Annotated in this window: 113 protein-coding genes and 1 other RNA gene (1 of these 114 cut by a window edge); 56 read left to right on the plus strand and 58 right to left on the minus strand. The window is 57.5% G+C overall.

The genetic code is table 11. The features are described 5' to 3' along the window. From K8I01_09385 to K8I01_09400, 4 genes are all read left to right on the plus strand, one after another. Positions 1-1,288: tetratricopeptide repeat protein (locus tag K8I01_09385; GenBank protein ID MBZ0220628.1), on the plus strand; the 1,288-nt coding region annotated here is incomplete at its 5' end. A gap of 74 nt (positions 1,289-1,362) precedes the next feature. Next, complete coding sequence (locus K8I01_09390; GenBank protein ID MBZ0220629.1) at positions 1,363-1,776, plus strand: single-stranded DNA-binding protein; 414 nt, start codon at positions 1,363-1,365, stop codon at positions 1,774-1,776. Positions 1,777-1,918: 142 nt separating this feature from the next. Beyond that, positions 1,919-4,885 (plus strand): EAL domain-containing protein, encoded by a 2,967-nt coding sequence (locus tag K8I01_09395; protein ID MBZ0220630.1) that lies wholly within the window; start codon positions 1,919-1,921, stop codon positions 4,883-4,885. 45 nt (positions 4,886-4,930) lie between these two features. Further along, the gene (locus K8I01_09400; GenBank protein MBZ0220631.1) at positions 4,931-5,938 is read left to right on the plus strand and encodes a U32 family peptidase; all 1,008 of its coding nucleotides are present in this window, start codon (positions 4,931-4,933) and stop codon (positions 5,936-5,938) included. Here the strand turns inward: K8I01_09400 and K8I01_09405 are convergent. After that, positions 5,928-7,262, minus strand: a complete 1,335-nt coding sequence (locus tag K8I01_09405; GenBank protein MBZ0220632.1) for an MFS transporter — start codon at positions 7,260-7,262, stop codon at positions 5,928-5,930. The genes K8I01_09400 and K8I01_09405 overlap by 11 nt on opposite strands. A 201-nt stretch (positions 7,263-7,463) precedes the next feature. Between K8I01_09405 and K8I01_09410 the strand changes: the two genes are divergently transcribed. The 5 genes from K8I01_09410 to K8I01_09430 all read left to right on the plus strand — a co-directional run bounded on the left by K8I01_09410 (position 7,464) and on the right by K8I01_09430 (position 10,671). After that, positions 7,464-7,715, plus strand: a complete 252-nt coding sequence (locus K8I01_09410; GenBank protein MBZ0220633.1) for a zinc ribbon domain-containing protein — start codon at positions 7,464-7,466, stop codon at positions 7,713-7,715. A gap of 138 nt (positions 7,716-7,853) precedes the next feature. Continuing rightward, positions 7,854-8,618, plus strand: a complete 765-nt coding sequence (locus tag K8I01_09415; GenBank protein ID MBZ0220634.1) for an inositol monophosphatase — start codon at positions 7,854-7,856, stop codon at positions 8,616-8,618. Positions 8,619-8,670: 52 nt separating this feature from the next. Further along, complete coding sequence (locus K8I01_09420) at positions 8,671-9,459, plus strand: inositol monophosphatase (GenBank protein ID MBZ0220635.1); 789 nt, start codon at positions 8,671-8,673, stop codon at positions 9,457-9,459. Further along, complete coding sequence (locus K8I01_09425; protein ID MBZ0220636.1) at positions 9,452-9,787, plus strand: phage holin family protein; 336 nt, start codon at positions 9,452-9,454, stop codon at positions 9,785-9,787. The genes K8I01_09420 and K8I01_09425 overlap by 8 nt, the downstream gene beginning before the upstream one ends. Before the next feature lie 269 nt (positions 9,788-10,056). Beyond that, on the plus strand, positions 10,057-10,671 hold the full coding sequence (locus K8I01_09430; GenBank protein MBZ0220637.1) for a superoxide dismutase: 615 nt from the start codon (positions 10,057-10,059) through the stop codon (positions 10,669-10,671). A gap of 589 nt (positions 10,672-11,260) precedes the next feature. On the opposite strand, the gene K8I01_09435 is transcribed toward K8I01_09430, so the two are convergent. From K8I01_09435 to pdhA, 3 genes are all read right to left on the minus strand, one after another. After that, positions 11,261-12,565, minus strand: a complete 1,305-nt coding sequence (locus K8I01_09435; GenBank protein MBZ0220638.1) for a 2-oxo acid dehydrogenase subunit E2 — start codon at positions 12,563-12,565, stop codon at positions 11,261-11,263. 191 nt (positions 12,566-12,756) lie between these two features. Beyond that, positions 12,757-13,719, minus strand: a complete 963-nt coding sequence (locus K8I01_09440) for an alpha-ketoacid dehydrogenase subunit beta (GenBank protein MBZ0220639.1) — start codon at positions 13,717-13,719, stop codon at positions 12,757-12,759. Beyond that, positions 13,707-14,774, minus strand: coding sequence for a pyruvate dehydrogenase (acetyl-transferring) E1 component subunit alpha (gene pdhA / locus K8I01_09445; protein ID MBZ0220640.1), 1,068 nt, complete (start codon positions 14,772-14,774; stop codon positions 13,707-13,709). Before pdhA ends, K8I01_09440 begins: the two co-directional genes overlap by 13 nt. Before the next feature lie 79 nt (positions 14,775-14,853). Between pdhA and hisIE the strand changes: the two genes are divergently transcribed. From hisIE to K8I01_09460, 3 genes are read left to right on the plus strand one after another with little or no spacing between them, the layout of a single operon-like run. Further along, positions 14,854-15,543, plus strand: coding sequence for a bifunctional phosphoribosyl-AMP cyclohydrolase/phosphoribosyl-ATP diphosphatase HisIE (gene hisIE, locus K8I01_09450; protein MBZ0220641.1), 690 nt, complete (start codon positions 14,854-14,856; stop codon positions 15,541-15,543). After that, the gene (locus K8I01_09455) at positions 15,540-15,878 is read left to right on the plus strand and encodes a histidine triad nucleotide-binding protein (GenBank protein MBZ0220642.1); all 339 of its coding nucleotides are present in this window, start codon (positions 15,540-15,542) and stop codon (positions 15,876-15,878) included. Before hisIE ends, K8I01_09455 begins: the two co-directional genes overlap by 4 nt. A gap of 23 nt (positions 15,879-15,901) precedes the next feature. Next, complete coding sequence (locus K8I01_09460; protein ID MBZ0220643.1) at positions 15,902-16,180, plus strand: zinc ribbon domain-containing protein; 279 nt, start codon at positions 15,902-15,904, stop codon at positions 16,178-16,180. Positions 16,181-16,201: 21 nt separating this feature from the next. Here K8I01_09460 and ilvA read toward each other — a convergent pair whose 3' ends face one another. The 5 genes from ilvA to K8I01_09485 form a co-directional block, all read right to left on the minus strand. Beyond that, on the minus strand, positions 16,202-17,404 hold the full coding sequence (gene ilvA, locus K8I01_09465) for a threonine ammonia-lyase (GenBank protein MBZ0220644.1): 1,203 nt from the start codon (positions 17,402-17,404) through the stop codon (positions 16,202-16,204). 82 nt (positions 17,405-17,486) lie between these two features. Next, positions 17,487-18,221 carry a 23S rRNA (guanosine(2251)-2'-O)-methyltransferase RlmB gene (gene rlmB / locus K8I01_09470; GenBank protein MBZ0220645.1) on the minus strand — a complete coding sequence of 245 codons (735 nt, stop codon included), beginning with the start codon at positions 18,219-18,221 and terminating at the stop codon, positions 17,487-17,489. Then, a complete protein-coding gene (locus K8I01_09475) occupies positions 18,218-18,850 on the minus strand; it encodes a tetratricopeptide repeat protein (protein ID MBZ0220646.1) in 633 nt (210 codons plus the stop codon). The genes rlmB and K8I01_09475 overlap by 4 nt, the downstream gene beginning before the upstream one ends. Further along, complete coding sequence (locus tag K8I01_09480; protein MBZ0220647.1) at positions 18,847-19,416, minus strand: C39 family peptidase; 570 nt, start codon at positions 19,414-19,416, stop codon at positions 18,847-18,849. The genes K8I01_09475 and K8I01_09480 overlap by 4 nt, the downstream gene beginning before the upstream one ends. A 94-nt stretch (positions 19,417-19,510) precedes the next feature. Then, the gene (locus tag K8I01_09485; GenBank protein MBZ0220648.1) at positions 19,511-19,918 is read right to left on the minus strand and encodes a PA2779 family protein; all 408 of its coding nucleotides are present in this window, start codon (positions 19,916-19,918) and stop codon (positions 19,511-19,513) included. A 260-nt stretch (positions 19,919-20,178) separates the two neighbouring features. On the opposite strand from K8I01_09485, the gene K8I01_09490 reads away from it, so the two are divergent. The 4 genes from K8I01_09490 (at position 20,179) to thiD (ending at position 22,186) form a co-directional block, all read left to right on the plus strand. Then, a complete protein-coding gene (locus K8I01_09490) occupies positions 20,179-20,460 on the plus strand; it encodes a DUF507 family protein (protein ID MBZ0220649.1) in 282 nt (93 codons plus the stop codon). Beyond that, entirely contained in the window at positions 20,457-20,732 is a 276-nt protein-coding gene (locus tag K8I01_09495) for a DUF507 family protein (GenBank protein ID MBZ0220650.1), read from the plus strand. Before K8I01_09490 ends, K8I01_09495 begins: the two co-directional genes overlap by 4 nt. 105 nt (positions 20,733-20,837) lie before the next feature. Next, on the plus strand, positions 20,838-21,443 hold the full coding sequence (locus K8I01_09500) for a DUF445 family protein (protein MBZ0220651.1): 606 nt from the start codon (positions 20,838-20,840) through the stop codon (positions 21,441-21,443). Then, entirely contained in the window at positions 21,440-22,186 is a 747-nt protein-coding gene (thiD, locus tag K8I01_09505; protein ID MBZ0220652.1) for a bifunctional hydroxymethylpyrimidine kinase/phosphomethylpyrimidine kinase, read from the plus strand. Before K8I01_09500 ends, thiD begins: the two co-directional genes overlap by 4 nt. Before the next feature lie 187 nt (positions 22,187-22,373). Here thiD and K8I01_09510 read toward each other — a convergent pair whose 3' ends face one another. The 4 genes from K8I01_09510 to K8I01_09525 form a co-directional block, all read right to left on the minus strand. Beyond that, positions 22,374-23,057 (minus strand): hypothetical protein, encoded by a 684-nt coding sequence (locus tag K8I01_09510; GenBank protein MBZ0220653.1) that lies wholly within the window; start codon positions 23,055-23,057, stop codon positions 22,374-22,376. A 6-nt stretch (positions 23,058-23,063) separates the two neighbouring features. Continuing rightward, entirely contained in the window at positions 23,064-23,828 is a 765-nt protein-coding gene (locus tag K8I01_09515) for a slipin family protein (protein ID MBZ0220654.1), read from the minus strand. Between the two features lie 56 nt (positions 23,829-23,884). Then, positions 23,885-25,174: a nodulation protein NfeD gene (locus K8I01_09520; GenBank protein MBZ0220655.1), complete on the minus strand. Its 1,290-nt coding sequence runs from the start codon at positions 25,172-25,174 to the stop codon at positions 23,885-23,887. A gap of 73 nt (positions 25,175-25,247) precedes the next feature. Continuing rightward, complete coding sequence (locus K8I01_09525; protein MBZ0220656.1) at positions 25,248-25,970, minus strand: hypothetical protein; 723 nt, start codon at positions 25,968-25,970, stop codon at positions 25,248-25,250. A gap of 80 nt (positions 25,971-26,050) precedes the next feature. On the opposite strand from K8I01_09525, the gene K8I01_09530 reads away from it, so the two are divergent. Further along, positions 26,051-26,887, plus strand: coding sequence for a zinc dependent phospholipase C family protein (locus K8I01_09530; protein ID MBZ0220657.1), 837 nt, complete (start codon positions 26,051-26,053; stop codon positions 26,885-26,887). A gap of 649 nt (positions 26,888-27,536) precedes the next feature. On the opposite strand, the gene coaBC is transcribed toward K8I01_09530, so the two are convergent. From coaBC to K8I01_09545, 3 genes are all read right to left on the minus strand, one after another. Continuing rightward, entirely contained in the window at positions 27,537-28,724 is a 1,188-nt protein-coding gene (gene coaBC / locus K8I01_09535; GenBank protein MBZ0220658.1) for a bifunctional phosphopantothenoylcysteine decarboxylase/phosphopantothenate--cysteine ligase CoaBC, read from the minus strand. A 168-nt stretch (positions 28,725-28,892) separates the two neighbouring features. Next, a complete protein-coding gene (locus K8I01_09540; GenBank protein ID MBZ0220659.1) occupies positions 28,893-29,540 on the minus strand; it encodes an MBL fold metallo-hydrolase in 648 nt (215 codons plus the stop codon). Continuing rightward, the gene (locus K8I01_09545) at positions 29,525-32,038 is read right to left on the minus strand and encodes a mannose-1-phosphate guanyltransferase (GenBank protein ID MBZ0220660.1); all 2,514 of its coding nucleotides are present in this window, start codon (positions 32,036-32,038) and stop codon (positions 29,525-29,527) included. The genes K8I01_09540 and K8I01_09545 overlap by 16 nt, the downstream gene beginning before the upstream one ends. A 432-nt stretch (positions 32,039-32,470) precedes the next feature. Between K8I01_09545 and K8I01_09550 the strand changes: the two genes are divergently transcribed. The 15 genes from K8I01_09550 (at position 32,471) to K8I01_09620 (ending at position 46,121) form a co-directional block, all read left to right on the plus strand. After that, the gene (locus K8I01_09550; GenBank protein MBZ0220661.1) at positions 32,471-32,689 is read left to right on the plus strand and encodes an AtpZ/AtpI family protein; all 219 of its coding nucleotides are present in this window, start codon (positions 32,471-32,473) and stop codon (positions 32,687-32,689) included. Further along, on the plus strand, positions 32,679-33,089 hold the full coding sequence (locus K8I01_09555) for an ATP synthase subunit I (protein ID MBZ0220662.1): 411 nt from the start codon (positions 32,679-32,681) through the stop codon (positions 33,087-33,089). The genes K8I01_09550 and K8I01_09555 overlap by 11 nt, the downstream gene beginning before the upstream one ends. Next, the gene (gene atpB / locus K8I01_09560; protein MBZ0220663.1) at positions 33,082-33,738 is read left to right on the plus strand and encodes a F0F1 ATP synthase subunit A; all 657 of its coding nucleotides are present in this window, start codon (positions 33,082-33,084) and stop codon (positions 33,736-33,738) included. The genes K8I01_09555 and atpB overlap by 8 nt, the downstream gene beginning before the upstream one ends. Positions 33,739-33,890: 152 nt before the next feature. Continuing rightward, positions 33,891-34,223, plus strand: coding sequence for an ATP synthase F0 subunit C (gene atpE / locus K8I01_09565; GenBank protein ID MBZ0220664.1), 333 nt, complete (start codon positions 33,891-33,893; stop codon positions 34,221-34,223). A 207-nt stretch (positions 34,224-34,430) separates the two neighbouring features. Continuing rightward, the gene (locus K8I01_09570; protein ID MBZ0220665.1) at positions 34,431-35,234 is read left to right on the plus strand and encodes a sigma-70 family RNA polymerase sigma factor; all 804 of its coding nucleotides are present in this window, start codon (positions 34,431-34,433) and stop codon (positions 35,232-35,234) included. Positions 35,235-35,624: 390 nt separating this feature from the next. Next, complete coding sequence (alr, locus tag K8I01_09575; protein ID MBZ0220666.1) at positions 35,625-36,743, plus strand: alanine racemase; 1,119 nt, start codon at positions 35,625-35,627, stop codon at positions 36,741-36,743. Positions 36,744-36,750: 7 nt separating this feature from the next. Then, on the plus strand, positions 36,751-37,524 hold the full coding sequence (locus tag K8I01_09580; protein ID MBZ0220667.1) for an ABC transporter permease: 774 nt from the start codon (positions 36,751-36,753) through the stop codon (positions 37,522-37,524). Between the two features lie 19 nt (positions 37,525-37,543). Then, positions 37,544-38,290 carry an ABC transporter ATP-binding protein gene (locus K8I01_09585; GenBank protein ID MBZ0220668.1) on the plus strand — a complete coding sequence of 249 codons (747 nt, stop codon included), beginning with the start codon at positions 37,544-37,546 and terminating at the stop codon, positions 38,288-38,290. Between the two features lie 105 nt (positions 38,291-38,395). Further along, positions 38,396-39,934 carry an MCE family protein gene (locus K8I01_09590; GenBank protein ID MBZ0220669.1) on the plus strand — a complete coding sequence of 513 codons (1,539 nt, stop codon included), beginning with the start codon at positions 38,396-38,398 and terminating at the stop codon, positions 39,932-39,934. Between the two features lie 271 nt (positions 39,935-40,205). Further along, positions 40,206-41,450 carry an ASKHA domain-containing protein gene (locus tag K8I01_09595; GenBank protein ID MBZ0220670.1) on the plus strand — a complete coding sequence of 415 codons (1,245 nt, stop codon included), beginning with the start codon at positions 40,206-40,208 and terminating at the stop codon, positions 41,448-41,450. Positions 41,451-41,538: 88 nt separating this feature from the next. Continuing rightward, positions 41,539-43,122, plus strand: a complete 1,584-nt coding sequence (gene purH / locus K8I01_09600) for a bifunctional phosphoribosylaminoimidazolecarboxamide formyltransferase/IMP cyclohydrolase (GenBank protein MBZ0220671.1) — start codon at positions 41,539-41,541, stop codon at positions 43,120-43,122. A gap of 28 nt (positions 43,123-43,150) precedes the next feature. Beyond that, a complete protein-coding gene (gene purD, locus K8I01_09605) occupies positions 43,151-44,437 on the plus strand; it encodes a phosphoribosylamine--glycine ligase (GenBank protein MBZ0220672.1) in 1,287 nt (428 codons plus the stop codon). Positions 44,438-44,468: 31 nt separating this feature from the next. Beyond that, positions 44,469-44,966, plus strand: coding sequence for a 5-(carboxyamino)imidazole ribonucleotide mutase (gene purE / locus K8I01_09610; GenBank protein ID MBZ0220673.1), 498 nt, complete (start codon positions 44,469-44,471; stop codon positions 44,964-44,966). A gap of 4 nt (positions 44,967-44,970) precedes the next feature. Next, positions 44,971-45,585 carry a threonylcarbamoyl-AMP synthase gene (locus tag K8I01_09615; protein ID MBZ0220674.1) on the plus strand — a complete coding sequence of 205 codons (615 nt, stop codon included), beginning with the start codon at positions 44,971-44,973 and terminating at the stop codon, positions 45,583-45,585. 197 nt (positions 45,586-45,782) lie between these two features. Further along, positions 45,783-46,121, plus strand: a complete 339-nt coding sequence (locus K8I01_09620; GenBank protein MBZ0220675.1) for a flagellar basal body protein — start codon at positions 45,783-45,785, stop codon at positions 46,119-46,121. Positions 46,122-46,132: 11 nt separating this feature from the next. On the opposite strand, the gene rsmB is transcribed toward K8I01_09620, so the two are convergent. After that, positions 46,133-47,470, minus strand: a complete 1,338-nt coding sequence (rsmB, locus tag K8I01_09625; GenBank protein MBZ0220676.1) for a 16S rRNA (cytosine(967)-C(5))-methyltransferase RsmB — start codon at positions 47,468-47,470, stop codon at positions 46,133-46,135. 203 nt (positions 47,471-47,673) lie between these two features. Between rsmB and K8I01_09630 the strand changes: the two genes are divergently transcribed. The 4 genes from K8I01_09630 (at position 47,674) to ssrA (ending at position 51,459) form a co-directional block, all read left to right on the plus strand. After that, positions 47,674-49,797: a methyl-accepting chemotaxis protein gene (locus K8I01_09630; GenBank protein ID MBZ0220677.1), complete on the plus strand. Its 2,124-nt coding sequence runs from the start codon at positions 47,674-47,676 to the stop codon at positions 49,795-49,797. 255 nt (positions 49,798-50,052) lie between these two features. After that, complete coding sequence (locus tag K8I01_09635) at positions 50,053-50,487, plus strand: SoxR reducing system RseC family protein (protein ID MBZ0220678.1); 435 nt, start codon at positions 50,053-50,055, stop codon at positions 50,485-50,487. Positions 50,488-50,569: 82 nt separating this feature from the next. Then, positions 50,570-51,031, plus strand: a complete 462-nt coding sequence (smpB, locus tag K8I01_09640; protein MBZ0220679.1) for an SsrA-binding protein SmpB — start codon at positions 50,570-50,572, stop codon at positions 51,029-51,031. Positions 51,032-51,105: 74 nt separating this feature from the next. Next, positions 51,106-51,459: a transfer-messenger RNA gene (gene ssrA / locus K8I01_09645) on the plus strand. Positions 51,460-51,960: 501 nt separating this feature from the next. Here ssrA and K8I01_09650 read toward each other — a convergent pair. Genes K8I01_09650 through K8I01_09670 form a run of 5 tightly spaced genes read right to left on the minus strand, consistent with a single transcriptional unit; the run spans position 51,961 to position 54,745 of the window. Beyond that, the gene (locus tag K8I01_09650; protein ID MBZ0220680.1) at positions 51,961-52,521 is read right to left on the minus strand and encodes a hypothetical protein; all 561 of its coding nucleotides are present in this window, start codon (positions 52,519-52,521) and stop codon (positions 51,961-51,963) included. A gap of 40 nt (positions 52,522-52,561) precedes the next feature. Continuing rightward, a complete protein-coding gene (locus tag K8I01_09655; GenBank protein MBZ0220681.1) occupies positions 52,562-52,705 on the minus strand; it encodes a hypothetical protein in 144 nt (47 codons plus the stop codon). After that, positions 52,705-52,968 (minus strand): hypothetical protein, encoded by a 264-nt coding sequence (locus tag K8I01_09660; protein ID MBZ0220682.1) that lies wholly within the window; start codon positions 52,966-52,968, stop codon positions 52,705-52,707. Before K8I01_09660 ends, K8I01_09655 begins: the two co-directional genes overlap by 1 nt. 10 nt (positions 52,969-52,978) lie before the next feature. Further along, positions 52,979-54,319 (minus strand): hypothetical protein, encoded by a 1,341-nt coding sequence (locus tag K8I01_09665; protein ID MBZ0220683.1) that lies wholly within the window; start codon positions 54,317-54,319, stop codon positions 52,979-52,981. A gap of 6 nt (positions 54,320-54,325) precedes the next feature. After that, positions 54,326-54,745: a holin family protein gene (locus K8I01_09670; GenBank protein ID MBZ0220684.1), complete on the minus strand. Its 420-nt coding sequence runs from the start codon at positions 54,743-54,745 to the stop codon at positions 54,326-54,328. Between the two features lie 211 nt (positions 54,746-54,956). Here K8I01_09670 and K8I01_09675 point away from each other — a divergent pair, with 211 nt between their 5' ends. Beyond that, the gene (locus K8I01_09675) at positions 54,957-55,403 is read left to right on the plus strand and encodes a hypothetical protein (GenBank protein MBZ0220685.1); all 447 of its coding nucleotides are present in this window, start codon (positions 54,957-54,959) and stop codon (positions 55,401-55,403) included. A 128-nt stretch (positions 55,404-55,531) separates the two neighbouring features. Here the strand turns inward: K8I01_09675 and K8I01_09680 are convergent, their stop codons facing one another. Continuing rightward, a complete protein-coding gene (locus K8I01_09680; protein MBZ0220686.1) occupies positions 55,532-55,786 on the minus strand; it encodes a hypothetical protein in 255 nt (84 codons plus the stop codon). Positions 55,787-55,813: 27 nt separating this feature from the next. After that, positions 55,814-56,023, minus strand: coding sequence for a helix-hairpin-helix domain-containing protein (locus K8I01_09685; GenBank protein MBZ0220687.1), 210 nt, complete (start codon positions 56,021-56,023; stop codon positions 55,814-55,816). A 193-nt stretch (positions 56,024-56,216) separates the two neighbouring features. Here K8I01_09685 and K8I01_09690 point away from each other — a divergent pair, with 193 nt between their 5' ends. The 4 genes from K8I01_09690 (at position 56,217) to K8I01_09705 (ending at position 58,629) form a co-directional block, all read left to right on the plus strand. Next, on the plus strand, positions 56,217-56,714 hold the full coding sequence (locus tag K8I01_09690; GenBank protein MBZ0220688.1) for a ribonuclease H-like YkuK family protein: 498 nt from the start codon (positions 56,217-56,219) through the stop codon (positions 56,712-56,714). A gap of 64 nt (positions 56,715-56,778) precedes the next feature. After that, complete coding sequence (locus K8I01_09695) at positions 56,779-57,561, plus strand: DUF3047 domain-containing protein (GenBank protein ID MBZ0220689.1); 783 nt, start codon at positions 56,779-56,781, stop codon at positions 57,559-57,561. After that, entirely contained in the window at positions 57,548-58,027 is a 480-nt protein-coding gene (locus tag K8I01_09700) for a flavin reductase family protein (GenBank protein MBZ0220690.1), read from the plus strand. The genes K8I01_09695 and K8I01_09700 overlap by 14 nt, the downstream gene beginning before the upstream one ends. Before the next feature lie 149 nt (positions 58,028-58,176). Continuing rightward, positions 58,177-58,629 carry a hypothetical protein gene (locus tag K8I01_09705; protein ID MBZ0220691.1) on the plus strand — a complete coding sequence of 151 codons (453 nt, stop codon included), beginning with the start codon at positions 58,177-58,179 and terminating at the stop codon, positions 58,627-58,629. 82 nt (positions 58,630-58,711) lie between these two features. Here the strand turns inward: K8I01_09705 and ligA are convergent, their stop codons facing one another. After that, a complete protein-coding gene (ligA, locus tag K8I01_09710) occupies positions 58,712-60,718 on the minus strand; it encodes an NAD-dependent DNA ligase LigA (protein ID MBZ0220692.1) in 2,007 nt (668 codons plus the stop codon). A 163-nt stretch (positions 60,719-60,881) separates the two neighbouring features. Here ligA and rplM point away from each other — a divergent pair, with 163 nt between their 5' ends. From rplM to argC, 3 genes are all read left to right on the plus strand, one after another. Continuing rightward, on the plus strand, positions 60,882-61,310 hold the full coding sequence (gene rplM / locus K8I01_09715; protein MBZ0220693.1) for a 50S ribosomal protein L13: 429 nt from the start codon (positions 60,882-60,884) through the stop codon (positions 61,308-61,310). 33 nt (positions 61,311-61,343) lie between these two features. Then, complete coding sequence (gene rpsI / locus K8I01_09720) at positions 61,344-61,733, plus strand: 30S ribosomal protein S9 (GenBank protein ID MBZ0220694.1); 390 nt, start codon at positions 61,344-61,346, stop codon at positions 61,731-61,733. 86 nt (positions 61,734-61,819) lie between these two features. Then, a complete protein-coding gene (gene argC, locus K8I01_09725; GenBank protein ID MBZ0220695.1) occupies positions 61,820-62,845 on the plus strand; it encodes an N-acetyl-gamma-glutamyl-phosphate reductase in 1,026 nt (341 codons plus the stop codon). A gap of 208 nt (positions 62,846-63,053) precedes the next feature. On the opposite strand, the gene K8I01_09730 is transcribed toward argC, so the two are convergent. The 9 genes from K8I01_09730 to K8I01_09770 form a co-directional block, all read right to left on the minus strand. Continuing rightward, positions 63,054-63,656: a MarC family protein gene (locus K8I01_09730; GenBank protein ID MBZ0220696.1), complete on the minus strand. Its 603-nt coding sequence runs from the start codon at positions 63,654-63,656 to the stop codon at positions 63,054-63,056. Between the two features lie 63 nt (positions 63,657-63,719). Continuing rightward, positions 63,720-64,775: an RNA 3'-terminal phosphate cyclase gene (locus K8I01_09735; GenBank protein ID MBZ0220697.1), complete on the minus strand. Its 1,056-nt coding sequence runs from the start codon at positions 64,773-64,775 to the stop codon at positions 63,720-63,722. Continuing rightward, entirely contained in the window at positions 64,772-65,080 is a 309-nt protein-coding gene (locus tag K8I01_09740) for an MTH1187 family thiamine-binding protein (protein ID MBZ0220698.1), read from the minus strand. The genes K8I01_09735 and K8I01_09740 overlap by 4 nt, the downstream gene beginning before the upstream one ends. Before the next feature lie 599 nt (positions 65,081-65,679). Continuing rightward, positions 65,680-66,687 carry an AmmeMemoRadiSam system radical SAM enzyme gene (gene amrS / locus K8I01_09745; protein ID MBZ0220699.1) on the minus strand — a complete coding sequence of 336 codons (1,008 nt, stop codon included), beginning with the start codon at positions 66,685-66,687 and terminating at the stop codon, positions 65,680-65,682. A 31-nt stretch (positions 66,688-66,718) separates the two neighbouring features. Next, positions 66,719-67,255: an ATPase gene (locus tag K8I01_09750; protein MBZ0220700.1), complete on the minus strand. Its 537-nt coding sequence runs from the start codon at positions 67,253-67,255 to the stop codon at positions 66,719-66,721. 18 nt (positions 67,256-67,273) lie between these two features. Further along, entirely contained in the window at positions 67,274-68,329 is a 1,056-nt protein-coding gene (locus K8I01_09755) for an AIR synthase family protein (GenBank protein ID MBZ0220701.1), read from the minus strand. Between the two features lie 194 nt (positions 68,330-68,523). Next, entirely contained in the window at positions 68,524-69,624 is a 1,101-nt protein-coding gene (locus tag K8I01_09760; protein ID MBZ0220702.1) for a fructose-1,6-bisphosphatase, read from the minus strand. A gap of 156 nt (positions 69,625-69,780) precedes the next feature. Next, complete coding sequence (locus K8I01_09765; protein ID MBZ0220703.1) at positions 69,781-70,080, minus strand: YtxH domain-containing protein; 300 nt, start codon at positions 70,078-70,080, stop codon at positions 69,781-69,783. Beyond that, positions 70,067-70,459 (minus strand): hypothetical protein, encoded by a 393-nt coding sequence (locus K8I01_09770; GenBank protein ID MBZ0220704.1) that lies wholly within the window; start codon positions 70,457-70,459, stop codon positions 70,067-70,069. The genes K8I01_09765 and K8I01_09770 overlap by 14 nt, the downstream gene beginning before the upstream one ends. Positions 70,460-70,750: 291 nt before the next feature. Between K8I01_09770 and K8I01_09775 the strand changes: the two genes are divergently transcribed. Then, positions 70,751-71,137, plus strand: coding sequence for a hypothetical protein (locus K8I01_09775; GenBank protein ID MBZ0220705.1), 387 nt, complete (start codon positions 70,751-70,753; stop codon positions 71,135-71,137). 70 nt (positions 71,138-71,207) lie between these two features. On the opposite strand, the gene K8I01_09780 is transcribed toward K8I01_09775, so the two are convergent. Beyond that, positions 71,208-71,384, minus strand: coding sequence for a DUF1328 domain-containing protein (locus K8I01_09780; GenBank protein ID MBZ0220706.1), 177 nt, complete (start codon positions 71,382-71,384; stop codon positions 71,208-71,210). A 168-nt stretch (positions 71,385-71,552) separates the two neighbouring features. Between K8I01_09780 and K8I01_09785 the strand changes: the two genes are divergently transcribed. The 4 genes from K8I01_09785 to K8I01_09800 all read left to right on the plus strand — a co-directional run bounded on the left by K8I01_09785 (position 71,553) and on the right by K8I01_09800 (position 73,660). Continuing rightward, complete coding sequence (locus K8I01_09785; GenBank protein ID MBZ0220707.1) at positions 71,553-72,023, plus strand: DUF4149 domain-containing protein; 471 nt, start codon at positions 71,553-71,555, stop codon at positions 72,021-72,023. Further along, positions 72,023-72,592, plus strand: a complete 570-nt coding sequence (locus K8I01_09790) for a methyltransferase domain-containing protein (GenBank protein MBZ0220708.1) — start codon at positions 72,023-72,025, stop codon at positions 72,590-72,592. The genes K8I01_09785 and K8I01_09790 overlap by 1 nt, the downstream gene beginning before the upstream one ends. Before the next feature lie 44 nt (positions 72,593-72,636). Next, a complete protein-coding gene (locus tag K8I01_09795; GenBank protein MBZ0220709.1) occupies positions 72,637-73,161 on the plus strand; it encodes an O-acetyl-ADP-ribose deacetylase in 525 nt (174 codons plus the stop codon). Positions 73,162-73,312: 151 nt separating this feature from the next. Next, a complete protein-coding gene (locus K8I01_09800; protein MBZ0220710.1) occupies positions 73,313-73,660 on the plus strand; it encodes a rhodanese-like domain-containing protein in 348 nt (115 codons plus the stop codon). Between the two features lie 86 nt (positions 73,661-73,746). On the opposite strand, the gene K8I01_09805 is transcribed toward K8I01_09800, so the two are convergent. Both K8I01_09805 and K8I01_09810 read right to left on the minus strand, forming a co-directional pair. Continuing rightward, a complete protein-coding gene (locus tag K8I01_09805) occupies positions 73,747-74,544 on the minus strand; it encodes an ABC transporter permease (GenBank protein MBZ0220711.1) in 798 nt (265 codons plus the stop codon). Next, entirely contained in the window at positions 74,541-75,275 is a 735-nt protein-coding gene (locus K8I01_09810) for an ABC transporter ATP-binding protein (protein ID MBZ0220712.1), read from the minus strand. The genes K8I01_09805 and K8I01_09810 overlap by 4 nt, the downstream gene beginning before the upstream one ends. A 185-nt stretch (positions 75,276-75,460) precedes the next feature. Between K8I01_09810 and K8I01_09815 the strand changes: the two genes are divergently transcribed. Further along, positions 75,461-76,591 (plus strand): site-2 protease family protein, encoded by a 1,131-nt coding sequence (locus K8I01_09815; GenBank protein ID MBZ0220713.1) that lies wholly within the window; start codon positions 75,461-75,463, stop codon positions 76,589-76,591. A gap of 3 nt (positions 76,592-76,594) precedes the next feature. On the opposite strand, the gene K8I01_09820 is transcribed toward K8I01_09815, so the two are convergent. The 5 genes from K8I01_09820 to K8I01_09840 all read right to left on the minus strand — a co-directional run bounded on the left by K8I01_09820 (position 76,595) and on the right by K8I01_09840 (position 82,482). Continuing rightward, a complete protein-coding gene (locus K8I01_09820; GenBank protein ID MBZ0220714.1) occupies positions 76,595-77,017 on the minus strand; it encodes an EamA family transporter in 423 nt (140 codons plus the stop codon). 271 nt (positions 77,018-77,288) lie between these two features. Further along, the gene (locus K8I01_09825) at positions 77,289-78,005 is read right to left on the minus strand and encodes a carbonic anhydrase family protein (protein ID MBZ0220715.1); all 717 of its coding nucleotides are present in this window, start codon (positions 78,003-78,005) and stop codon (positions 77,289-77,291) included. Positions 78,006-78,150: 145 nt separating this feature from the next. Further along, complete coding sequence (locus tag K8I01_09830; GenBank protein ID MBZ0220716.1) at positions 78,151-78,642, minus strand: transcription elongation factor GreA; 492 nt, start codon at positions 78,640-78,642, stop codon at positions 78,151-78,153. Positions 78,643-78,674: 32 nt separating this feature from the next. Beyond that, positions 78,675-80,003, minus strand: coding sequence for a class I SAM-dependent RNA methyltransferase (locus K8I01_09835; GenBank protein ID MBZ0220717.1), 1,329 nt, complete (start codon positions 80,001-80,003; stop codon positions 78,675-78,677). Between the two features lie 55 nt (positions 80,004-80,058). After that, positions 80,059-82,482, minus strand: a complete 2,424-nt coding sequence (locus K8I01_09840) for a homocysteine S-methyltransferase family protein (GenBank protein MBZ0220718.1) — start codon at positions 82,480-82,482, stop codon at positions 80,059-80,061. A gap of 164 nt (positions 82,483-82,646) precedes the next feature. On the opposite strand from K8I01_09840, the gene K8I01_09845 reads away from it, so the two are divergent. Beyond that, positions 82,647-82,787: a hypothetical protein gene (locus K8I01_09845; protein ID MBZ0220719.1), complete on the plus strand. Its 141-nt coding sequence runs from the start codon at positions 82,647-82,649 to the stop codon at positions 82,785-82,787. A gap of 4 nt (positions 82,788-82,791) precedes the next feature. Here K8I01_09845 and uvrB read toward each other — a convergent pair whose 3' ends face one another. Then, positions 82,792-84,798, minus strand: a complete 2,007-nt coding sequence (uvrB, locus tag K8I01_09850) for an excinuclease ABC subunit UvrB (GenBank protein MBZ0220720.1) — start codon at positions 84,796-84,798, stop codon at positions 82,792-82,794. Between the two features lie 216 nt (positions 84,799-85,014). On the opposite strand from uvrB, the gene ileS reads away from it, so the two are divergent. The 3 genes from ileS to K8I01_09865 all read left to right on the plus strand — a co-directional run bounded on the left by ileS (position 85,015) and on the right by K8I01_09865 (position 90,223). Beyond that, on the plus strand, positions 85,015-87,840 hold the full coding sequence (gene ileS, locus K8I01_09855; protein ID MBZ0220721.1) for an isoleucine--tRNA ligase: 2,826 nt from the start codon (positions 85,015-85,017) through the stop codon (positions 87,838-87,840). Next, the gene (gene lspA / locus K8I01_09860; GenBank protein ID MBZ0220722.1) at positions 87,819-88,313 is read left to right on the plus strand and encodes a signal peptidase II; all 495 of its coding nucleotides are present in this window, start codon (positions 87,819-87,821) and stop codon (positions 88,311-88,313) included. The genes ileS and lspA overlap by 22 nt, the downstream gene beginning before the upstream one ends. Positions 88,314-88,741: 428 nt before the next feature. Then, complete coding sequence (locus K8I01_09865) at positions 88,742-90,223, plus strand: MFS transporter (GenBank protein MBZ0220723.1); 1,482 nt, start codon at positions 88,742-88,744, stop codon at positions 90,221-90,223. Between the two features lie 216 nt (positions 90,224-90,439). Here the strand turns inward: K8I01_09865 and K8I01_09870 are convergent, their stop codons facing one another. The 9 genes from K8I01_09870 to hisS form a co-directional block, all read right to left on the minus strand. Then, complete coding sequence (locus K8I01_09870) at positions 90,440-91,186, minus strand: response regulator (protein MBZ0220724.1); 747 nt, start codon at positions 91,184-91,186, stop codon at positions 90,440-90,442. Between the two features lie 179 nt (positions 91,187-91,365). Beyond that, positions 91,366-93,498: a type I DNA topoisomerase gene (topA, locus tag K8I01_09875; protein MBZ0220725.1), complete on the minus strand. Its 2,133-nt coding sequence runs from the start codon at positions 93,496-93,498 to the stop codon at positions 91,366-91,368. A gap of 202 nt (positions 93,499-93,700) precedes the next feature. After that, positions 93,701-94,786, minus strand: a complete 1,086-nt coding sequence (gene dprA, locus K8I01_09880; protein ID MBZ0220726.1) for a DNA-processing protein DprA — start codon at positions 94,784-94,786, stop codon at positions 93,701-93,703. An 83-nt stretch (positions 94,787-94,869) separates the two neighbouring features. Further along, positions 94,870-95,994, minus strand: coding sequence for a LysM peptidoglycan-binding domain-containing protein (locus K8I01_09885; protein ID MBZ0220727.1), 1,125 nt, complete (start codon positions 95,992-95,994; stop codon positions 94,870-94,872). Between the two features lie 7 nt (positions 95,995-96,001). Continuing rightward, on the minus strand, positions 96,002-96,721 hold the full coding sequence (gene ybgF, locus K8I01_09890) for a tol-pal system protein YbgF (protein MBZ0220728.1): 720 nt from the start codon (positions 96,719-96,721) through the stop codon (positions 96,002-96,004). 166 nt (positions 96,722-96,887) lie between these two features. After that, a complete protein-coding gene (gene yihA / locus K8I01_09895; GenBank protein ID MBZ0220729.1) occupies positions 96,888-97,478 on the minus strand; it encodes a ribosome biogenesis GTP-binding protein YihA/YsxC in 591 nt (196 codons plus the stop codon). Next, positions 97,475-99,268, minus strand: a complete 1,794-nt coding sequence (locus tag K8I01_09900) for a GspE/PulE family protein (GenBank protein ID MBZ0220730.1) — start codon at positions 99,266-99,268, stop codon at positions 97,475-97,477. The genes yihA and K8I01_09900 overlap by 4 nt, the downstream gene beginning before the upstream one ends. Positions 99,269-99,325: 57 nt before the next feature. Next, positions 99,326-99,574 (minus strand): hypothetical protein, encoded by a 249-nt coding sequence (locus K8I01_09905; GenBank protein MBZ0220731.1) that lies wholly within the window; start codon positions 99,572-99,574, stop codon positions 99,326-99,328. Positions 99,575-99,577: 3 nt separating this feature from the next. Beyond that, positions 99,578-100,822, minus strand: a complete 1,245-nt coding sequence (gene hisS, locus K8I01_09910) for a histidine--tRNA ligase (GenBank protein MBZ0220732.1) — start codon at positions 100,820-100,822, stop codon at positions 99,578-99,580. A gap of 181 nt (positions 100,823-101,003) precedes the next feature. Between hisS and acs the strand changes: the two genes are divergently transcribed. Beyond that, a complete protein-coding gene (gene acs / locus K8I01_09915; GenBank protein ID MBZ0220733.1) occupies positions 101,004-102,998 on the plus strand; it encodes an acetate--CoA ligase in 1,995 nt (664 codons plus the stop codon). Between the two features lie 258 nt (positions 102,999-103,256). Here the strand turns inward: acs and rpsU are convergent, their stop codons facing one another. After that, positions 103,257-103,463 (minus strand): 30S ribosomal protein S21, encoded by a 207-nt coding sequence (gene rpsU, locus K8I01_09920; GenBank protein MBZ0220734.1) that lies wholly within the window; start codon positions 103,461-103,463, stop codon positions 103,257-103,259. A gap of 283 nt (positions 103,464-103,746) precedes the next feature. On the opposite strand from rpsU, the gene K8I01_09925 reads away from it, so the two are divergent. Continuing rightward, on the plus strand, positions 103,747-104,202 hold the full coding sequence (locus K8I01_09925) for a hypothetical protein (GenBank protein MBZ0220735.1): 456 nt from the start codon (positions 103,747-103,749) through the stop codon (positions 104,200-104,202). 9 nt (positions 104,203-104,211) lie between these two features. Here K8I01_09925 and K8I01_09930 read toward each other — a convergent pair whose 3' ends face one another. The 5 genes from K8I01_09930 to K8I01_09950 all read right to left on the minus strand — a co-directional run. Next, positions 104,212-105,288 (minus strand): DNA recombination protein RmuC, encoded by a 1,077-nt coding sequence (locus K8I01_09930; GenBank protein MBZ0220736.1) that lies wholly within the window; start codon positions 105,286-105,288, stop codon positions 104,212-104,214. Positions 105,289-105,292: 4 nt separating this feature from the next. After that, positions 105,293-109,522, minus strand: coding sequence for an acyl-CoA dehydratase activase (locus K8I01_09935; protein MBZ0220737.1), 4,230 nt, complete (start codon positions 109,520-109,522; stop codon positions 105,293-105,295). 438 nt (positions 109,523-109,960) lie between these two features. Beyond that, positions 109,961-110,293 carry a cytochrome c gene (locus K8I01_09940; GenBank protein MBZ0220738.1) on the minus strand — a complete coding sequence of 111 codons (333 nt, stop codon included), beginning with the start codon at positions 110,291-110,293 and terminating at the stop codon, positions 109,961-109,963. Between the two features lie 126 nt (positions 110,294-110,419). Continuing rightward, entirely contained in the window at positions 110,420-111,286 is an 867-nt protein-coding gene (gene cyoE, locus K8I01_09945; GenBank protein ID MBZ0220739.1) for a heme o synthase, read from the minus strand. A 73-nt stretch (positions 111,287-111,359) separates the two neighbouring features. Beyond that, positions 111,360-112,390: the 3' portion of a cbb3-type cytochrome c oxidase subunit I gene (locus K8I01_09950; protein ID MBZ0220740.1), read on the minus strand. 364 nt of this gene lie beyond the right edge of the window; the window shows 1,031 of its 1,395 coding nt (coding positions 365-1,395); the start codon falls outside the window, past its right edge; the stop codon is at positions 111,360-111,362.

Here is a 112,390-nt window from a genome sequence, read left to right on the forward strand (position 1 = left end):
AAAAGCCTCATCTTATCTTCTGGCCCTCGTCTTTTTTGTCTTGTCGCTCTTGAGCAAGCCCATGACCATAACCATGCCGCTGGTGCTCCTCATACTCGATTACTATCCGCTCGACAGAATAAAAAAGGACGGCTGGAAAAAGCCGCTACTGGAAAAGCTGCCTTTCCTCGGCCTGAGCCTTGGCATAGGACTCATTACGGTCTTGTCGCAAACAGGGGCACTGGCCCCTGCAGAGGCGCTCCCATTTGAAGGGCGGCTGCATATCGCTGCAAGAGGATATCTTTTCTACATTTACAAAACTCTTGTGCCCGTTAACCTTGCGCCTCTCTATCCACTCGACTTCGCTTCCGGCCTCAACCTCCTGTTCGCCCTGTACGTCCTGACGCTTTCAGCCGTGGCCGTCCTCGTCTTTTACCTGCGGAAATGGAGCAATGCTTATATTTCGGCCTGCGCCTACTTCGTAATTACGCTTCTGCCGGTAATCGGATTGCTGCAAGTCGGAAAGCAGGCCGCTGCTGACAGGTACACCTACCTCCCCGGAATAAGCCTGGCCGTGCTCATTTCGGCGGGGGCCGGCTGGGTCGTAATGAAAAGAAGAAAGATGTTTCTTCCCATGCTTGCCGCCCTGGCCGTAATTTCAGGACTGCTCGCATCTATCACATTCAGACAGCAAACCTTCTGGAAGGATTCCATCTCGCTCTGGACCCGTCAGGTGAGCATCTTTCCCGATTACGACCAGGGATATGTGAACCGCGGGAATTCCTATCTCGGGATCGGGAGGCTCGACCTCGCCATGGAGGACCTTAGCAGGATAACACCTGCCACAGCCGGCGGGTTCATGAACCGGGCCAACGCGTATATAAGCCTCGGCAAATTCGACCTTGCCATCGAGAACCTTGACAGGGCGATAGCGCTCGGCCCCGTATCGGCGGATGCTTATCTGAAGCGCGGGAGCGCCCTTGTAAGCGCAGGAAGGTCCGAGGAGGGGGTCTCCGACCTCACCCGCGTCCTTGACGCAGACCCACGGAACAAGGCCGCATACAGGGCGCGCGGCACGGCCCATGCCATCGCGGGCCGGTACGGGGACGCTATCCGGGATTTCCTGAAAGCCGTTGAGCTCGACCCGGCCGACACTTCGACGCACATAGACCTCGGCAAGACCTACATGCACCTTGGCGACAGGAGGAACTCGTACCTCAGCATGAAAAAGGCGCACGAGCTCGGGGATCCCTCGGCCTACGGGTATCTCAAGGAGCTCGAGGCATTGGGCGCGGGCCACGGGGAATAATGGCTTGCAAACCGGCCATGCCGGTGGTTATAATAGACCGCACATCGAAGGCAACCTGAAAGGAGAACGTCCACATGGCAGGCGTTAACAAGGTCATCCTGGTCGGCAACCTGGGCGCCGACCCGGAGATGCGCTATACCCCCGGCGGAATGGCAGTGGCCAACTTCAGGCTGGCCACGAGCGAGACCAGGGCCAACAGAGACGGACAGAAGGAGACCAAGACCGAATGGCACAGGGTGGTGGCGTTCGGCAAGCTCGCCGAGATATGCGGCGAATACCTCTCCAAGGGCAAACAGGTCTATATAGAGGGGAAGATACAGACAAGGAGCTGGGAGGACAAGGACGGCAACAAGAAGTACACGACCGAGATCCTCGCCAACACCATGCAGATGCTAGGGTCAAGGGGTGAATCCGGCGCCGGCGCTTCCGCCTCCGACGTCTCGGCCGACGACATCCCGCCAAGCGACATAGACGACGTGCCGTTCTGAGTTTTTCTGCTCCGTCCATGCCGGGAGCGCGCCTTCCGGCATGGAAAACCAGTCAGCTTTTGACAATTCTCTCCAGATAAAGGATATTTCAGGAAGGACAGCTCCGAGGGGTAGTTTCCGCTCATACCGGGAATGGGGGAGGATGCTTCTGAAAAAAAATCCTGAAAATCGGCTGCGCCTTTCAGTCGCCTTCTCTACATTGCGGGGCCGGCTCGTAAGTCTCGTGCTGCTGGCCTCTCTCCCGCTTTTCGCCCTTATCGTTTATACCAACATAGAACAGCGCCGGAATGATTCCGAAGAGGCCAGGCAGTCCGTCCTTTCCGTGGTGCGGCAGGCATCGAAAGAGCAGGTAAAGCTCATACAGGACACGAGGCTTCTTCTTTCGGTGCTTTCCCAGTCCGTTGGCGCGGTAAGCGGGGAAGACCTGGCCCTGGTACTCAGGAACACCATGGAGTACCAGAAGGTCTACGCGAATATCGGCCTCATCGGCACCGATGGCATGCTCCTGGCGAGCGCGCTTCCGTTCGATTCCGCCCTGTACTTAGGCGACCGGCCCTATTTCCAGCGGGCGATAAGGGACCTTGATTTCTCGATAGGAGACTACCAGGTCGGCAGGATAACCTCGGTGCCGGGCCTTAACTTCTCATACCCGGTCTTCGGCAGGGACGGCTCCCTTTCCGGGGTCCTCTTCGCCGCGCTCCCCATAACATGGATATGGGACGCCCTGCTGGCGGACGGCCCGGCCCCCGGAAGCGTGATAACGGCAGTGGACGGGACAGGGACAGTCCTCGCCAGGTTCCCGGAAGGGAGCGAGTGGACCGGGAAGAGCATCGAGGGGACCGAGCTCGCAGAACTGCTCAATAGCCGCTCGCCCGAAGACCATGCGGTCATAAGCGGCCTCGACGGGATTAAACGCATATACGCATTCAACGAGATCGGGCTCGGAAGGGACAGCAGGATCTTCGTAGCATACGGCATACCGGTCGCGACCGCCTACGCAGAGGCGGACAGGGCGCTTATTCGGAACATATTGACGTCCGGGGCCGTCATTATCGCCGCCCTCCTCATGGCGGTCTTCTGGGGTGACAGGCTAGTCCTGAACCGCATAAGGGGCCTGGTGGGGGCGACAAGAAAGATCGGCGAGGGGGCTCTCGACACCAGGGCCGACGTCCACGGCGGCAACGACGAAATAGACTCTCTGGCCAGGAGCTTCAATTCAATGGCGGAGGCGCTGGAGAGGCGCGAGGAAGAAGCACAGCTACACCTTGAAAGGATAGCCCGCCTTAACAGGATATACTCGGTCCTGAGCGCCATAAACGGCACCATCATCCGTGCCCGCGACAGGGACCATCTCCTTAATGAGGCCTGCCGCATAGCAGTCGAGCACGGCGGCTTTGCCCTCGCCTGGGTAGCGCTTAAGGACGAAAACGGGCGGCTCTATCCGGCCGCCCATGCAGGGCGTGACAAGGAGTACATAGACGCGCTCGTGCCTTTCCTCGACCCTTCGCCGGGCAAACCCATGCCCTTCTCGCTCATGGCAGTCGTTAATGACCGCCATATGATCGGTACCGACTTCGAGAAAGAGACGGCCCTCGCGCCCTGGAAAGAGCTTGCCAAAAGGTATGGCTACAGGTCAATCGCGGCTTTCCCGCTCCGGACAGGGGGGGAGGCGAAAGGGGCGCTTTGCCTCTATTCAGCAGAGCCAGGCTTCTTTAACGACAGCGAGGAGATAGCGCTCCTCCTTGAGCTAGCGGCCGACACTTCGCTTGGTCTTCAGAACATAGAAAAGGAAGAGCGGCTGGATTTCCTGTCGAGGTACGATACGCTTACCGGCCTCTCCAACAGGTGGGTATTCGAGGACAGGCTGGGCCACGCCGTGCAAAGGGCAAGGTACTACGGCAGGAGCGTCGGCGTTGTAACGCTGGATATAGCCGGATTCAGGAAGGTGAACGACACCCTCGGCCACAGGGCCGGGGACGAGCTCCTTAAGCACATAGCCGGATACCTCTCGCGCTCGACCAGGGACGGAGATACCGTCTCGAGGCTGGGGAACGACAACTTCGGCCTGGTTTTGGCAGACGCGGCCAACAGGGACGATATCGTAACGGTCCTCGAGAGGATAGTAGAAGGACTGCCGCATATGGTGCCGGTCGGGGGAGAAGAAATCGTCCTCAATGCGGCGGTGGGCGTTTCAGTATACCCTGACGACGGCGGCACCGCGGCCGAGCTCATGAGGAACTCCGCCCTGGCGGTCCATTCCCGGGCCGATTCGGCGCCGGACAAGACCGCATCCTATTATTCCCCGGAAATAAACAGGAGGGCGCAGGAAAGGCGGACCATAGAAAATGAACTCCGTCACGCGCTCTCCCGCGGCGAGCTCGAGCTCGTATACCAGCCCATAATGGCCATTGCCGGCCGTAAGCCAGCGGGCGCCGAGGCCCTCATAAGATGGAAGAGCAAGAAGCTTGGGCCCGTGCCGCCGGATAAGTTCATCCCCGTTGCAGAAGACACCGGCCTGATAATCCCCATAGGCGACTGGGTCGTGCAGACCGCGCTCGGGCAGGCCCGGTCGTGGAAGGAGCTCGGAATAGAGCTGGAGATGGGCGTAAACGTATCCGTGTGCCAGCTTAAGGACCCGGGCTTCCCGGAGCGCCTGGAAGAGATTACGAAAAGCGGCAACTCGGCCGAAGGCCTGCGCTTTGCCCTCGAAGTGACCGAGAGCGGGCTCATGGACGACATCTCACGTTTCAGCCGCATCCTCGACAGGCTCAGGTCAATAGGGGTCCGCATCTACATAGACGACTTCGGGACCGGTTATTCCTCTTTAAGCTATCTAAACAGGCTCCCCGTTGACATACTCAAGATAGACCGGTCGTTCATACAGGACCTCGCCTCGGATGCCGGGAGCATGACCATGGCAAGGGGCATAATCGCAATGGCCGCGAGCCTCGAGCTCGGGGTAATAGCCGAGGGGGTGGAAACCGAGGCGCAGCTCAGGCTTCTTGAAGAATACGGGTGCGATTTCGTCCAGGGCTATTATTTCGGCAAACCTGGCCGGCCCTCTGAAATAGAGCCCCTCCTCAGAACTGGTTTGACCGGGAATATCTGAAATTGTATATTGTTGCGGATTATAAAAAATAGCGTGGTGGTTTTTATGAAAGGAAAACCGGAGGTAGTGTCCCCTGCGGGCAACCTGGCCTCATTAAAGGCCGCTATCGACAGCGGGGCCGACGCGGTATACCTGGGCTTTAGCGACTCGACGAACGCCCGGAACTTCGAGGGGCTGAACTTCACGCCCGCAGAAACGGCGGACGGCATAGGATACGTCAGGTCAAAGGGCCGGAAGTTCTATATAGCCATAAACACCTTCCCGCAGGGCGACTCTTATGACAAATGGTACAAGGCCGTTGACGCGGCTGTGGAGCTCGGCGCGGATGCCGTGATAATAGCCAATCTCGGGGTCCTCAAGTACGCCAGGGAGCGCCACCCCGACTCGGTCCTCCACCTCTCTACGCAGGCCAGCTCATCCAATTACGAGTCCATAAACTTTTACAGGAAGCACTTCGGCATAAAGCGGGTCGTACTGCCCCGGGTCCTCACGATCGAGGAGATGAAGCGGCTGAAGGAGAGGACGGATGCAGAGATCGAGGTCTTCGCCCTGGGCGGCCTCTGCATAAACATTGAAGGCAGGTGCTATCTATCGTCTTTCGTTACCGGCGCATCCACCAACACGGAAGGGGCGTGCTCCCCTTCCAGGTTCGTCCGCTTCAACCCTTCCCCTGACGGCGGCATGGCAATTGCGCTTAACGGGGTCACTCTCAACAGGCTCGGCAAAGACGAATCCTCGCCGTATCCCACCTGCTGCAAGGGGAGGTATGTGACGCCGGACGGGAGCTACGAGTACGCTTTTGAGGAACCGGAATCCCTCAATGTCCTCAAAGTGCTGCCCGGCCTTATGGACGCTGGCGTTTCAGCCCTCAAGATCGAGGGCAGGCAGCGGACGAAGAGCTATGTCGCCGCGATGACGAAAGTGCTCCGCGAGGCGGTGGACGCCTGCTACGCCGACAAGAGAGGGTATGAAGTGAGGCCCGAGTGGGCCAGGAAGACCATCTCCACCTTCGAGGGCACGAGGGAGACCCTGGGCTCGTATCTCACGAAGTAGCCCCCTTCCTGCTTGTCCACCGCCCGAGACGGGCCAATGCGGGCCCGGGCCTCAGCATGCTGAAGAGGAGCTCGTGCGTCCGTATCTTCTCTACCTCCCTCACCTCCTTGAGCCTGGATGGCAGGAAGAACGCGACCGCCAGCCGGAGTATGGCGGATATGAGGATGAGGTTCATGGTCCTGAACTCCAGGAAGCCGGTCGGCAGGACCCATGCAAGCCAGCCGCCGAGAAGAGAGCCGAGGGCGAGCGCCGCGCCCCCGAAGAAGTTATAATACGCGATGCATCTCTCCCTCTTGCCGGGCGACGCGGCGTCGTATATGAAGTTCGAGGCCGAGAGGTTGAAGCCGGCCCACGCGAACCCGGAGAAGACCTGCACGAAAAAGAGGTACACGGGATTCTGGTTCACGAGCCAGAAAAGCGGTATCAGGGCCACGAGCACGGATGTCGAGCGTAGCACCTTGAGGTTTCCCACCCTGTCCGCGTGGACGCCCCAGCGCCTTATGGAAAATATGGTCGCCATCGTCGCGGCAAGGGTGACCACGGTGAAAGTCATGTAGCCGAACCCCAGGTTCTTGAGCATCAGTACGGCGAAGAACGGGGATGCGATATTGACCGCGAACTTCATCGCCGAGACGAAGACCACGAATTTCAGGAAGTTGCTCTTATGCAGTCTCGAGACGAAATCCAGGAGCGAGAAGTAGTCCTCTTCCTTCCTTACAAGGCGCGGCTCGTGCATCTTCCGGAGGTACTTCCACGAGGCGAGCCTGAAGGCGAAGGCCAGCCCGAATATGACGGCGAAGCCCCAGAAGGCGTCCGACCGCTCGGCCCTGTGGAGGACGAAACCGGCGGCGAAGGTGGCTATTACCGTGACTATGGCGAGAATTCTCTGGAGCCATCCGAAGAACGCGCCCCTCCTGTCTTCCTCGACCAGATCGGACATGAGGCTCCCCCATGCCGGCACTGCCATGGCGCCGAACGCGGTAAAGAGCGCAACAGTCGCTATGAAGGCCGCGACCTTCCATTCGCCGAGGAAATAGCTCCCCACCATCAATGGAAGCATCAAAGCCTGCAGAAGTATGAAAAGGCCGACGGCGAGCTTCCGGGAACGGAGCTTCTCCGTTATGTCCGGGCCCTTAAGCTGGATGATGGAAGCGAAGAGGTGCGGAAGGGCGCTCAATATCCCGACGTGCTTGATGGTCCCGCCGAGCAGTAGGAGAAAAGGCGTCAGGTAGTCGAGCGTAAAGCCGTTCATCATGCTCGCGAACATCCCGTTCCTCACGGAGTATCGCAAGCTCTTTTCTTTTTTAAGCGAATCAGGGTCCATGAAAAAGTTGCGGCGGGGGTGGAGGAGCGAAATCGACCAGCGTTACGGGGATCCGCCAAACGGACCCATTCTGCCATAAAATCAGCACCTTAGCCAGATTTTTTTTCGAACGCGAAGCGGGCCGGCTTTTTTAAAATTGACATTCCTGCCGCTCATACCTACAATATATGTAGGAAAAATTTGGCCCGGAGGTAGAGTTTCATGCCGATCTATGAATATATCTGCAAGGACTGCGGCAAGGAGTTCGAGGCGCTGCAGAAGTTTTCCGAAAAGCCCCTCAAGAAATGCATCCACTGCTCGGGCAAAGTGGAGAGAAAGATATCCTCTTCATCCTTCCACCTGAAGGGCTCGGGCTGGTACAAGACCGATTACGCGTCAAAGAGCACGTCAAAGGAGTCCAAAAAAGAATCGGACACGCCGAAGCCCGACTGCTCGTCCTGCCCGTCCTGCTGAGAAAGAGCTTTTTGATCGGGATTTCCCGCTCTTTTCAAAGGCTTTTCAGATTTTCCGAATTTTCCGAGCGTGTGGCCCGGGTCTTGCCCGGGCCGAATTTTTTCCAGTCCTTTCAACCTGGAAGCCCCCGGAGGCCGCATGGACTTTAAAGAGGTCGCGACAAGGGCGGCCTTGAGGGCTGGCGCCGCCGTCAGGGAGGGTTTCGGCAGGCCTTTGTCGGTCAAGTCCAAGGGCGTCGAGGGAGTGGTAACGGAAAGCGACTTCCTCTCCGAACGCATCATAAAGGAAGAGATACGCTCGGCCTTTCCGGACCACGGCATCCTCTCCGAGGAGAGCCCGGAAGAGAAGGGTAGCATCCCGTATCGCTGGATAATAGACCCGCTCGACGGCACGACAAACTACTCCCATTCATTCCCGCATTTCTCGGTATCCATAGCGCTTGAGGAGAATGGGAAGGTGGTCCTTGGGGTCGTCCTCGACCCTTTGCGGGACGAGCTGTTTTTGGCCGAGGCCGGGAAAGGGGCTCGGCTTAATGGAAAAGCCATTCAGGTATCCCGGACCGAAAAGCTCGGCAGAAGCCTCCTTGCGATCGATTTCCCGAGGGACTTGGCCGCAAAAGATGGCGGGATATTCAGGGACTTCGCCGCCCTTTCGAGAAAGGCGCAGGCCTTAAGACGCGCGGGCTCAGCCGCACTCGAGCTGTGCTACGTAGCCGCCGGGAGGCTTGAAGGATACTGGAACCCGAGGTTCCATTCGTGGGACGCCGCTGCAGGCTGGCTCATCCTGAACGAGGCCGGGGGCATGATAACCGACTTGAATGGCGGCCCCTTTTCGCTCGGCTCCGGCAAGTGCCTTGCGACTAACGGGCTCGTGCACGAAAAGATACTTCGAATTCTCACCTGAGCGGAAAAAACATTTTCGGGATAAAATTCAGTATACGCAAAGGGACACTCAGATGCGAAACGAGGTCAGGGGAATAGCCGTTCAGGCCGCGAAGCGGGCGGGAAGCCTACTTAAGGAGCGGCTCGGGAAATACGGCGAGGTGGAGTTCAAGGGCGCTATAGACCTTGTTACTGAGGCCGACCGCGCATCCGAGGACCTCATAATGGGGGAGATAAGGAAGGCCTTTCCAGGCCACGGCATCCTTACCGAGGAGAGCCCGGAGGTGGTGAAGGACTCGCCGTTCAAATGGATAATAGACCCGCTCGACGGCACTACGAACTATTCACACGGCTTCCCCTTCTTCTGCGTCTCCATCGCCTTCGAGGAGGAAGGGGCGGTCGTATTCGGGGCCGTATACGACCCCATGCTCGACGAGCTATACACGGCTGAAAGGGGCCGGGGCGCCTTCCTTAACGGCAAGGAGATAAGGGTCTCTTCCGCGGACTCGCTCGGCAGGAGCCTACTTGCGACCGGCTTCCCCTATGATCTCCGTGTCGCTGACGACAATAACCTCGACCATTTTTCGGCCTTTTCGCTCAAGGCCCAGGCCATAAGGAGGGCGGGCTCGGCTGCCCTGGACCTCTGCTACACTGCCTCTAACAGGTTCGACGGGTACTGGGAGATGAAACTCCGGCCCTGGGACGTAGCGGCAGGCGCGCTCATGGTTAAGGAGGCCGGAGGGCTGGTGACCGACTTTGGCGGCGGCCCTTTTTCAATCTACGGCAGGGAATGCCTTGCATCCAACGGCAAAATACACGGGCACATGATAAAGGTGCTTAAGGGACTCGACCCGGATGCTTAACATAATTCTCAGGCTCATTATACTCACGGCCGGGATATTCCTCGCCTCGTACCTGGTCCCCGGAGTAAACGTCGAGGGCTACGGCCCTGCGATAAAGGCGGCTGTCCTTCTCGGGGTCATGAACCTCATAATAAAGCCGGTCCTCATAGTCCTTACTCTACCCATAAACATACTCACCCTTGGTCTTTTCACGCTTGTGCTTAACGGCCTTATACTCTGGGCAGTCGGCTGGCTCATAAGCGGCTTTGCAATCGCGGGGTTCCTGCCGGCCCTGGTCGGGGCGCTCGTCATAAGCCTTCTAAGCATCGTCCTCAACAGGTTCGTCTGAACCTTGACAGATCCCGGATTACTGGTTTTAATTAAGCTATGAATTCCGCCATGGAAAGCCGCTTTCAAGCCGCCTGCTTTCGAGATAAAACGCGAAAGGCATCCTCTAAAAATTGGAGATTTTTCCAGCAATCAAGGAAGGCCGGGAATAAAAAGCGGAGCATATATGAACAATATGTGAGCATTTTTGTTCACGGACTGACGCAGAGTCCGGGGAAAAGATCATTTTTAGAGGTTGCCTAAAATAATCGTTAGTGGAAGGAGGTTCAGATGCCACAGCACCAGCCAAAGAAGTTCGACCTCAAGCCCGAGGGCCTCTCCGAAGCGCAGATATCGAACCACAGGGACATACTCTACGTCGGCTACATCAATAAGTTGAACGAGATAGAGGATAAGCAGAAGAAGGCCGACCTCGGAACGGCAAACCAGGTCTTCTCGGACTGGAGGGCCTTGAAGATAGAAGAGACCTTCGCCTACAACGCCGTCGTCCTCCACGAGCTCTACTTCGAGAACCTCATGGGCAAGGGCGGCAAGCCGTCAGGGAAGCTCTCGGACCTTATCGCGAAGGAATGGGGCTCGTTCGAGAAGTGGTCCGAGGAGTTCAAGGCCTGCGGCATGTCGTGCAGGGGCTGGGTCGTTACGGCCCTCTCGCTCTACGACGGCAAGCTCCACAACTACTGCCTGGACGCGCACAACGAGAAGGTCCCTATGAACGTGGTTCCGATACTCATAATGGACGTCTACGAGCACGCCTATTTCATGGACTACGGCGCAAAAAGGGCGCCCTACATCGACGCGTTCATGAAGAACATCAACTGGAGCGCATGCCAGAAGCGGCTCGACAGGGTGGACCTCGACCAGGTGCTGAAAGAGGCGGCGAGCTGACGCCGCATTCGGAATAACGTAACAGAAAAAGCCCCGACTGAAAACTCGGGGCTTTCTTGTTTGAGAGTATAATTAAACGTCATTGCAGAGGCAGAGGCTTTTGCGCGCGCTGCCGCGCTCTTTTTGGGCATAAGGCTCCGCTCTCGTTACGCCTCCATCATCCGGGCTCGGCCCTCCCCCATCCCTATGTTCGCTCCGCCTTATGCCCCGGGGTGGTTTGAAATACAAAAACAGAAACGAGTGAGATTCTTTTCGTCTTGAAACAAACCACGGAGGGTAAGGCGAGCGTAGCATAAGGGAGGTTGAGCGTGAACGGGCCGGGGAGTCAGGAGCGCGACTTCAGGGGGCCGTTGAAGATTCCCGGCATTACGCCGGGAATCTCCGACACAAGAGGAAGATTTTCGGATTTGCATCCGCTCGCTCGACCCAGAAAAAGCTCCTGGGTCTCTGCTCGCTTTTTGTGTGTTCACGGGTCGGGAGGAGGCAAGCAAGCGAGCTTTATCCTCGAAACCGCACGGCAGCGCGGAAAAATCATAATTATAAGTCAGAGTATGCCTCTTTTTCTCATTGAGGATGGGCACACCCGCCCTCACGAACTCTCAATGAATATCCTCCCGGGGTCTTCGAGATAGGCTACTATCCTGTTAACGAACCGGGCTGCGTCCGCGCCGTCTATGACCCTGTGGTCGAAGGTGAATGAAATCGGGAGCACCTTCCTTATCGCAATTGAGCCGTTCACTACCCAGGGCCTGTCGCTTATCTTCCCCGTGCCTAGTATCGCCACATCCGGGTGGTTCATTATCGGTGTCGCATAGGTGCCGCCGAAGCTCCCGTAATTACTTATCGTGAATGTAGATCCCCTGAGCTCTTCCAGGGTTATTTTCCTTTCCCTGGCCTTCAAGGAAAGCTCCTGCAGTTCCGCGGCAAGATCGAGTATGGTCTTTTTCTCTACATTCTTCACTACCGAGACCATGAGCCCCTCGGGCGTGTCCACGGCAAAGCCGATGTTGTAATATTTTTTAATGATTATCTCGCCCGACTGCTCGTCGACCGAGGCGTTTACACGCGGGTAGGCTGCAAGGGCATGCTGCGCGGCCTTTATGAAGAAGGGAAGAAAGGTGAGGTGCACCCCTCTTTCCTTCGCGACCCTGGCTTCTCTTTTCCGGAGGGCCCATAGCTCGGTAACGTCGGCGTCATCCATGCCGGTAACGAACGCGGCTGTCTTCTGGCTCGCGAGGAGGTTCTTGGCTATGGCCTTTCTTATGCCTCTTATGGGGACCCGCTCGACAGGCCCGTATTTGTCCTGTCCGGGCGCGGGCGGTCTTTCTTCGGGCCGTTTTTCCTCGGGAGGCTTGGGCCTTTCTTCAAGCCTCGGCTCGTAAGCCCTCTCTACGGCCTCTTCCTTTTCCGGCGGCCTGGGAGGGGCGGGCCTTCCTTCGGAAGCCGCCTTTACGTCCGCCTCGGTTACCATGCCGCCCGGGCCTGTGCCTCTTACGGTCGAGAGGTCCACTCCAAGCTTCTTGGCGAGAGAGCGCGCCTTTGGCGACGCCGTGACCTCCTCCTTTTCAGGGAGCGCGCCGACTACCGATACGGACGGAGGCCTCGCCCTCTTCTCCTCCTCGGCTTTCTTTTCAGGGGCCTTTTCCTCGGCGGCGGCTTCTGTCTCGATCTTCATCAGGGTCTCGCCGACCTTGACCGTCTCACGCTCGCCCTTATTGATGCCGGTTACCTTTCCTCCCCTCGGGGACGGGACCTCGACAATGGCCTTGTCTGTCTCCACCTCGACGACGACCTGGTGCTCCTCTACTCGGTCGCCCTCCTTTACGCGCCATTTCACCACCTCGCCCTCGGTTATGCCCTCGCCGAGGTCCGGGAGCCGGAATTCGAATTCCATCGAGCCCTCCTGAAAGAAGCGCTAAGTAAGATTTGCCGCGACCCTCGTACATCTAAATAGGGTGCCTCTGATCAGTGATTTTTCCCGAGGTCGAGGCAGGGTGGAAGTAAAAAGCGCAGTATATAAGAGAATATGTGAGCATTTTTACTTCCGCCCTAACGAAGAGATCGGGGAAAAGAGCGATTTTCAATTCAGTACTGCATTACCTTCTCGTAGGCCGCCCTGATCCTCTCGGGGGAGGGCATGTAATGGTCCTCGAGCCTTGCCATCGGTATAACGGCATCCGGCGCAGCCACCCTTATTACCGGGGCCTTCAGGTACTCGAACGCCTCCTCAGCCACGAGTGCCGCTATCTCCGCACCGAAGCCCCCGATCCGGGTCGCCTCGTAAACGACAACGAGCCTGCCGGTCTTCTTGACCGACTTTATTACGGTCTCCTCGTCATAGGGGCGGAGCGTCTGGAGGTCTATTATCTCGCAGTCGAAGTCCTCTGAGGCCTCTGCGGCCCTGTGGAGCATGGTGCCCCAGGAGACGACCGTAATGTCATTCCCCTCCTGATAAACGGAGGCCTTGCCGAGAGGTATCGTATACTCCTCTTCCGGCACCTCGGCCTTTATGGACCTGTATAGCCTTGATGCCTCCAGAAAAAATACCGGATCGGGGTCCCTTATTGCCGAGGTAAGGAGGCCCTTGGCGCTGTACGGGTTTGAAGGCACGACCACTTTGATGCCCGGCATGTGGCAGAAGAGCGCCTCGGTCGATTCCGAATGCAGTTCCGGCGGCTTTATGCCTATGCCGTATGGGGTGCGGACGACCATCGGGCAGGTGAAACGGTTTCTTGAACGGGAGCGTAAGCGCGCGGCGTGCGAAAAGAGCTGCTCAAGCCCTGCGTAGGTAAATCCCATGAACTGTATCTCGGCAACCGGCTTCATGCCGTAGGCCGAAAGCCCGACCGCCGTGCCTATGATGCCGAGCTCCGAAAGGGGCGTATCCATGACCCTGTCCGGGCCGAATTTATCCAGGAGGCCCTGAGTGACCCTGAAAACGCCTCCGTCCTTTCCCACGTCCTCGCCGATTACGATGACGTCCCTGTCCCGCTCCATCTCCTGGGCGAGGGCCTGGTTTATGGCTTGCACAAGGTTCAGCCTCGCCACTTTAACTCCTTCAACTCCCGGCCCTGCCTCGGGGTAAGCGAGCCATAGGTGTATTTTATGATGTCGGCCGGGTCCGGTGCCTCGAACGCCTCGGCCTTCTTTATCTCGGCATCGACCCTCTCCTCGGCCTTCTTCGTAACGCCCTCCTCGTATTCCTTCGACCACCAACCCTTTTTTTCCATATATGTCCTGAGCCTCTTAAGGGGCTCCCTCTCCTTCCAGTACTCGACCTCTTCGTCGCTTCTATATCTTGACGAGTCGTCGGCCGTCGTGTGGTCGTCGAGGCGGTATGTGAAACACTCTATGAGGGTAGGCCCTCCGTCTGCCCTGGCTTTCTCTATCGCGTCCTTCGTGACCTTATATACGGCCGCGATGTCGTTTCCGTCCACCTGGACGCCCTCGAAGCCGTAACCGAAGGCCCTCTCGGCTATCGTTTTGGCGGCGGTCTGCCTGGCCCTCGGCACGGATATGGCCCACTGGTTGTTCTGGCATATGAATATGGCCGGGACCTTGAAGGCGCCGGCAAAGTTGAGCCCCTCGTGAAAATCGCCCTTTGACGAGCCGCCGTCCCCGAAGTAGACTGCCGCCGTTTTCCTGTGCCCCTTGAGCTTCATGGCCCAGGCCGCGCCAGTGGCGTGCGGTATCTGGGTGCCCACGGGCACGCTCATGGGAAAGAGTTTAAAGCCCGGGGGGGCCTGCATGCCGCGTTCGTCCCCGGCCCAGTAGCGGTAGAGCATCCATATGGGATAGCCCCTGGCGATGTAGACCCCGGATTCCCTGAAAGAAGGAAATAGCCAGTCCTCTTCTCCGAAGGCGAGGGCCGAGCCTATCTGGGAGGCCTCCTGCCCCCAGATTGAGGCATAGGTGCCGAGCCGCCCTTCCCTCTGGAGGCTCAAGGCCCTGTGGTTGAAGGTCCGGGCGAGTATTATGGTCTCGAAAAAGCGCCGGAAGTCCTCCTCGGTGAACCGGCTTACGAGCGGTCCGTCGGCCTCGCCCTTCTCATCGATTATCTGGATGTTTTTCGTCTCGGAGCTTGAAACGGTCTTTGTAGGCATAGAGGAAGTCTATCAGCCAAAAACCTGACCGTCAAGGCGGCCCGGCCTTCTCAAAAGACTGGAATTTACGGAAATCCGCATGGTATTATATCCGCCTGTGGAACCGATCCAGTTCGACATAAGCCCGGTGAAATTCAACGAGAACGGGCTCGTGCCCGCCATTACGCAGGACTCCCGGACATCCGAGGTCCTCATGATGGCATGGATGGACAGGGTTGCCGTCGAGAAGACACTCGCTACCGGGAGGGCGCACTACTTTAGCCGCTCCCGTGGGAAGCTCTGGCTAAAGGGCGAGACATCCGGGAATTTCCAGGAGGTCCGGTCCATAAGGTACGACTGCGACGGGGATACACTTCTCTTGCTCGTCGAGCCAAAGGGGCCTGCCTGCCACACGGGCGAAAGGACCTGTTTTTACCGGGCCCTCGACGGGGGGGAGGTAAAGCCCACTGGCCCTGCCGTGCTAACGGAGCTCATGAATGTGCTCGGGGAGAGGAAGAAGGCCGACCCGGCGAAGTCATATGTCGCTTCGCTCTACGCGAAGGGCCTTACGAAGATACTAGATAAGATCGAGGAAGAATCGGGAGAGCTTCTTGATGCCGCAAGCTCAAAGGACAACGGCCAGGTGGTCTATGAGTTTTCGGACCTCCTCTTCCACTGCATGGTCCTCCTTTCAGAGAAGGGCATCGGCATGGACGAGATATACGGGGAGCTTGCGAGGCGTTTCGGCATATCCGGGATAGCGGAAAAGGAGGCGAGGAGCGGGAAATGAGCGATTGCATATTCTGCCGTATCGGGAGGAAAGAAGTCAAATCCGAAATCGTCCTCGAAAGCGAGAAGCTCATCGCCATAAAGGACATCAACCCTCAGGCCCCCACGCACATCCTCATAATCCCCAAGGCCCATTACGAAACGCTCATGGACTGCGATGATAAAGAGCTCCTTTCCGATATGCTCGAGACCGCAAAGGCCCTGGCGAAAAAGCTCGGGCTGGACAAGAGGGGTTTCCGCACCGTCATAAACACAAATGAGGAGGGCGGCCAGACCGTCTTCCATCTGCATATGCATTTCATGGCCGGGAGGCTTCTTCTCGGCAGGATGGGATAAGAAAGGGAGGCGCAAGAAAGAGTATGGCGGAAATACTACCGGGCCCGGTTTGCCACAGCTGCGGCATGCTCATAATGAACAAGGACGAGTTCGGCTGCGAGGCGAACCTTACCGTAATGAACACCTTCTACTGCAGGTACTGCTACTGGAAGGGGCAGTTTACCGAGCCGGATATCACAAAGGAAGAGATGCTTGAGAAGCTCTCTTCCGCCATGATGACCAGCAAGAACATCTCGAAGGAAGAGGCCAGCGAGATGGCCTGGAGCAGGATGAAGCTCCTTAAGAGGTGGAAGGGGAAGTAATAAAGAGCAGGTCTTCGGGGGTCAAATCCCATATCCCTTTCCCTCAAGCTCTTTTCTTATCCTTTCAGAATGACGGTGGCCTTCGGTCTCAAGCACTATCTCGAGCCGGATGGTGTTGATGGGCGCGGATACGGCCTCCCTCTCGTGTATCACGTGGAGGATGTTGGCCTTGAGCGCGGCTATGTCGGCGGTGAGGCGGGCAAGCGAGCCTGGCTCGTCGGGTATTAGGGCCGACAGCCTCAATATCCTCCCTTCCCGTATGAGCCCGAGCCTTATTATCCTGTCAAGCGTAGTAACGTCGATATTCCCGCCGCTAAGGACGAAGATGGCCTTCTTGATCGTTTTCGGGAGCTTCCCTTCGATGGCCGCTGCAACGCCCACCGCGCCCGCGCCCTCCACGACGAGCTTTTTCCTTTCAAGGAGCTGCACTATCGCCCATGCGATAGAGTCCTCGCCCGCGTCATTGACCTCGTCTACAAGCTCTTTTATTATCTTAAAGGTCTTCTCACCGGGGCGCTTTACGGCTATTCCGTCGGCGATGGTGGGCCTCTCCTCGACCTCCGATGGCTCGCCCCTTCTAAGGGATTCGATGCACGAGCTCGAGGCCGCGGCCTCAACACCTATTACCTTTATGCCCGGGTTTTTCTCCTTCACTATCGAGGCAATCCCCGAGATGAGGCCGCCTCCGCCCACCGGCACAACGATGGCGTCCGCATCCGGCGCGGCCTCAATTATCTCAAGGCCTATGGTTCCCTGCCCGGCGATTATCGAATAATCGTCAAAAGGATGGATTAGCGTCAGGCCCCTCTGGGCGGAAAGCTCCCTCGCGTGCGCGAAGGACTCGATGAAATTCCTGCCGCGGATCAAAACCTCGCCGCCGTATCCCTTTGTGGCCACGAACTTGACGATGGGTGTCGTCTCGGGCATAACTATGAGCGATTTCACGCCAAGGAGCGACGCGGCCCACGCCACACCCTGGGCGTGATTGCCAGACGAGGCGGCTATTACTCCCGCTGATTTTTCCACGTCTGAAAGAGAGGATATTTTGAAGAAGGCCCCGCGCGCCTTGAAGGAGCCGGTCTTCTGGAGGTTTTCGAGCTTAAGGTGGCATTCGAAGCCGAAGAGCCTGGAGAGGCTGGAAGAGTATATGAGCGGTGTGGGGCTTATGACCCCTTTGAACCTTTCCGCTGCTTCCCTTACGAGGTCAGAAAGGGCCTTGGACATGGGCACCAGGTTTTGGTTCAGCCGATTATTGGACGTGACCTTTAAAAAAATAAAACTGAACGCGCCTTAATTGTGAGGCGCCCTATTTTCCCCGCTGCCTCAGGGCCTCGAACATCGCTATGGCCCCGGCCTGCGCAGCATTAAGCGAGTTGACCTGACCGGCCATGGGGATGGAGGCGCAGAGGTCGCAGCTTTCTCGCACGAGTCTCCTTATGCCCTTCCCTTCGCTCCCGATGACAAGGGCGAGGTCTCTATCGAGGTCCGTGCCCCAGAGCGTGTCCCTGCACCCGGCCTCAACGGCCACCGCCCAGACCCCTTCCTCCTTGAGCCTCTCTATGGCCCTCGTGATGTTCACTTCCCGGGCTATGAGGGTGTGCTCGGTCGCGCCAGCTGACGCCTTTACGACAGCGGGCGTGACCTCGGCCGCCCTGTCTTTCGGGATAATGACGCCGTGCACCCCTGCCGCATTGGCCGTCCTTACGAGAGAGCCGAGGTTCTGCGGGTCCTGTACCGAGTCGAGGACGAGAAAGAAGGCCTGCCCGCCCTTTGTCTTCCACGCGGCTATGAGGTCTTCGATATCCGAATACCTGAACTCCTCGTGGAGGAGCGCAACGACCCCCTGGTGCCTCTCGGACCCGGCAATCTTCGTAAGCTCCTGGGCGGCGGCCTTTAGGACCTCGACCTTTTTCTGGCTGGCGAGCTTCAGGATATCGAATGCCGCCCTGCCGGTCCTCCCCTCGGAGATGACGATCCTGTCGATAACGGCCCCCGAGCGCAACGCCTCAAGCACCGGGTTTATTCCGTATATTGTCCTCAAAGCCCGTCTTTTACTCCGCCCCTGAATATTTCGAGCTTCTGGTCGATTGTGGAGGCCTTCTCCGGCTCTCCGCTTGCCTTGTAAAGCTCGCGGAGATGCCTGTATATCTCGGAGAGCGCTTCGGCGCGCCCATTGGGCACCGTGCTGGCTGCCTGGAGGAACTTTTCCTCTGCTGACTCATACTCCCCGTCCCTCATATCCAGTACACCGAGCGTGTCGAGGTAAATAAATTTTTCCTTGGGAGGAGAGCTTTTGAGCGCCTCTTCAGCCGAGGCCCTTGCCGCCGCCAGGTCGCCTTTTTCCATTAGCGCCCATGCAAGATTATTGTAGTACTCCGGCCTCGGCCCAAGCTCGATTGCCCGGGTATAGCTCTTTTCCGCCTTACCGTACTCGCCCGCCCTCAAATAGATATTCCCCAGGGCGAAATAGGCCCGGGCTTCTTTGGTATCGATGGCCTGCGCGCTCTCGTATTCGCGTAACGCCAGCTCATATTTCCCTTGCGACTCATAAATGGACCCGAGCCTCATATGCTCGTCGAACGAAAGCGGGGTCGAGTCCTTGACTTCCACTACCCCGCATGACGCAAGCGCAAGAAATGAAAAAAACGCGAGAGCGCGGACCTTTTTCAATCTCCCCTCCCCTTTAGCCGGACAAGGAGCGTCGAATACCCTGTCCTGGACCATGCCTTTTGAAGCTCCTTCATGTTGTAGACCTTTTCCCTCTCCGTCCCCGAGTGCGCCAGGACTACGCCGTCCTTTTCGCTTATCCCGACCGCAATAATGTAATGCCCGACAGGGTAGATGTCGTAGCCAAGGTTCAGGAATAATATGAGGGGCTCGCCTTTCCCGACCCTTTCAGCAAGGTCTTTAAAACCACCCTTATAGTAGCTGGTCTCAAATCCCCTGTCCCTTGCGTAGACAAGAAGGTCCATCGGGAGAGTGCCCCTGAGCTTCTCATTATATACGGCCCCGGCGACCCCGTCCATCGACTCTTCGGCGCCGTAAAAGGCCATGACTCCCGCGAGCGCAGCCGGGCCGCACAAGTATTCGTCTTGCGGAAAGAATGGCACGCCTTCTATATAGGCGCCTGCGGTCCGATCGGCCCTCAGGGATGCGAGCACCGCATCCCTTGCCGGAGCCGCGCACCCGGAAATGAGGAGAAGAACGGAAAGAAAAAAGGCATTCCTAAGGGACATCTGATAATCGGCAAGCTTTCTTAAATGGGGGCCCGGGCCGGCCGGAGCCCGAAAAAAAAGCCCGGGCTTTAAGCCCGGGCCTCAAAAGGGGATGCTATCTTATGACTATCTTTCTGTCCGCGAGCTTAAGGACCACCAGCACGAGTATTACTATTATAAGGAGCGCGATTATCGCGCTCAAGGCGTCTCCGCCAGGATAGAGGCTTTCGAGCTGGGAGGCAAACGAGTGTAGCTCGGCATCGGAGAGCTTCCCGAGCCTCTCGTTTATTTCGGCCTCTGAAAGGCCTGCCTGCTGGAGCTTGTCTGCTACGAGCTTACTCTCAAGCACCCTCTGCACCCTGGCGATATCAGCTTCACGGGCCTTTTCGGCGGCCGCCGCGACCACTGCGTCAGAGCCGATTACAAGGGCCATGCTCTTTGTGGGAATGCTTCCCAGGACGAGCATGGTAAAGGCAAGGACAAGAGCGACCTGCCTGAAATAGAAGCTTTTTACGACTTTCATACTGCACTCCCCCTTTTCTGTTGTACGTTAAAAGTGCGCTGCCGAAAGAGATCCTCAAAAAACTGCCTGCGATGATAGCGGGCCTTAAGACCGCAAAAAAACTCGAGAGCGGGAGAGGGCTTTTCCTCGGTTTTCAATAAGCAAGCGGCTATAGCCTCGTTAACGCAGCTCCGTCGAGGAGCATTCGATAATTTATAGTCCAAAAAAGGCCAAGTGTCAACACCCTTGCAAACATCGATATCCTGTGATATTTTCGCTTTATGAAACTCTCCAGGGAGCAGGTCGAGAAGATAGTCCGGACCGTCCTCGAAAGGCTTAAAGACGGGGGCCTCGTGGTCTTCAAGGCTGACGAGAGGAAGGTTTTCGAGAAGATGATCGAGGTCTTTCTGGCAGACCTCCGGGCCGAGGACGAGCTCGACAGGGAGGTCGAAGGGCTCCTTCAAAGCCATGCCGGCGCGATCGACAAGGAAAGGCTCGACTACAGAAAGATGTTCAACATGATAAAAGGCAAGCTCGCCAGGGAAAGGGGAATTGTCATTTGAGGCTTTCCGACGACAGGATATCCCACATAGCCCATCTCCTTTTCGACGGCGTATGGAAGGACGACCTCGTGGACTTCACCGACGAGGACAAGGCCCTTGCCGAGATAAAGAAGGCCATGACCGGCTATTTAAGGGTCGAGGACGAGGCCGACACAGCGGCCAGGGCAAAGATACGCTCCCTTTCAAGGGAAGTTCCCGAAGGAAGCCGTGAGTGGGACATACTTTACAAGAAGTATTTCGAGGAAGAGGCCTCTAAAAAGGGCTTCCGCTGAGCTTCAGCCTGCGGACGCTCTTACCCAGTCATCTCAAAAATCCCTCGCAGGGGGATTCCGCCAAAGACCTTTTCAACCATCCTCGAATCCTTATGGTCATAGCAGATGTACCTTAACCTCATACTCCCCCCCATAATCGGGGCCGCAATAGGCTGGCTCACGAACTATGTCGCGATAAAGCTGCTTTTCAGGCCGCACATCCCGCTGGAGGTGCTAGGCTTCCGCATACAGGGCATCATACCCAAGCGTAGGAAAGAGATTGCAAGGTCCATAGCCCGGACTATTGAAAAGGAGCTACTCTCCTCAGAGGACCTCGCAAAGGCCCTCTCAGGGCTCAACTGGGAGAAAGAGGTCGAAAGGACCGTGGAGGAGGCCGTGGAGCACAGGTTCTCGTCGAGGTTCTTGAAGCTCCCGGTCGTTGGCCTGGTCTCCGATAACCTCAAGAACCAGATTAAGCTCCTCCTTACGAGGGAGATAGTGACTCACCTCGACAGGAAAAAGGGCACGCTCGCGGCAAAGGTCAGGGACAAGATAGACGTAAAGGAGCTGCTGGTAACGCGCATAGACCAGCTCGACCTCATGAGGTTCGAGAGGCTCCTTACGGATTTCATAACAAGGGAGCTTAAGCACCTTGAATACCTGGGCGGCATAATGGGTTTCATTATCGGCGTTTTCCAATCCCTTTTCACCTACTTCTTCGGGCTTTCATGAAAACGGTCCTCACCATAGCCGGGTCAGACCCCTCAGGCGGCGCGGGCCTCCAGAGGGACCTCCTTACCTTCCATGACTTCGGGGTACGCGGCCTTTCCGTGGCCGCTGCGCTCACGGCCCAGAACTCGACGGTCTTCAGATCTGCGCTCCCGGTCCCCGCGCGTTTCATATCAGGGCAGGCTGCGGCCCTTCTGGAAGAGTTCGAGATCCATGCGGTAAAGATCGGCATGGCCGGGAGCCCCGAAAACCTCCGGGCCATAAAGAACCTCATAAAAAAACGCTCTCTTAAGAATGTCGTGCTCGACCCGGTGCTTCGCTCTACAAGCGGCAAATCGCTGCTTACAAAGGGCGGCCTCACCGAGATCAGGTCGCTCCTCGCATTAACCGAAGTCGTCACGCCGAACCTTGACGAGGCGGCGGCCATTACTGGCGTAAAGCGGATAATCGATGTAAGGGGCATGGAACTTGCGGCAAGCAGGCTCTTCGAAATGGGCGCGAGATACGCGCTCGTCAAGGGCGGCCACCTTGAGGGAGAGCCGGTTGACGTGTTATTCGATGGGCTGTCGTTCAGGCATTACAGGGGAAGGCGGCTTAAGGGAGGAATGGGCCGTTTCCACGGCACCGGGTGCATACTCTCGTCGGCCCTGGCAGCGGACCTGGCCAAGGGAAAGGGCGTGGAAGAGGCCGCGGCTGAGGCAAGGGCCTATCTGGTGAAGGTCCTTAAGTGCAGGCCCGGCGCTTGAGCCGTAGAAATCAGATTTATTGGTGCGCACAGCGCACCCTACCGGGCTCAAAATCTCATTCAGGCTGCTCAAAAAGCTCAAGATGCAAGGGGTCGAAAAGTGAGGAATGAGACGTACTTTCCTTGTACGCCGGAGTGTCCAGTTTTGAAGACGACGCAGCAGATTGGGCTTTCAGCAGCCTGCTGCATTAATTTTTAGCCCTTAGCCAGCCCAGCTCCCTCGCGCTAATTATCCCCTCCTGTCCGGCGATTATGTAATCGTGCACGAGTATGTCTATCGACGAGGCCGCGGCCTCAATCTCCGCGGCAAGCCCCCGCTCCCTTGCCGAGGCGGCTGCCTTTCCTTTTTTCGAGTTCACCAGTATCATCGACCTTGCGTTATGACTGAAGGCCTTCCTGATGACCGCCTTGGGGGAAACCGGCTCCGAAGCATCTCCCATCGACTCGACCCCAAGCACCTCGTTCTTGGAGTTTAGATAAAGCGCGAAAAGCCCCTCTTTTCCCGCGCCTTCCGGCGACTCGCGGAGCACCCTCACCGCGTCATTCGGGGATGAGACGACCCCCTTTAAGGAGGTATTCCTCTCTGAAAGATATGCCCTGGCCGCCTCCCTTACGAGCGCCAGAAGGAGAGCGCTCGCCTCGCCGAGCCCGCTCGCTTCCTTAAGCCTCTCAGGAGAGGCCTCCAGGACCCCTTTAAGCCCCTTGAACTCCTTAAGGAGCCCCTTTGCAATGGGCTTTACGTCCCTCCTCGGAATGGCGTACGTAAGGAGGAGCTCTATCACCTCGTAGTCGTGAAGGCCCTGGAGCGAGGACTTAAGGAACCTTTCCTTAAGCCTCTTCCTGTGGCCAGATGCGGGGTGGTTTCCAGGCATCGCAGTCTATTCCGTCTTCAATGCCTTGAGGAACGGTTTTATGAGGTCCATGGGCAGGGGGAATAGTATGGTCGAGTTCTTGTCCGCCGCTATCTCCGTAAGCGTCTGGAGATACCGTAGTTGCAGCGACACAGGGTTCCTGGCCAGGAGCTCGGCTGCGTCGAATATCCGAGTGGCAGCCATTGCCTCGCCTTCCGCGTGGATTATCTTGGCCCTCTTCTCCCTCTCGGCCTCGGCCTGCTTGGCCATGGCGCGCTTCATCTCCTCAGGGAGGTCTATGGCCTTGACCTCGACTATGCTCACCTTTATGCCCCAGGGGTCGGTCTGCCTGTCGAGTATAGCCTGAATGCTCTTGTTTATCTTCTCCCTTTCGGTAAGGAGCTCGTCGAGCTCGGCCTGCCCGCACACGCTCCTCAATGTCGTCTGGGCAAGCTGGCTCGTGGCGTAGAGGAAGTTCTCTATCGCGATGACGGCCTTGTCCGGGTTCACGACCCTGAAGTAGACGACCGCGTTCACCCTTACCGAGACGTTGTCCTTGGTTATGACCTCCTGAGGAGGCACGTCCATGGCGACCGTCCGGAGGCTCACCTTCATCATCTTCTGGATGCCGGGTATGAGGAGTATGAGCCCCGGCCCCTTTACCGCCTGGAACCGCCCGAGAAAGAATATTACGCCCCGCTCGTACTCGGGGAGTATCTTGACCGCGCTCCAGAGAAAGAGCACCGCGAGCGCGATCAGTACCAGCGTGCCAGCGCCTATGCCGAAGTCCATGTCCATTTACCCCCCATTTCTTTTCTTCCGGCCATTGATATCCAATTAGCAGCTTCTCAGGCTTTTGTAACCTTGAGGAGCAGCCCCTTTACCTCGACGACCCTGACTTTTTCTCCGCCTTTTACAGGCACATCGCTTACCGCGTTCCAGTACTCGCCCTCGACGTAGACGCTCCCTTCCTTTTCGCCGCCCAAGTCATCGGAGGCTACCCCAATCGAGCCGACGAGGAGGTCGGTCCCGCTTACGGGCCTTCTCCTGTGCACCCTTACAGCATAGAGCATGGCGCCTATTACGACCGCGGTCATGAGTATCACGGCCGGGAGTATGACCCAGATGGAGATGCGGAAATAAGGCGCGGGCGAATCGAAGAGCATTAGCGACCCCAGAAGTAGCGAAACGACCCCGGCTATCGCAAGCAGGCCGTAGCTCACGACCATAAGCTCCAGTATGAAGAATACCACGCCGAGCCCTATGAGGATGAATCCGGCGTAGTTTACCGGGAGCGTCTGGAAGGCGTAGAAGGCTAATATGAGGGATATGGCCCCTATCACCCCCGGATAGACCGCCCCGGGGTTGGAGAGCTCGAAATATATCCCTATGAGCCCCAGTATCATGAGTATGTAGGCGACATTGGGGTTGCTTATGGCACCGAGTATCCTGTAGCGGAGGTCCATCTCGACCTCCACAACGCGAAGGTCCGCGGTTGAGAGGGCCCGCTCGCCCGTGATGGTCTCAACTTTCATGCCGTCGAGCTTCTGTATGAGCTCGTCCCTGCTGGCGGCCACTATGTTTATAACCCCGAGATTAAGGGCCTCCTCGGCGGTGATGTTCTTCGATTCCCTTACAGCCAGCTCCGCCCACTCGGCGTTCCTTCCCCTCTTGGCGGCTATGCCTTTTATGTACGCTACCGCGTCGTTTTCGACCTTCTCGGCCATGGTCTCGTCCATCTGCCCGCCCATGGAGACCGGGTGCGCAGAGCCGATATTCGTGCCCGGCGCCATGGCCGCTATATCCGCGGAATAGGTTATGAAGACCCCGGCGGAGCCGGCCCGCGAGCCGGCCGGGGCCACATAGACCACCACGGGCACCTCCGATGCGAGCATGGCCTTTACTATGTCCCGCATGGAGAGGTCGAGTCCGCCAGGGGTGTCGAGCTGGATGATGACGGCCTCAGCGTCCCTTTCCGCGGCATCCTCGAAGTTGTCCAGAAGATACCCGGCCATCACGGGATTCACCACACCCTCGGCCTTTACGTATAGGATTTCTTTTGCTGACGAATATGAAGGAAACGCCTGTATTAGAATGGCTGCAGCAAGGAGGAGAAAGGGCCTGAAGAGGTTTGCCATGCCCCGATTCTAGCAGGAAAAAAGGCGGTTTTCAATCGGAACCGCCGGACCGGGGGCTGCTGTTCAGACGCGCTCACGGCCTTACGGCCTCTATGAACCCCTTCAGGTGACCGTGCGCCTCTTTTTTTCGCGCCCTGGACCTGAGCATCTCCTCGGGCGAATAGGTGGAAACGAAAACAATGCCCTTCTTTTCAAAGGGCTTTCCGTGCGCCTCATCTCTTTGAGAGAGGGCCCTGACCGCATGTCTTCCCATGAGAATCACTGCCACTGGGTTTACCGCTGAAAGCCAGCGCTCCAGGGCTTGCGCGGATGCCGAGGCAGCCTCTTCTGCATTTGTCCGGCCGCTCTCAAGGCATTTTCCGGACACGAAGAGCCGGAACGAGCCCGGCTGAGAAGCGTGAAGCTCGCCCGAGAGCCATTCGAGCATGCGGAGGAACTGCTCCATTTCTTCCGGACTGAAAGGTTCCAAGGGCCTTTCCGACGCTTGGCCTTTCACTGATACCGGCGCCCCCCATATTGCAGCCGCGCACCCGTCCTTGCCGCCGACCCCTTCGATAACCCAGCACCCGAAGAGGACCCCTTCCCACGAGGCATGCAAGGGGCAGGGGCTTATGGCTGCAAGCTCCCCTGGTGCGCACTCCATTACAACCGGGTCTTCAGGGCAGGGCCGGGCAGCGAGACCGGCAGAAGGGACTATGGTCAACCCTGCCTCGCCGAGGAGCTTAAGCCGGGTCCGGAGCGAATCCGCTATCTCTTTTAATTCAAGCGCGATGGAATCAGTATCGTCTGGCATCATTAATATCTACTATCTTTTTTTCCGCTTTACAACGGCTATTCCTTTATATAGCATATAACTATATGATTTTAATAGCCATAATGACAGTTCTCGTAGTGCTTCTCCTCCCCGGTGAAGCACTGGCATGGGGGCCAGCTACGCACCTTGAGGTCGGGAAGACCATTCTTGAGAACACAAAGCTCCTCGTCCCCCCCATTAGGGCGCTCCTCCTTGCCTATCCCTACGACTTCCTCTACGGAAACATAAGCGCGGATATCGTCATAGGGAAAAACCTCGTCGAGGAGCTGAAGCACTGTCACAACTGGAAGGTCGGCTTCAGGCTCCTACGGAGGGCCGAAACCGACTCCCAGAAGGCCTTTGCATACGGGTATTTGAGCCATCTATCGGCGGACACCATAGCCCACAACCACTTCATCCCCGAGATGATGATAAGGACCTTCTCGGCAAGGAGCCTCCGCCACATATACTGGGAGATGAGGTTCGACGCGCTCGCCGAGAAAGGCATCTGGCAGCTTCCCAGAAAGTTCATTAAGGAGGTGCACAGGGACAATGACCGACTGATGGGCGAGACGATCGAGGACACGCCCCTCTCCTTCCGCACCAACAAGACGATATTCTCGAGCATGCTGTTGCTTCACAGGTTCGAGCAGTGGCACAAGATGCTCGGCCTCCTCTCGTCCTCCTCGAAATGGGTCCTGAGCAAGGAGGAGAAGGAGAGGTACTTCGCCATCTCGGTCGACAGCGTCATCGACCTCCTCACCTTCTCCCATAAGGCGCACTGCATCAGGAAAGACCCCACGGGCAAGCACTCACTCAATGCGGCGAAGTTCATAAGGAAGCGGTTGAAATCCATCCAGAGGAGTGGCCGCGACTGGGAGGCCGCGATGGAAAGCGCGCTTAAGTGGGTGAGGATATAAGGCGCACGTCTTATTCTTTTCAAATTACCTTAGAAAAACAAAAGGATACCATTCCGCGCTGCCGCATACTATGCGGCGAAACAAAAGACCTTTTTACGCGTTTCCGCGCGGCTTTTTGAGGATAAGACTCGCTGGCTAGCCCCCTCCCCGACCCCGTGAACACACAAAAGCGAGCAGAGACCCCGGAGCTTTTTCGGGGTCGAGCGAGCGGATGCAAATCCGGAAATCTTCCTCTTGTGTCGGAGCTTCCCGGCATTACGCCGGGAAGCTTCAACGGGCCCCTGAAGTCGCTTCGCTCCTTACTTCCCGGCCCGTTCACGCTCAGCCTCCCTTATGCTACGCTCACCTTACCCTCGGAGTTTGTTCAAGAACAATGAGAAGATCTCTTTTTTTGCCTTTCAAAACAACCCAGGGGCATAAGGCGGAGCGAACATAGGGATGGAGAAAGGCGGGCGAGGCGGGGAAGCAGTAGCGAGGCCCCGTTGCGGGCCTCGCGACATAAGGGCCGAGCCCGGAGGATGGAGGCAGAACGTGAGCGGAGCCTTATGCCCAAAAGCGCGGCAGCGCGCAAAAATTATATGGCTAGGGAGTATCCGGCAAGAAAATTTCAGTGGATGGACTGAAAGGTTTTGACGCAAAATTCAGGGAATCATCTTTTAAGCCCAGCCGCCAGGTCCAGTATCCTCTCCGCCACCTCGTCCTTTCTTAATGGAGGCAGGACCTCCTTTTTCCCATCGCGGTCTATCAAAGTCACCTGGTTCATATCGCTGTCGAGGCCGGCGGGGGTGTTCCCGACCACGAGGTCGAGGTTCTTCTCCTTGAGCTTCTTCCTGGCGTTCTCCTCAAGTGAATCGGTTTCAAGTGCGAACCCCACGAGTATCTGGTCTTCCTTCTTGTGCTTCCCCATGTATTTCAGCACGTCGGGCGTCCTCTCCATCTCAAGGGAAAGGGTCTTTGCCTCTTTCTTTACCTTCGTGGGATAGCTCTTCGTGGGCCTGTAGTCGGCGACCGCGGCAGCCATTATGACTATTGTAGACTGGGCAAAGTGCCTTTCGCAGGCGTCGAGCATCTCCTCGGCGGTCGTCACGGGCACATGCGCCATGCCGGCTGGCTTCGAGATGTAAGTCGGGCCTGAGACGAGCACGACCTCCGCGCCACGCCTCCGTGCGGCCCTTGCGACCGCGTATCCCATCTTGCCGGACGAGGCGTTCGAGACGTACCTGACCGGGTCTATGGCCTCGCGCGTGGGCCCGGCCGTGACGAGCACCTTCTCGCCCTTCAAGTCCTTGGGGCTCAGGGCATCCACGGCGGCTTCGAGTATGTCCTCCGGCTTCGCGAGGCGGCCCTTGCCCTCATACCCGCAGGCGAGCTCCCCCTCATCGGGCCCTGCGAAGAGATATCCTGCCCTCTCAAGCCTTTTTACATTATCGCGAACGGCCTGGTTATCCCACATACGGGTGTTCATGGAAGGAGCGAGCAGTATCGGAGCCGAGGAGGCCATCGCTATATTCGTAAGTAGGTCGTCGGCTATGCCTCCGGCAGCCTTTCCGATGAAGTTTGCGGTTGCCGGGGCGACTATGATGAGGTCTGCCTTCTGCGCAAGCTCGATGTGGCTTATCCTCGCTTCCCCTACCGAATCGAAGAGGTCCATTGAGACCGGGTTGCAGCAGAGGGTCGAAAGGCTCAAGGGGCTTATGAACTCGGTTGCGGACCTCGTCATCACGGGCCGGACGATTGCCTCCTCCTTGACGAGAAGGCGCGCGAGCTCGAGGGACTTGTAGGCCGATATGGCCCCTGTTACGCCGAGAGTTATTTTTTTGCCCTTGAGTAAACTCATGACTTGCCTTTTTTTTAATTTCAGGGTGCCTCTAAAAATTAGAGATTTTTCCCGCAATCGAGGAAGGCCGGGAATAAAAAGCGGAGCATATATGACAATATGTGAGCATTTTTATTCCCGGCCTGACAAAGAGTCCGGGGAAAAGATCAATTTTCAGAGGCACACTTGCTATTTTACCCTTTTAACTCCCGCAATAAAAGGGTTGATTTCCCTCTCTTCCCCTATGGTCGATTCCGGGCCGTGCCCCGGGAGCACCCTCACGTTATCGCCGAGCGGAAGCAGCCTTTCGAATATGGAGTCCATGAGCTCCTCCATTGAGCCGCCCTCGAAATCCGTCCTGCCGACCGAACCGGCAAAGAGCGTGTCGCCCGTAAAGAGGACCTCTTCGTTTTCCATATAAAGGCAGACGCCGCCTTTCGAGTGTCCCGGCGTGTGAATCACCTTGAGGCTCAAGGGGCCGAAATGCAGGAGAACCCCGTCTTCAAGGTATATGTCCGGCTTCGGCTGCTTCGGGGTCTTCAGGCCGAACATGACTGCCTGCTCGTGGGCGTATTCCAGAAGAGGCTCGTCTTCCGCGTGTATGGCTATCTCGGAGCCGACCGCAGATTTAAGGAGCCCGTTCCCGCCCACGTGATCGAAGTGGCCGTGGGTATTGATTATGTACCTGACCTTTACGCCCTCTTTCTTAAGGGCCGCCTCTATCTCTTCGACGTCTCCGCCGGGGTCTATCACGACCCCCTCGCCGCTATCCCTGTCCCATACGATGTAGCAATTTACCTCGAGCGGCCCGACGGGCAATGTCAGGATCTCTGCCATCCTTTTATCTTCTCCGCGTATTTGTTTACGAGCGACCGGGCCGCCTCCTCTGTCGAGGCCTCGGCCACCAGGTTGAAGTAAGGCATGTCCTGGCTCGGGTATGCGACCAGCCAGTCCTCGCCGAATTTTATCTTTATCCCGTCGAGGAGCACGGTATCCAGGTCCCGCGAGTCCTCGGCAAGCCTCCTCATCACCATGCCCTTGCTCTCGAACGAGCACGAGACCCTGTCCTTTATTATAATGGAAGGCGGTATCTCCCTCATGAGCCTGTGGAGCCTCGTGCCGTGCTTCGAGAGCATCTCGAGTATCTTGGCGACCGCGTACATGCCGTCGAAGTTCGGCTGGAAGTCCGGGAATATGAAGCCGCCGGACTGCTCCCCGACGAATAGCGCGCCCTCGCTTGCCGCGGCCTCCATCTGCCCCCTCGGGGTGGTCTTGGTCCTCCGCACCTCGAATCCGTAGGTCTCGGCCATCCTGTCAATGGCGCGGGAGGCGGTCACGGGCACCGCTATGTGCCCCTTTCTCCCGGCGTCCTTGTTGAACTTGAGGACGAGGAGCGTGACTATGTTAAGGGCCGTGTCGCCGTCGAGGGCCTCGCCGGTCTCGTCGAAGAGGAAGACCTTCTCGCCGCCCGCGTCGAGATAGAAGCCCATGTCAGCGTCAAGCGAGCGCACGATCGACGAAAGCTGGTCCATCGCCCTCTGGAACTCCTCCGGGCTCTTTGTCGTCTTGCTGCCGTCGAGGTTCGCGTTAAGGGCGATGACCTCGCAGTTGAGCTTCCCGAGTATATAGGGGAATATCCGCGAGGACGAGCCGTAGGAATAGTCGACCACGAACCTGAAGCCCGCCTTCGAGATGGTCTCCGCGTCTATCATGGACATGAAGCCGTTCTGGTACGATTCGAAGCCGTGAACCGGGAAGCTCATCTCGCCGGTCTCCTCCATGGGGGCCCTTAGGAAATCCTCCTTGAAAAAGAGCTTCTCGATGGTCTTCTCGTATCCGGGGTGGAGGTCGAGCCCCTTGCCGTCGAAGAACTTCAAGTCAACGAGCTGGGGGTCGAAAGGCGACCTCCTGGTGTGCACCCCTCCGGCCTCGGTCCCGCTCCTCGCCAGAAACCTCACGACCGGCATGGGTGTTACGCCGTAGTCGTGGACGTTTACGCCTGTCGAGAGTATGCCGGTCATTATGGCCCTGTTTATCATCCTCGATGTCTTGTGCGCGTCCCTGCTGGTCGATACTGCCGCGCCCTTCTTGAGGGAAGCGCCGTAGGCCGCGCCGAGCTTGGCCGCGAACTCCGGCGAGAGCTCTATGTTCGCAAGCCCGGTAACGCCGTAGGTCGAGAATATGTTCCTGCTCCATTTCTCGCCCCAGATGAGGCTCGACGCGAGTGTTGCGTCGTCTTCGACGACCTTATATGGCCATACCTTGACGTTGGCCTTTATGGTGGAATTCCTCCCGATCCGGCAGTGGTCGCTTACGATGACGCCCTCGGCCAGGTGGGCCTGGTCAAGTATTTCACTTCCGCGCGCTACCACGTTCTCGTGGAGCGACGCCCCGTGGGCGATTCTGGCAGAGTCCCAGATTACGGAATCGAGGATGACCGCGCCCTCCTCGACGACCGAGCCCGGCCCTATTATGGAATTGGATATCCGTGCCTCGGCCCCTATCCGGCAGTTCTCGCCTATGATGTTCGCGCCCTCGAGCTTGGCCGTGAAATCTATGCGCGAGCCCTTGCCGACCCAGAGCCTCCTGCCGTCTATCCTCTCGCCCGGCACCTCCACATGCACGGCCCCCTGGAGTATGTCCATGTTTGCGGCCCTGTACTCCTCGAGGCTCCCGACGTCCTTCCAGTAGCCCTCGGCTATGTAGCCGTAGAGGGGCTCCTTTTTCTCGAGCATGAGCGGGAACAGGTCCTTGCTGAAGTCGAACTCCCTGTCCGAAGGTATGTAGTCCAGGACCTTCTGCTCAAGGATGTATATGCCTGTATTGATAGTGTCGCTGAAGACCTCGCCCCAGCTCGGCTTTTCAAGGAACCGGACGATCCTCCCCTCCTCGTCGGTTATGACAATGCCGAATGGGAGCGGGTTCTCTACCCTCGTAAGGACTATCGTCGCCGCGGCCTTCCTTTGCCTGTGGAAGCTTACCGCCTTTTTGAGGTCTATATCCGTAAGCACGTCGCCGCTTATGATAAGCGTTGTCCCGTCCCCGCCCATCTTCCTCATGGCGCTCCCGACCGCCCCGGCGGTCCCGAGGTCCACGGTGAGCGTTATGTAGTCGAGCTTCACCCCGAAGGCGCTCCCGTCTCCGAGGTGGCCTGATATCATCTCGGGCTGAAAATAAAGGAGCGCGGTCAGGTCCTTTATCCCGTGGGATTTAAGGAGCTCTATTATGTGCTCCATCATGGGCCTGTTCGCCATCGGCACCATGGGCTTGGGGAGGTTATTTGTGAGGGGGCGGAGCCTGGTGCCGAACCCGCCCGCCATTATGATGCTCTTCAATTTCTCTCCTTAGGTGGAAATGGTAATAACGAAGGCTTGAGCCGTGAGGCTCTCGAAGCAAGAATCATGAAGACGACCGGCCGGAAAATCTAAGGCCTCCTGCAATCGAACCGGGCTGAACGAAAAGGAAGGCTTGAAAGCCTTAGGATTTTACCATATTTGGCCGGGGCGTCAAGAAAACCGGAGAGAAGCGCCTGTCCAGGCCTCATCCTCTGGAAAAACCCGGCTTCACTTGAGATTGGGAACCAAAGTATAATCAGGGATACGGGGACTGCATGCATAGGGGCAATCGGTTCCGGAGGCGCGTAACTCCAACCCGGACGGGATAAATTTCCTTTGACTTTCTTTTCCCCCATGTGATAATGATTTCCGGTTACATGGGCCGTCCCCCTGAAAAATCAGCAGGTAAATCAACCTCAAAGGGGGAGCTTTATGCCTGAAGATAACGGCCGGGGTTTTTACAAGGGCCTCGCCATGCTCGCCTCGATGGGCATAGCGATGGTGGTCTCGACTGTAATCGGGCTCGCCATAGGCATTTACCTTGACAAGTTCTTCGGCACCAAGCCCTGGCTTACGATAATATTCCTGCTCTTCGGCATAGCCGCGGGCTTTAAAAACATGTACGAGACGGCCAGGAAATATGGACTATAGCCGGGGTACGGGGGATGCAGAGGCCTTTTCAGCCGCGGTTTCCCTTAAGCTCCTGGGCGCGAACCTGGCGGCTTTCATAGTCGCCTCCGGCCTGGCGCTGGCCTTTATCGGCACGCACGCTTTCCCCGGGATCGCTGCCGGGTTCTTCATAGGGACTGCGAGCACGCTCTGGCTCCTGAGGATAGCCCGTAAGGGGGTCCGCATGGACCCGGAGAAGGCAGGGAGGTTCATACCCGCTGCGTACCGCCTTAGGTTCGCGGTGGTCGCGGCGCTTCTCGCGCTCATAATGTATAAAGGTGTCTTAAGCCCGTGGCCCCTTATAGCGGGCTTCTTGGGCTCGGCTTTGATAACAGTATGCACCACGATATACCTTGCCAGGGAGGAAGCTTCACATGCATGACACGATAGTGCCGACCTTCGGGCTCCACGCCCATACAGCGTTCATGATATACATAACCATAGGGCTCGCGATATTCTCGCTCCTCCTCGCGAGAAGGCTCGCAATCGTACCCGGAAGGGTCCAGTCGATAGTTGAGCTCACCGTGACCTCCTTCGAGGGCATGGTAGACGAGACCATGGGGCACAAGGGCAGGAAGTACTTCCCCTTCATAATGACCTTCGCGATATTCATCTTCATATCGAACCTCCTCGGCATGATACCTGGGCTGCTGCCGCCGACCGCGAACCTCAACACCACCGCGGCCCTGGCCCTTATCGTATTCGTCGCAACACACGTTATCGGGATCAAGGAGCACGGGATAAAGTACCTTAAGCACTTCACGGGCCCTGTCTGGTGGCTCATGCCGCTTATGATACCCATCGAGATAATAGGCCACCTCGCAAGGCCCGTCTCCCTCTCGCTCCGTCTCTTCGGGAACATAATGGGGCACGAGCAGGTGGTCGCTGTCCTCCTGATACTCATGCCGCTCGCCTACCCGCTACTCGCTTTCTCAACGGTGCTGGGCGTGCTCGTTATCTTCATACAGGCGTTCATCTTCGCGCTCCTCTCGATGATGTACATCGGGGGCGCGCTCGAAGAGGCGCACTGATACTGATTTTTTCAAAGGGAGCCGACGCCTTACCCTGGCGCCGTACGGGGCCGGGAGTCAGCCGGGGAAGATGGCAATCCCCGGCCTGTCCGACAGGAGGCTTTGCGGTCAGGCGTAATACGGGTTCCCTAATCTCAAGGAGGTAGTCAAAGATGAGGAAGTACGCGGTAACGGCAGTATTGGCTTTGATAGCCGTCGTCGTCGGCTCCAACCTGGCTTTTGCGCAGGAAGCGGCCGCTGAGGGCGGAAGGAGCGCGCTCGTGCAAGCCGCCATATTCATCGGCGCCGGACTCGGCATGGGCCTCGGCGCGATCGGGCCCGGCATCGGTATGGGACACGCCGTGAGGGGCGCCCTCGAGGGCATGGCCAGGAACCCCGGCCATTCGAGCAAGATAATGACGACCATGCTCGTCGGTCTTGCCATGATGGAATCCCTTGCCATCTACGCGCTCGTCGTAGCCCTTATCCTCCTCTTCGTCGTCTAAAGGCGAAAAGGACTGCAGAAAGAGAACGAGGCGGCAAGTTTGCCGCCTCGTTTTTTTGCGATGCCCACAAGAGGATTTCCCCTCGTTGCCCTTTTTTACAATTAGCTGATTTCATTATGGAATATTACAGGGCCTTGACAAAATTCAACCCGCTCTTTATAATATTAGCACTCAATAAATGAGAGTGCTAAAAGGAGGTGGCGCCAGATGGGTCTTCCGGTAGTAACAGATTCGGTCCAGAGCTATCTCGCGGAAGTGAGCCGTTATCCCATACTCTCTGCCGAGGACGAGTTCCGGGTAGCCGAGCGTTACTACAAAACGAGGGCTATCGAGGACGCGCACACCCTCGTCACATCGAACCTCAGATATGTCATCAAGATCGCCCTTGAGTTCAGGAACTACGGCTGCAGGCTCGCGGATCTCATCCAGGAGGGCAATATAGGCCTCATGACCGCGGTCAAGAAGTTCAACCCCTACAAGGGCTTCAGGCTCATTACCTACGCGACCTGGTGGATCAGGTCGTTCATACAGGACTATATACTAAAATCCAGGGGGCTCGTTCGGAAGAGCACCAAGGCCCTCAAGAAGAAGCTCTTCTACAAGACCCCCGCGCTCACGGACGGGGCCGCAGGGGAAGATCTCTCCTACGCCTCCCCTGAGGACCTTGAGCTCAGGAGCGACCTCTCGCTGGACGCGCCGCTAAAGGAAGACAGCACAACCCATCTCGATCTTTTGAAGGACGAGGGACCTGGCCCGCTCGAAACCGTGGCCCATAGCGAAGAGAGCGCCATCGTTAAAAAAGAAGTCTCAAGCGCCCTCGCCCTCCTTAACGAGAAGGAGCGGGTGGTCGTGGAAAAAAGGCTCATGTCCGACGAGCCCGAGAGCCTGCAGGTCATAGGCGACGCCCTCGGCATAACGAGGGAAAGGGTCCGCCAGATAGAGAGCCAGGCAATGAAGAAGCTGGAAAAGTCCCTTGTCAGGATAAAACAGGCGCTACCACAGGGCGCTTAGTAGCCCTACACCCCTGAATCCCTGCGTCACGAAGGCCACCACACCGCGCCTCGCACATTTTGGGATAAAACTCTTCTGCTCCCTTGAAACTAGTTTTGATATAGACCTTTTGCGCGGCTCCGCGTTTTCCCTTTCGTGCAGAAGGCCTTTTCCGCGCTTCCGCGCGGTTTGAGATAAGGCTCGCTTGCTAGCAACCTCCCCCATAGGGCCGAGCCCGGAGGATGGAGGGCGGAACGAGAGCGGAGCCTTATGCCCAAAAAGAGCGCGGCAGCGCGTTATGTGGTCTTTTCCCCCTTCCCGCCCGCACCTGACGATTTCCTTTGCAAGCTCGCTATAAAAATGATATTAAGTACCCGTTAAAACTTGCTTTTTTCTTACCGGAGAACGCTTTTGAAAAAAAGGCCGACCTCCGCCTTTATCGACAGGGAGGCGCTAAGGTTCAATTACCGCCAGTTGAGGAGCAGAATCCCTGCAGGAACGGCCATGATGGCCGTTGTCAAGGCCAATGCCTACGGCCACGGGGATATCGAGGTGGCCCGCGTCCTCGAGGCAATGGGTTCAGAGTTCCTGGGCGTCGCCATCCCCGAGGAGGGTGCAAGGCTCAGGGACGCCGGGATAACGAAACCCATAGCGGTCCTCGGCGGCATCTTCCCTGACCAGGCCGAAATGGCCTTCGATTACGACCTTACCCCCGTCGTCTTCGAGCTCCGGACGGCGCGCTCGCTCGATTCAGAGGCACGGAAAAGGGGAGCGATAAAAAAAATCCATGTTAAAATCGACACTGGCATGGGGAGGCTGGGCCTTCTGCCAGGCGAGGCGGGACAGTTCTTTGCCGGTCTCAAGGAATTGCCGAACCTGAAAGTAGAGGCCGTGCTCTCGCATTTCGCCGAGTCCGAGAGCGAGGACAAGGGGTTCTCCATCTCACAGCTCTCTGTCTTTCAGAGGTCGGTGGAGGAGATAAGGGCAACGGGCTTCGACCCTTTGTTTACCGAGATAGCCAACAGCGCTGCGATAGTCGATTTAAGCGGCTCGCACCATAACCTCGTAAGGCCCGGCATAATGCTCTACGGCTCATACCCCGCGGAGCGCCTGAGGGAAAGGCTCATACTAAAGCCGGTCCTTGAGCTTAAGACTCGCATACTGCACATTAAGGGCGTACCCAAAGGCTTTAGCGTCAGCTACGGGAGAAGGTTCACCACAAAGAGGCCGAGCCTTATAGCGACCCTCCCAATCGGCTATGCCGACGGCCTGCCGAGGAGGCTTGAAGGGAAAGGTGCGGCGCTGGCCGGCGGCAGGAGGGTGCCGCTCGTGGGCGCAATATGCATGGACCTCGCCATGGCCGACGTGACGGACGTGCCGGATGTGAAGGCCGGGGACGAGGTCGTCATAATCGGCTCGCAAGGCGCGGAGACGATAACAGCGGAAGAGGTCGCCGGGAAGGCCGGCACCATAAGCTACGAGATATTCTGCGGCATCTCCCAGCGGGTGCCGAGGGTCTATCTCTCTTGAGAGGGCTATGATAAGGGCATACCTCGAAAGCATAGGACGTAGCGCGCAGCGCTTCGTCGAGGCAGCGGGGCTCATGGCGATAATGCTCATGCGCGCTGTCGTCCTCGTCTTCACACCTCCCGTAAAGTTCCGGAACATCTTCAAGCAGATGGAGTTCGTGGGCGTGCAGAGCCTTTTCGTCGTAGTCCTTACGGGCTCCTTCACCGGCATGGTGCTAGCGCTCCAGGGGTATAACGCCCTCAAGAGGTTCGGCGCGGAAAGCCTCGTGGGGCCGACGGTCGCCCTTAGCATGGCAAGGGAGCTCGGCCCGGTCCTCACGGGCCTCATGGTCACCGGGCGCGCCGGGAGCGCGATGGCCACCGAGCTAGGCACCATGCGGGTCACTGAGCAGATAGACGCCCTCGTTACCATGGCGGTGAACCCCGTCAAATACCTCGTGGTCCCGAGGATAATCGCGGGGGTCCTGATGTTCCCGCTCCTTACGATTGTCACCGACTTCGTGGGAGTGGTCGGCGGCTACGTCATTGGCGTACAGCTCCTCGGCATAAACCCCGGGGTCTACGTGGGCCGCACCATAGATTTCGTCCAGGTGAGCGACATAATGACCGGACTTTACAAATCGACCGTCTTCGGCCTCATAACCACGATGGTGGCCTGCTTTAACGGCTTCTACACGACAGGCGGGGCCGAGGGCGTGGGAAGGGCCGCGACCCTGTCGGTCGTAACGGCGAGCGTGATGATACTCGTATCCGACTACATAATGTCGTCATTCATGATCTGAGCCGATGTCGCCGGCCGCCTTGATAAAGATAGTCGGGCTTAAAAAGTCCTTCGGCCCCAAGAGGGTCCTCGACGGCGTGGACCTCGACATAGAAAAGGGCAAGATAACCGTCATCATCGGGCGGAGCGGAGAGGGCAAGAGCGTCCTCCTTAAGCACATAATAGGCCTCCTCCGGCCGGACGAGGGCCAGATATTCCTCGAGGGCCAGGAGATAACGGCCATGCGGGAGCGCGAGTTCAACGAGGTGAGGAAGCGCTTCGGCATGCTCTTCCAGGGTGCCGCGCTCTTCGATTCCATGTCCGTCGGCGGAAATGTGGGATTTCCGCTCAAGGAACACACCGACTTGAGCGATGAAGACATTATGAAGGTCGTAGGGGAAAAGCTCCGGAGGGTGGGCCTAGTGGGGGTCGAGCAGATGACGACCGCCGAGCTCTCAGGGGGCATGAAAAAGCGGGTAGGTCTCGCGAGGGCCATAGTCATGGACCCTGAAATAGTCCTTTTCGACGAGCCGACGACCGGCCTTGACCCCATAATGAGCGATTCCATCGCCGACCTGGTCCTCGATACACAGAGGGAGCTTAAGACCACGTACGTGCTCATAACCCACGATATCCCCTTCACCTACAAGATAGCCGACAAGATTGCCATGCTCCACGAGGGGAAGATCATCGAGCAGGGCTCGGTCGAGGAGATGAAGAAGAACCCAAGCCCCATCCTCAGGCAGTTTCTCGAGGGCAGGGCCGAGGGGCCGATAAAGGTATACTGAGGCAGGGCGGGCCGTTCCTGCCGGAAATAGACAATTGTCATACCCGCTTGACAGCTTTTCCGCTTAAATCCATTGGCGGGATCGGATCCGGAGAATAGAAAGAAGATGGAGCTACCAAAACTCAGTTCTGAAGCCAAGGTCGGGCTCTTCGTCCTCCTCGGCATTTTACTCCTCGCCTACATGTCTTTGAGGCTCGGGGGCATACAGATCGGCAGGGCCGAAGGCTATACCCTTTTCGTCGAGTTCGATTCCGCCGCCGGCCTCGACCCCAATGCCGCGGTCCGCGTGGCGGGAGTCGAGGTGGGAAGGGTCAGGAAGATATCCCTCGTGGACCACAAGGCCCTCCTCGAGCTGCAGATACGGCCGGATATCAAGATAGGGAAGGACTTTACCGCGGTCCTCACCACCAAGGGCCTCCTCGGCGAGAAGTACCTCGAGCTCCTGCCCGGCCACCCCGGCGCGCCCCCCTTGAAGGAGGGCGAATACATTACCCGTACAAGGGCCTACGCGGACATAGACAGGCTCATTACCATCCTTAGCGACGTTTCCCTCGATATAAAAAAGATAACCGAGTCGTTGAGCAACGTCCTCGGCGGCGACGCCGGCGAGCAGACCATCAGCAACATAGTCAAGAACATCGAGGAGCTCACCTTCCGCCTGAACAGGATAGTCGCCAAGAACGACGACCAGTTCGAGAACATCATGAGGAACCTCGATTCCTTCACGGCGTTCCTCAATAACGAGGGGCCACAGGTAACGACCGAGCTCAGGACCGCCATAAAGAACCTGAGCGAGTCGCTCCTTGCTACCTCTGAGAACCTGGACGGCATGATAACCGAGAACCGCGGGAACCTGAAGGATGGCGTCGAGAACCTCAAGGCCGCGTCCCTGAGCCTCCAGCAGGCCATGGATACGCTGAACAAGGTCGCCGGGGAGCTCGGCCCTGACATAAGCACCACCATGAGCTCGGTAAAGAACATAGCGCAGAAGATAGACCAGGGCCAGGGCACGCTCGGACAGCTGGTGAACGACAAAACGCTCCATGAGAACATAAACAAGACCGTCTCGGGCATAAACAGCTATATAGAGCGGGCAGAGAGCTTCCAGACCTTCATCGGATTCAGGGGCGAGTACCTCTTCGACGCGCGCGATACCAAGAGCTACCTTACGCTCCGGATACAGCCCAAGGCCGACAAGTACTACCTCCTGGAGGTTGTCGACGACCCGAGGGGCAAGATTACCGAGGAGACGCGGGAGATAGTAACAAACGGCGTCCCGTCCACCATAACCGAGACAAAGACCACGGACCAGATAAAGATATCGGCCCAGATAGCCAAGAGGTTCGACAACTTCGTCGTAAGGGGCGGCATAATCGAGTCGACCGGCGGCGCGGGCCTGGACTACTACATGTTCCGGGACAGGCTCAAGCTCACCCTGGAGGCGTTTGACTTCAGCCGGGACGGCGGGGCTCACCTCAAGGCGGGCAGCACGCTCTATCTTAACAAGTTCTTCTTCCTTACCGCAGGATACGACGACTTTACCAACAACGTCGGCCTCAGGTCCGCGTACGTGGGCCTCGGCTTCCAGTTCAGGGACGAGGACCTGAAGTTCCTCCTCTCCAGCGCGCCGCCTGTGTCGTTCTAGGCAGGCTGCTCAAAAAGTCCATCTGCTTCGAAGGCTACGTCGCTGGACACCCGGCGTATACAAGAATGCGCCTCATTCCTCGCTTCCCTATTCCAATAGGGGGCCTCGCATCTGGAGCTTTTTGAACAGCCTGAGCGAATTCTCATTTCTCCGCACTGCTAAGGCGCTGCGCCTGAAAACCTTGATTTAAGCCCTGAAAAAGGATAAAAGATTAAGGCTGGCCCTTGGGCCAGCCTTAATCTTTTATGGAGACGGCAGGCTATCCCGCCAATTGAGCAAAGAAGCCGATAAAACGGGTTTAGGCATAGCCATAGACCTCGGGACGACCACAATCGCGGGTGCGCTCGTGGACCTCGGGTCAGGCTCTATCGAGGTTTCCGCGTCGCTCCCCAACCCGCAGGCAGCGTGGGGGCGAGATGTGATATCCAGGATGGATGCGGCCCTGGGCGGCCCGGATTCTCTTGGGGAGATATCGGCGGCGGCCAGAAGCGCCTGCAGCGGCCTCATCGGGAAGCTCGCGGGGGAAAGAAAGCCCCTCGTGCAAGAGGTGTCCATAGCCGGGAATACCGTGATGGAGCACCTCTTTCTCGGCATCTCGCCGGAGCCGCTATCAAAAGTCCCGTACAGGCCGGTTTTCAGGGACGCGAAGCGCATCCCCGCTTCTCAGGCGGAGCTCGGTTGCGATGCGGGGATTTACCTTTTTCCCCTTATCGGGGGGTTTGTCGGGGGCGATGCGGTGGCGGTCGCGCTCGCCCTGGGGCTTAAGAAAACAAAGAGGCCCGCGCTAGTCATTGACGTCGGCACAAATAGCGAGATACTCCTTGGCGTAAACGGGACAGTTTTCGCCACTTCGGCCGCAGCAGGCCCGGCGTTCGAGGGCGGAGAGGTCGAGCAGGGCATGATAGCCGGGCCGGGCGCGATCGAAGGGCTAAGGACAGAAGGGGACACGCTCCGCCTCGATGTAATCGGCAACTCCGCACCGCGCGGCATTTGCGGTTCGGGGCTTGTGGAGTCGATACACCAGCTCATCAATGCCGGGGTGATAGACAGGTCCGGCAGGATACTCGACAGGGACGAGGTCAAAACAAACCTCGCGTCCAGAATACAGCCGGGAAAGGACGGAAACTCCTTCGTCCTCTACAGGGACGCAAAGGGAGAGGTCCGGATAAACCAGTCGGACGTGAGGTCGCTCCAGACCGCAAAGTCAGCGACCAGGGCAGGGATGGCCGTACTGCTTGAAAAGGCTGGAGTAAAGCCCGAGGAGGTCGAGCGGGTATACGTCGCGGGCGCGTTCGGAGCCCACTTGAGCCCTGCGGCCCTGACGGGAATAGGCCTTCTGGACAGCCTATGGCAGGAAGTCAGGTTCGTCGGTGACGCCGCGCTCGAAGGGGCGGCCCTGGCCCTCTCCGACCGGAAAAAGGAAGAGGCCGAGGAGCTTGCGGAAACGGCCAAATATATGCCGCTTTCAGGGAGCCCCAGGTTCGAGCGGGAGTTCATAAGGAACATGGGGTTCTGAAAGAATCCGCAAATCGTAACCTTGAAATGCTTAGAAACCGGGCCAGATGCCCGGCTCTTAATTCATAAGGAGGTCCGGAGTAACAAAGATGAAGAGCATAAGGCGAGCGATAATAAGCGTAACCGACAAGACCGGCGTCGTAGAGTTCGCAAAGGAGCTCTCGGCAGCGGGAGTGGAGATAATCTCGACCGGCGGGACGGCTGAGCTCATAAAAAACGCGGGAGTGACCGTGATCCCCATTTCGTCCTACACGGGTTTCCCGGAGATGCTCGACGGAAGGCTCAAGACCCTCCACCCGAAGATACACGGCGGCATACTCGGCATGCGCGGAAACCCCACGCACCAGAAGGAGATGGAGACGAACGGGATACTCCCCATTGACATGGTGGTCGTGAACCTCTACGCATTCGAGGACACCATAGCAAAGGGCGCGACCCTCGAGGACGCCATAGAGAACATAGACATCGGCGGCCCCACCATGATACGGGCCGCGGCAAAGAACTATGAGGACGTGGCCGTTGTCGTTGACCCCTCGGACTACGCGGGCATAGTCTCCGAGCTGAAGGAGAAGAAGAACTGCCTTTCGAAGATGACCAGGTTCGCGCTCGCGAAGAAGGTATTCCAGCTCACGGCCCGCTACGACGCGGCCATCTCGAATTACCTCGGCACCGTGCCCGACATCCCCGAGGCCGAGCCCAGGAAGGAGTTCCCGGATACCTACACCATCCAGTTCGAGAAGGTGCAGGACCTCCGTTACGGCGAAAACCCGCACCAGAAGGCCGCCTTCTACAGGAGGCGCGTAAAGGGGCAGGCCGGGCTCGCGGGCGCGAGGCAGCTCCAGGGAAAGGAGCTTTCCTACAATAACATACTCGATCTCCACGCGGCCCTTAACCTGGCGGCCGAGTTCCACGAGCCGGCGGCGGTTATCGTCAAGCACAATAACCCCTGCGGCACGGCGGCCTCGAAGGCAGGGCTCTTGAGCGCGTACAGGCTCGCCTACGAGTGCGACAAGACCTCGGCATTCGGCGGAATAGTGGGGCTCAACAAAAAAATGACCAGGGAAGTCGCAGAGGAGCTGGGGAAGATATTCCTCGAGGCTGTGATCGCGCCCGGCTTCGAGCCGGAGGCTCTCGAAGCGCTCTCGTCGAAAAAGAACCTCCGGCTCCTTGAGATGGGCGAGATACGGCCGGAAGTCCTCTCCTTCGGCCCTGCTGACCTCGACATAAAGAGGGTATCGGGCGGGGTGCTTCTCCAGGGGCTTGATATCGAGAGCGCCGCTGACCTTAAGACGGCCACGGAGCGCGGGCCGAATGAGAAGGAGCTCGAAGACCTCCTCTTTGCCTGGAACGTCTGCAAGCACGTGAAGAGCAACGCCATCATCTTCGCCAGGGACACGCGGACCATCGGCATCGGCGCGGGCCAGATGTCCAGGATAGATTCGACCAGGATAGCTTCGCAGAAAGCGGCGGACGCCGGGCTATCCGTAAAGGGGTCGGTCATGGCCTCGGACGCCTTTTTCCCGTTCAGGGACAACGTGGACCTCGCAGCCGAGCACGGCGTGACCGCGATAATCCAGCCCGGCGGCTCGATACGTGATGAAGAGGTCATAAAGGCGGCGAACGAGCACGGCATCGCGATGGTCTTTACAGGCGTAAGGCACTTCAGGCATTGATGGAAATCTCACCTGAGAAAGGCAGCAGATGAAGGTACTCGTGGTAGGCGGAGGAGGAAGGGAGCACGCCCTCGCGTGGAAGCTCAAGGAGAGCCCGAAGGTCGAGAAGGTGTTCATCGCGCCTGGAAACCCCGGGACAGCGCTCCACGGCGAGAACGTCCCCGTATCCGCGGATGACATACCCGGTTTGAGGGACTTCGCGCTCAAAGAGGGGATCGCACTTACGGTAGTAGGTCCGGAGCTTCCGCTCACGCTAGGCATTGTGGACGAGTTCGAAAAGGCGGGCCTCAAGGTCTTCGGGCCCTCGAAGGCCGCCGCCGAGATCGAGGGGAGCAAGGCGTTCAGCAAGGAGCTAATGACCCGCTACGGCATCCCCACGGCCTTCTACCAGAGCTTTGAGAAGCCCGGCCCGGCAAAGGCCTTTATCCAGGAGCACGAGCCGCCTTTTGTCGTGAAGGCAGACGGCCTTGCGGCCGGCAAGGGCGTTATTATATGCCAGACCAGTGACGAGGCCCTTGACGCCGTAGACCTCATAATGACCCGGAAGGCGTTCGGCGGCGCTGGAAAGAAGATAATAATAGAAGAGTTCCTCAGGGGCGAGGAGGCGTCTTTTCTGGCCATAACCGACGGAAAGGCCGTAGTGCCCCTTGCCCCTGCCCAGGACCACAAGGCGGTTTTCGACAACGACACTGGCCCCAATACCGGAGGCATGGGCGCGTACTCGCCGGCCCCGATAGTGACGCCGGAGATGGAGAAGTACATTACCGATACTGTGATGCTGCCGACAGTGCGGGCAATGGAGGCCGAAGGCAGTCCCTACAAGGGCGTACTCTATGCCGGACTCATGCTTACAGAGTCCGGGCCCAAGGTGCTTGAGTTCAATTGCCGGTTCGGAGACCCGGAGACCCAGCCCATACTCATGCGGATGGAGACCGACCTCGTTGACGTACTCATGGCCGCGGTCGACGGGAGGCTCGACAAAATCCGCATCCAATGGAAGGACGAGGCTGCGGTATGCGTGGTCATGGCCGCTCCTGGCTATCCCGGTGACTACATAAAAGGGACTGAGATCAAGGGGCTCAAGGAAGCGGCGCTACTCAAGTACACGATGGTCTTCCACGCTGGCACTGCCATGAGGGACGGGACCGTAGTGACCTCGGGCGGCAGGGTCCTGGGGGTTACGGCTCTCGGGAAAACCATAAAAGAAGCCATCGACAGGGCCTATGAGGCCGTCTCAAAAATAAGCTGGGAAGGCGCGCACTACAGGAAGGACATAGGGCAGAAGGCGGTCCGGACCGGGACTGACGCGCCCTGATTGATATTTTATACTGGAAAGGGAGATTAAGATGTCACAGACACCTCTCGTAGGCATACTCATGGGGAGCGACTCTGACCTGCCCGTAATGGAAGAGGCCGCAAAGGTACTCAAGGGTTTCAACGTCCCTTACGAGATCACCGTCTCCTCGGCGCACAGGACCCCGAAGAGGACGCTCGACTATGCCAGGAGCGCGGAGGGGCGCGGCATAAAGGTCATCATAGCCGGGGCAGGCAGCGCCGCCCATCTTGCAGGCTTCCTTGCGGCCGAGACAACGCTTCCGGTAATAGGCGTGCCCATAGACTCGAGCCCGCTAAATGGTCTTGACTCGCTGCTCTCGACCGTCCAGATGCCGGGCGGCGTGCCAGTTGCCTCCATGGCCATAGGAAAGGCCGGGGCAAAAAACGCCGGGATATTCGCCGTCCAGATACTCGCAACCGGCGACGCATCCCTCAGGGACGCCCTCAAGAGGCACAGGGAGGAGATGGCGAGCCAGGTCGAGGAGAAAGCGAAGAAACTCAAGGCCTAGGCGCATGCCCGAAAGAACCTCTATAATCCCGTCCGGCGCCGATTACTCGGGCGCGATAGAGGTCTTCCGGGCCGGAGGGGTCATTGCCTACCCTACGGAGACCTTCTATGGCCTCTGTGTCGACCCGTTCAATGAGAATGCGGTAGAGGCCCTTTATGGCCTCAAGGGAAGGCCGCTATCGAGCCCCATCCCCCTCATAATCGGGGATGCGGGGATGCTCGGCAGCATCACATCAGATGTGACCCCGCTCGCCAATAAGCTCATTCAAAGGTTCTGGCCCGGCCCGCTGACACTTGTGCTCAAGGCCGTTCCGGAGCTTCCTCCAAGGCTCACGGCCGGGACCGGGACAGTCGGGATCCGGCTCTCAGGGAGCGCCCACGCCCGGAGGCTTTCAGTAACGCTCTCCTCGCCCATCACCTCCACGAGCGCAAACCCCTCGGGCAAGCCGCCAGCCACAAGGCCCGAAGAGGCGCTCTCTTATTTCGACGGCTCTATCCGGATGCTCATAGACGGAGGGGCGTTAAAGGGCGAGAAAGGCTCGACGATAGTGGACGCCACAGGGGAAGCGCCCGTCATAATCAGGGAGGGCGAGATACCTTCCGCGTTGATAATCGGATAGAAGGATAGCAGACGCTTAAAGACTCCTTTTACTTTATGCAAATTGCCCCAAAAATGGCCTTTCAGTACAAAGCCAGTAAAACCTCCCACTAACATTGCGAATTACCTACACTTTTAAATTCAAAAAAAAATTCAATTTTCTGAAAATTTTCCTAAAGTCTCAAGACGGCCTGCCGATAATCTATATAGGAGGTCTGTATGCTCCGTCCTGTCGGCATATCCTCATCGGGAATCTTCGCCTCTTTCAAGCTCCTTAATACGACCGCCCACAATATCGCCAATTCCAATACAGACGGCTTCAAGCGCCATTCAGTCTCGTTCAACGAGACCCCTCAGGGAGGGGTGCATGCTTCAGTCTCCATTGATCCTAGTCCGGGCGCGCGCTATCTAGACATGGGCATTGCCGAGGCCTCGAACGTGGAGCTTGCATACGAGATGGTCTCGCTCATGACCGCAAAACACATGCTCACCATAAATACGGCCGCCATCAAGACCGGCTTTGAGATGGAGAAGTCCATAATAGACATAATCGCCTGAGCGGTTTCCGGTTAACCCTTTATCAAGCGAGCCGCGAAGAACCCGTCCATCCCGTGCCTGTGCGGAAAAGTCCTCAGAAAACCATTCGTGTCCACGAGCTCGCGGCATTGGGGCGGAAGATAGCCGGAAGCGTCCTCCACTGAAAACTCTTTGTGCTTCTCAATAAATCCGTAGACCGTCGCTTCCGTCTCCTCAGGCTCGAAGGTGCAGACCGAATAAACAAGCCTTCCGCCTCTTTTAAGATATCTGGCGAGGTTTTCAAGAAGCCTTGCCTGTATACCGGCAAGCTCCTTTATATCCTCTTCCTTCCGCCTGTATTTGGAATCCGGCGCCCTCCGGAGGACCCCGAGCCCTGAGCAGGGCGCGTCGCAGAGTATCGCGTCAAATGTGCCCTCTTCGATGAAATCAAGCGGGGCTGAGGCATCCGCCTCGAAAATCTTTATAATCCTCTCAGCGCCAAGCCTCGAAGCCGTCTCAATAACGGCCCTGAGCCTCGATGCGTGCCTGTCCAGGGCATAGATGATCCCCTTATTTTCCATGAGCTGGGCCATGTGCGAAGTCTTTCCCCCCGGAGCGCTGCAGGCGTCCAGGACGGCCTCTCCGGGCCGTGGGGCAAGGAGGATCGGCACGAGCTGGGAAGCTTCGTCCTGGATATAGTACCTCGGGTCCTTTGCACCGAGCGCGCCCCCTCCCCTCACCTCGAGCCCGTAAGGCGAATAGCGCGTCTCTACCGCCTCGAAGCCCTCATTTTTCAGCTCAATGGCAAGCCGCTCCCGGGTCGTTAAAGTGGTATTCACCCTTACGGTCCTCGGAGGCTGCTCCTGCCCGGTCCTGCAGATTCCGGCGGCCTCTTCGAGCCCATACCTTTCCGCCCACCTCCTTACCATCCACTCGGGATGTGACCAGGCGATCGAGATGCGCCGGATGGGGTCGTCCTCCGGAGGCAGGGCTATCCTCTCTTTTTCGGAAAGTATCTTCCTCAGGACGGCGTTCACGAACCCGGCCCTTTTCCTGTCGGGCTTAACGAGCTCCACGGATTCGTTAATCGCTGCGGAGGCTGGCACCCTGGTGAGGAAAAGGAGCTGGTACGCGCCGAGGCGCAGGGCGTTCAGGACCTTCCGTTCGAGCTTAGCCGCCCTGATGGACGAGAAAAGGTCGATGGTGTAGTCGAGCCTCAGTTTCCACCTTAGGACCCCGTATGTAAGCTCTGTAGCGAGCGCCGCGTCAGGGACGCTCAACCCCTTTAGCTCCGCGTCAAGGAGTATGTCCGCGTATGCCCCTCCTTCGACCCTGTCAAGCACGCTCAGGGCTGCGTCCCTCGCGCCTTTTTTCTTTTTATTTCCAGCCAAGTCCCCTCCTTGTTCCCAATGAGTTTACCACGCGGGACCGGCAATTCAATCGTTTTAAGGAGCGGCCCCCACGCCTGCGGTTTTCACAACAAAAGATGAAATTTATTAAAGTATCGGGGCGGACCTCCGATATTTGAAATATCGCTTCTTAATTATTTCAAAAAAACCGCATTAATTCGTATTCGGACCTGCAGGAGGGCTGTATGAGATTTTTGGACCGTATCAGCATCAGGAACTTCATGTTAGCGGCAATAGGCTTCCTTGTCCTGGCTCTCGCAATCCTTTCCGCATGGAATACTGTCTGGAGCTACCAGAAATACAAGGAGACTACCCGCGTGGGTGAGGCCAACGCGCTTTCAGGCCACCTCCTTGACGCCGCCGGGTTCGCGGCGCTGGAAAGGGGGACGACCTTCATGGCCCTCTCCTCTGAAAAGCCTGCCGAGAACGCGATCGTACTCAGGATCGAAGGGGTAAGGAAGCAGCTGGACGGTTCGCTGAAGGCTGCCATGGACCTTTCCCGGGACCTGATTGAGGACGACCCTGGGAACCATCTTCTCATAGCCCGGATCAAGGAGCTTGAAAGGCTCGGCTCCGAGCTGCCGAATACAAGGGCGAAGGTCGATTCCAACATTGGCAGGGCAATGAAGGACTACCCGGCCAGCGAATGGTTCAGGTTCGCCACCTCTCTCATAGACGCTGCATCGGAAGCCAGGCTCGCCGCCTTCGCCTCAAACGCCAGCACAGATACCAACCAGGAAGCCCTCAGGATGAACCTGGAAGTAAAGCAGGCGGTCTGGCTCATGGGCGAGTACGCGGGCAGGGAGCGTGCCGCGCTGGCGGGGGCCGTGTCCAAGCGGGCCCCGGTTGACGACGAAACCCGCGAGAAGCTCAACACGTTCCGCGCCATAACCGATATCAACCTTAAGCCGGTCCTCCGCCTCAAGGAAACTCAGGGCATTGACCCGAAGGTGACGGAGGCTGTTTCCAAGATGGAGTCCACCTTCCTCGGAAGTTTCGCGAGCGTGCGGAGCTCCGTGATGGCCGCAAGCGCTACGGGCGACTACGGCATAACCGGCAGGGAGTGGATAGAAGAGAGCACGAAGGGCATAGATACGATACTCGAAGTCTCGGCAGCCGTGGGCGAGATGGTCGATTCCCGGATAGCCGCAGACCTCAGGGCATCAAAGGCCATTATGGTCGTCTCGGCGGCGACTCTCATTATCATCCTCTTTTTAGGGATCGGCTCTGCCCTGGTGATCAAGGGCAAGGTGGTCATGCCGCTACATTACCTCTCGGAGGCGATGTCGAAGGTGGAGCGCACTAACGACCTGACCCTCAAGCTCGATCTTACATCGGAAGACGAGAGCGGCAAGGCTGCCGCCGCCTTTAACCGCATGCTCGAAAGGTTCCGCTTCATCGTGAACGAGCTGCATACGTCGATAGCGCAGCTCGCTTCGTCATCGGAAGAGCTATCGGCCACCGCCGTCCAGATAGCCGGGGGCTCGCAGTCGCAGAGCTCGAAGGCCAACCAGGTCTCGACCGCAGCCCAGGAGATGAGCGCCACGATTATCGAGGTCGTAAAGAACGTCTCCGGCGCTGCGGAGGCCGCCAGGGAGGCGAGCGAGGTCGCCGTGGGCGGCGGGGAGATAGTCTCGGAAACCATCGAGTCCATGAACGGCATAGCCAAATCGGCCCGTGAATCGAGCGAGACGATATCGAAGCTCGGCAGCCGCTCCGAGGAGATAGGCAACATCATAAGCGTCATAAACGACATAGCCGACCAGACCAACCTCCTGGCCCTGAACGCGGCCATAGAGGCCGCGAGGGCCGGCGAGCAGGGGCGCGGCTTCGCCGTGGTCGCCGACGAGGTCAGGAAACTGGCGGAGAAGACCATGAAGGCAACCAAGGAGATCGGCGTGATGATAACCGCCATGCAGGAAGAGACCGGGAAGGCGATCTCCTCGATGGAGCACGAGGTCAGGGCCGTGGAAAAAGGTGTGAAGCTCGCCAAGGCCGCGGGCCAGTCACTCCAGGAGATCGTCGAGAAGGTCGGAGGTGTGACGTCCAGGATGCACCAGGTCGCGGCAGCTGCCGAGCAGCAGTCTACCACGACCGATCAGATAAGCGGCGACGTTGCGACGATGGCTAACGTGATAACCGACACCTCCGCAAGCGCCCAGCAGATAGCCAGGGCGAGCGAGGAGATAGCTGAGCTTGCAACCGGGCTCAAAGCGAAAGTCGAGGTCTTCAATATCAGCAGCAAACGCCGTGGCAACGATGCCTCTACCGCTTTTGCCGACCCCGCGTCGGATGAGTACGCGGCTTAGCGTAGGCGAAACATACACTGGCAAAAAGCCCTCCCCGCAAGGGGCAGGGCTTTTTTTTGAGCCCCGGCGTTTCTTGAAAAACCGCCCCTTATTTGTTACGATTTAAGGTAACCTCTGAAAATTAGAGGTTTTCCCCGCAATCAAGGAAGGCCGGGAATAAAAAGCGTAGCATATAAGCGAATATGTGAGCATTTTTATTACCGGCCTGACACAGAGTCCGGGGGAAAGATCAATTTTAGAGGTTGCCTTAAATTGATGGAAGAGCACGGCACAATAATACGGAAGGACGGGGACAGGGTGTCCATAAGGGCGACGAGGACGGGCGCGTGTGAAAGCTGCTCTTCGAAGAAGTCCTGCGCTACCGCGGGGGCGGCCGATGCCGAGGTCGTCGTCGAGGCCATAGACCCGGTAGGCGTCAAGGTCGGGGACAAAGTCGTATTCTCAGTTAGCGCGGGCTCGGTTTTGAAGGCCGGGGCGCTCCTGTACCTCTTCCCCATACTTAGTTTCATAGCCGGGGTGGCGCTCGGCCAGTCGGTATTCCCGAGATTCCTGCCCGGCTACCATCCTGACCTCGTCTCCGGCATGGCCGGGGCGGTCTTTTTAGCCGCCGCCTTCGGCTTGCTTAAAGGCTTGAGCTTCCTTTCCGAGCGCGGCAGGTCTTTCAGGCCCCGCGTCCTGAGAGTCGAATAACCAGCCGCTTTTATATGCTCCTTTTCCATGCATTTCTGCAGGGCTAAAGACCCTGATTTGGCTCCGGAGGGCTTAAAAGCCAGTGTCTATAGATATAGTCACCCAGAACAGGAAGGCTTACCACGATTATTTCATAGAGGAGACCTTCGAGGCCGGCATAATCCTCACCGGCACGGAGGTAAAATCGCTCAGGGCGGGGAAGGCCAACCTGAAGGACGGCTACGCCAAGATAATGGGCGAGGAGGCGTTCTTGCTGAACGCCCACATAAGCCCCTACTCTAAGGCTGACGGCTTCCAGCAGCACGAGCCGGACAGGACCCGAAAGCTCCTTCTCCACAAGAGGGAGATAAGAAGGCTTCTCGGGAAGACGCGCGAAAAGGGCTACACCCTCATACCTACCAAGATATATTTCAAGGACGGCAAGGCCAAGGTGGAATTGGGGCTCGCAAAAGGAAAGACTTTCTACGACAAGCGCGAGAGCATAAAGAAGCGGGACGTAAAGAGGGAGATGGAAAAGGCCCTCAGCAAGCGCGGGAAGAGCTGAAAACCGCTTTCATACCCCCTTTCTATATGTTATAATTTATTTGGTGCCAGAAGGCGCCGTGTTCTTTGAAAAATGGGGGCGACTGGCTTCGACGGGACGGTCTGAATCCGGGTGAAGCATGCCGAGCTCTATCTCCTCGTAAATCAGATAGACAAAAACAGTCGGCAACGACTACGATTACGCCCTGGCCGCTTAAGCCGGCCAGCGTCCTTTAGGCCTTTTCCTGCGGGGCTTACGGGACGACACTCAGCAGGATGGCTTCCGGGGCTCTGTCCGAAGGACCTGGGAGCGAGATTCAACCGGGCTGGCTTTCCGGAACGTATGCCTTCAGGGGCCCGGAAAGCGAGACTTTACCCTGACAGGATAAGCATGTAGAAGAACCGGATAAGCGTTGCCGGACGCGGGTTCGATTCCCGCCGCCTCCACCAAATTGCAATAAAAAAAGGCTGCCATGATTCTGGCAGCCTTTTTTTGTCTTCTAAACAGGTCTCATTTTGATACCGCCTGGCGCCCATCCACGCAGTCCCTTACCGCCTTTGAAGGTGAATTGCCCTCTTTGCAGACCGCCGGGACCCTTCCCTCCTTTATAGACCTTTGGGCTGCATCCGACATGTGGGAGAATCTTGGCGGGGTTTTATCACTTATTAACCTGACAGGAATTCCACCATTCGAAACCGTCTTCGAGCACCCGGGGGCCATTACGATTTTGTGGTTCCCTGCCCTGGGGATGATTCCGGGGACATGGCCGGATTGTACAAAACCGGCAATAGCGCCAGCATGGACGCATGTGGAAATGAGCTGCCCCAGGTGAACGAGCCTTCCTGAGCCGGCAGCCGCCATTTGCGAGGCAAGCGCCTCCTGGCCTTCCCATCCAAGAAAAAAGGGCTTCAGATACCCTGACGACCACCCGTGGAATGCAGGGGAGATGCTCATGTCGCCTTTTCCCTCGTCTTCTCGGCGGTCCTGTAGGAATAGGTAAGGACGGGCGTAATACCGTCGTCGTCGAAATAGGTGAAGGTCTTTGTGCCGTCGCCGTTATCGGCCTCTGTCATCCTGTTGGTCGCGTGCTTGCGGAGAAGCGTGACCGCATCGCGGATGGCGTTTATGCCCGTGTTATCCGGAAGCTCATAATCCACTGAGGCGAGCCTTGTCGATACGGCGGCATCGAGGTTATCCAGCCTCGCATCATTCTCCGGCAGCCTGGTCGAAGGATTCACATCCAGCACGACTTCCCTGTCGTCCTTTATTGAAAACTCCCCGAATCCAACTACCGGGTCGGTATAGGCCGGAGCCTCTCCGGTCTGTCTCCGTACGGCAAAGGTGTATTCCCCGTCCTGCCACTCCTGCCTGTTCTCCGTTAAGCTATACTCCCCTTTCCGGGTGCCGTCCTCGTCCATGAGAGAGAAAGGCATTGAGGGGGCGGCCTTGAAGGTCCCGTCGTTTGCGTCCAGGAGATGCCCGTCAGCAAGCCTCAGTACCCGGACGCGCAATGTAAGGCCTCTTTCGCCATAGTGTTCAAAACGCTTGGAATCAGGCATCTGCTATCCCCGCCTTTTTGATAAGAAGCCTCAATATCTCGTCCCTCTCCTGCGGCGTCCAAATGGGCTTCCGGGCAAGGGCTTGCATTTTAATCTTATCCGGGTCCTTTGCAATGGTAACGGGCTTGTCTGCCATCAGATTATCTCCAGCTGACATTCCTGCCAACCCTCTTTTACATGAAGCACGCACCCGCTTATGTAATACTTGCCCCTGCCCTCTTGGTCCTTCTTCCCGGCAACACGCCTCAAATCCATGCAGATGTCCCTGTTCTCAGGATTAATCTCGTCGATATCGAACTCCGATAACGGGATGTTGGTCGTATGCGCGAACCAGAACCAATCCCTTTCCGGCACGGCGTAATAAATCTCTCCTTCATCCGCATTGAAAAGAAGCCTCATCAGCCACCCCCTAATCTATGTACGCCGGGTCGAAGGCTCCGGACGGGTTCTTGTCGGTTGTATTGCCTGAGAAGATTACCCCCGTGGTCACTCCGAAAGCCGCGCCTGTATCCGCGAATATCCCCGTTGAGTTGCTCCTTACCCTGGGCTTCCCCTGTATGGCCGGACTGCCGACGAAGCTCCCGATGCCGCCGAAGCGCATGTTGAAAGCCCTGTTGCAGTTCTCGTATATCCCGCTTAAGACCCTTACAGTCGCGTTCTGCTGGCAGAATACCGCCCAGCTATTCCCTGCCGTTCCGTTCCCCCTGACCTTGGTCCCTTCAATATCGACGGTGCTTCCGACAAGGGCCGACACGCCTCTGCCGCCAGATATGTCCGTAAACACGTAGCAGTCCTTGAGCATCAAGGTCGCGGTATAGGCGTAGATATTGAGCATCCTGGTCGACAGTATGTCAGAGCAGGCCTGCATCACTACATTCGAGCCCACGTCGCACACTATGAAATAGGACGGCGGAGTGAGGACCGTTTCACGAAAGCCTATCCTGTGGAAGACGACGTTGGCCTGATAGGGCTTGACCCATATAGGATAAACCTGTCCGCTCCCTCCCATGCCCCATCTTGTGCCTTCCTTATGAATCGTAAACTTCTCCCCGTTTAGCGGCGTCGCAATGGCCGTGCCCCGTATCCCGATCTGGAAGGTATTGCATATGGTGAGTGTGTCCGAGGTGTTCGTGTCGATCAGATATTCCTGCCCGCGCAGCGCGGCTGTGGACGTATCGTCCGAGAACCTTACCCACATGTTCTGGAACCGGTTCACAGTCCATCCGGCCCCGGTCTTTACGAGGGTGCCCTGGTTGTCGGCGTTTCCGCTCATGCCGCCCGTAGCGGTCGTCTCAGAAAGCTCTATCGCCTGCTCGCCCCTGACGGTGAGGGTGTACGGGCCGGCAAAATATTTGCCTCCGAGGGCGACATCCTCGGCAAACGCAGCGTTGCTCAACTTTACGAGGACGTCTCCGCTCAAAAGGCCTGGGATGGAATCCACCGCGTACTGGATGGAAGCGAAGGCGTTGCTGCCCGGCCCGAAGCCGTGGTCCGCATCGTCAATCCCGGTTTCCGGGTCAATGAAGATTTCCATTCCGGAAAAAGACTGGACCGGCACCCATGAGCCTGAAGAGTTCCGGACATAAGCTATGTCCCTGTCGGTCCGGTAATGCGTTTTTCCCGTATAGGCGACCTCAGGCCATGACTGCCCGGCCGACATCCGGGGCACCCAGATGGTGCCGCTCCATTCGAGTGATTGCCCTGAAGCCGAGCCGGAGGGGATTCCGTTTACGGGGATTGAGAGCGCCATCTGTTTTCACTTCCTTTCCCGGGCCCACTTCTCGAGCCCCCTTGTGCCTGCGGCGACACCCAGTATCACCAGCATCGACTCCCATATGCCCGAGGGTATTTCGATAGGCTGCAGGCCGAGATTCCTGAAGTAAGGCAAAAGTATATAGTTGTTGACGACGACACCCGCGAACGTGAATCCGATAAGGGGGCGCCAGGACCATCTCATCCAGTGCTCGCTTCTGCCTTCTTCCCTGATGGTGGCGTTCACGGACTCAAGGGCATTTGCATGTGCCTCGGCCTCCCTCAACGCCAGCTCCATGGCCCTTATGCGGAACTCCTCCCGCTCCTTCTCGCTTACAGAAGAAGGCAGGTATTTATCCGCAAGCCTGTCTATGACCCTGCCGAGAGTGCCCTGGACTATGCTATTGATAACCGGCTCAGGCATGGGGTTATGGAATCTCCTTTACAGCTCGGATAAAAACTTGGTGCATATTTTCTGCCCCGCATCACAGAACCGTCTGTATTTCATGATCTTTTCCGTATTTTTTATTCAGGGCCGGCCAGGGGCCGGAATAGAAGCGGGGCGCGCGATAAAAGTGATTGAAATCAGCTATAATAGATGGAGCGTAAACAGGAAAGGAGTCCCTTGCCCGAGAATGAGCCAAAGGATACGAAGGAACGCCTTCTATCTATTCGCGTCCCTGCTCGCCGTAATATCGACTCATAATAGGGCCGGAGCCGAGGTCTCCGCAGGGTATGCAGCTGATTTCATTAAAGCGGCCTGGACAAATGCCGTGGTGCTCAGGTACGACCACAGGAAGACGAGACTGGGCGCGCAAGCCATGTACTGGGACGGCCCGTTCAACTCGAATTCATCATTATCAATCGACTATGACGTCCTGCCGAGCGAGAAATGGGACCTGAACCTTGGCGGCGCTTACATATCGAAAATAAGCGAGGTAAACGGGACGCATTTCAATTTCTCGCTCGGGGCCGGAGTAAACATTGGCGAGCGGTTCCGCGTACAATTTACGCATCTTTCCAATGCCCACGACGAGCACAATATGGGATGGAACTTCTTCGCGTTCCTTTTCAGGTTCTAGCAGCTCAGGCTGCTCAAAGGCTCAAGGCAAGGAGTCGAAAGAAATGAGGAAAGAGGCGTACTTCCTTGTACGCCGGAGTTCCGATTTGAAGACGACCCATTCAACGGCTTTTTCAGCAGCCTGCCGGCCTAAAAGCGCCAGCCTCCGAAAAGGGTCTTGCTGCGGTCGTATTTCTTCCTGAGATTCCTTTTGATATGCAGGAACTTTTTGCCGAGCCTCCTTAGGCCCATCGGCCCGTGTCCGTGCTCTATGTCCACGTATGTCCCGGGTGCGGGGACCTTCTCTTCCGGTGCGCCCCTGTACTGCCCAGGAGATTCCACTTTCGGAATGGTCCCGGTTTCGTCGAATTGCCCCTTTACAGTGTTTTTTTTAAGCCTAGGCATACTGCCCTCCCGCCGTCTTGCCTTTCTTTATCTCTTCCTACCATTGAAAGAAGCCCCCTGCCTTTTAAGCTGCTCTATCACCTGCTGGGAAAACCCAGGTACGCTTCTAACGTCGTCCCAGGTCCTGAACTCCCCGTATTCCTCTCTGTAATCGAGGAGCAGCTGGGCCCTCTCCCTGCTTATCCCGCAGATATTTGCAAGGTCTTCTATGCTGGCATTGTTAAGGTTCAAAGCCATCCGCCCCTCCAATCGTTCAGACCCTTGGAGTCCATAATGCCTTTTATTCATTGAATTTTCATGCCTATTATAACTATAGGCAGGCCCCAGAGGATGTCAAGATGGGACGGAAGAGGCGGAAGCCCTGCCAGTAATGCGGAACATCTTACAAAAACCCGTTGTTTTTAAAGGAGTTTTATTGTATGATTTTCGGATGGAATCTACTTGTCACAGGAGCTTCCAGGATTTCACAAGTCCCACCTTCGGCCGTCTGGGCATCGACGAAATGTTCGATAAGGTCATAGAGTACGTCAGCGAGAACCCGGACCAGACCTATAACGTAATAATCGGCACCGATTCATTTCTAAACAGCGAGACCCTGTTCGTAAGCGCCGTGGTCGTCCACCGGGTCGGCCACGGCGGCAGGTACTTCTACAAGAAGTCGCAGCGACGAAAACTGGAGAGCCTGAAGCAGCGCATCTTCTACGAGGCGACCATGAGCATAGAGCTTGCATCAGTGCTCCGGAAGATGCTGAACGAAAAGGGGCTCAAGGACCTGCCTCTTGAGATACACCTCGATATCGGCGAAAACGGCGAGACCAGGGAGATAATAAAGGAAGTGGTCGGCATGGTGACAGGCTCCGGCTACGCGGCAAGGACCAAACCCGACTCTTTCGGCGCAAGCAAGGTGGCCGACAGGCACTCGAAATAAAAACACCTCTTCTTAACCCGACAGCAATACCCAAAAAAAACTGAAATCCGACGGGGAAAACCTCATGCGATCCAGGCCCTCACAGCGTCCCTTTTCGTTTTTCCTTTTCGCGGCGGTCCTCCTCTTTTCATCCTCGATCGCTGCCTACGTCCATGCCGAAGCCCTGAAACACGCCTTTCTTGAGACGTTCTCCGACCCGGACCATGCGACCGGGCTTCCCGGGAACTGGAGCCCTTTCGAGTTTCCGCAGAAAAAAGGCACCTTGTACAAGGTCGTTGAGAATACCGGTAATTACGTCCTCATGGCCGATAGCGAGCTCGGGGCATCGGCCCTGTATGTTAAGTTCAGCGCGGACCCAAGGGAGTTTCCACTCATATCCTGGAGATGGAAGGTGGATAACGTGCTTTCCGGGGACGAAAGGGTGAGGGACGGGGACGACTACGCGGCGAGGCTCTGCGTGATATTCGAGTACGAGCCCGAAAAGGCCTCCTCCTATGAGAAACTTAAGCAGGCGCTCGCAAAGACCGTTTTGAGCCTTGAGCCGGCCGGCAACACGATAGCCTACGTCTGGGCAGGCGGCCTCGGGAAAGGGGAGGCCATAGAAAGCCCGTTCACCGAGAGCATGATGATGGTAGCCGTCGAAAGCGGCCCCGAGCTTGCGGGCCGCTGGGTGCATGAGGAAAGGAACGTCCTCGATGACTACAGGACCCTTTTCGGAGAGGAGCCCCCGCCCATAGCCGGGATAGCCGTAATGACAGACACGGATAACACGAAAAGCAGGGCCGTGGCATACTATGACGATATAACGCTCAAGCACCTGAACGGAGGCGCGGATGTCAAGCCTTAAGGAGGAGATATCAAAGGCTGAGAGCCTCATAAGCCACGGGGTATACGTAATAAGCACCGTGTATGAGGGCAGGGCCAACGCGCTAACGGCAGCCTGGGTCGCCAGGGCCTCGTTCGTGCCGCCCCTTGTGACCGTCTCGGTCGGGAAGGCCCGGTTCTCGCATGACATGATACGGAACTCGGGAATATTCGCGGTCAACATACTCGGCCCGGAAGACATAAGCATTGGGAAACACTTCGGCCTGAAGACCGGCAGAAAGACCGACAAGTTCGAGGGCGTCAAATACGAGACAAAGGCCACGGGCGCCCCGGTCCTCATCGAATGCGCCGCATGGCTCGACTGCAAGGTCGCCTCGTCCCATGACGCAGGAGACCACACCCTCTTTATCGGGGAGGCCGTGGATGCCGGCGTGAGGAGGCCAGGGGCAAGGCCGCTTATCTACGAGAGGGAAAGTTTTTTCAAATAAACAATCCGGACACGGAATCAGCCCCGCATATCCTGCCCCGACCGCATCCTCCCCGCCCAGCCTGAAATCTTTGCTACAATTAAGGAATAGTCTGTGAGCGGCGCATTCGCGCGCCTTCCGGTATTTGCGACAACAAAAGGAGGTCCGGGATGAAAAAGCTCAAGGCCTTGCTTCTTTTGCCTCTTTTCGTCGTATTCGCGCCGTCGGATAGCGCCGCCTATTATTTCGGCGGGCTCGAAGACTATGTGGCGGGCGTGCCATCGCAAGCCCAGAAGCCCTCTTTCCTTGAGCAGTTCGGGGGAGAGATATTCTATGAGACCATGTACGCCGGAAGCTTCGGGGAAATGGACCCTGAAAACCGCACTATGGTGCTGCAATCCGAGGTCCCGGGTTTCCTTGGGCCCGAGGGCGTTTCGGTGCCCATTACCGTAAGCGGCAGGGCTACAGTGGACTTCTGCAGCCAGGGGGAATGCAGGAGGGTCGGAGAGGAGGGATGGAAAAGCCTGGCATCCATTCCTGCCGAAGACCTACAGGGCTCGCGGATAATCGCGCTGGGCTCGCCCGAGGACCCGGCCAGGATAATAACAGTGATACAGGAGTAGGCGATACGAAGGGCCGGGGGTGGCTAAAACATGAGTTGGGGGAGATGGCGCGACGCGTACAAAGGGCCGCCCCTTAGAATGGCTACTTCCCCACCATCCTCCTGAACTCGTCCTCGTCTATTATCTTCAAGCCAAGTTCTCTGGCCTTGTCGTACTTTGAGCCAGGCTCCGCGCCTGCGACAACGAAATCCACTTTCTTGGAGACGGTCCCTGCCGCCTCCCCGCCGAGCGCGGTCACGAGGTCCTTTGCCTCATCCCTCGTAAAGGATTCGAGCGCTCCGGTAAAGAGGAAGACCCTGCCCGCGAGCGGGCCTTTTCCCTTCTCCTCCTCTTTCGGGAATACGACTCCGGCCTTCTTAAGCTTCTCAATGACCTGCCGGTTATGCGGCTCCCGGAAAAAGTCAACTACCGCCTTCGCTGTGCCGGGTCCTATCTCCGGCACAGCGATAAGCTCTTCCTCATGAGCCTTCATGAGGTTTTCGAGAGACCCGAATTGCTTTCCCAGCACCATCGCGAGCCGCTCGCCCACGCCCTTTATGCCGAGGGCGTAAATGAGCTTCTCGAGCGTCGGCCTTTTGCTTTTTTCAACGGCCGTGACGAGATTGGATATGGACTTATCCTTCCATTTGGCAAGGTTACGGAGGTTATCCGGCGTAAGCTCTATGTAGATGTCGGCCACGTCCTTAATGAGGCCCGCCTCCACGAACTGCTCTACATGCTTCTCCCCCATGCCTTCGATGTCCATGGCCCTTTTGGAGGCGAAGTGCCTTATGCTCTCCTTTAGCTGCGCCGGGCAGAGGAGCCCCCCGGTGCAGTAATGTATGGCTCCGACCCTCTCCACCTTAGACCCGCAATCCGGGCACTCCTCCGGCATCCGGAACTCTTTAGCTTGGGGTGGCCTCTTTTCTTTTATTACCGTAAGGACCTCGGGTATAACGTCCCCTGCCCTCTGCACGATGACGGTGTCTCCGGACCTCACGTCCTTCCTCTCAATCTCGTCGAGGTTATGGAGGGTAGCGCGCTCGATCGTCACGCCCCCGACCTGGACAGGCTCAAGGAGCGCAACAGGGGTAAGCGCCCCGGTCCTCCCCACTCCCACCAATATATCTTTAACGCGGGTCGATTCCTGCTTTGGCGCGAACTTGTACGCGATCGCCCAGCGCGGGCTCCTTGTGAGCATGCCCAGCCGTTCCTGGAGGGCGATGCTGTTGACCTTCAAGACCGCGCCGTCGAGCTCGTAATTGAGCCCCTCCCTTTTCTCCTCTATCTCGTGATGGTATCTCAAGGCCTCTTCTATCCCGGAAAGACGCTTGACGAACGGGTTTACCTTGAGCCCGAGCTTTTTTATGAGCTCAAGCGACTCGAAATGAGTCTTTATCTCCGCCCCTTCGGCAAGTCCGAGCCCGTAGCAGAATATATCGAGGGGCCTTGAAGCCGTGATCCTCGGATCAAGCTGCCGCACTGACCCGGCAGCCGCGTTCCTCGGGTTTGCGAAAAGCGGCTCTCCCTTTGACTCGCGTTCCCGGTTTATTTTCCTGAAGGCCTCAAGAGGGAGGAATACCTCGCCCCGGACCTCAAGGTAGGCGGGCGCCTTGCCCGATAGCTTAAGCGGCACAGAGCGTATGGTCCTCAGGTTCTGCGTTACGTCTTCACCCACTACACCGTCGCCCCTGGTAGAGCCCCTGGCAAATAAGCCGTCCTCGTATACAAGCTCCACCGCGAGCCCGTCCATCTTGGGCTCACCAACGTATTCTACTTTCTCATCAGGCGGGAGATTCGCCTGCCTTTTTATCCTGGCGTCAAACTCGATCGCGTCCTCGTCGGAGAACGCGTTTCCGAGGGAGAGCATGGGTATGGAGTGCTTGAGGGTCCCGAAGGCCGCTAGGGGCTTCTCACCCACCCTCTGGGTGGGTGAGTCCGGGGTTATCAGATGAGGGAAGGCCGCTTCGAGGTCCTGGAGGGCCTTCATGAGCCGATCGTACTCGGCATCTGTTATTACGGGGCTATCCAGGATATAATAGCGGTAATTATGGTAATTTATCTCTTTTCTCAGCCGGTCTATCTCGGCCCTGGCGGCTTTTTCGTCCATGGATAGTATACTTAGCATACACCCGGCCCCCGGTCAATCAGGGGTTTGGGCGTTGGCCGGGCCGGGCCCGTAGACAACCCTCCCTTTCATCGGAAATTAACCCTTGACAAAGTCCGCCGAATACTTTAAATTTTAGAATTCAAATCGATATTCGGGGACTAAGATGAAGACATTCATTCCAAAAGTAGACGCAAACGCGAAGAAATGGTACCTTGTAGACGCCAAGGGGGAGAACCTCGGCAGGCTTGCAACCCGCATAGCCACGGTGCTCCGGGGCAAGCACAGGCCCACTTACACCCCTTACCTCGATACCGGTGATTTCGTCGTCGTAATAAACGCCGAAAAGATAGCCGTGACCGGGCAGAAGATGACCGGCAAGGTCTATTACCACCACAGCATGTACCCCGGCGGTTTGAAATCCGTCCCGCTCGAGAAGCTCTCCTCCGGGAAGCCGGATGAGGTCATCCGGAAGGCGGTATGGGGGATGCTCCCCAAGGGGCCGCTCGGCAGGGACATGTTCAAGAAGCTCAAGGTATACACCGGGGACAAGCACCCCCATCAGGCCCAGGGCCCGGTCGCCCTGGCCAAATAAGGCATTCAATTTATTCTTATCGGGAGAAAGTAAATGGCAGACGTATTCAGCGCAGTCGGCAGACGCAAGACCTCGGTCGCAAGGGTAAGGCTCCTTGCCGGGGCCGGCGATATAACTGTTAACAGGAAGAGCGTGAACGAGTTCTTCAGCCGCGACACCCTGAGGAGCATCGTAAGGCAGCCCTTGAACCTTACCGAGACCTCCGCGAAGTTCAGCGTGATAGCCAACGTGAACGGCGGCGGCGAAAGCGGCCAGGCAGGCGCCGTAAGGCACGGCATAGCCAGGGCCCTCTGCCTTGCCGACGAGTCCTTCAGGGGCGTTTTGAAGAAGGCGGGCCTCATCACCAGGGACCCGAGGATGAAGGAAAGGAAGAAGTACGGCCAGAAAGGCGCGAGGAAACGGTTCCAGTTCTCCAAGAGGTAATTACCTGTATTCGTCCTTAGGGGAAGGCCGGTCCGGCCTTCCCCTTTTTTATTTTGTGGAGTCGCATCTTTAGTGAGGGGGTTCGAATGAAAGTCTCTATTTTCGGCGCGAGCGGATACACCGGGCTGGAGCTGCTGAGGATACTTGCCCTGCACGACGGTGCAGAGGTGGTTGAGGCCACATCCAGGCAGTACAAAGGAAAGACCGTATCCGAGGTATTCCCGGCCCTCAGGGGCTTCTACGACAACCTGGTATTCAGCGACCCCGAGGACGTGAAGGCGGTAAAGGCCGACCTCGCCTTCAGCGCCATGCCTCACGGCGCATCCCAGGAGGTCGTGCCGGAGCTCTTGAAAGGCTCGAAGGTCATCGACTTAAGCGCTGATTTTCGCCTCCGCGACCCCGGCGTCTACAAGGCGTGGTACGGAGAGCACAAGTCCGTTAATCTTCTTTCGCAGGCGGTCTACGGGCTTCCCGAGCTTAAGAGGGAGGAGATAAAAGGGGCGCGCCTTATAGCAAACCCCGGGTGCTATCCGACGAGCGCGGTCCTGGCGCTTGCCCCCCTTGCGAAAAAGGGCTTTCTTGCCGAAGGCACGGTCATCATAGATTCAAAGAGCGGCCTATCCGGGGCCGGAAGAAACGCGGGCCTTGAGACGTCTTTCGTAGAGGTCGCCTCGGGCTTCAAGGCATACAAGGTCGGCTGCCACAGGCACACACCCGAGATTGAGCAGGAGCTTTCAACCGCGGCAGGAAGCACGCTCGGGGTGCGTTTTACCCCGCACCTCATACCGGCCTCAAGGGGCATACTCACGACAGCGTACGCGGGGCTCAATGAAGAGCTGACCTCATCCGCCCTCTTTTCGCTCTACAGGGAATTCTACTCGGGTGAGAGGTTCGTAAGGCTCCTGCCCCAGGGCTCCTTCCCGGACATAAGCCAGGTGCGGGGGTCGAACTTCTGCGACATAGGCCTTTTTGCCGACGGCAAAAGGGTCGTCGTGGTCTCGGCCATAGACAACCTCGTCAAGGGCGCCTCAGGCCAGGCCGTGCAGAACATGAACCTGATGTTCGGCTTCCCGGAGGAAAAGGCCCTCCTTACGCCGCCCCTTTCCGTCTGAGGGCCGGGGGCCAACCAAAACCCCCGGTCCTTTTCAGCTCGCGTATCGTCATCCACAAGCAGGTTGCTGAAAACTCAAACTCACATGCAGGCTGCTCAAAAAGCTCAAGATGCAAGGAGTCGAAAAATTAGGAATGAGGCGTATTTTTTAGTACGCGCAATGACGAATCTTGAAGACGACACAGCAGATTGGGCTTTTTCAGAGCCTGCTAGAAAAAGAGCGTCTCCAGCCCCCTCCGTATCATCATGACGGCTATGGCCGCAAGGAGAAGGGATATTACCTTCGAGACTCCAAGCGCGCCGTTCTCCCCTATGTAGCCCACTATCCTTTCGGCAAAGAAGAATACGAGCCAGACGATGAAGAGGTTAACGAGCAAGGCCGAGAGCGTTACGGTAAAGCCGTAAAGATCGCTCAGCATTAAAAGTGTTGTAAGCGCCGCGGGCCCCGCTATGAGTGGCGTTCCTATTGGGACTATCCCTACTCCTATCGTTACCGGCATGCCTGGCACCATCCGTGCGGTATGGACTATATCGACGATGGCTATGGAAAGGAGAATGAGGCCGCCCGCTATCTGGAAATCCGATATGGTTATGCCGAGGGCCAGGAAAACGGCCCTCCCCACCATCAGGAATGCTATGGTTATTGCGGCGGCGGTCACGACCGAGTAGAAGAGCACGTTCCTCTTCTGCCCGCTATCCATGGCCCTTGTCATCGCGAGATAGATGGGAATGAGCCCTACCGGCTCCATTGCCACAAAGAGCGGGATAAGGACCAGGAAAAAATCGTGCATGAACGATGCGGCAGGTTCCATCGCAATGAAAGTCTCCGTGTATTTTGAAATCCTCCAAAGGATACCAGAGTGCGGGATATAATTTCACCAATTTTCAGGCTTTTGAAATGACACCCCTTCCACCCTGACCGAGCCCTCGTCTCCGAGGGCTCCTTCCACATGGAAAAGTGCAGGCAGGAACTTCCCTATGACATGGATGTTGGTAAGAAGGTGCCTCGTTATCTCCGAGGCGGTGAAAAAAGACGTGCCGCCTGCCAGCGCAGTGAAGAGGACCACCTGGTCCGAAAGGTGCCTGTCGAGCGCGCCTCCTCTCTTCATATAATGAAGGAAACTTTCCGCCGCTTCCCTGCCCACGGCCTCGGCCCTTTTGCCCCTGGCCCCGAGCGAGGTGAAGCCTGCCCTTACGCTCTCGAATTCAGCAAGGATGAAGACGGAAGTGCCCCTTCCCACTGAAGGCGCATCCAATGCCCTGGCTTCTGTAATGCTTGAGAACTCATGAAGGACGGACAGGGCTGCCTTGAGCTGCCTTTCCGCTATCGAGAGCGGCAGGTTAGATACAGCGGAAAGGACTTCAATCCTCTTGAGTCTGCCGCGTCCTTTTATCAATAAGGGAGAGAGGGGCTTTTCAACCGGGCTGATATCCGCTTCGAGCGAGCCGCCTCCGGCCGGATAATATCCGCGCCTGCGCATCCCCGACGAGACCTTAAGCCCCATGGGCCGAACGGCCCGGAGAAAGACCTCTTCGAGGTATTCAGGAATAGGGCTCCAGGGAACGTGCGTGCCGCCTCTTATGCTAACTGACGACGGGCCGCCCGCGAAAAGAAGCGCCGGAAGGACGGTCTGAAAAATGAGTCCCGTTGACCCTGCCGTGCCCACGTCAAAGGAATACCTGCCGGGCTTAAGCCTGCCCGGCAGGTATTCGAGAGTCATAGACCCCGGCTTTGCCCCCTTGAGCACCCCGCCCGTTATATTTGCGGCGGCCCTGGCGCTCAGTAGGTGCTGGGGCTTGAGCCCGGGCGATTCCCTCCCTGCCCGAATGTTGCAGACCCTGAAAGGGAGGCCTGTAAGGGAAGCGAGGGTCAGGGCGGAGCGGACCATCTGTCCCCCGCCCTCGCCGTAGCTCCCGTCTATCTCTATTATTTCTTGACCTCCCTGCCGAGACGCCTTTCTACGCTCTTCAGCCGTTCGACAAGGCGGTCGTCGGGCTTCGAGGGCCTTATGTCGATGCTGATCGTGCTCGTGGCCCTCGGCGCGGTCTTAAGCACCTCCTCGTGGCATTTCTTTATGAGCCCCATTACCTCGTCCCAGCCGCCCTCGACGACCGTCCCCATTGAGTTTGCCTTGTAGGGAAGGCCGCTCTCGTCCACGACCTTCAAAACACTCGCGATCGAGTCTCCCATGCTCTCGCCCTTGCCTATCGGCATTATGCTGAACTCAACAAGCATCTCGCCCCTCCTTCCGCCCCGCAGGGCACAGGCTATTGGTTTAGTCGGGGGAGAGAGCAGCTCCCCCTCGCAGGAAGATGCGCAGCCGTTTATTCAATTATAGCAGGTTGAGAGGGAACGCGGTTTATTGGAGGAATTGCCGGTTTATTCTCTTATGAAGTTCCTGGTAAAGGCCTTTTCCGCACTGCCGTGCGGTTTTTGAGGGTAAGGCTCGCTTGCTAGCCGCCTCCCCCGGCCCGTTCACGCTCTTCCTCCCTTATGCAGCGCTCGCATTACCCTCCGGGTTTGATTCAAGACAAAAAAGACCATTGCTGCACTTGTTTTTGCATTACAAAACAACCACGGGTATAAGGCGTTATGAGCATAGGGCTGGGGGAGGGCGAGCGAGGCGAGGAAGCAGGAGCTCGGACCCAAAGAGGCCTAGCGACTAAGGGCGAGCCAGGAGGATTGGGGCGGGGTAGCGAGAGCCTTATACCCAAAAAAGCGCGGCAGCGCGCAAAAGCTTTTTTGCAATCTCGACGCCCATAGAATTTTTTAGCTAAAGTGAACTGGAAGGATGACAAACAAACCATAAGCAGGCACCGGAAAGAATTGGCCCCCTAAAGCTCGACCCCGTCTATCACGACCCCGCACTTCGGACATTTCGAATCGGCTATATCGTTTCTTTTGACCCTGAAGCCCAGCCGCTCGATTAGGAGCGCGCCGCAATTGTAGCAGTAGGTCGATTCGCCTTTGTGGCCGGGTATGTTCCCGGTATAGACGTACCTGAGCCCCTCTTCAAGACCTATTTCCCTTGCCCTTTCTAGCGTTTCCACAGGGGTGCGCGGGACGTCTGTCATCTTGTATGCCGGATGGAACGCGCTTATGTGCCAGGGCATCCTCTTGTCTGTCCGGTGGATCCATTTTGCGATTTCACGCAACTCGCCCTCGCTGTCGTTCATGCCGGGTATTACGAGCGTCGTCACCTCCACCCAGATCCCCAGCTCACGCATCCGTTCGATCGATTCCAGCACCGGGGCGAGCCTTGCGCCGCACACCTTGCGGTAAGTCGAATCGCTGAAGGACTTGAGGTCCACGTTTGCCGCGTCCAGCAGGCCCTCAAGCTCGCCGAGGCATTCGCCTGTCATGTAGCCGTTGGTCACGAATATGTTCTTAAGGCCCTTCCCCTTTGCCAGCACGCCTGCGTCCTCCGCGAACTCGAAGAATATCGTCGGCTCGGTATACGTGTAGGAAATGCTCGAACAGCCCGTCTCGTAAGCCTCCGAGGCTATCTCCTCGGGTGAGTTCTCTTCGCCTGTTACAAGCTTTCTCTCCCTGGGCGCCTGGGATATCTCGGAATTCTGGCAATGAAGGCACCTGAAATTGCAGCCCACGGTCGCTATCGAGTAGGAGAGCGACCCCGGCTGGAAGTGATACAGGGGCTTTTTTTCTATGGGGTCGATGTTCTCGGCAACGACCCTTCCCCATGTTCGTGTGTAAAGGACGCCCCCGATATTCTCCCGCACCCCGCATACCCCGTGCCTGCCGTCTTCTATCCGGCACCGGAAGGAACAAAGGCCGCAGACTACGCGGCCTCCCTCGACCTTCCTGTAAAGCCTTGCTTCCATCGTCATATTTTGCAAGCCCTTCTCCGGGACGCTAAGTGTCGTCCCTCCTCCATACGATCCTTGCGATCCTGTTATCAGTGCTCCATTTGTAAGTTATCTCGCCGTTAAACGCCTTCTGGATAATGAGGCCTATCCTCTGTGCGAGTTTGTCGGTGGTGGTCTCGACTTCTATCCGTCCGTCGCGCCGCCTTATATCCATGACCTTTTCAAGCGGGTTTATGTATATCTGCCTGTCTTCCTTGTTTTCTATGAGGCGCACTATCTCGTCCCCGTGCTCCTCGACGAAGCTGCCCTCTATCGTGAGATAACCGCCCGGGTACTTGTCCCGTAATTTCTGGCACCCGGGGCAGAAGACCAAGTCGGTATTCGGCTTATTTTCCAGCTTCTCCGGAAGGTCCTCCCTCTTATACCACCTCTTCTCGTGATATACGGCTCCGCACCTTTTGCAGAGGGCCATGTCCTTCGGGGCTTCCTTATTTAGATAAGGATCCCCTCCAGGGTCCATGGCCTTCCTCCTTACCATGTGCGCGGCCTTCTGCATAAGGCCTTTGCCAGCCTTCTTTGGCATTGTATGGCTCCTTTTTAATTATAACAATATTTTAGTAATCTCGTCTCTATCGAAAAGCCGAAGGGCCCTCGATTTCCCGTTTTCGATCATCCTTACGCCCCTGCCCTTGCCCTCTACGCGGCCTATTATTGCTGAGACTATACCTTCGGAGGCCAGGGCCTTATTTATCTTCATGGAATCCTCCGGAGGGGAGGAGAGGAGGAGCGCCCCGGAGGAGATGGACCCGAGCGGGTCTATGCGGAAGTATTCCGAGAGGGCCCTTGATTCAGGAAGCACAGGTATAAGGGCGCGCTCCATAACAAGCCGGACGCCCGCGGCCATTGAGAGCTCATGGAGGCCTGCCACGAGCCCTCCCTCGGTCGGGTCGTGCATCGAGTTCACCCTGCCGGCGGAAAGAGCCACCCTGGCGTCCTTCACAACGCTAAGCCCGGGCCTTCTTATATAATCCCTGCACCTCTTTATGAAGGAAGCGGGGAAGGTCCTCTTAAGCTCGTCCCCTAGAGCCCTAGCTATGATGCTCGTGGCCTCGATGGCTACTCCCTTCGTAAGTATTATATCGTCCCCCTGCCTTGCCCCTCCGGCGGTTATGACGCGTTCCCTGGGCACCGTGCCCAGGGCATGGCCGACGAGTATGGGCCTGTCTATTCCTTCGGTAATCTCGGTATGGCCGCCCGAGAGCGAAAGCCCCGCGTCCTTGCAGGCCTTCCGGAGTTGTGAGAATACGCTCTCCGCCATCCTGGCTGTTGCACTGCCCCCGGGCAGGAGCACGGTAGCCAGAAACCACCTTGGTGTGCCGCCCATCACGGCAATATCGTTCGCGTTTACATGAACGGCGTAATACCCGATGTCCTCGGCAACGAAAGTGATGGGGTCGGATTTTGCCGCAAGGAACTCACCGGGGAAATCTATTATCGCGGAATCGATTCCTATTGCCGGACCGACGACGACGCTCGGGTCCGTAACTGAATACTTCTTGAGTAGCTTCTCAAGGAGCCCGGTCGGCAGCTTGCCCGCGGACAGGTATTTTTCGCTCCTTCCAGGCGTTCTGCCTGTGCGTCCCGGTCTTAGCGCCATAGCACCTGGGGTTTCAAGGGAAGCCGAAGGCTACCCGTTTTCCGTTTAACGGTTTGCTGAAATCAAGATCACATTCAGGCTGCTTAAAAAGCTCAAGATGCAAGGACGAAAAAAGAGGAGTACGGCGTATTTACTTGTATGCCGCAATGACGGATTTTGAAGATGACGCCTCGAAGCGGGTTTTTCAGCAGCCGTTAAACCTTCCTGAATCTTCCCTTCACCTTTTCGAGGACTATAGGGAGGGAGGAGAATTCGAGCTCCTCCTGTGGAAGCCTGTGCGGCCGAAAGGGGCCGTGCCTCCGGAGGTAATCAGCCGTCTCGTTCGCGACCTTCCTGGCCCTGTCGAAACCAGGGTCGTCGAACATATCGAGGGGACCTATCAGGCGGCCGCCTGATAGCTGGAATCCGGCCGAGATGACCCTGGGCGGGCCGTCGAACCTCGTCGCATGAGCCTCGTAAAAAGGCACCGGCATGAGCGGGCCTATGTGGGAATACCGCATCCAGCCTGCCACAAGAAAGGGGAAAGCGAACGCCTCGACCGCCTCCCCCACAGCGGGCAGGCCCGCCTGGCACCTTACGACCATCGCCGGCTCGCATCCCGCGCATACGGCCCCGGCCAGGATGTCGTATTTCTCGGAGGATATGACGGCCGCGATCTCGCCGTCAGTGTTCCTTTTGACGGATGTTATGACGTATCTCGATGTGGAGCCCGCCAGTGCCAGCAGAAGGTGCAGATCTTCGGGAGTCTTGAGGTCTATTGCCTGCCCTTCCCTCAGGTCGAGCACCCTGAAGGTGAATCCGTTCAGCATGGCAGGGTCGGATACGAGCCCGGAGGTATTGAAAGGGTCGCCGAAGACCCTGAAAAGCGGCAGGTTCCATGAGCCTGATACTGTTTTGTTCGCGATGAAGACGACGACAGGCTCGCTTGTGCGCTCCGCAAACTCAATTTCGGCAACACCGGGGCCAGTGGACCTCACGTTCCCAGCGAAGTCCTCGAGCATGCCCCTCCTGGGCGCGTATAGCTTGAGCTCCTCGGCCGTCTCCCTGCAGGCGGTAAAAGTATCCCAGGCAAGCCCGTGCATCACTCTATCGTTGAGCCCGCCGTAGTGGGAGATAATGAGATTGAGGTCGTCGCCGCACCTCAGGATATGGAAGTCCTTTAGCTTGCCTTTTCCCCGGGACGCCTGGAGCCTTTCCCTTGCCGTATCGAGCACGTCCGGGTGGCTGCTCGCGTGCCCGACGAACCCTCCCACGTCAGCGGTGAAAACGCTCAATGTGACCAGCTCGTCAGCCATAGCCCCCCGTTCCTCATGGTAGGCGCACTTCAAGGCAGGCCGGCTCTCTAACCGGTCAGGTTCCACTCTGGCGGAGAAGGGAGCGATGAATACGCGTGAGGAACGGGGCCTTGCCCAGGTCCGCGCTTTTGAATGCTGATAATATCAGTGCCCTGGCTACGATTCCCTCGTAAGCCGCTCCTTGCCCTTCTGAAAGGCATCTTTGCCGGCTTCGAAGGCTGCCTGGAGGTCCTCTTTCTTCTCTCCGATGAACTGCTTTACCTTGCCCGACGACTCGGCCATCTTATAACGCGCGTCCTGGTACCTGTCCACGGTCCAGTCGCCTGCGTCTTCAATGTTGTCCTTTATCTTCCTCCTGGTCTCATAACCGGAAGACGGGGCGAAAAGCAGGGCAAGCCCCGCGCCTATAACCCCGCCTAAGAGGAAAGCCATGGCCACGCCCTTAGAGTTGTTCATCTTTTTCCCCTCCTTTTTTTTCTGCGTCCCTGCGGAAAAACCTCCTCAGGCCTTCCTCGGCCCCGAAAAGGAAACTGAGGAAACTTATTAGCGGAAGCTTGATGTTATCGACCAGTAGCTCGCCAAGCCCGGTGACTTTGATACCCAGGTCCTTTACCCTCGTTACGAGCTCCTCGATATCGGCGGTCTGGTCCTTTGCCCTTGCTCCGATAAAGTTTACTATCTCGACGGACTTCCTCGCCTCGAGCGTAAGGTCCTCGACCGCCTTGAAAGTCCTTTTAAGCTGCAGAACGGCGGGGATCGATGCTACTGCGAGAATGAAAAATCCTAAACCGATCAAAAAGATAGCGAGGTCGAAAATATCGGCACTTATCGTCATCTCCCCTCCTGTTCTCAGTATATCTATGATTAAACTTATGTCAAGTCTTCCGGGGGCGCGCCCTGCATGCGCAACTATTTGAAATTATTATATTTTTGGGGAGGCACCCGCTCCCTCGGAGACAGCCCTTAACCGCATGTTGAAAGGCTTGGGTGATTCACTCTCGTTAAGACGGGGGATTAACCGCTTGACAGAAATCATTTGGGTACTGTATCATGTTTGAGAGCGGCAGTCACCCGTTTATCGTTAAACGCATCGGTTCAAAGCGCTCGGGCGCATAAGGGAATAATAATGAAAAAGATTATATCTCTCCTCATGCTAATCGCCTTTTTCGCCTCAGCGACTGGCGCTTATGCCGAGGACGCCATGCAGCGGACCCTAAGGGACTCTATCTACGGCGGCCTCATAGGCGGCCTTCTGGGCACTGCCGTCATGTTCCTTACGGATGACCCCGGCGACCACATCGAATACATACCGACCGGCGCGGCCGTAGGCGTCCTTGTCGGCGCCGCATACGGCATCGGCCGGAGCATGCAGGACTCGTCCTTTGCCGAGGTGGAAAAGGACGGCACAATAAAGCTCGGGCTCCCGGTTGTCAAGGCGCAGAAGCTCTATGACGAGAAGCTCGACATGGTCGAAAAGATAGAGAGTATCGACCTTGTGCGGATAAAGTTTTAAGGGGAACAAAAAAAAGCCCTGCATGCCTTAACATGCAGGGCTTTTTTTTGTTTCAGGCGGAGGTTTCAGGTCATTTCGTTATCTTCTTGTACCCGGAATACCCGAGGAACAGGAAAACCAGGAAGACGACGAGCGCTATTACGAAAAGGACCTGGGCTATCCAGGCTGCCGCGCCGGCTATGCCGGTGAAACCCAAAAGCCCCGCTATTATGGCTATTATAAAGAAAGTCAAAGCCCAGCCAAGCATTTCCCTCACCTCCTGACTTAATTATACCAAAACCCTTTGTTCCGCGCCTGCCCTGCACTCCAAAGTGAGAGCCGGACAATGCCGCTCCAGGCAGATGATTTACATCATGGAAAGGCGCGCGGGAATAAGATATAGTATTCACATACTTTTTCAAGGAGGCTTTTCTGAATGATACTTCAGGCAGCGATTCTCCTCCACATACTGGCCGCCATATTCTGGATAGGGGGCATGCTCTTTCTTGTGCTCGTCATTGCGCCGTATCTAAAGAGCGTGCCGGACCCAAAGGCCAAATCGCAGATATACCAGGTCGTGGGCAAGCGATACAGGTTCTGGGGCTGGGTCGCGATAATCACGCTCCTTGTGACCGGCCCTGTGATGCTCTACTATCTCTGGGCGCTCCCGCCTTCCGCCATAATCAACCCGGACCTCCATTCGGGCTTCGGGCAGGCGCTGGCCGCCAAGCTCGCCCTGGTCGCGCTTATCGTCATATCGAGCCTCGTCCACGACTTCTGGCTCGGACCCAGGGCGCGAAGCTCGCCTGGGTATTCGAATCTTGCGAAGATATTCGGGAGGACTAACCTCATGATAGCCCTCCTTATCGTCCTTTTCGCCACATATCTCCGGACCGGGGGCTTCTGATGCACAAGTTCAACCCGGAGCACCTCGAGAGGCTCATGAGCGAGGAGAGGGAGAAAGATCTCTCGCCAGAGCGGGTTTTGCGTGAGGCAGGACTCCGGGCAGGCCAGGCATTTGCCGATATAGGCTCTGGCCCCGGCTTTTTTACGATACCGGCAGCCAGGATAATTGGACCTACAGGCATGGCTTTTGCCGTCGACACGCAGGCGGATATGCTAATTTACCTCAGGGACAGGAAAAACCCTCCTGACAACGTCATCCTCATGAAATCCGAAGAGTACGAGGTCCCCCTGGCCGACTTTACAGCCGATTTCGCGCTCATGGCTTTCGTGCTCCATGAGACCGGGGACAAGACCAGGCTCCTTCGCGAGGCAAGGAGGATATTAAAGCCCGGAGGCACCCTCCTTCTCCTCGACTGGGAGAAAAAGGCCGAGGAAAAGGGCCCGCCCCTCGAAGAGCGCATACCTGCCGGGGACGCCAGGTCTTTTATGGAAGAATCCGGCTTTGACGTGGTCCAGGCTTCAAAGCTCAATCCCTCCCATTACCGAATCCTTGCAAGAAGGCCTCTCTGATATAATCGGGTAAAAAGCGTTGGAGGACCGGATTGGAGATAACCATCGAAGGCGCCAGGGTCTCTCTCGTAAAGGGGGACATCACCCTGCAGGAGACTGACGCAATCGTGAACGCCGCCAACTCCCGGCTCGCGGGCGGGGGCGGTGTGGACGGCGCGATCCACAGGGCCGGCGGCCCCGCCATAATGGAAGAGTGCAGGAAAATAGGAGGCTGCCCGACCGGGAGCGCTGTAATGACTACGGGCGGAAAGCTCCGCGCGAAATTCGTAATCCACGCGGTCGGCCCGATTTACAAGGACGGCCTCCATAACGAGCCCATGCTCCTTGAGAGCGCGTACCGCTCTAGCCTCAAGCTCGCCTTGGAAAAGGGCCTCAAGTCCATAGCCTTCCCCTCCATAAGCACCGGCGCTTACGGATACCCTGTCGAGGCGGCCTCAAACGTGGCCCTTTCAACTGTCCAGGACTTTATAAAGGGGAACAAGGGCAGGCTGGACATCGTCCGTTTCGTCCTCTTTTCCGATTCCGACCACCTCGTATACAGCCGGACCCTCCGCTCACTTACGGAATAGCCCAATTACCAAGCCTGCCTTGAAATGTCCCCCGGAAAGGACTATAGTCAATCAGATGGATTTTTTTAGCTCCGGGAGGAGAGTCTTTATCCGGGATTTCCCTTCCGGGCAATAAAAGGCAAAGGCTTCGGCACGGCAGGAGGTAATCGCCATGGTCAGGGACTTGACAAGGGAAGATCTCAAGGAAATGATGGACAGCGGAGAGAGCTTTGTCCTGGTGAACGTGCTCGACCCGGAGGATTTCGAATACGAGCACATATGCGGCTCCATAAACATACCCGCCCCGACGATAGGCAGGGACGCACCGAATATCTTGAACAAGGACGATACAGTAGTCCTCTACTGCTCCGGTCCCAGGTGCGTTGCGAGCGCCATAGCGGCCGATAAGCTGGACTCCCTCGGCTTTAGCGATATCTGGAGGTACGAGGGAGGGATTAAGGAGTGGAAAGAAGCGGGATACTGCATCGAAGGACAGGCGTACAAAGGGAGGGCGGCATAGCCCCTTCCCGGGCCGTTCCGGCGGGCTTCGAAAAAAACGCGGCCCCCCGGAACGGCTTTTTTTTGATTCAAGCACCGGGCCCGCACTTATTCGCCGACCTTCGCAAGGAGCCCCTTCCTCCTCACCACCCTGAAGTTCCAGTAAAAGAAAAGGACTGAAAGCACTATATAGACGAAGTTCAGAGCTGCTGCGGCCGCCACCTCCCTGGCCGGGAACTCGCCTGTATTGAGGACGAGCCTCATGCCCTCGAAAATATGCGCCGCGGGTATGTAGTTGGCGACCGCGCGGAGGAACCACGGCAGGACCTCGACCGGATAGAAAACTGCCGAGACCGGCTGGAACAGGAGCGCAACACCCCAGGCGAGCACCTCGGCCTCCTGCCCGAACCTGAGTATCAGGGAGGTGGTCAGTATGCCGACCGCCCATCCCATTACGATAAGGTTAAGGACGAGCGGCACGAGCGTAAGCCCCAGAGCGAAGATATTGAAGGCATAGAGGAGCCACGCGAGCGTGACCATTACAGTCGCTGTAAGGACGAGCTTTATGGTGCTGAGGAAAAGGAGCGAGAGTATGTATTCCGTCGCGCTCAGCGGGCTTACGAATATGTTGAGGAGGTTCCTCGACCAGACGTCTTCGAGGAACGAGACGGATATGCCCTGCTGGCTCCTGAAGAGGAGGTCCCAGAGTATGAGCGCGCCTATGAAGAAGGTCACGAAACCGGGGACGGCTCCTTCTTGCCGCGATAGATAGACGGTCACGAATCCCCAGACAAGGAGGTCCAGGACCGGCCAGTATAAAATCTCCATGAGCCTCGGGAGGCTCCTTTTATAGAGATAAAGGTGGCGTATGGTGTAGGCCAGTATCCTCTGGTGCCTCCGGCTCACTTTCCTGGCCTCGCTATTTTTATGAACACCTCCTCAAGGGTCCTGCCCCCGAACTCCCGGAGTATGCTCTCCGGGTCGCCGACCGCGATTATCCGCCCCCTGTCCATGAATATCACCCTGTCGCACATCTCTTCCATCTCCTTCATATTGTGGGAGGTATAGAGGATTGAGAGCCCCTCCTCCTCCTTTATTTTTCTAAGAAGGCTGCGCGTCTTGTCTGCCATGTCGGGGTCGAGGCTCGCAGTGGGCTCGTCAAGGAAGAGCACCCTGGGCCTGTTGAGGAGCGCCTTGCATAGGCACACCCTCGTTATCTGGCCGGAAGAGAGCCTCCGCGTGGGCGTGTCCTTTATGTCGATTATCTCGAAGATGGTGAGGAGTTCCCTTATCCTCTCCTTCCTGTCCCTCACGCCATAGAGGCGGGAGAAGACCGTCAGGTTCTCCTCGACGGTAAGCGAATATGGTAGCGAGATATAAGAGGACGAGAAATTGACCTGCCGTAGTATCTCCTCCCTCTCCGCTTCTATGTCCAGGCCGAATATCCTTATCTCGCCGGAGGTGGGTGTCGTGAGGCCGAGGAGCATCTGGAGGGTGGTAGTCTTACCGGCGCCGTTCGGGCCGATAAGGCCCAGTATCTCGCCCTCTCGCATCTCGAAAGAGATGCCGTCTACGGCCTTCTTCTGCCTGTTGAATATCTTGGTTAGTCCTCTTACCTCTACTATCGCGCTCATTATGAGAGACCTTTCGGCCCGTACCGCCCTGACTTCTTCAGAGCGTCTGCCGGCCAGGCGCATTGTATAACCTATTCTATCGCAAAACAAGGCGTCGGCTCAAAGTAGCCACTTCTTGCGGCGCCCCTGCCTGTCTGATAGACTCTAATTAAAGCCGGGCGGGAACGAATAAACCCAGAGAGAGCAAAATGAACGGCAGGGGAATAAAACTCCTCAAGGTGCTCGGCATACAGGTATCGATCGACTATACCTGGTTCATAATCTTCGCCATCTTCGCCTGGTCGCTCGCCTACGGCTATTTCCCTTTCACGCTCCCCGGCCTGGGTCCCGGCACTTACGTGATCATGGGCATTGTCTCGGCCCTGCTCCTCTTCGCCTGCGTCCTGATCCACGAGATATCGCATTCATACACGGCTAACAGGCTGGCCCTGGACATACGGGAGATAACACTTTTCATATTCGGCGGTGTCGCGCAGCTCACAAAAGAGCCGGAGGACGCGAAGACCGAACTGAAGATCGCCATAGCAGGGCCGGCGGCAAGCCTGGTGCTCGCGATATTCTTCTGGATAAGCTCCCGCGCGGTAAGCGGCGAAACCTACCCGGTCCTCAACTCCATACTGGGCTATCTCGCCCTCATAAACCTGGTCCTTCTGATATTCAACATGATACCCGGTTTCCCGCTAGACGGCGGCAGGGTCTTCAGGGCCCTCTGGTGGCTCAAGACCGGCGACCTGAACAGGGCCACTAGGGTGGCGAGCGACATAGGAAAGGGGTTCGCCCTATTCCTAATAGTCGCGGGCTTCATGCAGATATTCGTGGGGAACTTCATAGGAGGGCTCTGGTTCGTGCTCATCGGCGTTTTCGTCAGGCAGGCCGCGGAAAGCGGCTACCAGCAGGTCGTGATAAAGAGGGCGCTCGAAGGGCTTAAGGTCAAGGACCTCATGTCCTCGCCCGTCATTACCGTGAGCGAGGACAAGACCGTCTCGGAAGCGGTGGAGAACTATTTTTTCAGGCACCACCACGCGAGCTATCCCGTCACCTCGAACGGCCATATAGCCGGGCTTCTGACCCTGAATAACGTAAGGTCGGTCGAGAAGGCGAAATGGAGCGGTACAAGGGTGGGCGAGGTCATGGAGAAGCTCGGCCCCGAGGACTCGCTCAGCCCCGAAGACAACGCCCTTGACGCCCTCACAAGGATGATGGGCAATAACCATATAGGGCGCTTTCCGGTCATCAAAAAAAACGGCGAGCTCGTGGGCATAATATCGAGGCGCGACATAATGAAGATGCTCGAGTTCAAGGCCGGCCTGGAAAAATAGCTCCTATTTGAGGAGCACCACTCCCCCCACCACGAGGGCTATCCCGGCAAGCTTCTGCAATGTAAACGCCTCGCCCAGGAAAAGGACCGAGACGAAGAGGGCCACTAGCGGATAGGTCGCGGCGACCGGCACCACGACCGACGCCTCACCGGCCTTCAAGGCGGAGTAGAACGCGAACTGGCCCAAAAGGCCCGCAAGCACGCCGCCTGCCGCCAGGAAAAGCGCGCTCCTCAAGTCGACATTCGCTACCTCGCCCATCCTCCCCATGAAAAAGACCCCGGCGACGACTATGGCCGCTATAGGTATCGTCCTTATGAATACGCCCAGGAACGGGTCTATGGGCCCCTTGAGGCCGATCTTCTCAAATGCCGGCGCGAGGCCCCATACCAGGGCCGCGAGCACGGCGAAGATAAACGATTTGTCCATTCGAAAATCCTCCTCAAAAGCCTGTATATCGTCATATTCTACCGCATCGCGCCGCCCGTTATAAAGTCCGAAATAAAAAAGCCCCTGCCGTTGAGGCGGCAGGGGTGGACCGGCGAAATACGGTTACGGCATCCTCTTAAAATTAGAGATTTTCCACGCAATCAAGGAGGGCCGGGAATAAAAAGCGGAGCATATATGACAATATGTGAGCATTTTTATTCCCGGCCTGACAAAGAGTCCGGGGAAAAGATCAATTTTTAGAGGTTGCCAGCTACTGACTTACCTTCAGGACCCTCTCGTTCAGGGGCTGCACGGGCCTGTTGTTCTTGCTCATTATGTCACTTATCTCTTTTATCTGGGCAGCCGACATCTGTATGGGTTTCTTGAGCACTATCCACTTGACGCTCTCGCTGCAGGGAGGGGTGGTAAGCGACCCGGAGTAGGTGAAATATCCGCTCTCCGAAGGGATAAGCTCGCCGGCGTTTATGCTCGCCTCGACCGACTTCTTCTCTCCGGCCTTTGCCGGGAGGTTGGACCATATCGCGCTGTAGGCCGGGTTCTCCGACCCTTCCTCTATAAGGACGCCGACGACCGCGAGCTGGCCCTTGCCGTTTTTGTGCACGAGGTGTATCTCGTTCCCGTATGATTTCCCGTCGACCGTGTGCTCGCTCGGCGTATGGAAATGGAACTGCACAAGGCCGTACTCGGAGCCGTCCACGGCTATCGAGCTGCCCCCGTCATAGTTAACCTGAACGGTGTGGCCGTTGTTCACGATATTGAGCTTGGAGGAGCCGTACTTGAACTCTATTTTAGAGAGCGCCTCGGGCGCTGCGTTCGAGAGGTCTATGGGGGACTGCGTCTTCCCCTCGGAACAGGCCTGGAACTCCTTTGACATATGCCCCCAATGCTCGGGGCCGTGCTCCCCCTCGTAGGACCAGTGCGGGCCGTGCTTGTCCGCCGCCATGAGGCCGGCGGACGGAAGGCTCAACCCGAGCGCGACGATTGCGGCAAAGATGACCTTTCTACCTGAAATCATGTTCGGAGCTCCTTTCAAATGTGTTTTGACCCTCTATCCATAAGCGCGGATTATATATCCAGCCTCTCGTTAACGCAACCCTCACGTGGAGCGCGCCCTACCTGTCGGCCTTCCTGAAGAGCAGGTCATGGAGAGTGTATATTTCGGTCACCTCGTATTCCTTCCTGCCCGAAGGCAGGCTCACCACCACCTCGTCCCCGACGCCCTTGTTCAAGAGGGCCTTGCCGATTGGAGAGCTCACGGATATCTTCCCGTTCCTCGGGTCCACCTCCTCGGGCGTGACGAGCTCGAATATGGCCTCCTCGCCGGTTGCGAGGTCCTCGAGGTGTATCCTCGAGCCGAAGCCTGCGGAGCCCCTGGGTATGTCGTCGAGCTTAAGCGAGCTAAGCGTATTTATTCTGGCGGAAAGGTGCGCGGCGCGTGCCTGCAGGAACGACTGCCTGTGCTTGGCTGCTTCATATTCCGCGTTCTCGCGCAGATCGCCGTGCGCGGCGGCCTTCTGGAGCTCCTTGGGCACATCGACCCTGAGCTCTCTCTCCACCTTCTGAAGCTCCTCCTTGAGCTGTTTTATTATCGGAAGCTCGTGCATTGTCTTCTCCCGTTTCGATGTTGAAAAAAAACTTATTCAGCCAGCCTTAAGACCATGATGCTCTCTACATGATATGTCCGGGGGAACATGTCGATCAGAACGGCCCTGGATACCATGTATCCGAGTCCCGCCAAAAAGGATAGGTCCCTCGCGAGGGTGGGCGGGCTGCATGAGATATAAAGGATGCTCCCGGGCCTTGCCCCTGAAAGGGACCGCGCTATTTGAGGCTCTCCGCCTCTCGGAGGGTCCAATACTAACACAGGGTCCCTCCCCCTTTCAAGGATATTCAGGTTACGTTTAAGCCAGAGGATAGAGTCCTCGGCATGGAAGCGCGCGTTTTCTATCGAATTTCGGGCGGCATTGCCGCTCCCTTCCCTCGCGGCCTCCCGGTCCGCTTCGACCCCGATGGCCTCTTTTGCCTTCAGCGCAAGCGGCAATGTCAAGTTCCCCGAGCCGGAGAAGAGGTCGATGACCGTCTCCTTTCCGGAAAGTGCCGCGAACTCGAGCGCCTTCGCTACAAGGTTCCTGTTCTGGAGCCTGTTGACCTGCGAGAAAATCCCGGCACAGGCGGAAAAATCGACCCCGCCTGCCGTGTAGGATACGGTGATATCGTCTTCGATCGCTACCCTCTTTCCCTTCCTTCCCCTGTCCGTTATGGCCCTGACCTCATATCCCTTAAGATGCCTTACCCCGGCAAGGGCCCTTGCCCAGGGAATGGGCCTGGCCTCATGCGCGTTGAAGATGGCGACCGTCTTCGAGTCCCGCTCGCTTAAAACAAGCTCGAAAGAGGAGATGCCCGGCGCATCAACTGACTTGAGCACATCCTTTATATCGATAAAACTCTCGTTTATTAGAGGGTCAAGGAGCGGGCAGGCATCCATGTCCACGACCCTGTGCGAGCCTGCCGCGAAAAAGCCCGCGCACTTGCCGTTAATATGGAATCTCGCCCGCGACCTGTAGTTGAACTCCCTTGGAGAGGCTATGGGCTCCTCGAACCGCACGGCCTCCGGCCCGGCTGGAACGTCATCACCGTTGAGGCTCTTGACCTCAAGCTTCCCGACTCTCCGGAGCGTCTCTTCGAGTATCCTCTGCTTCCATTCGAGCTCTGCTGCATAACTCATATGCTGGAGGTTGCAGCCCCCGCATTCGCCGTAAAGGGGGCACACTGGTTTGACGCGCACAGGCGAAGGCCTCTCTATCCGAGTTATCTCGCCTTCCGAATAGCCCTTCTTCGCGGACACGACCTCCACCTCGGCGAGGTCGCCAGGCGCTGTATACGGCACGAAGACGACCTTGCCGTCAATGCGCCCCACGCCCTTGCCGCCGTAAGCCAGGGAGGTTATCTCGACTGTTTCAGCCATTTGTCCAAAATAAAAGCGGGCCCGGGTTGCCGGGCCCGCTTTTGATTATACAAGGTCAGGCGTGAGTGCCTACCAGCCTCTTTATCTTCTCTATCGCCCCGAGCGCGTCTCCGCCGTACTCGTCGGCCCCGATCTTGTCGGAGAACTCTTTAGTGACGACCGCGCCGCCGACTATGGTAAGGGCCTTTATGCCCTTTGCCTTGAGCCTCTTTATGACATTGTCCATTTCAAGCACCGTCGTGGTCATGAGGGCGGATAGGCCGACTATGTCCACCTTGTTCCTCTCGGCCTCCTCGACGATCCTGTCGGCGCTCACGTTCTTCCCGAGGTCTATGACCTCGAAGCCGTGGTTCTCCAGGAGTGTCGCCACGATATTTTTCCCGATGTCGTGGATGTCGCCCTCAACGGTCGCAAGGAGCACCTTGCCGAGAGAGGGTCCCTTCCTCCCATGCATCTCTTTCTTTAATCTGGCGAAGGCCTTCTTCATGGTGTCGGCGGAGAGCATGACCTGCGGGAGGTAATACCTGTTCGAGGCAAAAAGCTTTCCCACCTCTTCGAGCCCCGGCACAAGCGCCTCGTTCGATATCCTTATGGGCTCCCAGCCCTCCTTTAGCGCCTCTTCGACGAGCGCGGTTATGTTCTCCTCGTCGCCTTCGATGATGGCGCGCTTGAGCCTGCCGCCTATGGACAGGGCCGCCGCGTCAGGGGCGGCTGCCGGAACGCCCTCCGTCTTTACATCCTGGTCCTCGGTAAGCGCCTGGTGCCTCCTTATGTACCTCTCGGCCCGGACGTCCTTGTTCATGAGGACGAGCGAGGCGTGGAAGGCGTCCATCATGGCCTTGTTATTCGGGTTTATGATGGCCGCGTCAAGGCCCGCCGCAAGGGCCATGGTGAGGAAGTTCGCGTTTATGACCTCCCTTGCCGGGAGGCCGAAGGATATATTGCTTACGCCCAATACCGTCGAGAGGCCGAGCCGCTCCTTTACAAGCCTTATGGCCCTCAAGGTCTCCTTTGCGCTCTCGGGAGCCGCGCTAACGGTCATGGCCAGGCAGTCTATGACGAGGTCCTCTTTTCTCATGCCCGCCTTTATTACCCTGTCGAGCATCCTCTCTGCTACCCTGAGCCTGCCCTCTGCCGTATCGGGTATGCCATCGTCATCGAGGGCAAGGCCCAGGAGGGCTGCCCCGTACTCCCTGGCAAGGGGGAGTATGGATGATAGTTTCTTCTCCTCGCCGCTAATGGAGTTTATAAGGGGCTTCCCGTCAACGGCCTTAAGCCCGGCTAGCACAGCCGCAGGGTCGGAAGAGTCGATGATTATCGGAAGCCTCGAATTTTCGTTCACCGCATAGACGGCCCTTGCCATTGCCGATGGCTCGTCAATGCCCGGCACTCCTACGTTTACGTCAAGCGCGTCGGCCCCGGCCGATTCCTGCCCCCTGGCCTCGTTCCGTATCCCGGCCGTCTTCCCCTCTTTTATCTCCGCTGCAAGGAGTTTCCTGCCCGTAGGGTTTATCCTCTCGCCTATGATTATTGGCTGGAAGGCGCCTCCGAACGATATGAACGAGGTCCGGGATGAAAGCGCGGTGAAACCGGCTTCCCTGGCGGGCGCTGGTTTCGAGCTCCGGAATGCGTCGCCCATCTTCCGTATGTGCTCGGGTGTGGTGCCGCAGCAGCCGCCGAGGACTCTCACCCCGGCCCCAGCGAGCCTGGGTACGAAGGCCGCCATCTCCTCGGGAGAGGCCGGGAAGACTGTCTCGGTCCCCTTCAGGACCGGGATGCCCGCGTTGGCCTGGGCTATCAGGGGAATGGATACCACCTTTGACATGGCGAGTATCGCCTTATATATGCCTTCTATGCCGAGTGAGCAGTTCGCGCCCACGCAGTCCGCCCCGAGAGAGGCGGCGGCGATGGCGAAGGACTCCGGGGGAGTGCCGAGGACCGTCCTCATGGTCTCGTCAAAGGTCATTGTGGCGACGACCGGAAGCCCGGCTGCTTTCGCGCCCTTTATCGCGGCCTTCATCTCGCGGAGGTCCATCATGGTCTCGATTATGACGAGGTCCGCGCCGCCCTCCTTGAGGGCCATCGCCTGCTCCATGAATATTTCCTCTGCCTCGTCAAAAGGCAAGTCTCCGACGGGCTCGATAAACTTTCCGGTTGGGCCGAGCCCTCCGGCCACGAACCTGTCCGGGCCGGCGGACTCCCTGGCGCACTTGGCCGCCGCGACGTTTATCTCCCTTAGCTTCGGGGCGAGGCCGTATTCGTCGAGCTTCACCCTGTTAGCGCCGAACGTGTTCGTGGTCACGATATCGGAGCCGGCTTCGATATATAACGAATGCACCTTCTTTACGAGCCCCGGCTCCTTCAGGCAAAGCTCGTCCGGGCAGCCGCCGGGCTTGAGCCCCAGCCTCTGGAGCATTGTCCCCGTGGCGCCGTCGAAGACGAGCGGCCTTTTGGTAAGTTCTGAAATGAAATCCCGCATTTATACTCTCCCGAAAGGAATCAGATCAGGCAAATTGTAACCGTTTATATTGCTACCCGCAAGGCTTTATCCCGAAAACGCACGATAAAAATCCTAAAGCAAAGGGCCTGTCCGTCCGAAAAGCAAACTGTAGGCATCCAGGTCTTTCGAAGCGGGTGGAGAGCATGCGCATCTTACAGCATTACCTCAATAGCCTGCACGTCTTCTGCAGGATGCGTTCCCTCGGGATGAGCAAGGCCAGGGCCCTCATGCTATCCCGGTTATGGGAGAGGCTGATACATCCCTATATCTACAGGCGAGGCTGAAGAGTCAGCCGACCCGTATCTCCATCGCCTCGAGCTCCTTAATCCTGTCCCTCAATTCCGCCGCCTTCTCGAAATCCATCTTCCTCGCCGCCCTGTCCATCTCCTTCCTGAGCGACTTTATGAGGCGCGGCAACTCGTGCGGCGGCACGTACTCCCCGGCCTTTTCCGCGGCAACGGGGACCGTATAGTAGTCGCTTTCGTAGATGGAGCTCAGGACGTCCTTTATCCTGCTCTTTATGGTCTCGGGGGTGATGTTGTTCGCCCTGTTGAACTCGGATTGCTTCTCTCGCCTCCTTGCGGTCTCGTCTATCGCTGCCTTCATTGATCTCGTAATGGAGTCCGCGTAGAGTATGACCTTGCCGTTTACGTTCCGCGCGGCCCTGCCCGAGGTCTGTATCAGCGACCTCTCGGAGCGGAGAAACCCTTCCTTGTCCGCGTCGAATACGGCAACGAGCGAGACCTCGGGTATGTCGAGCCCCTCTCTCAAAAGGTTTATCCCGATGAGCACGTCGAATTTCCCCATCCGGAGGTCCCGGATTATCTCCACCCTCTCAAGCGTCTCGATGTCCGAGTGCAGGTACTTGACCTTTATGCCGAGCTCCGAATAATACTGCGTCAGGTCCTCCGCCATCCTCTTGGTGAGGGTAGTAACGAGCACCCGCTCGCCCGCCTTTACCCTCTTCCTTATCTCGGATAGGAGGTCGTCCACCTGGGTAGCCGCGCTCCTGACCTCTATTTCCGGGTCCATGAGGCCGGTCGGCCTTATTATCTGCTCGACTACGCTCCCCCCGGCCATCCGGTACTCGTACTCGCCGGGCGTGGCAGACACATATACCGCCTGGCTTATTTTCCTTCCGAACTCCTCGAACCTGAGCGGCCTGTTGTCCAGGGCCGAAGGGAGCCTGAACCCGTACTCTACGAGCGTTTCCTTCCTCGAGCGGTCGCCGTGGTACATGCCGTTAAGCTGCGGCACCGTTATGTGGCTCTCATCGAGGAATAATATGTAGTCCTCCGGGAAATAATCGATCAGCGTATAGGGCGGCTCGCCCGGAAGCCTCCCAGAGATATGTCTCGAATAGTTCTCTATGCCCGGGCAGTAGCCCATCTCCTGGAGCATCTCTATATCGAAAAGCGTCCTCTGCTCTATTCTCTGCGCTTCCAGGAGCTTCCCTGCGGCCTTAAGCTCCTTAAGCCTTTCGCGTAGCTCCACCCTTATGCCCTCGATGGCCCTCGTCAGGTTGTCTCGCGTCGTAACGAAGTGGCTCGCAGGGTGTATGAGCGCCTTTTCGGCCTTTCTCAATGGCTTTCCCCGGAGCGGGTCTATTTCTGTTATGGATTCGATCGTATCGCCGAAGAACTCGAACCGGAGTGCGGTCTCAGCCTCGTATGCCGGGAATACGTCCACCACGTCTCCCCTGACCCTGAACGCGCCCCTGTGGAAATCCACGTCGTTCCTCGTATACTGCATTTCCACGAGCTTTTTAAGGAACGCCGACCTGTCGGTCTCCATGCCCCGCTCCGCGTAGACGTGCATGGAGCCGTAGTCGTCAGGCGAGCCTATTCCATAGATGCAGGAGACCGAGGCGACTATGATGACGTCCCTCCTTGTCAGGAGGGAGTGGGTCGCCGAGTGCCTTAATTTGTCTATCTCGTCGTTTATGGAGGCGTCCTTCTCGATGAAGGTGTCGGTCGTCGGAACGTAAGCCTCTGGCTGGTAATAGTCGTAGTAGGAGACGAAGTACTCTACCGAGTTCTCCGGGAAGAGGTCCCTGAACTCTGCATAGAGCTGGGCCGCAAGGGTCTTATTCGGGGCGATGACGAGCGCCGGCCTGCCGAGCTCCTCTATGACCTTGGCAGAGGTAAAGGTCTTGCCAGAGCCGGTGACGCCCAGAAGCACCTGATGCTTTTCGCCGCCCCTAAGCCCCTCGACAAGGACCTCTATGGCCTGTGGCTGGTCCCCTTTTGGCGTAAAATCGGATTTTATCCTGAATGGCGATTCTTTTTTTCTCATCTAACGCCTTATAATTACTTGTATTTCCTAAAAAAGTTTACCTTCTAAGATATCATGAAAGCCGCATGGAGTAAACAGGAGCCACGGACTACGGCTTAGAGCTTGCCGAGGATCCGTTCGGCGGAGACCAGGCCAAAAAATATTTTTATTTCCCGGCTCCTTGTGCTATTTTTAATATTTCTGGCAAAAACGCGGAAATGACAGGAGCAATATCAAATGGATTATAAGGAGACCCTTAACCTCCCCAAGACCGACTTCCAGATGCGGGCCGAGCTCCCCAAAAAGGAGCCTGAGACGCTTAAGGATTGGGAGGACTCGGGCCTTTACAGGAAGATAATGAAGGCCGGGAAGGAAAGGCCGAAATACACCCTGCATGACGGCCCGCCATACGCGAACGGCAGGATACACATAGGCCACGCCCTTAATAAGATATTAAAGGATTTCGTCGTAAAGAGCAGGTTTATGGCCGGCTTTTCGACCGACTATGTCCCTGGCTGGGACTGCCACGGCCTCCCCATAGAGCTCCAGGTCGAGAAGGAGCTGGGCAAGGAAAAACACAGCGTATCCAAGCTGGAACTGAGAAAGAGGTGCAGGGCCTACGCGGAAAAGTTCGTGGAGGTCCAGCGCGAGGACTTCAAGCGCCTCGGCGTATTCGGCGAGTGGGACAGGCCATATCTGACAATGGACTACGGCTACCAGGCCTCGATACTCCGGGAGCTCAAGAGGTTCGCCGAGAACGGCATCGTTTACAAGGGCAAGAAGCCGGTCCACTGGTGCCCTTCCTGCATGACCGCCCTTGCAGAGGCGGAGGTCGAGTACGCTGACAAGACCTCCCCTTCTATATATGTAAGGTTCGAAATCGATAAGACGGAACTTTCAAAGAGACTCGGCGTAGCCATACCCGGCGAGAAGGCGTATGTCATCATCTGGACGACCACGCCCTGGACCCTTCCGGCGAACCTTGCTATAGCGCTTCACCCGGAGCTCGATTACGCGCTCGTATCCGCCGGGGGCGCATCGTACATAATCGCTGACGGCCTTTTTGAGGAGGTCTCCAAGAAGCTCGGCTGGGCCTCCCCTGAGGTATTGAAGAAGTTCCGCGCCTCTCAAATAGAAGGCATGAAGGCCCGCCATCCTTTCATAGACAGGGACTCCGTCATCCTCCCCGGCGAGCATGTCACGCTCGAAGCGGGCACGGGCGCAGTGCACATAGCGCCGGGACACGGCCAGGACGACTACGAACTCGGCCTTAAGTACGGCCTCGACATATACAACCCCGTGGACGACGCCGGAAAGTTCATGCAGGTCGTGCCGGAGTTCGCGGGGCAGCATGTCTTCAAGGCCAACGACGCAATAGTCGAGCTTCTCAGGAATAACGGCTCCCTCCTCTTGAAGGAAGACATCAGGCACTCATACCCGCACTGTTGGCGTTGCAAGTCCCCCATCATATTCAGGGCCACGGAGCAGTGGTTCGCTTCGATGGAGGCAGGGGAGGCAGGCGGCCTGAGGAAAAAATCCCTGGAGGCCATCGCCGGGAAGGTCAGGTGGATACCCTCCTGGGGCAAAGACCGCATCTACAATATGGTCCAGAACAGGCCGGACTGGTGCCTTTCAAGGCAGCGGGCATGGGGGGTGCCCATACCGGCCCTCAAGTGCGTTAACTGCGGTAAATCCGTCCTCGACCCGGATCTCATGGAGAGGCTCGCCTCTGTAGTCGAGAAGGAAGGCGCTGACGCATGGTTCGGAAGGGACTTGAACGAATTCGCGCCAGACGGCATCTCCTGCCCGGATTGCGGCGGCAGGGAATTCAAAAAGGAAGAGGACATCCTCGACGTCTGGTTCGACTCGGGCGTGAGCTTCGCGGCGGTCCTCGAGAAGAGGGAGAACCTCAAGTTCCCGGCGGACCTCTACCTCGAAGGCAGCGACCAGCACAGGGGCTGGTTCCACTCCTCGCTCCTTGCCTCCGAGGCGACCCGCTCGGTCCCGCCTTACTCGGCGGTCTTGACGCACGGCTTCGTGGTCGACGGCTCCGGAAGGAAAATGAGCAAGTCCACGGGGAACGTAGTAGCCCCGCAGGAGGTCATCAATAAGTACGGGGCAGAGGTCCTCCGCCTCTGGGTGGCCGGCGAGGACTACCGGGAGGACGTCCGCATCTCCGAGGAGATACTTAAGAGGCTTTCCGAGGCCTACAGGAGGATACGGAACACCTTCAGGTTCATACTCGGGAACCTCTACGACTTCGACCCTGAAAAGGATCAAATCCGCTACGAGGAGCTGGAGGAGCTGGACAGGCTTACGCTACACAAGCTCACGAGGCTTACCGAGCGGATACGGGCCGCGTATGATGATTTCGAGTTCCACGTCGTCTACCACTCCGTGCACAACTTCTGCACGGTCGACCTCTCGGCCTTCTATCTCGATGTCGTGAAGGACCGGCTCTATACCGCCAGGGCCGACTCAAGGGGCAGGCGGGCGGCCCAGACCACCATCTACCACGTCCTGGACCATCTGCTCCGCCTTACGGCGCCTGTGCTGGTATTCACCACCGACGAGGCGTGGGCCTTCATACCGGGGAAAAAGGAGGGTAGCGTGCATCTTGCGTCCCTGCCCGAGCCTCAAAAAGGGTGGCTCGACCCGTCGCTCGAGGAGAAATGGGAGAGTCTCATGGAGTATAAGGGCGAGATATCGAAGGCGCTGGAGATGGCGCGGCAGCAGGCAAAGATAATAGGCCATCCGCTCGATGCGCAGGCCGTCGTATACCCGCCTGAAAAAGACCTGGACCTCCTCCGGAGCGAGGAGAAGGCGCTGGAAGAGGTGCTCATCATATCGAGGCTCATCATCTCCGACCAGCCGCTCGTGGATACCGCGGTGAAGGACGGGAAGTCCGTAAAGTTTACGTCCGAGGAGATACCCGGGCTCCATGTGGTAATAGGCAGGGCGGACGGAGGCAAGTGCGAGAGGTGCTGGCATTACAGCACCTATGTCGGCAAGGACCAGGAGCACCCGGCCGTCTGCGAAAGATGCGTGGAGGCGCTGAGATAAGGACCAATCACAAAATATTCGCGGCGGTCTCGGCGGGGATAGCCGTCCTCGACCAGCTGACAAAGCTCGTCATCACCCGGAGCCTCTATCCTTACGAGGCCGTGGAGGTGGTGCCGGGCTTTTTCAATATCGTCCATTATCTCAACAAGGGCGCGGCTTTCGGCATCCTCAACCAGGGAGGCGCCCTTGGGAAGCTCTTCCTCATAGGCGTATCCCTTGCCGCGCTCGTGCTCCTTGCGGTTCTCGCAAGACAGTCGAGCGACAGGCTCTCCGTTCTGGCCTTCTCGCTAATCGCCGGGGGCGCGCTCGGGAACCTCGTCGACAGGATACGGTTCGGCTCGGTCGTGGATTTTCTGGACTTCCATATCGCCACATGGCACTGGCCTGCGTTCAATGTGGCTGACTCCGCCATAACCGTCGGGGTGGGGATAGCGATTTTCAGCTATTTCTTTTCCAAGGATCCGCACGAATAATTCAACGCATTAAAGACTTATCTTGTCCGATTTCCGCTTGAAACCCTGCCTGAAAAGTGGCAAAATCAGCACTCTTTAAAAAAATTATAATCAGGCCGACAGGTCCAGATATAAAAACTCCCAGGGCCGCTCGGTCGCGCTTACTTTGCCCGGGTGAACTATTGAAAAACGATTGGATAATCCGGAGTCGGAGCTCAAGCGGGCGCCGGAGCATCTGTATGGCCGACTTGTAACTGTCTAAAACGCCTGTCCTTGATTGAACCAGGTCAGGTTAGGGCTATACTTTCTAAAAGAGTGAAATAACGAGCTCAGACCTGCCTGCGGAATTGGTCCGGGGATGATAATCAGCCATTAATCAGGATTCGCGTGGTCGTTTTTCCATTCGTTAATACGCACCGGAGGTTGAGATGAGTAACTCGAACGAAAAGATGCTGGGCTGGGGAGACCTGCTGGATCTCAAGCGCATGGATATACGGGTGCTCCATAAGACCTGGTTCGCCTTCTTTCTTACCTTCTTCGTCTGGTTCAACATGGCCCCGCTCGTGACGGTCATAGCCGAGGACACCGGCCTCACGATGCAGCAGATGAAGCTCCTGGCCATCTGCAACGTGGCGCTTACAATGCCTGGCAGGGTTATCATCGGCATGCTCTCGGACAAGTTCGGGCCGAGAAAAACGTTCACGGGGATAATGCTGGTGCTGGCCCTCCCCTGCTTCGCGTTCGCCTTCGGCAGCTCCTACACCCAGATGCTCGTATCGAGGCTCCTCCTTTCGGTGGTCGGCACCGGGTTCGTGGTCGGCATCCACATGACCTCGCTCTGGTTCAAGCCAAGGGACATAGGTTTCGCCCAGGGCGTGGAAGCGGGGCTCGGAAACTGGGGTTCCTCCATAGCGGCCATAACCCTCCCAATCCTGGCCATCAATATCTTTCACGGCGCATGGGGCTGGCGCTACTCGATAGCCGCAAGCGGCGTGGTGATGATGGCCTTCGGCCTCTACTATTATTTTTCCACCACCGACGGCCCGCCCGGCACGACCCGCCACAAGACAAGGAAGGCCGCGGCCATCGAGGTCAGCACCTGGGGCAACATGATAAACGCCATAGTCTGGACCGTGCCCATAATAGGCATCCTGGCCCTTCTCGCCTGGCGCATCTACGACATGGGCTTCATGAGCATGAGGGCGCTTGTCGTATCGCTCATTGTGATAGGGGCCGTCGTTCTCTACCAGACGATCCAGATAGTCAGGGTCAATCTGCCCATCCTCAAAAGGGGGGTCCCGGCGGACGACAAATACAGGTTCACTGACGTCGCGTGCCTCTGTACCTGCTACATGGCTTCCTTCGGCGCGGAGCTCGGGGTGATATCGATGCTCCCCACCTTCTTCCAGAACACCTTCGGCCTTACGCCCCAGTACGCGGGCCTCATTGGCTCGCTCTTCGCGTTCATGAACTTCTTCTCGAGGTCGCTCGGCGGGTATATCTCTGACAGGTCTTCCACGCGGCGAGGCGTGATGCTCGTGTACCTTGCCGGGATCACGATAACCTTCGGCCTCATGGGCCTCATAAGCGCTTCATGGCCGCTCTGGACGGCCGTGCTAGTAACCATACTCTGCGCCATCTTCGTGACCGGCGGCTGCGGCACCACCTACGCACTCGTGCCCCTTATAAAGAGGCGCATAACCGGGCAGGTGACCGGTTATGTGGGCGCTTACGGGAGCGTAGGGGCGACACTCTACCTCACCGCATACACCTTCATGAGCGACAGCGCCTTCTTCTTCTTCATAGGCGGGACGGCCCTGGCTACCTTCGTCTTCTGCCTCTTCTTCCTCAAGGAGCCCCACGGCGCTTTCGCTCACGAGTACCAGCTTTCCTCGGTCGACAGGGAGCTTATGAAATCAGGAAAGTTCTGATTGTCCTCCCGGAATTAATGAAAGGCAGCCTATGAACCTCTCCCCGGCTGAAGGCCGGGGTTTCTGACCGTTTCTCCAAAATTAGAGATTTTTCCCGCAATCAAGGAAGGCCGGGAATAAAAAGCGGAGCATATATGACAATATGTGAGCATTTTTATTACCGGCCTGACACAGAGTCGGGGAAAAGATCAATTTTTAGAGGCTGCTTGGGCCGGGTCAGTCTTTCTCCAACCCGAGCCTTTCCGACTCCCCGGATATGAACTCCCTGAGGATGGCCAGGTCCTTATCTGATATGGATGTGAACATCACGCCGTAGCCCCCGAAAAGGGTCTTGGAGGAGACGTCGGAGGTGGACCATTTCACCGTCGCCCTGGCCTCTAGCACCCCCGGGGAGCCCGGTACCGAGAACCTGAGCTTCAAGACCGCCCCGGCCAGAAGCTCGGTCCTGGTATTGAGGAAAGCGCCTGTTTCGCTCAGGTTCAAAAGATATCCGGTCTTCACTATTTCGCCTACCGAAAAGTCCGCGGGGATAGAGACCGGGACCCTGAGCCTCGGCCTCCCCACGGATACCTTGTCCGGGAAAAGCAGCCTGTTGACCCTGAAGATTATCTGCTCAGGCGTAAGCCCCTTTGTCATGAGCCCGTCCGCGCCCAGGCTTTTGAGCTTCTCCATCACCTCCCCGGGCTCATACGCGCCGGTTATGACGAGCACCGGGAACCTGCCCTTCAAGCCGTTCCGGCTTAGCCAGTCGAGGACGCTGAAGCCGTCCATGTCAGGCATCTGGAGGTCCAGCATCAGGAGGTCTATGCCGGCTGAGTCTATCTTGAGCTCCCCTATGAGCTCCCTTCCGTCCTTAACGAGCCTCACCTTGTGCCCGGCCTCGACGAGTATGTCGCTCAGCTTGGTCCTGAAAAAGACGGAGTCGTCCGCCACGAGGACGGTCCTGGAGTCCTTGGTTATCATCCCTCTCCTTCCTTTCTTTAAGAGGCCGGCAGGGGCCGCGGGAGACCCGGGCTATAGCATGCGTTTTTAAAAGCGGAGTGCCTTCTTGGTGAGAAACTGGATGGAGTTGGCTTCCTGGGGAAACTATCCGGCCTTTCAGGAAATTATACCTGAAAGGCCGGCCATAGGTCAATCCGGGGTCAATCCGGCTTGGGAAGCTCCCATGTGGCATAGGTGCATGAGGGGTATTTCGAGCAGCTGAAAAAGACCCTGCCCCTTTTGGTCCTCCTCTCGACCAGCATGCCGCCGTCCTGGTTGGGGCAGGGTATGCCTGTCGAAACCGACATCGTGGTCTTGCAGCTCGGGTAATCCGGGCAGGCCAGGAACCTTCCGAAGCGGCCGCTTTTGACGACCATGTTCTTTCCGCAGGTCGGGCAGGGCGTGTCGGTCGCCTCGGCGGTCTTCTCGACCGGCTTCACCTTGCCGTCCTCGCCTATGGTGAAGTCTTTGGTGTTCTTGCATTCGGGATATGCGGAGCAGGCCAGGAACTTGCCCTTGCGCCCCCATTTTATGACCATCATGCTCCCGCATTTCTCGCAGGATATGTCGGTCGGTACCTCCTCGGCCTTTATGTTTTTCATCTCCTTCTTGGCGCGATCGAGGCTTTCCCTGAAGGGGCCGTAGAACTCCTTCATGGTCTCGCGCCACTCGGCGCGGCCTTCCTCGATCATGTCGAGCTCCTCCTCCATGTGGGCCGTGAACTCGATATCGAGGATGCCGGGAAAGCTCTGCACGAGCATGTCCGTGACCGTGAAGCCCAGCTCCGTGGGCTTGAGCTGCTTGTTGTCCTTTACGACGTATTCCCTGTCCTGGATGGTCGAAAGTATGGCGGCGTAGGTCGAGGGCCGGCCTATGCCCTTCTCTTCGAGCTCCTTTACGAGCGAGGCCTCTGTGAACCTCGGGGGCGGCTGGGTGAAGTGCTGCGCCGGATCGAGCCCGAGGAGCTTCAGGTCCTCCCCCTTCTTGAGGGCCGGGAGCCTCTCCTCCTTCTCCTCCTCCACGTCCTGGCCCTCTATGTAGACGGCCATGAACCCGGGAAACTTTACAGTCGAGCCCGAGGCGGAGAAGATATAGCCCTTCGCCTCTATCTGGGCCCTGGTCTGGTCCATCACCGCGTGCGTCATCTGGCAGGCGATGAACCTGTTCCATATGAGCTGGTATAGCCTCCACTGGTCCCTTGAGAGGTGCGCCTTCACGGCCTCGGGCGGGTACTGGAAATAGGTCGGCCTTATGGCCTCGTGCGCGTCCTGGGACTTCTTCTTGGACTTGTATACGTTCGGGGACTTCGGGAGGTAATCGGCCCCGTATTTTTCCTGGATGAAAGCGCGCGCTGCCGCGACCGCCTCTGCCGATATCCTGGTCGAGTCGGTCCTCATATAGGAGATAAGCCCGACGGGTCCCTCGCTTCCGAGCTCCACGCCCTCATAGAGCTGCTGCGCGAGCATCATGGTCTTCTTTGCGGTGTAGCCGAGCTTCCGCGCGGCCTCCTGCTGGAGCTTACTTGTGGTAAACGGGGCTGCCGGGTTCCTTTTCGTCTCCCTGGCCTCTACCTCTGACACCCTGTACGAGGCCCCGTCGAGATCCGCGAGCGCGTCTTTTGTCTCGGATTCGTTATTTAATTCGAGTTTCTGGCCGTCCTTTTTTGCGAGCTTCGCCGTGAACGCGGCCCCTCCGAGGGTTTCGAGCCTCGCGGATACCGACCAATACTCCCTGGGCACGAATGCCTGTATCTCGCGCTCCCTGTCGCAGATTATGCGGACCGCGACGGACTGGACCCTTCCGGCGGAAAGGCCCCTGCGGACCTTGTCCCAGAGTATTGGGCTCACCTGGTAGCCCACGAGCCTGTCGAGGACGCGCCTGGCCTGCTGAGCCTCGTATTTGTGCTGGTCGAGGCTCGTCGGGTGGCCTATGGCCTCCTTTACGGCCTTTTCCGTTATCTCGTTAAAGAGGACCCTGAAGGTCTTCTCCTTCTTCTTGTCTATCTCCTCGGCTATGTGCCATGCTATTGCCTCGCCCTCCCTGTCGGGGTCGGGTGCGAGGAATATCCTCTCGGCGGACTTTCCGGCCTTCTTGAGCTCGCGGACGGTCGCGGTCTTGCCCTTTATAAGCTCATAATGGGGCTCGAAGCCGTTGTCCACCTCGATGCCGAGCTTGCTCTTGGGGAGGTCCTTTATGTGGCCCACGGAGGCGAGCACGTTGAAGTCCTTGCCGAGGAACTTGTTTATGGTCTTGGCCTTTGCCGGCGATTCTACTATGACAAGCGATTTTCCCATCTCTCTATTCTTTCCTTAGATTCCCTTCTCAAGGTTTCACGACACAGCCCTTCCGGCTGCATGTCTTTCAAAAAATAATCCTTTCAGGGGAAGTGTGACGCGGTCTGCCCTGGCTTCGTGCCTGCGGGTTTCAAGCGGCCTGAAGGCCGAGTTTATTATAACATAATTCAGGGCCGATGCATGGGCAATCGCAAAAACCCGGTTATACCCTCCGGAGAAAGCACTTCCCCGGCTTCTGCTCGATAAAGCCCTTGAGCTCCATCTGGAGTAGAAGGGTGGAGGCCCTTGCAGCCGTAAGCCCGGTAGCATGGAGGATGCTGTCTATGTGCTCCGGCCCCTCTTTGAGAGCCTTTAATATCAGCATCTCTTCCCCTTCGAGCTGGACCGGCTTCTCCCCCGATTTCTCTTCAACTCTCGCGGGGCTTATGGAAAGCGCCCCTGCTATATCGGCGGCGCTCTCCACGAGCCCGGCGCCGTCCTTTATGAGCTTGTTTGTGCCGCTGCTCCTTAAGGAAGTCACCTGGCCGGGGACGGCGAAGACCTCCCTCCCGTACTCGAGCGCAAGCCTCGCGGTCATGAGGGAGCCGCTCCTTACTGGCGCCTCCACCACGACCAGCCCCCTTGAAAGCCCGCTGATAATCCTGTTCCGCCTCGGGAAGTTCTGCTTAAGGGGCGGGGTGGACATGGGGTACTCGGATATGAGGGTCCCCTTTTCGGCTATCTCATCGTAAAGCTTCCTCGACTCCCCCGGATATACCAGGTCCACGCCCGTGCCCAGGACCGCCGCGGTGAACCCGCCCGCCGAGATTGCTCCCTTGTGCGCGGCCGAATCGCAGCCCCTTGCCATTCCGCTGACTATCAATGCTCCCATGTTCGCGAGCCCCGAGGCGAGCGCCTCGGCCATCCTCAGCCCGTAGTGAGTCGGGCGCCTCGTGCCTACTATGCCCACGGCCGGGAGGTCGTCCCTCCACTCAAGGCCCTTCATATAAAGAAGGCAGGGCGGGTCGTACATGCTCGCAAGCGCCGACGGGTAGCCAGGAGAGCCGTATGGCACTACCCTTCCGCCGTGCTTCGAAGCCAGCAGAAGCTCCATCTCGGCCCGGTCCCAGGAACCGAAATCCCTTATTGCCCGGGCGAGCCCAGGAGAATATGATTCAAGAGAGCTCCTTTCGGATGAGAAGACACCCTCCGGACTGCCGAATCTTTCAAGTAAATCGGCTATATTGAACCGCTCTATGCCCTTAAGAAGGCTCAGGGCAAGCCAGTATACGAGCCTATCTTTACCCAACCATTACCCCTGAGGCGTATCCGATGCCCGGCTTGTGAAGGGAGCTTGTGACCGGGGCGGCGGATGCCGCCCCGCTTGAAAACTTACTGGTTACTGGTGGAGACCTTGTCTCCCCATACTATGGGTCTCTTGCTCTTCAGGACGACACCGGTGGAAGTGGCCTGGCCTGCCTCCAGGATGACGAGGGTGCCGAGTTCAAGCGGCGGAAGGCTGACCTTTTTTTTCTTTTTGGCCATGGGGTCTTGCGCCTCCGGGACCGGCCTGAAGATGCGCATGATGTTTCCGGTCTTTACGCCGTCAGCCGAGCCCTTGTCTATGTAGGCTATGTCTCCCTCGGAGAGGTTCTCCCTTGATTCGAGCGCGGTCACTATGATGCCGCTCACTTCTGATTCAGCCTCGGTGAGCGCCACTTCGAGAACGGGCGGGCTGTAAGGCCTGAGCCTGGCCCCTGTCGGGACCTCCTTGAAAGATTTCTCTATCACTCCCTCGGCCGGGGCCTCGGCCCTGGTTATCCTGAGGCTGCCTATGACCTCGACTTCGCTCCCCATCTTTTTCCTGGTCTCGGGGTGCCGTATCTTCTTTCCTTCTACGAATACCGTGAAGCGGTCGCCGGCCTTTACGTCCCGGGCATCCCCGAATGAGATATACACCTTGTCGCCCTGGCTCATGAAGAGCTTGCCTTCTTCCTGCTTCACGATGGCGCCGCTCCCCTTGAGCTCGGCTTCGGAGATAAAGCCGCTCCTGGCCATTGCGTGGTCCTTGACCCTGGGCCCCTGGTCCACGGCCTTCTGAGCCACATCGGCCTCTTCTGTCCGGGCTTCCGGTTCTTGATTCTCTTCCGGCTCGAGCACGACGACCGGTTCCCCATCGCTCAGTTCGACCTTGTAGAGGCCCTCTGCCTTTTCATCGGGCTTAAGAACCTCGATGCCCTCGGGGGTAATTCTCACGATATTGCCGGGGTATATGAGATGCGGGTTCTTGATATAGGGATTGTTCTTCCAAAGGCCGGGCCATTTGAAAGGATCTTCGAGGTATTTCCCGGAGATGTCCCAGAGAGTGTCCCTCGGGACGATCTTGTGATGAACCGGCTCTTCAGTGCCTTCCGCCTTTCCCGCCTCTCCGGCGAGGAGCCCGCCGCCGTACAAAAGCGAGACTGAAAAGGCGAGGACCGAACAACCGAGCTTGATCGCGAACCTTTTGGAGTACATACCGTACCTACCTTTCGCCTTTCAGGCCTCCAAGGGCCTTCGCGGCAATCGAGGCCGCATGGGAGCCTGGGTATTTCTTCACGAGCCTTTCAAGGGCCGCCCTTGCCTCGATATCGCGCTTCATCTCCTGGTAAGAGAAACCGATCTTGAGGAGCGCGTCAGGGGCCTTGTTCTCTTCCGGGTACTTATCGACTACTTCCGAGAATTTCTCAAGGGCTTTTTCGAAGTCCCTTGCCGAGTAATAGGACTCGCCTATCCAGTAAAGCGCGTTGTCCGAGAGGGTATGCCTGGGGTATGAACCAAGAAAAGACGAAAAGACCTTCCTTGCGTCCTCGTGTCGCCCGGCCATGAAAAGGTCCTGTCCCTCGTTGTATAAAGCCGAAGCATCGCGGAGAACGTCTCCCTTGTCCCAGCCGTGTCCCTTTTCCTTGACGGCCGGGACGTGCTTTCCGCCTTCTTCCGAGAGCGGGACCACCTTGAGGCCCTGTGGAGGCAAGACCGGGACCGTGCCGAGGTTCTCGACCTCGGCCCTGGTCTCCTCTATCTTCTCCTGCAGGAGCACTATCCTGTTCCCGAGGTCGTCTATCCTGGAGTTTGCCTCTGACACGGAAGTCCTGAGCTCGGCAACCTGCTTTGAAAGCTCGTCTATCGACTTCTGCTGGCCGAACCCGGCGCACCCGGCGAGCGGGAAAGCTGCAAGGACTAATATAAGCGTACTCAGTCTCATTCCGGAAAAGTAATCCCCTTGGCCCGGGTTGTCAAGCAAAAAACGTCCCTCCCCGTCTAAAGCCATTTTTTAAACGACAAAAAAGCCGTGATTTTTAAGAGGCCGGGGCCTGATGGCAAAAGGCCTTTGTTCGAGTAAATATCTTTACGCCTAAGCGCCCCGGGCGTCAGTGACCCGAATCACCTTCGAGCATTTCCCCGATCTTTCTTCCCAGGAGCGCCCTGCCATCCCCTGTAACGGCCGAGAATAGGACCGGGCCGGTTACGGACGATTCCTTTTTCAATTTTGCAGCCCTCGATGAAAGCTGGTTTGCGGAGAGCTTGTCGGTCTTGGTAAAGACCACCTTGCAGCCTATGCCGTGTCCGTTCAGCCACTCGAGCACGTTTGCCTCCTCCTCGCCCATGTCCCGCCTCGGGTCGAGTATGAGGAGCGCGCCCTTTATGCTTTCGCGCCTTCTGAAATATTCCTCGGTCATGCCCTCCCAGCGCTTCCTTTCCTCCCGGGATACCTTCGCGTACCCGAAACCCGGGAGGTCCACGATGTAGAACCGCCCGTTTATGAGATAGAAATTGATTGTGCGGGTCTTCCCTGGCTGGGAGCTTGTCTTTGCAAGGCCCTTTCTCCCCGTGAACGAGTTTATTAGCGAGGACTTGCCGACGTTGCTCCTGCCGATTAGGACTATCTCAGGGAGGCCTGTCTTCGGGCACTGCTCTATCTTCACCGCGCTCGCTATATACTCGGCGCTCATCACTTTCATGAGGTCACCGAGACGATTTCCTCGTATGTGGTCCCGCCCTGGAGCATCTTCCGCACCGCCGACTCCCTCAGGGTGGACATGCCGTCCTCCCTGGCGGCCTTGAAGACCGCGTTGGTGTCGCTCGTTTTGGCCACCACTGATTTCACCCTCTCGGTAAACTCGAGCACCTCGAAGATGCCGGTCCTGCCCTTATAGCCTGTGCCCCTGCACTCGGGGCAGCCCTCGCCGTACCAGACCCTGTATTCGCGGTCGTTCTTGAGCCTCAAGTTCTGGACCTCTTCGGGTTCGAGCGCCCGTTCCTTCCGGCAGTGTACGCATATCTTCCTTACGAGCCTCTGGGCGATTATCCCGGCAACCGTCGAGTTTATGAGGAAGTTCGGCACTCCCAGGTCCGCAAGCCTCGTAACTGTCGAGGGCGCGTCGTTCGTGTGGAGAGTGGAAAAAACAAGATGCCCGGTGAGCGCGGCCTGGACCGCGTTATCGGCTGTTTCCCTGTCCCGTATCTCGCCGACCATGATGATGTCAGGGTCCTGGCGGAGAATGGTGCGGATGCTCCCGGCAAAATCCACCCCGATCTGCTGCTGCACGCCCACCTGGTTGAACTCCTCGACTATCATCTCTATGGGGTCCTCTATGGTGACGATATTCACCTCCGGAGAGGATAGCGACTTCAAGGCCGAATAGAGGGTCGTGGTCTTGCCGCTGCCCGTCGGGCCGGTCACGAGCACTATGCCGTTCGTCTTCTTGAGAAAGGAGTTGAAGGTCTCAAGCTCCCTGGCCGTAAAGCCCAGCGACGATATGTCCTGGAAAAGGAGCTCCGGGTCGAATATCCTTATGACCACCTTCTCGCCGAAAGCCGTGGGGAGGGTGGAGACACGGAGCTCTATCTCCCGGTCCTTGAACTCGGTCTTGATCCTCCCGTCCTGCGGCCTCCTCTTCTCGGCTATGTCCATCCTCGATAGCATCTTTATCCTTGATATGATGGACGGGTGGACGGCCTTGGGCACTGTGTGGATGTAATGAAGGACGCCGTCGATCCTGAGCCTCACGACCGACCTGTCCCTCTTGGGCTCGATGTGTATATCGCTCGCCTTCTGCTCGTAGGCGTAGTGGAGAAGGTACTCGACCGCGTTCACTATGTGCTGGTCGGTAGCCTCGAGCTCGACCGAGCCCTTGAGCCTCACGTACTGCTCGAGGTTCCCCAGGTCCCCTATGGTCGAAGACTCCTTCTCGGCGGCCCCGACCGAGTACCTGAAACCGTAGAACTCCCTCACGATCTTGAGGATATCGCTCTTTGAGCTCAGGACGAGCTCTATCCTCATCTTCCTGGTGGCCTTGAGGCTCTCGACCGCCTCCAGGTTGAAGGGGTCCGCGACGGCGAGCGTAACCACGCCTCCCTTTTCCTCTACCGGCACAACGAGATAGCGCTGGGCAAAAGGCCTAGGTATGTGGGATGTGACAATATCGAGGTTGAGCTTCAGGGGGTCTATTTTGAGATACGGCATCCCCACCTCGGCGGCTATGGCCTCGGTTATGGTGTCCTCGGTCAGGTATTTTTCGGTGCCAGGTATCCGGAGCTCGAAAGAGGCTATGACCTCGGCGGGGGAGACTGTCTCGGATATGGTCTGGAGGCGCCTTGAGGAGTAGAAGGAATCGTGCGCCTTCCTCAGCCGCGCCCTCTGTGCCTCGCCCTTTATGGCGACCTCCCTCTCCTCGACAGGGCTAAGAAGCTTCCTTTTTACGAGAAGCTCCGTTACGAAATCCAATGTAAGCGCCTTTTTATCGCTCATCCTGACCATTCCGGCTTTGATTTGAGGAGAGAGGCAAACGGTCCTTTGAGGGCCGGTCTAGGGCCCTTCGCTCTTTTCGGCGGGCCCCGGCTTTTCTTTATCCCTGAGTGCCGTAATGAGCTCTCCAAGGAGCCGGTTCGTCTTCTCCTGCTCCTCTACCATGTTCCTTACGAGCCCCTTTAAGCCGAATACGGAAAACGGCATGGCTATCCAGAGGATAAGGAGGACGCCAATTGATACGGCTATGAATATCAGGGCGGCGATAAAGAACGTGAACGCCCCGTCAGTGAACGGCAGGTCCATCATTTTCTATTCCCCTCCGGAGATTACCCCGGCAGCCATGCCCCACTCTATACTGGCCTGCTCGGCCTTCAACATGTCCTTTATCGTGAGGGTCCCGGTCTTGAGCTCGTTTTCGCCGAGTATGACCACGTAGTCGGCGGAGAGCCTGTCGGCCTTCTTCATCCTGCTCTTGAGAGCGCCTGTCGAGAAGTCCTCGACGACCCTTATCCCGGCCTCCCTCCAGGCGGCTACAAGCTCCACGCCCTTCCGGACCGCCTCGTCGCCGAGGGCGATGAAAACGGTAAGGGGCTTTCCGGGCGCGGCGCCCTTCATTATGAGCGCGAGCCTCTCTATCCCTACCGCGAACCCGAAGCACGGGGTCTGGGGGCCGCCGAGCTCGGATACGAGGTTATCGTACCTGCCGCCCGCAGCCACCGCGTTCTGTGACCCGAGCCCGGTATCCGCGGTTATCTCGAAAGTCGTCCGGGTGTAGTAATCGAGCCCCCTTACCATCCTCGGGTTCAGGACCGGGGAGATACCCGAGAGCGCGAGAAAACGCCTTACGTCATTAAAGTGCCCGGCGCAGGGCTCGCACAGGGATTCGAGTATGGAAGGGGCGTTCTTCGTAGCCTCTATGCAGCCGGGTACCTTGCAGTCGAGCGCCCTCAGAGGATTCGCGTCTATCCTCTTAAGGCAGTTCTCACAGAGGTCCCCTGTCCTCTCCTTCAGGTAATTATACAGCTTTTCCTTGTAGGCGGGCCTGCAGTTCCGGTCTCCCAGAGAGTTTATCTGAAGCGCGGCCCCCTCGACCCCGAGCTTCCCGAAATACCTCATGAGCATGGAAATTGTCTCGGCGTCCGCCCTCGGGCTCTCCTCCCCGAAGACCTCCGCCCCCAGCTGATAGAACTGGCGGTACCTGCCCTTCTGCGGCCGCTCGTAGCGGAACATGGGGCCGGTATAGTATAGCCTCGTTACAGGCGCTGTATATAGCTTCCTTTCGATATAGGCCCTGACAGCCGGGGCAGTGCCCTCAGGTCTCAAGGTGATGGAGTCGCCGTGGCGGTCGGTGAAGGTGTACATCTCCTTTTCGACTATGTCGGTCGTCTCCCCTATGGAGCGGAGGAAGAGCTCGGTTTTTTCCACTATCGGGAGCTTTATTTCCGAGAAGCCGTAGGCGCTGAAGACCGACCAGGCGGTCTCCTCTATGTGCCTCCAGAGCTCTGTCTCATTCGGCAGTATGTCGTTAAAACCCCTTACTGAGGTTATGCTCATTAACTAAAAGCCTTTCAGGCCCGCTGGCCCAAGCCGGACCGGTTTCATGACATTATCCGAAATTCTTAACATATCCTATGTTTTTATGCAAGGCGGGGTAACCGGCCCTCCTTGACACCCCGCCCCTCTTAAGTTATCTTCTTCAAGGCAGAAACCGGCCGAACCCTTCGGAGGTGCAGCGATGCAGAACGACAGGTCCCTTGAAGTGCTCCTTCGCGAAAAAAGGCTCTTCCCGCCGCCCCCCGAGATAATGGGATCGGCCCATATCAAGGGCCCCGAAGAGTACGATAGGCTCTACAGGGAGTCCATCGAGGACCCTGACGGCTTCTGGGGCCGCATGGCCGGCATACTCGACTGGACGAGGAAGTGGGACAAGGTCTCCGAATGGGACTTCAAAAAACCCTCTGTCAAATGGTACCTGAACGGCAAACTCAACGCCTCCTGTAACTGCCTCGACCGCCACCTGAAGGGCCCTCGGAGAACTAAGGCCGCACTCATATGGGAGGGCGACGACGGCTCCTACCGGACCTTCACTTACCAGCAGCTCTCCTTTGAGGTCAACCGCTTCGCGAACGTCCTCAGGGCCAACGGAGTAAAAAAAGGCGACCGGGTCACCATATATCTCCCGATGATACCGGAGCTCGCCATTGCGGTACTCGCCTCCACGAGGATAGGCGCGATCCACAGCGTCGTCTTCGGCGGCTTCAGCGCCGCGTCTTTGCGGGACAGGATACTCGATTCCGACTCCAGGCTCCTTGTAACTTCCGACGAGGGCATAAGGGGCGGGCGGGCAATACCCATGAAGGAGAGCGCAGATGCAGCCCTTGCTGAATGCCCCAATGTCCGGAGGGTGATAGTCGCGAAAAGGACCGGCGCTCCCGTGCCGATGAAGACAGGGCGGGATGTCTGGTGGCACGAGGAGGTCTCGGCCCCGGGCATAACGGGCGTTTGCGAGCCCGAGGAGATGGACTCCGAGGACCCGCTCTTCATCCTCTACACGAGCGGCTCTACAGGCAAGCCCAAGGGTGTCCTCCATACGACCGGCGGCTACCTGGTATTTTCCGCCCTCACCTTCAAATGGATATTCGACTACAGGGAAGAGGACATATATTTCTGCACCGCGGACATCGGCTGGGTGACGGGCCACAGCTATATACTATACGGCCCGCTCGCCTGCGGCGCGACCTCCCTCATGTTCGAGGGCATCCCGACCTGGCCCCACCCCGGCAGGTTCTGGGAGATAGTCGAGAAGCACAGGGTCAACATATTCTACACCGCCCCGACCGCCATACGGGCGCTAATGAGAAGCGGGCCGGAATGGGTCGATAAGCACGACCTTTCAAGCCTCCGCGTCCTCGGCTCGGTCGGGGAGCCTATAAACCCGGAGGCATGGATGTGGTACCACCTCCATGTGGGAAAGAGCAGGCTCCCCATAGTCGACACCTGGTGGCAGACCGAGACAGGCGGGATTCTCATCTCGCCTCTGCCGGGCGCGACGACGCTCAAGCCCGGCTCGGCGACGAGGCCCTTTTTCGGGATAGCGCCCAGGGTGCTACGCGAAGACGGAACCCCGGCCGGGGTGAACGAGGGCGGCTACCTCGTCATTGAAAAACCCTGGCCCGGCATGCTCAGGGGCACTTACGGCGACCCCGAGAACAAGCGGATAAAAGAAGTCTACTTCAGCCGCTTCCCCGGCTATTACACGAGCGGGGACGGAGCAAGGGTGGACGAGGACGGGGATTTCTGGCTCATGGGCAGGATCGACGACGTCCTGAACGTATCCGGGCACAGGCTGGGAACCGCCGAGATAGAGAGCGCCTTAGTCTCCGACGAGGCCGTGGCAGAGGCGGCCGTAGTCGGCTTTCCCCATGCCGTGAAGGGAGAGGGTATATACGCTTTCGTGGTCCTGAAAGAGGGCATAAGCCCCTCGCCCGAGCTTTCAAGGCATGTCGAAGACCACGTAAAACAGGAGATAAGCCCCATTGCCAAACCAGACCGCATACTATTCGCAACTGGCCTTCCCAAGACCAGGAGCGGGAAAATAATGCGGCGCATATTAAGGAGAATAGCCCAGGGCTCGACCGACCTGGGTGACACATCGACCCTTGCCGATCCTACGGTTGTGGAAGCGCTTCTCAAGGAAAGCTCCAAGGGGCTGGAAGGCAAGGGGGAATGACAACCCTGGACGAAAAGTCCAGCGTATCCGGAGAACTGATTGGCCGCCCAAGGCAACCTCTAAAAATTGGAGATTTTTCCCGCAATCAAGGAAGCCGGGAATAAAAAGCGGAGCAAATATGTTAATATGTGAGCATTTTGATTCCCCGTAACTACCCAGAGTCCGGGGAAAAGATCGATTTTTGGAGGTTGCCAGACAAAAAAAACGGCCCCGGTAAGCCGGGGCCGTTCCAAGTTTCCGAGAGGGGGCTTAAGCCGCTTACTCCTGGACCCTTCTGGCGCTCTTTTTCGACGCCTTGGCGCGGCGTTTTGCCGCTTCCTGGCGCTTTCTCTTCTTCTTGACGCTCGGCTTCTCGTAGAACCTTCTCTTCTTTATTTCCTTGAAGGTCCCGTCCTGAGCGAGCTTGCGCTTGAGGATCTTGAGCGCCTTCTCAAGCTGGTCGTCAAATACCTTGACCTCTGACAAAAGTTAACACCCCCTCCACACTGGAAATTAATTCAGGTTTTGGGCTTCCATGAACAAGGCCCTTTTGAAAAAAGACACAAAATTATACCAAAACGCCCAGCCAAGTCAAATACTTTAACCCGCCCGGCCAAGGCTAACCTACTCATTATAGCAGAAAAGACCGCGCCAGCATGTGCAATTCTCTTCAAAGCCGGCCTTTCGTCTGGTATAATCAAACCCGGAAAACGGACGGCCGCAGAACGCGCATCGTGAAAAAGCCATGAAAAAAAGCAATGCTATCAAAATGTTCCTGCTTATCGCCTCGGCTGCGCTCCTTGCGGGCTGCGTATCGAAATCGGCGTACGAAGGCAGGGTGGCCATCCTCCTTGAGCAGCTCCACAGGGAGCGGATGGAAAAGAACGCGGAGATACAGCTTCTTGAGACCAAGGTACGCGAGCGCGGAAGGACCCTTTCCGGGCTTACGGAGATGTACATGAAGATAAAGGAGCAGAACGACTCGGCCCAGGGAAAGCTCGGCAGGCTCGAAGGCGACCTCGAGTCCCTTCAAAGGGACCTCTCTGAGCTGAAGCTCGTAATATATTCCAACCTGAAGGGCGCGCACGCTAACGAGATGATACTCAAGCTGAACGAAATGCAGCGGCGTGTCCAAGGCATCCTTGAAAAGAGCGCCGAGCCCGAGACGGAGGTCCCTCTCGGAAGCGCCGCCGAGAGCTGGCCGGAGCCGGCCTCCCTGGAATAGGGCTTAAGCTCAGCTCACTTCCCTGCTCCTTCCTAGTCCCGACCAATCGAGCCTTTCCCTTAAGAGCCCTGCCTTTCTTTCCAGCTCGTCATATTTGGACCGGGCAAAGGAGATGTGCCGCCCGAGGGTTTCGAGGTCTGCCGAGAACTTCTCGAACTCGCCCTTCAGGCCCGAGAGGTGGGCCAGCATCTCCCCTGCCCTCGCCTCTATCTCCATGCCCCTGAGTCCCATCGCTATTGTCTGAAGGTACGCGTAGAAGCTGTTCGGGGAGACCGGCACGACCTTCTTCGAGACGGCGTACTCGGAAAGGGCCGCCCCGGCCTCGTCACTGCCGGTAATAAGCTCGTAATAGACGCTCTCTGAAGGGACGTACATGAGGGCGAAATCCAGCGTGCCCTCCGAGGGGCGTATATAGGCCGAGGCAATGGAATCGATATGCCTCCTGCAGTCCGAGGAGAACTTCCTGGAAGCTATACGCCTTTCCTCGTCGGTCCCGGCCTCGACGATGCGCCTGAAGTTTTCGAGCGGAAATTTGGAGTCTATGGGCACCAGCCCTTCCCTGAGCCTTACGACCGCGTCCACCCTGGCGCCGTCCCTGAACCCGTACTGGAGCTCGAAGCGCTTCGAGGGCAGGCACTCGGAAAGGAGCTCGGAGAGAAAAAGCTCGCCGAGGCAGCCCCTTGCCTTCGGGGCGGAGAGGACCTTCTCAAGCCCTGATATGCTCTTTCCGACCTCGTAGACCTGCTCGGTCGCCTTCGAGAGCTCTCCAAGGGCCTGCCGTATCTCGCTTACCGTCCTGTGCGAGTTGTCCATCCGGGAATTCATCTGGCCGGAAGACGCGCTCATCTGGGCCGTAACGGCAGAGAGCTCCTCTGCCACCTGTCCGGAAAGCATTGCAAGCTGGCTGTTTATATGCCTTACGCTCTGGGATATGGATTCCTGGACTTCTGATCGGAGGGAAGAAATCTCGGCTGAAAAGGCATCGCGCCTTGCCCGTGAAGCGGATACTATCGCGAACGCAGCCGCAAGCGCGACGAGGAGCCCGAGGGCCGCAAGGATAAGGACCGATAACTGGCCCTCGGGCATAAGCTCAAACCCTTCCGGCCGCCTGGGCCCTTGGGGAGCGCCTCTCCTTGAACTCCCTTGCCTGATGGACGAAGGCCTCCATCCTGGTCATCGAGTTCGTGTCCTCCGAGCCCTCGTAGACCATATGGAGGTAGGGTATGTTATCGTTGTTCTCGCGTAGCCTCTTCAAGATGGCGTTCACGACCGTGCCCGGCATGCAGGTGAAGGGCATGGCGTTCACTATGCCGTGCGCGCCGCGGCCTATGTAGTCGATGGTCTTCCCTATCGAAAGCACGGCCTCTCCCTCGAAGGAATCGTCGAGGTACGGGGCCGCGTTACGGAGGAGGTTCTTTGTCGGGACCTCGTGTCCGCTCCGGAGGTCCCCGTTAAGGATGTTCTCCATCCTCTTCTCGTCTCTCTTCTGGAAGAACTCGCTCGCTATGGTCCGGAGGTAGTCCCCCATCTGCCCCCTCTGCCAGGTCTTACGCTTGTTGCAGAAATTTGTGTAGTATATCCACTCGCCTATGGTGGGCATCCGCACCTCGGCGCCGAGGGCCTCGAGCTTCTTTATGAGGTTCTCGTTCGAGAACCTGTTGCTCCGTACGTATATCTCGCCGACGATGCCTATGACTGGCTTGCTGCCGGGCTCGTGGACGGGTACCCTCTTGAAGGCCGCTTTTGCCTCCTTCAATTCCCTTTCAGGGAACCTCTTCTCTCTTATCGCGTCGCAGACCTTCCGCACGCACTCCCAGTAGACGCGCTCGGATTCTCCCTTGTTCTTCTCGTAGGGCCTGGTCTCGAAGAGCACCTTCTCAAGGAGGTCCACGGAGGCTATCCCCCACCAGCCGAGCCTTGGGAAGTTGCCGCCGACCATGTTAAGTTCCTTATAGAAGTTCCCGTCCTGGTCCGGCGCGTAGACCGGGACGTCCTTGAAGCCGAGCTCGTCGAGTATCATCCTGTGATAGCGGTTGTACTGGCCGAACCTGCACGGGCCGTTACCCGACGGCATGAAAAAGGCGCTCCGCTCGGGAGAGAAGTCCTCCTTCCTCACGATCTTCACCATATCGCCGGTCGTAAGTATGCAGGGGTAGCACTCCCTCCCCGAGGTATAGCGCCTCCCCCACTTGAGCGACTCCTCATCCGGCTCGGGCATGACCTCGGCCTCCAGCCCGCACGCCTCGAAAGCCGCGGCAAGCGCGTGCGCGCCGTCCGACATGTTCGGGAGGTATATCTTCTTCTTGATGTTAGTTCTCTTCAGGACGTGCTTCTCCTTCGACTCTATCTTGAGCTTACCCCTGGTGTTCCTTATGCTGTCGAGGAAGGCCTCGCACCTCGTGATGGCCCCCGCGTCCGCCGAGTGCTCGTCTATCTCGAGCTGGAGGAAGGGCTTGCCCGCCGAGGCTTCCTTATAGAAGTGCGATATCATCGAGTCCGGGCCGCAGCCGAAGTTCGTGATGTATATCGAGAAGAGCCTGGGGTCGTCCTTTATGAGCTGGGCGCCCGCGAGTATCCTCTGGCCGCTCCTCCAGTACATGTCCTCGGCGAGCGCGCCGTCCGTGATGCTGTCCACATCCAGCATGTCGAAGGGTATGGCCATGGTGCCCATTTCGCGTAGCTTCTGCGGAAGCTCCAGGTTTATGCCGGAGTCCATGGTATTATAGGCCCTCCCCACTATGACGAGGGCGGTGTCGTCGGGCTTAAGAGCCGCTATGGCCTCTTTCCCGCGCTCGAGGAGCCTCCTCTTGAACTCTCCCTGCGCTGCCCAGGCCGCTTGCAGGGCCTTCTCCACCGTCGCCCTGTCCTTGCCGAGCGATTTCCCGAACTCGGCGAACTCCTTTTTTATGTCCGAGTCCTTGGCGTTAAAGTGGAAGACCGGGGCAAGGACCTCTACCCCCTTGTCCTTGAAATCATAAGCGGATTTGCAGAGGTACGGTATGGTCTGCACGTACGGGCATAGTGCCGTGAAGAGCTGCCCTTCCTTCGCTGGCTTCAAGTTTATTATCGAGGGTATGAAAATCCTCTTCACGCCCTTTTCCATGAGCTCGTTCACGTGTCCGTGGGCTACCTTGATCGGAAAACAGGTCTCTGTGACTATCTGCTCTATGCCGTTCCGTATTATTTCCCTGTTCGTGGGGGAAGAGAGCTGAATTCTAAAGCCCAGCACGTCGAAGAAGGCCTTCCAGAACGGGTACATCTCGTACATGAAGAGCATCCTCGGGATGCCTATGACAGGCGCGTCCTTTCCTGAGGCCTTGCCCGCGTAAGCCGAATAGAGGAGCTTCTCCCTCTCCTTGAAGAGGTCAGGGATGTGGCTGTTCGATTTCGTGTCCCTCTTGACGTCGTATTTCTCGCATCGGCCGCCGTAGTAGAGCGGGGCCTCGCCTTCCATGACGACCTTCCGGACCTCGCAGATGTTCGAGCAGTCCCTGCACTCGAAGGACTCTATCCCGAACTTCTTTTTGCTCAAATCCCAGCCCTTGAACTTGGTCCTGGCGCCCGGCGCCATCTCTTTGGACGCGAGTATGGCAGCTCCTATAGCGCCCGTTACGTCGTGGTGCTCGGGCACGGTTATCTTTTTACCGGTTACCTTCTCGAACGCCGCGACAACCCCCAGGTTTGCGGCCGTGCCGCCCTGGAAAAATATCCTATTTCCTATGCGCCTGTCGCCCACGACCCTGTTGAGGTAATTAAGCACGATGGAATACGAGAGCCCGGCCACAAGGCCGTCCTTCTCGACCCCCCTCTGCTGGTAGTGGACCATATCGGACTCGATGAAGACCGTGCACCGCTCGCCCATGGGCGGGGGCGCGCCGCAGCCGAGGGCGAGTTCGCTAAACTCGCCCTTTATGCTTATGCCGAGCCTTTCCGCCTGCTCCTCCAGGAACGAGCCGGTACCGGCCGCGCATACCTTGTTCATCTCGAAGTCCACGACCACCCCGTCCTTCATGGCTATGTATTTCGAGTCCTGGCCGCCTATCTCGAATATGGTGTCCACCTCAGGGTCTATTGCGGCTGCCGCGGTTGCCTGGGCCGTTATCTCGTTCCTTATTATGTCCGCGCCGAGGAAGTCGCCTGAGAGATACCTTCCCGAGCCGGTCGTGCCGACCCCGACGACGTCCACGTATTCGGCACACTCCTCGGCTACCGAGGTGATGCCCTTCTTTATCGCGTCCAGCGGCCGGCCCGCGGTCGCGAGATACCTCTTGGTTACGAGCTTTAAATCCCTGTCTATGAGGATGACGTTCGTGCTGGTCGAGCCGACGTCGATTCCGAGATAGGCGGCGACCTTCTTCCCCTTCTCAAGGGGGTAGCCCGTAGCGCTCCTCCTCTCGGAGGGGTGCCCCTCGGGCTTCGTGAGCTTCTCAAGGGACCTCTCCCTCGTCCTGCCGGATGAGAGGAAACTCTTAAGCTCCTCGACCCCCTTGAACCCGTCCAGGGCCTTCCCCATATCGAGGCAGGTGTATACGGCCCCGAGCGCTCCCATGGAGCAGAAGTGGGCTGGTATTATGTAGTCCTTGTCGTCGAGCTCGAGGACGTCCTTGAAGGCCTTTCTGACGCCAAGGTTGGCGGCGACACCGCCCTGGAAGGCCACCGGCGTGACGAACTCCTTGCCCTTCCCTATGGTGGCCTTGAAGTTCCTGGCGACGGCGTAGCAGAGGCCTGCCACGATGTCGTAGTCGGGTGTGGCTATCTGCTGGAGGTGTATCATGTCGCTCTTGGCGAAGACCGAGCACCTTCCCGCGACCCTCGGCGGGTTCTTGCTCTTTAATGCGAGGCTTCCGAATTCCTCTATGGTGAGCCCGAGCCTGTAGGCCTGCTGGTCGAGGAAAGAGCCCGTGCCGGCCGCGCAGACCGAGTTCATCTGAAAGTCCGCTATGCGGAGCTTCCCGTCCTCTCCCTCGGGCGCGAGAAAGATGAGCTTGGCGTCCTGGCCGCCCATCTCGATGACGGTCCTTGCCTCGGGGTGGAAGGCCTCGGTGGCCCTGGCCTGGGCTATGACCTCGTTCGTGAACCCGGCCCCTATGAGGGGGGCTATGAGCTTTCCGCCCGAGCCGGTCGTGGCCACCAGCCGTATGTGTGATTTTCCGTATTTTTCGATTAGTTCGGCAAGGATTGCGAGGGCTGTTTCGAGCGGTTCGCCTTTTGTCCTTGTATAGTGCTCTTCGAGTATGTTCCTGTTTTCATCTAGGACTACCGTGTTGGCGCTTACCGAGCCGATGTCGATGCCTACGTATACAGACTTTGACCCAGACAACTCACACCTCCGAGGTTTGCATGTTCAGCAGAAGAATAGTCCAGTAATCCGGTTCAGCTACGAGCCGCGGCTTGCTTGAATAAGTCTGTATTAAGTTTTGGAAAAGAAAAAAACCCGAGGAATAATGGGTTTTCATTGGGAAAACCCGATTTTTTATTATCTGCGATTTCCAAACCGATGTCAATACGAGCTTTGCCCTGAATGGAAGTGAAGCGATGATCGGCCGCAGGACCTTTGATTGAGCGAAGGCCGGTTTCCAAGTGTTCTAATTGAAACCGGCAGGGGCGGTTCAGGCGCAAACCGGGAGAGTTTTCCTGAACTGACTGGCCAGGGCTTTTACGGCCGTGCGGCGCTGACAGATTGCTGTTTTAAGATCGGTTTCCCGGAAAAAGAAAGGGCCCGGAGACCGGGCCCTTTCAAGCGTTTCTTGGGTAAATCTTACTTCGCGGCCAGCCCCTTCAGATGTTCCACGACGGCCTTTACCTCGTCATCGGAGAGCTTCTGCTTGGGCATGCCCATTGCGAAATTCTTGTAAGCTTTGGCAGCGCCTTCGCGACCGTTGGTGATGACGGTGGCGATGTCCGCGTCAGCGGTGGACTTTACCCACTCGCTGCCCTTGAAGCCGGGCGCCATCGCGGTGCCCTGGCCGTCCGCGCCGTGGCAGGCCACGCACTTCGCCTTGTAGATTGCCGCGCCGTCTGCAGCGATCGCAGGCACGGTGAAAGCGGCCATGCCGAGAGCGAGCACGCCTATACCGAATAACTTACGCATGTTGGATCCTCCTTGGATAAAGAATTTGGAAAAAGAGAATACCGTCAGAGCACTTTATTGTCAAGAACTTTGTCGGGCCGCTCGTCCGCTGAAAAACGGGGCTGCGGGCCGATTCTGGCCTGATTATCACATGTTCATCACGGCCATGTCAACGACAACCGACGTAAAGAGCGCGCCCAGATAGACCATGGAGGCCCGAAAATTGCTCTTGGCGACCTCCTTGTCCGGGCTCATGAGGAGCCTGATGTTCCAGTAGATGAAATAGGCCCCGAGGACCAGGGCCGCCATGAGGTACACCGGGCCGCTGTGGCCGAGGAACCATAGGGCCAGCGAGGAAATTACAAGGAAAACCGTGTTTATCAATATGTAAACGGCCGTCCTGGAGTTTCCTACTCTCACGGGCATCATGGGCACCCCCGCCTTTTCGTATTCCTCGCGGTGGCAGATCGCGAAGCTCCAGAAGTGGGAGGGCGTCCAGAAGAACATCACGACCGCAAGGAGCATGGGCGGCGCGCAGAACTCGGGGCTGGCCGACGCGCCGCCCGCAAGGACGGCGAAGCTCCCCGCAAGCCCGCCTATTATTATATTCAAGCTGCTCTTTCTTTTGAGCCACACCGTGTAGACCACCGCGTAGACGAACGCGCCGAGGGCAAGGTGCAGGGCGACCATGTAGTTGAGCGCGGCGAAGGAGACCGCTATTGAAAGGAGGAAGAGCCCGGCTGCGACGACGAGCACGCCCTTTGACCCCGCTACATCGCCGGAAGGGAAGGGCCTCTCCTTCGTCCTTTTCATAATGGAATCTATGTCGCTGTCGAAATAATGGTTGAAGACGCTGGCTGCGGCGGCGGCGAGCATCGTTGCGGCTACGAGGAAAAGGGCCGTGCCCAGGGTCGCGCCAGGCGATGAAGCGGCTACGAGCCCCACGATGGCGCTGAAGGTTATGAGGCTGCATATCCTGAGCTTAAAAAGCTCAAGGTACCTCCCTATTCCCATATAGAAGCCCTCCTTAATGGATAACGGCCTTGATCAAATTGAATCCATTCAGCCCATAAGCCCGGAAACCTCTTCAAGGCGCCGGCATAATACCGGGCGCGGGAGAACGGGCAGCTTTCCTGCCAAAAAGAGAGAAGAGCGCGTTAAGGACGAATGTGACTCCCCCGGCTATGGCGACGAGCCCTCCCAGGCCCATGATGGACATGCCGATGAGCTTCCCTATCGTATTAAGGTTCTGCTCTCCGCCATAGGTCTTCCTTGCCACCCCGTGCGAGCCGGCCAGGAAGAGCCCGAGGGCGAAGAGCACGATTCCGGCGCTGTAAAGCCAGGGCTGCGCCGTTGCCATCCTTTTGCTCCACACGGATTTTCTGAAATCCGGCAGCACCTCGTAGAAAAGGCCCATGAACGCTATTGTCACGGCCCCGATAACGCAGTGGTAATGGGCCGGGATGATGGTGTTGACTCCGTCAATGCTCAATCCTATGAACCCGCCAAGGAGGAAGATGGATATGGAAAGGACCAGGGATGAAAAGGCCGGGTCCTTCCAGGGCCTCGGGCTTGTCCTGGCGATCGCCGCTATCGAGGCCAGGATAAATACGGCTATGAGGGGGCCGATGCCCCATCGCATGAGCCAGGTGAAGCTCTCCTTGTGGGCCTGGCTCGATATGTCATTGAGGAAGTATATGGCCGGCGCGGGCAGCACGGAGATGATGAAAAGGGCATACAGGGCCTTTGCCGTCCTCCGGCCGAGGGCTTCCTTCCCCAATACGCGCTTTACAAGAAGAAGCCAGACCGCGGACATTGCCATGGTGTTAGCGAACTGAAGTATGTGGCCGCCGCCCCAGAAGAGCCGCTCGAAATCCAGGTGCATCTTCCCTCCGGCGTGCTGGAACCAGCCGGAAAGTGCGAAGCAGGCAAAGGCTATGATTACAGCCGCTCCGGCTGCGAGCATGCCGAAGGCGAAGGTATCCGGCTTTTCCTTCCATGAAAGGACCGTAAGAAAAAAATTGAGGAGCGAAAGGAGCACCCCGGCCCCGAATGACAAAAGCCCAGCGTAAAAAACCGGCGTAAGGAGGACCGGCACATAGTTCGCGAGCTCGGCCT

Source organism: Deltaproteobacteria bacterium (assembly GCA_019912665.1).
Lineage (GTDB): Bacteria > Desulfobacterota > GWC2-55-46 > GWC2-55-46 > GWC2-55-46 > UBA5799.

Excerpts from the sequence above, each read along its gene's own strand:
- K8I01_09390 (MBZ0220629.1), top strand. The coding sequence starts at position 1,363 with ATGGCAGGCGTTAACAAGGTCATCCTGGTCGGCAACCTGGGCGCCGAC.
- K8I01_09395 (MBZ0220630.1), top strand. The coding sequence starts at position 1,919 with ATGCTTCTGAAAAAAAATCCTGAAAATCGGCTGCGCCTTTCAGTCGCC.
- K8I01_09400 (MBZ0220631.1), top strand. The coding sequence starts at position 4,931 with ATGAAAGGAAAACCGGAGGTAGTGTCCCCTGCGGGCAACCTGGCCTCA.
- K8I01_09405 (MBZ0220632.1), bottom strand. The coding sequence starts at position 7,262 with ATGGACCCTGATTCGCTTAAAAAAGAAAAGAGCTTGCGATACTCCGTG.
- K8I01_09410 (MBZ0220633.1), top strand. The coding sequence starts at position 7,464 with ATGCCGATCTATGAATATATCTGCAAGGACTGCGGCAAGGAGTTCGAG.
- K8I01_09415 (MBZ0220634.1), top strand. The coding sequence starts at position 7,854 with ATGGACTTTAAAGAGGTCGCGACAAGGGCGGCCTTGAGGGCTGGCGCC.
- K8I01_09420 (MBZ0220635.1), top strand. The coding sequence starts at position 8,671 with ATGCGAAACGAGGTCAGGGGAATAGCCGTTCAGGCCGCGAAGCGGGCG.
- K8I01_09425 (MBZ0220636.1), top strand. The coding sequence starts at position 9,452 with ATGCTTAACATAATTCTCAGGCTCATTATACTCACGGCCGGGATATTC.
- K8I01_09430 (MBZ0220637.1), top strand. The coding sequence starts at position 10,057 with ATGCCACAGCACCAGCCAAAGAAGTTCGACCTCAAGCCCGAGGGCCTC.
- K8I01_09435 (MBZ0220638.1), bottom strand. The coding sequence starts at position 12,565 with ATGGAATTCGAATTCCGGCTCCCGGACCTCGGCGAGGGCATAACCGAG.
- pdhA (MBZ0220640.1), bottom strand. The coding sequence starts at position 14,774 with ATGCCTACAAAGACCGTTTCAAGCTCCGAGACGAAAAACATCCAGATA.
- hisIE (MBZ0220641.1), top strand. The coding sequence starts at position 14,854 with ATGGTATTATATCCGCCTGTGGAACCGATCCAGTTCGACATAAGCCCG.
- K8I01_09455 (MBZ0220642.1), top strand. The coding sequence starts at position 15,540 with ATGAGCGATTGCATATTCTGCCGTATCGGGAGGAAAGAAGTCAAATCC.
- K8I01_09460 (MBZ0220643.1), top strand. The coding sequence starts at position 15,902 with ATGGCGGAAATACTACCGGGCCCGGTTTGCCACAGCTGCGGCATGCTC.
- ilvA (MBZ0220644.1), bottom strand. The coding sequence starts at position 17,404 with ATGTCCAAGGCCCTTTCTGACCTCGTAAGGGAAGCAGCGGAAAGGTTC.
- K8I01_09480 (MBZ0220647.1), bottom strand. The coding sequence starts at position 19,416 with ATGTCCCTTAGGAATGCCTTTTTTCTTTCCGTTCTTCTCCTCATTTCC.
- K8I01_09485 (MBZ0220648.1), bottom strand. The coding sequence starts at position 19,918 with ATGAAAGTCGTAAAAAGCTTCTATTTCAGGCAGGTCGCTCTTGTCCTT.
- K8I01_09490 (MBZ0220649.1), top strand. The coding sequence starts at position 20,179 with ATGAAACTCTCCAGGGAGCAGGTCGAGAAGATAGTCCGGACCGTCCTC.
- K8I01_09500 (MBZ0220651.1), top strand. The coding sequence starts at position 20,838 with ATGTACCTTAACCTCATACTCCCCCCCATAATCGGGGCCGCAATAGGC.
- thiD (MBZ0220652.1), top strand. The coding sequence starts at position 21,440 with ATGAAAACGGTCCTCACCATAGCCGGGTCAGACCCCTCAGGCGGCGCG.
- K8I01_09510 (MBZ0220653.1), bottom strand. The coding sequence starts at position 23,057 with ATGCCTGGAAACCACCCCGCATCTGGCCACAGGAAGAGGCTTAAGGAA.
- K8I01_09515 (MBZ0220654.1), bottom strand. The coding sequence starts at position 23,828 with ATGGACTTCGGCATAGGCGCTGGCACGCTGGTACTGATCGCGCTCGCG.
- K8I01_09520 (MBZ0220655.1), bottom strand. The coding sequence starts at position 25,174 with ATGGCAAACCTCTTCAGGCCCTTTCTCCTCCTTGCTGCAGCCATTCTA.
- K8I01_09525 (MBZ0220656.1), bottom strand. The coding sequence starts at position 25,970 with ATGATGCCAGACGATACTGATTCCATCGCGCTTGAATTAAAAGAGATA.
- K8I01_09530 (MBZ0220657.1), top strand. The coding sequence starts at position 26,051 with ATGACAGTTCTCGTAGTGCTTCTCCTCCCCGGTGAAGCACTGGCATGG.
- coaBC (MBZ0220658.1), bottom strand. The coding sequence starts at position 28,724 with ATGAGTTTACTCAAGGGCAAAAAAATAACTCTCGGCGTAACAGGGGCC.
- K8I01_09540 (MBZ0220659.1), bottom strand. The coding sequence starts at position 29,540 with ATGGCAGAGATCCTGACATTGCCCGTCGGGCCGCTCGAGGTAAATTGC.
- K8I01_09550 (MBZ0220661.1), top strand. The coding sequence starts at position 32,471 with ATGCCTGAAGATAACGGCCGGGGTTTTTACAAGGGCCTCGCCATGCTC.
- K8I01_09555 (MBZ0220662.1), top strand. The coding sequence starts at position 32,679 with ATGGACTATAGCCGGGGTACGGGGGATGCAGAGGCCTTTTCAGCCGCG.
- atpB (MBZ0220663.1), top strand. The coding sequence starts at position 33,082 with ATGCATGACACGATAGTGCCGACCTTCGGGCTCCACGCCCATACAGCG.
- atpE (MBZ0220664.1), top strand. The coding sequence starts at position 33,891 with ATGAGGAAGTACGCGGTAACGGCAGTATTGGCTTTGATAGCCGTCGTC.
- K8I01_09570 (MBZ0220665.1), top strand. The coding sequence starts at position 34,431 with ATGGGTCTTCCGGTAGTAACAGATTCGGTCCAGAGCTATCTCGCGGAA.
- K8I01_09580 (MBZ0220667.1), top strand. The coding sequence starts at position 36,751 with ATGATAAGGGCATACCTCGAAAGCATAGGACGTAGCGCGCAGCGCTTC.
- K8I01_09590 (MBZ0220669.1), top strand. The coding sequence starts at position 38,396 with ATGGAGCTACCAAAACTCAGTTCTGAAGCCAAGGTCGGGCTCTTCGTC.
- purH (MBZ0220671.1), top strand. The coding sequence starts at position 41,539 with ATGAAGAGCATAAGGCGAGCGATAATAAGCGTAACCGACAAGACCGGC.
- purD (MBZ0220672.1), top strand. The coding sequence starts at position 43,151 with ATGAAGGTACTCGTGGTAGGCGGAGGAGGAAGGGAGCACGCCCTCGCG.
- purE (MBZ0220673.1), top strand. The coding sequence starts at position 44,469 with ATGTCACAGACACCTCTCGTAGGCATACTCATGGGGAGCGACTCTGAC.
- K8I01_09615 (MBZ0220674.1), top strand. The coding sequence starts at position 44,971 with ATGCCCGAAAGAACCTCTATAATCCCGTCCGGCGCCGATTACTCGGGC.
- K8I01_09620 (MBZ0220675.1), top strand. The coding sequence starts at position 45,783 with ATGCTCCGTCCTGTCGGCATATCCTCATCGGGAATCTTCGCCTCTTTC.
- K8I01_09630 (MBZ0220677.1), top strand. The coding sequence starts at position 47,674 with ATGAGATTTTTGGACCGTATCAGCATCAGGAACTTCATGTTAGCGGCA.
- K8I01_09635 (MBZ0220678.1), top strand. The coding sequence starts at position 50,053 with ATGGAAGAGCACGGCACAATAATACGGAAGGACGGGGACAGGGTGTCC.
- K8I01_09655 (MBZ0220681.1), bottom strand. The coding sequence starts at position 52,705 with ATGGCAGACAAGCCCGTTACCATTGCAAAGGACCCGGATAAGATTAAA.
- K8I01_09660 (MBZ0220682.1), bottom strand. The coding sequence starts at position 52,968 with ATGAGGCTTCTTTTCAATGCGGATGAAGGAGAGATTTATTACGCCGTG.
- K8I01_09665 (MBZ0220683.1), bottom strand. The coding sequence starts at position 54,319 with ATGGCGCTCTCAATCCCCGTAAACGGAATCCCCTCCGGCTCGGCTTCA.
- K8I01_09670 (MBZ0220684.1), bottom strand. The coding sequence starts at position 54,745 with ATGCCTGAGCCGGTTATCAATAGCATAGTCCAGGGCACTCTCGGCAGG.
- K8I01_09675 (MBZ0220685.1), top strand. The coding sequence starts at position 54,957 with ATGAGCCAAAGGATACGAAGGAACGCCTTCTATCTATTCGCGTCCCTG.
- K8I01_09680 (MBZ0220686.1), bottom strand. The coding sequence starts at position 55,786 with ATGCCTAGGCTTAAAAAAAACACTGTAAAGGGGCAATTCGACGAAACC.
- K8I01_09685 (MBZ0220687.1), bottom strand. The coding sequence starts at position 56,023 with ATGGCTTTGAACCTTAACAATGCCAGCATAGAAGACCTTGCAAATATC.
- K8I01_09690 (MBZ0220688.1), top strand. The coding sequence starts at position 56,217 with ATGGAATCTACTTGTCACAGGAGCTTCCAGGATTTCACAAGTCCCACC.
- K8I01_09695 (MBZ0220689.1), top strand. The coding sequence starts at position 56,779 with ATGCGATCCAGGCCCTCACAGCGTCCCTTTTCGTTTTTCCTTTTCGCG.
- K8I01_09700 (MBZ0220690.1), top strand. The coding sequence starts at position 57,548 with ATGTCAAGCCTTAAGGAGGAGATATCAAAGGCTGAGAGCCTCATAAGC.
- K8I01_09705 (MBZ0220691.1), top strand. The coding sequence starts at position 58,177 with ATGAAAAAGCTCAAGGCCTTGCTTCTTTTGCCTCTTTTCGTCGTATTC.
- ligA (MBZ0220692.1), bottom strand. The coding sequence starts at position 60,718 with ATGGACGAAAAAGCCGCCAGGGCCGAGATAGACCGGCTGAGAAAAGAG.
- rplM (MBZ0220693.1), top strand. The coding sequence starts at position 60,882 with ATGAAGACATTCATTCCAAAAGTAGACGCAAACGCGAAGAAATGGTAC.
- rpsI (MBZ0220694.1), top strand. The coding sequence starts at position 61,344 with ATGGCAGACGTATTCAGCGCAGTCGGCAGACGCAAGACCTCGGTCGCA.
- argC (MBZ0220695.1), top strand. The coding sequence starts at position 61,820 with ATGAAAGTCTCTATTTTCGGCGCGAGCGGATACACCGGGCTGGAGCTG.
- K8I01_09730 (MBZ0220696.1), bottom strand. The coding sequence starts at position 63,656 with ATGGAACCTGCCGCATCGTTCATGCACGATTTTTTCCTGGTCCTTATC.
- K8I01_09740 (MBZ0220698.1), bottom strand. The coding sequence starts at position 65,080 with ATGCTTGTTGAGTTCAGCATAATGCCGATAGGCAAGGGCGAGAGCATG.
- amrS (MBZ0220699.1), bottom strand. The coding sequence starts at position 66,687 with ATGGAAGCAAGGCTTTACAGGAAGGTCGAGGGAGGCCGCGTAGTCTGC.
- K8I01_09750 (MBZ0220700.1), bottom strand. The coding sequence starts at position 67,255 with ATGCCAAAGAAGGCTGGCAAAGGCCTTATGCAGAAGGCCGCGCACATG.
- K8I01_09755 (MBZ0220701.1), bottom strand. The coding sequence starts at position 68,329 with ATGGCGCTAAGACCGGGACGCACAGGCAGAACGCCTGGAAGGAGCGAA.
- K8I01_09760 (MBZ0220702.1), bottom strand. The coding sequence starts at position 69,624 with ATGGCTGACGAGCTGGTCACATTGAGCGTTTTCACCGCTGACGTGGGA.
- K8I01_09765 (MBZ0220703.1), bottom strand. The coding sequence starts at position 70,080 with ATGAACAACTCTAAGGGCGTGGCCATGGCTTTCCTCTTAGGCGGGGTT.
- K8I01_09770 (MBZ0220704.1), bottom strand. The coding sequence starts at position 70,459 with ATGACGATAAGTGCCGATATTTTCGACCTCGCTATCTTTTTGATCGGT.
- K8I01_09775 (MBZ0220705.1), top strand. The coding sequence starts at position 70,751 with ATGAAAAAGATTATATCTCTCCTCATGCTAATCGCCTTTTTCGCCTCA.
- K8I01_09780 (MBZ0220706.1), bottom strand. The coding sequence starts at position 71,384 with ATGCTTGGCTGGGCTTTGACTTTCTTTATAATAGCCATAATAGCGGGG.
- K8I01_09785 (MBZ0220707.1), top strand. The coding sequence starts at position 71,553 with ATGATACTTCAGGCAGCGATTCTCCTCCACATACTGGCCGCCATATTC.
- K8I01_09790 (MBZ0220708.1), top strand. The coding sequence starts at position 72,023 with ATGCACAAGTTCAACCCGGAGCACCTCGAGAGGCTCATGAGCGAGGAG.
- K8I01_09800 (MBZ0220710.1), top strand. The coding sequence starts at position 73,313 with ATGGTCAGGGACTTGACAAGGGAAGATCTCAAGGAAATGATGGACAGC.
- K8I01_09815 (MBZ0220713.1), top strand. The coding sequence starts at position 75,461 with ATGAACGGCAGGGGAATAAAACTCCTCAAGGTGCTCGGCATACAGGTA.
- K8I01_09820 (MBZ0220714.1), bottom strand. The coding sequence starts at position 77,017 with ATGGACAAATCGTTTATCTTCGCCGTGCTCGCGGCCCTGGTATGGGGC.
- K8I01_09830 (MBZ0220716.1), bottom strand. The coding sequence starts at position 78,642 with ATGCACGAGCTTCCGATAATAAAACAGCTCAAGGAGGAGCTTCAGAAG.
- K8I01_09835 (MBZ0220717.1), bottom strand. The coding sequence starts at position 80,003 with ATGGCTGAAACAGTCGAGATAACCTCCCTGGCTTACGGCGGCAAGGGC.
- K8I01_09840 (MBZ0220718.1), bottom strand. The coding sequence starts at position 82,482 with ATGCGGGATTTCATTTCAGAACTTACCAAAAGGCCGCTCGTCTTCGAC.
- K8I01_09845 (MBZ0220719.1), top strand. The coding sequence starts at position 82,647 with ATGCGCATCTTACAGCATTACCTCAATAGCCTGCACGTCTTCTGCAGG.
- uvrB (MBZ0220720.1), bottom strand. The coding sequence starts at position 84,798 with ATGAGAAAAAAAGAATCGCCATTCAGGATAAAATCCGATTTTACGCCA.
- ileS (MBZ0220721.1), top strand. The coding sequence starts at position 85,015 with ATGGATTATAAGGAGACCCTTAACCTCCCCAAGACCGACTTCCAGATG.
- lspA (MBZ0220722.1), top strand. The coding sequence starts at position 87,819 with ATGCGTGGAGGCGCTGAGATAAGGACCAATCACAAAATATTCGCGGCG.
- K8I01_09865 (MBZ0220723.1), top strand. The coding sequence starts at position 88,742 with ATGCTGGGCTGGGGAGACCTGCTGGATCTCAAGCGCATGGATATACGG.
- K8I01_09870 (MBZ0220724.1), bottom strand. The coding sequence starts at position 91,186 with ATGATAACCAAGGACTCCAGGACCGTCCTCGTGGCGGACGACTCCGTC.
- topA (MBZ0220725.1), bottom strand. The coding sequence starts at position 93,498 with ATGGGAAAATCGCTTGTCATAGTAGAATCGCCGGCAAAGGCCAAGACC.
- K8I01_09885 (MBZ0220727.1), bottom strand. The coding sequence starts at position 95,994 with ATGTACTCCAAAAGGTTCGCGATCAAGCTCGGTTGTTCGGTCCTCGCC.
- ybgF (MBZ0220728.1), bottom strand. The coding sequence starts at position 96,721 with ATGAGACTGAGTACGCTTATATTAGTCCTTGCAGCTTTCCCGCTCGCC.
- yihA (MBZ0220729.1), bottom strand. The coding sequence starts at position 97,478 with ATGAAAGTGATGAGCGCCGAGTATATAGCGAGCGCGGTGAAGATAGAG.
- K8I01_09900 (MBZ0220730.1), bottom strand. The coding sequence starts at position 99,268 with ATGAGCGATAAAAAGGCGCTTACATTGGATTTCGTAACGGAGCTTCTC.
- K8I01_09905 (MBZ0220731.1), bottom strand. The coding sequence starts at position 99,574 with ATGATGGACCTGCCGTTCACTGACGGGGCGTTCACGTTCTTTATCGCC.
- hisS (MBZ0220732.1), bottom strand. The coding sequence starts at position 100,822 with ATGAGCATAACCTCAGTAAGGGGTTTTAACGACATACTGCCGAATGAG.
- acs (MBZ0220733.1), top strand. The coding sequence starts at position 101,004 with ATGCAGAACGACAGGTCCCTTGAAGTGCTCCTTCGCGAAAAAAGGCTC.
- K8I01_09925 (MBZ0220735.1), top strand. The coding sequence starts at position 103,747 with ATGTTCCTGCTTATCGCCTCGGCTGCGCTCCTTGCGGGCTGCGTATCG.
- K8I01_09930 (MBZ0220736.1), bottom strand. The coding sequence starts at position 105,288 with ATGCCCGAGGGCCAGTTATCGGTCCTTATCCTTGCGGCCCTCGGGCTC.
- K8I01_09940 (MBZ0220738.1), bottom strand. The coding sequence starts at position 110,293 with ATGCGTAAGTTATTCGGTATAGGCGTGCTCGCTCTCGGCATGGCCGCT.
- cyoE (MBZ0220739.1), bottom strand. The coding sequence starts at position 111,286 with ATGGGAATAGGGAGGTACCTTGAGCTTTTTAAGCTCAGGATATGCAGC.